At 60.2% G+C, this 114,178-nt stretch carries 101 protein-coding genes, 4 tRNA genes and 4 pseudogenes (2 of these 109 only partly in view); 51 read left to right on the top strand and 58 right to left on the bottom strand.

Annotation, left to right across the window (positions count from 1 at the left end; translation table 11 throughout):
- A protein-coding gene (locus HU739_RS01160) for a YebC/PmpR family DNA-binding transcriptional regulator (RefSeq protein ID WP_186549873.1) crosses the window boundary here: on the bottom strand, positions 1 to 126 show its 5' end (the start). Its footprint begins 579 nt before the window's first position; the window shows 126 of its 705 coding nt (coding positions 1–126); it begins with the start codon at positions 124 to 126; its stop codon lies beyond the left edge, outside the window.
- 219 nt (positions 127 to 345) lie between these two features.
- On the opposite strand from HU739_RS01160, the gene HU739_RS01155 reads away from it, so the two are divergent.
- A complete protein-coding gene (locus tag HU739_RS01155; RefSeq protein WP_186549871.1) occupies positions 346 to 1,743 on the top strand; it encodes a type VI secretion system Vgr family protein in 1,398 nt (465 codons plus the stop codon).
- Between the two features lie 11 nt (positions 1,744 to 1,754).
- On the opposite strand, the gene HU739_RS01150 is transcribed toward HU739_RS01155, so the two are convergent.
- Entirely contained in the window at positions 1,755 to 3,146 is a 1,392-nt protein-coding gene (locus HU739_RS01150; RefSeq protein WP_186549862.1) for an FAD-dependent oxidoreductase, read from the bottom strand.
- Positions 3,147 to 3,215: 69 nt separating this feature from the next.
- Positions 3,216 to 4,541: an MFS transporter gene (locus tag HU739_RS01145; RefSeq protein WP_186549860.1), complete on the bottom strand. Its 1,326-nt coding sequence runs from the start codon at positions 4,539 to 4,541 to the stop codon at positions 3,216 to 3,218.
- A gap of 294 nt (positions 4,542 to 4,835) precedes the next feature.
- On the opposite strand from HU739_RS01145, the gene HU739_RS01140 reads away from it, so the two are divergent.
- Entirely contained in the window at positions 4,836 to 5,708 is an 873-nt protein-coding gene (locus tag HU739_RS01140) for a LysR family transcriptional regulator (RefSeq protein WP_186549858.1), read from the top strand.
- Positions 5,709 to 5,748: 40 nt separating this feature from the next.
- Here the strand turns inward: HU739_RS01140 and HU739_RS01135 are convergent, their stop codons facing one another.
- Complete coding sequence (locus HU739_RS01135) at positions 5,749 to 6,609, bottom strand: LysR substrate-binding domain-containing protein (RefSeq protein ID WP_186549855.1); 861 nt, start codon at positions 6,607 to 6,609, stop codon at positions 5,749 to 5,751.
- Between the two features lie 113 nt (positions 6,610 to 6,722).
- Between HU739_RS01135 and HU739_RS01130 the strand changes: the two genes are divergently transcribed.
- From HU739_RS01130 to HU739_RS01120, 3 genes are all read left to right on the top strand, one after another.
- Positions 6,723 to 7,832, top strand: a complete 1,110-nt coding sequence (locus HU739_RS01130) for a 2-aminoethylphosphonate--pyruvate transaminase (RefSeq protein WP_186549853.1) — start codon at positions 6,723 to 6,725, stop codon at positions 7,830 to 7,832.
- Between the two features lie 136 nt (positions 7,833 to 7,968).
- A complete protein-coding gene (phnX, locus tag HU739_RS01125) occupies positions 7,969 to 8,796 on the top strand; it encodes a phosphonoacetaldehyde hydrolase (RefSeq protein WP_186549851.1) in 828 nt (275 codons plus the stop codon).
- A gap of 203 nt (positions 8,797 to 8,999) precedes the next feature.
- Positions 9,000 to 9,548: a cytochrome b gene (locus tag HU739_RS01120; RefSeq protein WP_186549849.1), complete on the top strand. Its 549-nt coding sequence runs from the start codon at positions 9,000 to 9,002 to the stop codon at positions 9,546 to 9,548.
- Positions 9,549 to 9,550: 2 nt separating this feature from the next.
- Here HU739_RS01120 and HU739_RS01115 read toward each other — a convergent pair whose 3' ends face one another.
- Both HU739_RS01115 and HU739_RS01110 read right to left on the bottom strand, forming a co-directional pair.
- A complete protein-coding gene (locus tag HU739_RS01115) occupies positions 9,551 to 10,477 on the bottom strand; it encodes a 1-aminocyclopropane-1-carboxylate deaminase/D-cysteine desulfhydrase (protein ID WP_186549847.1) in 927 nt (308 codons plus the stop codon).
- Positions 10,478 to 10,622: 145 nt separating this feature from the next.
- Complete coding sequence (locus tag HU739_RS01110) at positions 10,623 to 12,662, bottom strand: NADPH-dependent 2,4-dienoyl-CoA reductase (RefSeq protein WP_186549845.1); 2,040 nt, start codon at positions 12,660 to 12,662, stop codon at positions 10,623 to 10,625.
- Positions 12,663 to 12,869: 207 nt separating this feature from the next.
- Here HU739_RS01110 and HU739_RS01105 point away from each other — a divergent pair, with 207 nt between their 5' ends.
- Both HU739_RS01105 and HU739_RS01100 read left to right on the top strand, forming a co-directional pair.
- Positions 12,870 to 14,000, top strand: coding sequence for a carbon-nitrogen hydrolase family protein (locus HU739_RS01105; protein WP_186549843.1), 1,131 nt, complete (start codon positions 12,870 to 12,872; stop codon positions 13,998 to 14,000).
- A gap of 4 nt (positions 14,001 to 14,004) precedes the next feature.
- Positions 14,005 to 15,045 (top strand): AraC family transcriptional regulator, encoded by a 1,041-nt coding sequence (locus HU739_RS01100; protein WP_186549841.1) that lies wholly within the window; start codon positions 14,005 to 14,007, stop codon positions 15,043 to 15,045.
- A 413-nt stretch (positions 15,046 to 15,458) separates the two neighbouring features.
- On the opposite strand, the gene HU739_RS01095 is transcribed toward HU739_RS01100, so the two are convergent.
- Positions 15,459 to 16,352 (bottom strand): DUF2242 domain-containing protein, encoded by an 894-nt coding sequence (locus tag HU739_RS01095; RefSeq protein WP_186549839.1) that lies wholly within the window; start codon positions 16,350 to 16,352, stop codon positions 15,459 to 15,461.
- 92 nt (positions 16,353 to 16,444) lie between these two features.
- Positions 16,445 to 17,344 (bottom strand): LysR family transcriptional regulator, encoded by a 900-nt coding sequence (locus tag HU739_RS01090; protein ID WP_186549837.1) that lies wholly within the window; start codon positions 17,342 to 17,344, stop codon positions 16,445 to 16,447.
- Positions 17,345 to 17,460: 116 nt separating this feature from the next.
- Here HU739_RS01090 and HU739_RS01085 point away from each other — a divergent pair, with 116 nt between their 5' ends.
- Complete coding sequence (locus HU739_RS01085; RefSeq protein ID WP_186549835.1) at positions 17,461 to 18,666, top strand: MFS transporter; 1,206 nt, start codon at positions 17,461 to 17,463, stop codon at positions 18,664 to 18,666.
- Positions 18,667 to 18,776: 110 nt separating this feature from the next.
- Here the strand turns inward: HU739_RS01085 and HU739_RS01080 are convergent, their stop codons facing one another.
- The 10 genes from HU739_RS01080 to HU739_RS01035 form a co-directional block, all read right to left on the bottom strand.
- Positions 18,777 to 20,648: a SurA N-terminal domain-containing protein gene (locus tag HU739_RS01080; RefSeq protein WP_186549833.1), complete on the bottom strand. Its 1,872-nt coding sequence runs from the start codon at positions 20,646 to 20,648 to the stop codon at positions 18,777 to 18,779.
- A gap of 227 nt (positions 20,649 to 20,875) precedes the next feature.
- A complete protein-coding gene (locus tag HU739_RS01075; RefSeq protein WP_003183171.1) occupies positions 20,876 to 21,148 on the bottom strand; it encodes an HU family DNA-binding protein in 273 nt (90 codons plus the stop codon).
- A gap of 149 nt (positions 21,149 to 21,297) precedes the next feature.
- A complete protein-coding gene (lon, locus tag HU739_RS01070) occupies positions 21,298 to 23,694 on the bottom strand; it encodes an endopeptidase La (RefSeq protein WP_186549831.1) in 2,397 nt (798 codons plus the stop codon).
- Positions 23,695 to 23,856: 162 nt separating this feature from the next.
- Entirely contained in the window at positions 23,857 to 25,140 is a 1,284-nt protein-coding gene (clpX, locus tag HU739_RS01065) for an ATP-dependent Clp protease ATP-binding subunit ClpX (RefSeq protein WP_016775335.1), read from the bottom strand.
- 112 nt (positions 25,141 to 25,252) lie between these two features.
- Positions 25,253 to 25,888: an ATP-dependent Clp endopeptidase proteolytic subunit ClpP gene (clpP, locus tag HU739_RS01060; RefSeq protein WP_007951559.1), complete on the bottom strand. Its 636-nt coding sequence runs from the start codon at positions 25,886 to 25,888 to the stop codon at positions 25,253 to 25,255.
- Between the two features lie 92 nt (positions 25,889 to 25,980).
- Positions 25,981 to 27,291 carry a trigger factor gene (gene tig / locus HU739_RS01055; RefSeq protein WP_186549829.1) on the bottom strand — a complete coding sequence of 437 codons (1,311 nt, stop codon included), beginning with the start codon at positions 27,289 to 27,291 and terminating at the stop codon, positions 25,981 to 25,983.
- Positions 27,292 to 27,691: 400 nt separating this feature from the next.
- Positions 27,692 to 27,767, bottom strand: a tRNA-His gene (locus HU739_RS01050).
- A gap of 76 nt (positions 27,768 to 27,843) precedes the next feature.
- Positions 27,844 to 27,928: transfer RNA gene (locus HU739_RS01045), tRNA-Leu, on the bottom strand.
- 57 nt (positions 27,929 to 27,985) lie between these two features.
- Positions 27,986 to 28,061 (bottom strand) — tRNA-His (locus HU739_RS01040).
- Positions 28,062 to 28,093: 32 nt separating this feature from the next.
- Positions 28,094 to 28,170: transfer RNA gene (locus tag HU739_RS01035), tRNA-Arg, on the bottom strand.
- A gap of 275 nt (positions 28,171 to 28,445) precedes the next feature.
- On the opposite strand from HU739_RS01035, the gene folD reads away from it, so the two are divergent.
- The 5 genes from folD to pbpG all read left to right on the top strand — a co-directional run bounded on the left by folD (position 28,446) and on the right by pbpG (position 32,258).
- On the top strand, positions 28,446 to 29,300 hold the full coding sequence (gene folD / locus HU739_RS01030; RefSeq protein ID WP_186549827.1) for a bifunctional methylenetetrahydrofolate dehydrogenase/methenyltetrahydrofolate cyclohydrolase FolD: 855 nt from the start codon (positions 28,446 to 28,448) through the stop codon (positions 29,298 to 29,300).
- 252 nt (positions 29,301 to 29,552) lie between these two features.
- Positions 29,553 to 29,951: a DUF6932 family protein gene (locus HU739_RS01025; protein WP_225922790.1), complete on the top strand. Its 399-nt coding sequence runs from the start codon at positions 29,553 to 29,555 to the stop codon at positions 29,949 to 29,951.
- Positions 29,948 to 30,127: a hypothetical protein gene (locus tag HU739_RS26970; protein WP_407681941.1), complete on the top strand. Its 180-nt coding sequence runs from the start codon at positions 29,948 to 29,950 to the stop codon at positions 30,125 to 30,127. The genes HU739_RS01025 and HU739_RS26970 overlap by 4 nt, the downstream gene beginning before the upstream one ends.
- Entirely contained in the window at positions 30,114 to 31,019 is a 906-nt protein-coding gene (locus HU739_RS01020) for a hypothetical protein (protein WP_186549825.1), read from the top strand. The genes HU739_RS26970 and HU739_RS01020 overlap by 14 nt, the downstream gene beginning before the upstream one ends.
- Positions 31,020 to 31,319: 300 nt before the next feature.
- Complete coding sequence (gene pbpG / locus HU739_RS01015) at positions 31,320 to 32,258, top strand: D-alanyl-D-alanine endopeptidase (protein WP_186549823.1); 939 nt, start codon at positions 31,320 to 31,322, stop codon at positions 32,256 to 32,258.
- A 53-nt stretch (positions 32,259 to 32,311) separates the two neighbouring features.
- Here pbpG and HU739_RS01010 read toward each other — a convergent pair whose 3' ends face one another.
- The 3 genes from HU739_RS01010 to HU739_RS01000 form a co-directional block, all read right to left on the bottom strand.
- Entirely contained in the window at positions 32,312 to 32,518 is a 207-nt protein-coding gene (locus HU739_RS01010; protein ID WP_186549821.1) for a hypothetical protein, read from the bottom strand.
- Positions 32,519 to 32,530: 12 nt separating this feature from the next.
- On the bottom strand, positions 32,531 to 32,737 hold the full coding sequence (locus HU739_RS01005) for a DUF6021 family protein (protein ID WP_186549819.1): 207 nt from the start codon (positions 32,735 to 32,737) through the stop codon (positions 32,531 to 32,533).
- Positions 32,738 to 32,828: 91 nt separating this feature from the next.
- Positions 32,829 to 33,500, bottom strand: a complete 672-nt coding sequence (locus tag HU739_RS01000) for a peptidase C39 family protein (protein WP_186549817.1) — start codon at positions 33,498 to 33,500, stop codon at positions 32,829 to 32,831.
- Positions 33,501 to 33,733: 233 nt separating this feature from the next.
- Here HU739_RS01000 and HU739_RS00995 point away from each other — a divergent pair, with 233 nt between their 5' ends.
- Positions 33,734 to 33,901 (top strand): hypothetical protein, encoded by a 168-nt coding sequence (locus tag HU739_RS00995; RefSeq protein ID WP_186549797.1) that lies wholly within the window; start codon positions 33,734 to 33,736, stop codon positions 33,899 to 33,901.
- A 102-nt stretch (positions 33,902 to 34,003) separates the two neighbouring features.
- On the opposite strand, the gene HU739_RS00990 is transcribed toward HU739_RS00995, so the two are convergent.
- Positions 34,004 to 34,753 (bottom strand): TerC family protein, encoded by a 750-nt coding sequence (locus HU739_RS00990; RefSeq protein ID WP_186549795.1) that lies wholly within the window; start codon positions 34,751 to 34,753, stop codon positions 34,004 to 34,006.
- A gap of 29 nt (positions 34,754 to 34,782) precedes the next feature.
- Positions 34,783 to 35,025 carry a hypothetical protein gene (locus HU739_RS00985; protein ID WP_186549793.1) on the bottom strand — a complete coding sequence of 81 codons (243 nt, stop codon included), beginning with the start codon at positions 35,023 to 35,025 and terminating at the stop codon, positions 34,783 to 34,785.
- A 134-nt stretch (positions 35,026 to 35,159) separates the two neighbouring features.
- On the opposite strand from HU739_RS00985, the gene nhaR reads away from it, so the two are divergent.
- Entirely contained in the window at positions 35,160 to 36,059 is a 900-nt protein-coding gene (gene nhaR, locus HU739_RS00980) for a transcriptional activator NhaR (RefSeq protein WP_186549791.1), read from the top strand.
- On the opposite strand, the gene HU739_RS00975 is transcribed toward nhaR, so the two are convergent.
- Positions 36,054 to 37,217, bottom strand: coding sequence for an MFS transporter (locus HU739_RS00975; RefSeq protein ID WP_186549789.1), 1,164 nt, complete (start codon positions 37,215 to 37,217; stop codon positions 36,054 to 36,056). The genes nhaR and HU739_RS00975 overlap by 6 nt on opposite strands.
- A gap of 305 nt (positions 37,218 to 37,522) precedes the next feature.
- Here HU739_RS00975 and sstT point away from each other — a divergent pair, with 305 nt between their 5' ends.
- On the top strand, positions 37,523 to 38,752 hold the full coding sequence (sstT, locus tag HU739_RS00970) for a serine/threonine transporter SstT (RefSeq protein WP_186549787.1): 1,230 nt from the start codon (positions 37,523 to 37,525) through the stop codon (positions 38,750 to 38,752).
- Positions 38,753 to 38,952: 200 nt separating this feature from the next.
- Here the strand turns inward: sstT and HU739_RS00965 are convergent, their stop codons facing one another.
- The gene (locus HU739_RS00965; RefSeq protein WP_186549785.1) at positions 38,953 to 39,462 is read right to left on the bottom strand and encodes a DUF1993 domain-containing protein; all 510 of its coding nucleotides are present in this window, start codon (positions 39,460 to 39,462) and stop codon (positions 38,953 to 38,955) included.
- A gap of 125 nt (positions 39,463 to 39,587) precedes the next feature.
- Here HU739_RS00965 and HU739_RS00960 point away from each other — a divergent pair, with 125 nt between their 5' ends.
- Positions 39,588 to 40,232, top strand: coding sequence for a YceH family protein (locus HU739_RS00960; protein ID WP_186549783.1), 645 nt, complete (start codon positions 39,588 to 39,590; stop codon positions 40,230 to 40,232).
- Positions 40,233 to 40,365: 133 nt separating this feature from the next.
- On the opposite strand, the gene HU739_RS00955 is transcribed toward HU739_RS00960, so the two are convergent.
- Entirely contained in the window at positions 40,366 to 40,884 is a 519-nt protein-coding gene (locus HU739_RS00955; RefSeq protein WP_186549781.1) for a cupin domain-containing protein, read from the bottom strand.
- 189 nt (positions 40,885 to 41,073) lie between these two features.
- Positions 41,074 to 41,892 (bottom strand): shikimate 5-dehydrogenase, encoded by an 819-nt coding sequence (locus HU739_RS00950; RefSeq protein WP_186549779.1) that lies wholly within the window; start codon positions 41,890 to 41,892, stop codon positions 41,074 to 41,076.
- 243 nt (positions 41,893 to 42,135) lie between these two features.
- Here HU739_RS00950 and HU739_RS00945 point away from each other — a divergent pair, with 243 nt between their 5' ends.
- The 3 genes from HU739_RS00945 to HU739_RS00935 all read left to right on the top strand — a co-directional run bounded on the left by HU739_RS00945 (position 42,136) and on the right by HU739_RS00935 (position 43,228).
- Complete coding sequence (locus tag HU739_RS00945) at positions 42,136 to 42,513, top strand: hypothetical protein (protein WP_186549777.1); 378 nt, start codon at positions 42,136 to 42,138, stop codon at positions 42,511 to 42,513.
- Positions 42,514 to 42,745: 232 nt separating this feature from the next.
- Positions 42,746 to 42,940 carry a hypothetical protein gene (locus HU739_RS00940; protein WP_025108897.1) on the top strand — a complete coding sequence of 65 codons (195 nt, stop codon included), beginning with the start codon at positions 42,746 to 42,748 and terminating at the stop codon, positions 42,938 to 42,940.
- Positions 42,941 to 43,045: 105 nt separating this feature from the next.
- The gene (locus tag HU739_RS00935) at positions 43,046 to 43,228 is read left to right on the top strand and encodes a hypothetical protein (RefSeq protein ID WP_186549775.1); all 183 of its coding nucleotides are present in this window, start codon (positions 43,046 to 43,048) and stop codon (positions 43,226 to 43,228) included.
- On the opposite strand, the gene HU739_RS00930 is transcribed toward HU739_RS00935, so the two are convergent.
- Positions 43,225 to 44,286 (bottom strand): AI-2E family transporter, encoded by a 1,062-nt coding sequence (locus HU739_RS00930; protein ID WP_186549773.1) that lies wholly within the window; start codon positions 44,284 to 44,286, stop codon positions 43,225 to 43,227. The two genes, HU739_RS00935 and HU739_RS00930, sit on opposite strands and share 4 nt — an antisense overlap.
- Positions 44,287 to 44,439: 153 nt before the next feature.
- On the opposite strand from HU739_RS00930, the gene trhP reads away from it, so the two are divergent.
- On the top strand, positions 44,440 to 45,771 hold the full coding sequence (trhP, locus tag HU739_RS00925) for a prephenate-dependent tRNA uridine(34) hydroxylase TrhP (protein WP_186549771.1): 1,332 nt from the start codon (positions 44,440 to 44,442) through the stop codon (positions 45,769 to 45,771).
- Positions 45,772 to 45,992: 221 nt separating this feature from the next.
- Here the strand turns inward: trhP and HU739_RS00920 are convergent, their stop codons facing one another.
- Positions 45,993 to 46,223: a hypothetical protein gene (locus HU739_RS00920; protein ID WP_186549769.1), complete on the bottom strand. Its 231-nt coding sequence runs from the start codon at positions 46,221 to 46,223 to the stop codon at positions 45,993 to 45,995.
- Between the two features lie 91 nt (positions 46,224 to 46,314).
- Complete coding sequence (locus tag HU739_RS00915; RefSeq protein WP_186549767.1) at positions 46,315 to 47,028, bottom strand: FadR/GntR family transcriptional regulator; 714 nt, start codon at positions 47,026 to 47,028, stop codon at positions 46,315 to 46,317.
- A 355-nt stretch (positions 47,029 to 47,383) separates the two neighbouring features.
- Here HU739_RS00915 and HU739_RS00910 point away from each other — a divergent pair, with 355 nt between their 5' ends.
- Together HU739_RS00910 and gudD are read left to right on the top strand one after the other, a co-directional pair.
- Positions 47,384 to 48,730: an MFS transporter gene (locus tag HU739_RS00910; protein WP_186549765.1), complete on the top strand. Its 1,347-nt coding sequence runs from the start codon at positions 47,384 to 47,386 to the stop codon at positions 48,728 to 48,730.
- Between the two features lie 25 nt (positions 48,731 to 48,755).
- Positions 48,756 to 50,099 (top strand): glucarate dehydratase, encoded by a 1,344-nt coding sequence (gene gudD, locus HU739_RS00905; protein ID WP_186549763.1) that lies wholly within the window; start codon positions 48,756 to 48,758, stop codon positions 50,097 to 50,099.
- Positions 50,100 to 50,892: 793 nt separating this feature from the next.
- Here the strand turns inward: gudD and HU739_RS00900 are convergent.
- Positions 50,893 to 51,765: a LysR family transcriptional regulator gene (locus HU739_RS00900; protein ID WP_186551801.1), complete on the bottom strand. Its 873-nt coding sequence runs from the start codon at positions 51,763 to 51,765 to the stop codon at positions 50,893 to 50,895.
- 159 nt (positions 51,766 to 51,924) lie between these two features.
- On the opposite strand from HU739_RS00900, the gene ampC reads away from it, so the two are divergent.
- On the top strand, positions 51,925 to 53,091 hold the full coding sequence (gene ampC, locus HU739_RS00895) for a class C beta-lactamase (RefSeq protein ID WP_186551800.1): 1,167 nt from the start codon (positions 51,925 to 51,927) through the stop codon (positions 53,089 to 53,091).
- Between the two features lie 182 nt (positions 53,092 to 53,273).
- On the opposite strand, the gene HU739_RS00890 is transcribed toward ampC, so the two are convergent.
- Positions 53,274 to 53,831 carry a DUF4174 domain-containing protein gene (locus HU739_RS00890; protein ID WP_186551799.1) on the bottom strand — a complete coding sequence of 186 codons (558 nt, stop codon included), beginning with the start codon at positions 53,829 to 53,831 and terminating at the stop codon, positions 53,274 to 53,276.
- Positions 53,832 to 54,039: 208 nt separating this feature from the next.
- Between HU739_RS00890 and HU739_RS00885 the strand changes: the two genes are divergently transcribed.
- The gene (locus HU739_RS00885) at positions 54,040 to 54,504 is read left to right on the top strand and encodes a GNAT family N-acetyltransferase (protein ID WP_186551798.1); all 465 of its coding nucleotides are present in this window, start codon (positions 54,040 to 54,042) and stop codon (positions 54,502 to 54,504) included.
- Between the two features lies 1 nt (position 54,505).
- Here the strand turns inward: HU739_RS00885 and HU739_RS00880 are convergent, their stop codons facing one another.
- From HU739_RS00880 to HU739_RS00870, 3 genes are all read right to left on the bottom strand, one after another.
- The gene (locus HU739_RS00880; RefSeq protein ID WP_186551797.1) at positions 54,506 to 55,291 is read right to left on the bottom strand and encodes a sulfite exporter TauE/SafE family protein; all 786 of its coding nucleotides are present in this window, start codon (positions 55,289 to 55,291) and stop codon (positions 54,506 to 54,508) included.
- Between the two features lie 230 nt (positions 55,292 to 55,521).
- Positions 55,522 to 56,736 carry an MFS transporter gene (locus tag HU739_RS00875; RefSeq protein WP_186551796.1) on the bottom strand — a complete coding sequence of 405 codons (1,215 nt, stop codon included), beginning with the start codon at positions 56,734 to 56,736 and terminating at the stop codon, positions 55,522 to 55,524.
- Between the two features lie 197 nt (positions 56,737 to 56,933).
- Positions 56,934 to 57,683: a hypothetical protein gene (locus HU739_RS00870; RefSeq protein ID WP_186551795.1), complete on the bottom strand. Its 750-nt coding sequence runs from the start codon at positions 57,681 to 57,683 to the stop codon at positions 56,934 to 56,936.
- A 245-nt stretch (positions 57,684 to 57,928) separates the two neighbouring features.
- Here HU739_RS00870 and HU739_RS00865 point away from each other — a divergent pair, with 245 nt between their 5' ends.
- The 3 genes from HU739_RS00865 to HU739_RS00855 all read left to right on the top strand — a co-directional run bounded on the left by HU739_RS00865 (position 57,929) and on the right by HU739_RS00855 (position 60,642).
- Entirely contained in the window at positions 57,929 to 59,077 is a 1,149-nt protein-coding gene (locus HU739_RS00865) for an aldose epimerase family protein (protein ID WP_186551794.1), read from the top strand.
- 248 nt (positions 59,078 to 59,325) lie between these two features.
- Positions 59,326 to 60,147 (top strand): aldo/keto reductase, encoded by an 822-nt coding sequence (locus HU739_RS00860; protein WP_186551793.1) that lies wholly within the window; start codon positions 59,326 to 59,328, stop codon positions 60,145 to 60,147.
- Positions 60,148 to 60,171: 24 nt separating this feature from the next.
- The gene (locus tag HU739_RS00855) at positions 60,172 to 60,642 is read left to right on the top strand and encodes a DUF1810 domain-containing protein (RefSeq protein WP_186551792.1); all 471 of its coding nucleotides are present in this window, start codon (positions 60,172 to 60,174) and stop codon (positions 60,640 to 60,642) included.
- On the opposite strand, the gene HU739_RS00850 is transcribed toward HU739_RS00855, so the two are convergent.
- Positions 60,607 to 62,967 (bottom strand): DNA polymerase II, encoded by a 2,361-nt coding sequence (locus HU739_RS00850; RefSeq protein WP_186551791.1) that lies wholly within the window; start codon positions 62,965 to 62,967, stop codon positions 60,607 to 60,609. The two genes, HU739_RS00855 and HU739_RS00850, sit on opposite strands and share 36 nt — an antisense overlap.
- A gap of 339 nt (positions 62,968 to 63,306) precedes the next feature.
- On the opposite strand from HU739_RS00850, the gene HU739_RS00845 reads away from it, so the two are divergent.
- Entirely contained in the window at positions 63,307 to 63,747 is a 441-nt protein-coding gene (locus HU739_RS00845; RefSeq protein WP_186551790.1) for a CBS domain-containing protein, read from the top strand.
- Positions 63,748 to 63,872: 125 nt separating this feature from the next.
- Here HU739_RS00845 and HU739_RS00840 read toward each other — a convergent pair whose 3' ends face one another.
- Positions 63,873 to 64,502: a glutathione S-transferase N-terminal domain-containing protein gene (locus HU739_RS00840; protein ID WP_186551789.1), complete on the bottom strand. Its 630-nt coding sequence runs from the start codon at positions 64,500 to 64,502 to the stop codon at positions 63,873 to 63,875.
- Positions 64,503 to 65,590: 1,088 nt separating this feature from the next.
- Between HU739_RS00840 and HU739_RS00835 the strand changes: the two genes are divergently transcribed.
- The 12 genes from HU739_RS00835 (at position 65,591) to HU739_RS00780 (ending at position 78,763) form a co-directional block, all read left to right on the top strand.
- Positions 65,591 to 66,415 (top strand): energy transducer TonB, encoded by an 825-nt coding sequence (locus HU739_RS00835; RefSeq protein ID WP_186551788.1) that lies wholly within the window; start codon positions 65,591 to 65,593, stop codon positions 66,413 to 66,415.
- Positions 66,416 to 66,460: 45 nt separating this feature from the next.
- Positions 66,461 to 67,168: a MotA/TolQ/ExbB proton channel family protein gene (locus HU739_RS00830; RefSeq protein ID WP_159245475.1), complete on the top strand. Its 708-nt coding sequence runs from the start codon at positions 66,461 to 66,463 to the stop codon at positions 67,166 to 67,168.
- Positions 67,168 to 67,569, top strand: coding sequence for an ExbD/TolR family protein (locus HU739_RS00825; protein ID WP_186551787.1), 402 nt, complete (start codon positions 67,168 to 67,170; stop codon positions 67,567 to 67,569). Before HU739_RS00830 ends, HU739_RS00825 begins: the two co-directional genes overlap by 1 nt.
- Positions 67,570 to 67,776: 207 nt before the next feature.
- The gene (locus HU739_RS00820) at positions 67,777 to 70,488 is read left to right on the top strand and encodes a TonB-dependent receptor (RefSeq protein ID WP_186551786.1); all 2,712 of its coding nucleotides are present in this window, start codon (positions 67,777 to 67,779) and stop codon (positions 70,486 to 70,488) included.
- Positions 70,489 to 70,636: 148 nt separating this feature from the next.
- A complete protein-coding gene (locus HU739_RS00815) occupies positions 70,637 to 72,502 on the top strand; it encodes an extracellular solute-binding protein (RefSeq protein WP_186551785.1) in 1,866 nt (621 codons plus the stop codon).
- A 1-nt stretch (position 72,503) separates the two neighbouring features.
- A complete protein-coding gene (locus HU739_RS00810) occupies positions 72,504 to 73,568 on the top strand; it encodes a microcin C ABC transporter permease YejB (RefSeq protein ID WP_186551784.1) in 1,065 nt (354 codons plus the stop codon).
- Positions 73,568 to 74,590, top strand: coding sequence for an ABC transporter permease (locus tag HU739_RS00805; protein WP_186551783.1), 1,023 nt, complete (start codon positions 73,568 to 73,570; stop codon positions 74,588 to 74,590). Before HU739_RS00810 ends, HU739_RS00805 begins: the two co-directional genes overlap by 1 nt.
- 13 nt (positions 74,591 to 74,603) lie before the next feature.
- Positions 74,604 to 76,238: an ABC transporter ATP-binding protein gene (locus HU739_RS00800; RefSeq protein ID WP_186551782.1), complete on the top strand. Its 1,635-nt coding sequence runs from the start codon at positions 74,604 to 74,606 to the stop codon at positions 76,236 to 76,238.
- A 169-nt stretch (positions 76,239 to 76,407) separates the two neighbouring features.
- Positions 76,408 to 76,929, top strand: a complete 522-nt coding sequence (locus tag HU739_RS00795) for a DUF3455 domain-containing protein (RefSeq protein ID WP_186551781.1) — start codon at positions 76,408 to 76,410, stop codon at positions 76,927 to 76,929.
- A gap of 161 nt (positions 76,930 to 77,090) precedes the next feature.
- Entirely contained in the window at positions 77,091 to 77,618 is a 528-nt protein-coding gene (locus HU739_RS00790) for a sigma-70 family RNA polymerase sigma factor (protein ID WP_186551780.1), read from the top strand.
- Complete coding sequence (locus HU739_RS00785) at positions 77,615 to 78,307, top strand: anti-sigma factor (protein ID WP_186551779.1); 693 nt, start codon at positions 77,615 to 77,617, stop codon at positions 78,305 to 78,307. The genes HU739_RS00790 and HU739_RS00785 overlap by 4 nt, the downstream gene beginning before the upstream one ends.
- Before the next feature lie 132 nt (positions 78,308 to 78,439).
- A complete protein-coding gene (locus tag HU739_RS00780) occupies positions 78,440 to 78,763 on the top strand; it encodes a hypothetical protein (RefSeq protein WP_186551778.1) in 324 nt (107 codons plus the stop codon).
- Positions 78,764 to 78,832: 69 nt separating this feature from the next.
- Here HU739_RS00780 and HU739_RS00775 read toward each other — a convergent pair whose 3' ends face one another.
- Positions 78,833 to 79,915, bottom strand: a complete 1,083-nt coding sequence (locus HU739_RS00775) for a DUF1615 domain-containing protein (protein ID WP_186551777.1) — start codon at positions 79,913 to 79,915, stop codon at positions 78,833 to 78,835.
- 259 nt (positions 79,916 to 80,174) lie between these two features.
- Between HU739_RS00775 and HU739_RS00770 the strand changes: the two genes are divergently transcribed.
- Both HU739_RS00770 and HU739_RS00765 read left to right on the top strand, forming a co-directional pair.
- On the top strand, positions 80,175 to 82,379 hold the full coding sequence (locus tag HU739_RS00770; RefSeq protein ID WP_186551776.1) for a TonB-dependent receptor: 2,205 nt from the start codon (positions 80,175 to 80,177) through the stop codon (positions 82,377 to 82,379).
- A gap of 211 nt (positions 82,380 to 82,590) precedes the next feature.
- Positions 82,591 to 84,120: an FAD-dependent monooxygenase gene (locus HU739_RS00765; protein ID WP_186551775.1), complete on the top strand. Its 1,530-nt coding sequence runs from the start codon at positions 82,591 to 82,593 to the stop codon at positions 84,118 to 84,120.
- A 125-nt stretch (positions 84,121 to 84,245) separates the two neighbouring features.
- Here HU739_RS00765 and hemB read toward each other — a convergent pair whose 3' ends face one another.
- The 3 genes from hemB to HU739_RS00750 form a co-directional block, all read right to left on the bottom strand.
- Positions 84,246 to 85,220 (bottom strand): porphobilinogen synthase, encoded by a 975-nt coding sequence (gene hemB, locus HU739_RS00760; protein ID WP_186551774.1) that lies wholly within the window; start codon positions 85,218 to 85,220, stop codon positions 84,246 to 84,248.
- 246 nt (positions 85,221 to 85,466) lie between these two features.
- On the bottom strand, positions 85,467 to 86,165 hold the full coding sequence (locus tag HU739_RS00755) for a glutathione binding-like protein (protein ID WP_186551773.1): 699 nt from the start codon (positions 86,163 to 86,165) through the stop codon (positions 85,467 to 85,469).
- Positions 86,166 to 86,248: 83 nt separating this feature from the next.
- Complete coding sequence (locus HU739_RS00750; RefSeq protein WP_225922788.1) at positions 86,249 to 87,571, bottom strand: hypothetical protein; 1,323 nt, start codon at positions 87,569 to 87,571, stop codon at positions 86,249 to 86,251.
- Between the two features lie 489 nt (positions 87,572 to 88,060).
- On the opposite strand from HU739_RS00750, the gene HU739_RS00745 reads away from it, so the two are divergent.
- Positions 88,061 to 88,735, top strand: a complete 675-nt coding sequence (locus HU739_RS00745; protein WP_186551771.1) for a histidine phosphatase family protein — start codon at positions 88,061 to 88,063, stop codon at positions 88,733 to 88,735.
- Between the two features lie 110 nt (positions 88,736 to 88,845).
- On the opposite strand, the gene mnmH is transcribed toward HU739_RS00745, so the two are convergent.
- The 9 genes from mnmH to HU739_RS00700 all read right to left on the bottom strand — a co-directional run bounded on the left by mnmH (position 88,846) and on the right by HU739_RS00700 (position 101,139).
- Positions 88,846 to 89,949, bottom strand: coding sequence for a tRNA 2-selenouridine(34) synthase MnmH (gene mnmH / locus HU739_RS00740; protein ID WP_186551770.1), 1,104 nt, complete (start codon positions 89,947 to 89,949; stop codon positions 88,846 to 88,848).
- Positions 89,949 to 90,983 carry a selenide, water dikinase SelD gene (selD, locus tag HU739_RS00735; protein ID WP_186551769.1) on the bottom strand — a complete coding sequence of 345 codons (1,035 nt, stop codon included), beginning with the start codon at positions 90,981 to 90,983 and terminating at the stop codon, positions 89,949 to 89,951. The genes mnmH and selD overlap by 1 nt, the downstream gene beginning before the upstream one ends.
- 171 nt (positions 90,984 to 91,154) lie before the next feature.
- Positions 91,155 to 92,264 carry a hypothetical protein gene (locus HU739_RS00730; protein ID WP_186551768.1) on the bottom strand — a complete coding sequence of 370 codons (1,110 nt, stop codon included), beginning with the start codon at positions 92,262 to 92,264 and terminating at the stop codon, positions 91,155 to 91,157.
- Positions 92,254 to 95,844 (bottom strand): toxin VasX, encoded by a 3,591-nt coding sequence (locus HU739_RS00725; protein ID WP_186551767.1) that lies wholly within the window; start codon positions 95,842 to 95,844, stop codon positions 92,254 to 92,256. Before HU739_RS00725 ends, HU739_RS00730 begins: the two co-directional genes overlap by 11 nt.
- Positions 95,841 to 96,707, bottom strand: a complete 867-nt coding sequence (locus HU739_RS00720; protein WP_186551766.1) for a DUF4123 domain-containing protein — start codon at positions 96,705 to 96,707, stop codon at positions 95,841 to 95,843. Before HU739_RS00720 ends, HU739_RS00725 begins: the two co-directional genes overlap by 4 nt.
- Entirely contained in the window at positions 96,704 to 98,707 is a 2,004-nt protein-coding gene (gene tssI / locus HU739_RS00715) for a type VI secretion system tip protein TssI/VgrG (protein WP_186551765.1), read from the bottom strand. The genes HU739_RS00720 and tssI overlap by 4 nt, the downstream gene beginning before the upstream one ends.
- Before the next feature lie 285 nt (positions 98,708 to 98,992).
- Positions 98,993 to 99,949, bottom strand: a complete 957-nt coding sequence (locus HU739_RS00710; protein WP_186551764.1) for a quinone oxidoreductase family protein — start codon at positions 99,947 to 99,949, stop codon at positions 98,993 to 98,995.
- Positions 99,950 to 99,980: 31 nt separating this feature from the next.
- Complete coding sequence (locus tag HU739_RS00705) at positions 99,981 to 100,154, bottom strand: DUF1427 family protein (protein ID WP_186551763.1); 174 nt, start codon at positions 100,152 to 100,154, stop codon at positions 99,981 to 99,983.
- A gap of 208 nt (positions 100,155 to 100,362) precedes the next feature.
- Entirely contained in the window at positions 100,363 to 101,139 is a 777-nt protein-coding gene (locus tag HU739_RS00700; RefSeq protein WP_186551762.1) for an AraC family transcriptional regulator, read from the bottom strand.
- Between the two features lie 137 nt (positions 101,140 to 101,276).
- Between HU739_RS00700 and HU739_RS00695 the strand changes: the two genes are divergently transcribed.
- Both HU739_RS00695 and HU739_RS00690 read left to right on the top strand, forming a co-directional pair.
- A complete protein-coding gene (locus tag HU739_RS00695; protein WP_186551761.1) occupies positions 101,277 to 101,504 on the top strand; it encodes a DUF6555 family protein in 228 nt (75 codons plus the stop codon).
- Positions 101,505 to 101,540: 36 nt separating this feature from the next.
- Complete coding sequence (locus HU739_RS00690) at positions 101,541 to 101,813, top strand: hypothetical protein (protein WP_186551760.1); 273 nt, start codon at positions 101,541 to 101,543, stop codon at positions 101,811 to 101,813.
- A 24-nt stretch (positions 101,814 to 101,837) separates the two neighbouring features.
- Here HU739_RS00690 and HU739_RS00685 read toward each other — a convergent pair whose 3' ends face one another.
- The 3 genes from HU739_RS00685 to HU739_RS00675 form a co-directional block, all read right to left on the bottom strand.
- Entirely contained in the window at positions 101,838 to 102,005 is a 168-nt protein-coding gene (locus HU739_RS00685) for a metallothionein (protein ID WP_186551759.1), read from the bottom strand.
- 661 nt (positions 102,006 to 102,666) lie between these two features.
- Entirely contained in the window at positions 102,667 to 103,119 is a 453-nt protein-coding gene (locus HU739_RS00680; protein ID WP_186551758.1) for a DMT family transporter, read from the bottom strand.
- A gap of 3 nt (positions 103,120 to 103,122) precedes the next feature.
- The gene (locus tag HU739_RS00675) at positions 103,123 to 103,608 is read right to left on the bottom strand and encodes a DMT family transporter (protein ID WP_186551757.1); all 486 of its coding nucleotides are present in this window, start codon (positions 103,606 to 103,608) and stop codon (positions 103,123 to 103,125) included.
- Between the two features lie 113 nt (positions 103,609 to 103,721).
- Here HU739_RS00675 and HU739_RS00670 point away from each other — a divergent pair, with 113 nt between their 5' ends.
- Entirely contained in the window at positions 103,722 to 104,657 is a 936-nt protein-coding gene (locus HU739_RS00670) for a LysR family transcriptional regulator (protein ID WP_186551756.1), read from the top strand.
- A 124-nt stretch (positions 104,658 to 104,781) separates the two neighbouring features.
- On the opposite strand, the pseudogene HU739_RS26965 reads toward HU739_RS00670, so the two are convergent.
- From HU739_RS26965 to HU739_RS00660, 3 genes and pseudogenes are all read right to left on the bottom strand, one after another.
- Positions 104,782 to 105,795: pseudogene (locus tag HU739_RS26965) on the bottom strand (methyl-accepting chemotaxis protein); the annotation flags it as partial.
- A 141-nt stretch (positions 105,796 to 105,936) separates the two neighbouring features.
- Positions 105,937 to 106,464, bottom strand: a pseudogene (locus HU739_RS26960) (cache domain-containing protein); the annotation flags it as partial.
- Between the two features lie 197 nt (positions 106,465 to 106,661).
- The gene (locus tag HU739_RS00660; protein WP_186552625.1) at positions 106,662 to 107,978 is read right to left on the bottom strand and encodes a Na+/H+ antiporter family protein; all 1,317 of its coding nucleotides are present in this window, start codon (positions 107,976 to 107,978) and stop codon (positions 106,662 to 106,664) included.
- A gap of 341 nt (positions 107,979 to 108,319) precedes the next feature.
- Here HU739_RS00660 and HU739_RS26955 point away from each other — a divergent pair.
- From HU739_RS26955 to HU739_RS00645, 4 genes and pseudogenes are all read left to right on the top strand, one after another.
- Positions 108,320 to 109,708, top strand: a pseudogene (locus HU739_RS26955) (HAMP domain-containing protein); the annotation flags it as partial.
- Positions 109,709 to 109,810: 102 nt separating this feature from the next.
- Positions 109,811 to 110,566: a methyl-accepting chemotaxis protein gene (locus HU739_RS26950; protein ID WP_407681951.1), complete on the top strand. Its 756-nt coding sequence runs from the start codon at positions 109,811 to 109,813 to the stop codon at positions 110,564 to 110,566.
- A gap of 374 nt (positions 110,567 to 110,940) precedes the next feature.
- Positions 110,941 to 111,936 (top strand): IS110 family RNA-guided transposase, encoded by a 996-nt coding sequence (locus tag HU739_RS00650; RefSeq protein ID WP_217844294.1) that lies wholly within the window; start codon positions 110,941 to 110,943, stop codon positions 111,934 to 111,936.
- Positions 111,937 to 111,949: 13 nt separating this feature from the next.
- Positions 111,950 to 112,348 (top strand): annotated as a pseudogene (locus tag HU739_RS00645) (transposase); the annotation flags it as partial.
- Between the two features lie 40 nt (positions 112,349 to 112,388).
- Here the strand turns inward: HU739_RS00645 and HU739_RS00640 are convergent.
- Both HU739_RS00640 and HU739_RS00635 read right to left on the bottom strand, forming a co-directional pair.
- A complete protein-coding gene (locus HU739_RS00640; RefSeq protein ID WP_186552607.1) occupies positions 112,389 to 113,702 on the bottom strand; it encodes a sensor histidine kinase in 1,314 nt (437 codons plus the stop codon).
- On the bottom strand, positions 113,699 to 114,178 hold the 3' portion of the coding sequence (locus HU739_RS00635; protein WP_186552606.1) for a response regulator transcription factor. Its footprint extends 189 nt past the window's final position; only the last 480 of its 669 coding nucleotides appear in the window; the start codon falls outside the window, past its right edge; its stop codon occupies positions 113,699 to 113,701. The genes HU739_RS00640 and HU739_RS00635 overlap by 4 nt, the downstream gene beginning before the upstream one ends.

Here is a 114,178-nt window from a genome sequence, read left to right as displayed (position 1 = left end):
CGCGTTGGTGGCGGTATCGGCACCGTTGCGGGCCGCGATGGTGATTTCCTTCACCAGCTTGCCGAAGATCTTGCCCTTGGCGTTGGCTGCCGCTTCTTTGTGTTTAACCTTCCACTGTGCGCCCATTACTCACTCTCTTGATCTGTGGCGCCGAGACATCTATTGGCCGACGCGTGGCGCAAGTTTATACGGCCTAAAGTCGGCAATCGACCAGAAAATGCCGGTGCCGGATCGACATCTTCACCAAACCCCGTAGGACTCTTCTGAAAAACCGCTTTGACATGACCATTCGGCCCGGCGGTTTCGTACCCTCTGTGGCCCGAATCGCCTGACAGAGCCCGCTCGATGCTCAATGACAAGGAAAGTCCCTTCACCCTCACCCTGACCGACAGCGGATTGCGCCTGCCGGTGTTGCGCTTTCGCGGTGAAGAAGCGCTCAACCAGCCGTATCGCTTTGACCTGCGGTTGATCGGCGTCGCCCCGGCGATTGCGCCCGGCACGCTGTTGCACCAGCCGGCCTTTTTGCACCTCAGTGCGCACCATGGCATTCACGGTCTGATCGCCAGTGCCAGTTGCGAGCATCGCGGCACGCATCGTGTCGGCTATCGCCTGAGTCTGGTGCCGCACCTGCAAAGATTGGCGCAAGGGAGTAAACGGCGCGTGTTCACCCAACTTAGCGTGCCGCAGATCCTGCAGCGCTTGATGGCGGAAAACGCCCTGCCGGGCGACGGCTACCGTATCGAAATGAGCGTGGGCCAGTACCCGCCACGTCCGTTTTGCGTCCAGTACGAGGAAAGCGATCTCGCGTTGATCCAACGCTTGTGCGAAGAAGAAGGCATTCACTATCACTTCGAACACGGCCCTGCCGGACATGTCGTGGTGTTTGCCGATGACAGCCTGAGCCTGCCGCAAGAACCACTCCCGCTGGCATTCAAGGCCGATGAGCAGACGCCGTCGCCCTGTGTCAGCGCGTTGTATCAGCAGCATCACGCCGCCCCCGTGGCTGCGCTGCCGCGGGTGCGTGACCGCGGGCAGCGAGCGGCCTATCAAGACGCTGCCAATCAGGTGGCCGCGGATCCGCCGCCCTTGAGGCCTTCGCCTGAACAATCTCACCTCGAACAGCGCAGCCGTCGTCATCTGCAACGACAGCGTTGTCGGTTGCGCTCCATCGAGGGCCGCAGCGACTGCTGTGCGTTGCGTAGCGCAGGCTTGCTGATGGTCACCGAACACCCGATCAGCCACTTCAACGAGCATTGGCGGATCACCTCGGTGCGCCATCAGGGGCAATCGCCGTCGATTCTTGACCCGACCTGCGTGGTGCAGCGCTATCACAACGACTTTAGCGCTCAACCCTGGTCAAGCGACTTCCGCCCGCCGCTGCAGCAACAACGCCCCAGCGTGGTCGGCTATCACTTGGCGCGCGTGCTCGGCGCGTCAGGACAGCCGGCGCAACTCGACGCGCAAGGGCGTATCGCCGTGCAACTGTGGCCGCAGACCGAGGCGCACGCTGATGATAGCGATGCGGTTTGGCTGCCCATCGCCATGACGCGGGTCAACGGGCGTATTGCGGCTGACGAGTTGCCCGGCGCCGGTAGCGAGGTGTGGGTCAGTTTCCTCGACGGCGATCCGGACCGGCCGATCATATTGCTCGGTCACTCGCGCAAGCTGCCGCCGCGCGAACCACCGTCCACTGGCGACAGCAGTCTGCTGCTCGACTGGCTGCTCAATGGCAGCGAACAGTAACCAGGGGGCGCTCAGCCTTTGTCGGCCTTGCCCGCGGCCGCGGCAAACTTCGCCAGCCGCACGTCCAGATGCCGTGGTCGGCGGCCATGGTCTTCGGCGCGCTCCTTGCGGCGAATGGCGTTGCGCACCAGCAGCGAACCCAGATAGCGGATCGGCTCTGGCGGGAAGTAGCCCAACGGACCATTGACCAGCGGCGAACGCGTCCACGGGTTATCCAGCCCTTGCACCAGCGACGCGAGAATCTGCCCGCCCATGTGACAGGGGCCGACCCCGCTGCCCGAATAGCCGAAGCCGTAAAACACATTGCCGCTACGGCTCATCTGGCCGAAAAACGGCAGACCGGTGACCGAGCGATCAGACGGGCCGTTCCAGGTCGCGTCGACTTTGACCTCGGAAAATGCCGGAAAGAAGTCGTCGAGGCTGCGCTTGAGCAACCCGGCATACGGTGACGGCTGGTCGAATACCGGCGACAGGCGACCGCCATAAGCGAAGGTATTGCCGCCCTTGCCGAGCATGATCCGACCGTCCGCGGTGTTGTGGTAGTAGTGCACGAAAATCCGTGAATCCAGCACGGTGACGCCACTGGTCAAGCCGATCTGCTGCAACAGGTCCGGACGTGGCTCGGTGATCAGCATGTCGCTGGAAACGATCGCCACGCTGCGCGCGAATTGCGGGAAAGCGCGGGCCATCCACGCATTCATCGCCAGCACCACGCGGTCGGCTATCACGTTGCCGTTCGGCGTCTGGATGCGCGCCGGGCGGCCCTCCTCCAGACCAGTCATCGCCGTCTGCTCGTGGATTTTCACGCCCAACTGCAGCGCGACGCGGCGCAAGCCACGCACCAGTTTGCCCGGTTGCACACTGGCCGCTGCGGGCGAAAACCAGCCCTCCAGGTGCTTTTGCGAACCGGCCATACGCTGCACATCGGCCAGCGGACGCTGGCTGAAGGAATTGATGCCGTTGCGCTCCAGCGCCGCAATCACCGCGTCCGTCGAACCGACTTGTGCTCGGTTGGTGGCGGTGTACAAAGTGCCGTCGAGACGGTACTCGGCATCGACGCCGTAATGCTCGCAAAACGCACCGATGGCATGGATGCTGCGCTCCGACTCTTGCACCAGGCGTACAGCTTCCGCGACGCCGAACAAGCGCTCAAGGGTGAAATACTTCGCCGACCACGACAGCGCGCAACCACCGTTACGCCCACTGGCGCCTGCACCGCAGATATCGGCCTCGATCAGCCGCACGTCGAGTTCGGGGTTTTGCTGCTTGAGCATGATCGCGGTCCACAGCCCGGTGTACCCGCCACCGACAATGCACACATCGGTACGCACGTCGCCCTGTAGCGGTGGACAGGTTTCGCTACGGTCAGCCAGCAAGGCCTGCTCCAGCCAGAACGGTCTCATGGGGTTTCTCCAGTCAGTTGGCCGCGCCACGACCTGCCGCACACCGCAGCAGGCCGCCGGGCAAGGGGTTCAGGAACGCAGCGGTTTGATCGTCAGCGGGCCATTGGGAATGGCGGCACGCGGCTCCATGACACCGACCGGGCGACTGTTCCAGTGCGGGATCAGCACCAACGCCGAGAACAGTGCACAGCCGGCGAACACGATGAACACCGTTACCGAATCGAAATAACCGGGCAACAATCCGCCCAGCACCGCCCCGACCGAACCACAGCCATTGACGAAACCGGCAGCCGTGGCGCCAGCCTTGGCTTTGCCGAAGTCGATGGCGGCGGCACCGCTGATCATCGAATCCGGACCGTAAAGGGTCAGGCCCATGACAAACAGCAACAGCACCACCAGCAACACGCTGCCGCTTTGCAACGCCGCCATGAACAGCGCCAGGGTCACGGTCAGCGCCAGCAGGCTCAGGACGCAGGCCGGCATGCGGCGGGCGCCGAACAGTTTGTCGGAGGCCAGACCGATCAGTATCGGTCCGAGCAATCCGGCCAGTTCGAACGCGGTGGGAATGATCGCTGCGCCGACCTTGCCGACACTGGGCATCTGCTCAAAGACAATCACCGGCCCCCACAACAGGATCGCGTAACGCGCCGGTTTCAACATGAAGTACGCAAGGCCAAGCACCAGCACCGTGCGGTTGCGCAGGATTTCCTTCAACGGCTCCCAAACGCTGAGTTTGCTGTTGGCGGCGGTTTCTTCAGCCGTGAGTAGCGGCTCCGGCTCCACCGCCGGCAAGCCGACGTCTTCGGGTTTGTTGCGCTGGAAGATAAAGAACAGCACCGCGACCACCGCGACCACCGCCGCGCTGGAAATGAAAGCGGCATGCCAACTGCCGATCAGCGTGTACGCCCACCAGCCGGCGAATGGCGACGCCACCAGCCCGCCGAAGGCGTAGCACGAACTCCATAACCCGAGTACGCGCCCACGTTGCTGCGCCGGGAAAAAGCTGCCCAGGTTCTTGCACAACCCCGACCATCCCGTCGATTGCGCCAACCCCTGAATCAACATGCAGGTGGCAAAGATCGGCAGCGTGGCGAAACTGCCCATCACCAGCGCGGCGGCGGCCGAAATCAGCAAGCCACCGAGCACCACAACCCGTGGGCCGAAGCGGTCGGCGAGCATGCCCCAGGTGAATTGGCCGATGGCATAAGACGCCAGATAAATCGCGTCGAGATTGGCCATGGTCATCTTGTCGAGCATGAAGCCCGGGTCTTCGGCGATGCCCAACTTGGCCACCGAAAACGCTTTGCGGGTGAAATAGAAAGCGGCGTATGCGAGCCAGGTGATAGCGAAAATCCGCACGCGCCAACGCGCAAGGGTGCCGATGTGCTTGTTCATGGTGGTTCTGACCTCAGGGTGTGAGTGTGCTGGCAGAATCGTTAAGAAAAACGCCTGTGTTTTTTATTGTTGAGCACTGCGCTACCAGCGCGTCCCTTTGCCGATAACGGTCAGATGAGTCCTGTTGCTGCACGCCCAGGCTCATGAGCCAATGCTGCTGCCCGAACGGGCAGTCAGCGATGGCGTGAGCCGATCAAAGCAATTACTGTTTAATAAATAAAATCGATTTATCGTATTTCACACATAAGCTCAGCTTGTTACTGAGTGGAGCTGCGCTCGTCATCCGGAGTCGCCATGTCCGTTTCCCACGCCCAACTCAAAGCCTTCCACGCCGTGGCCGTGCATGGAAGCTTCACCCGCGCGGCCGAGCGCCTTTACCTGACGCAACCGGCTATTTCCGACCAAGTGCGCAAACTCGAAGAACGCTTCGGCGTGCTGCTGTTTCACCGCAATAAACGCTCGGTGCGCCTGACCGACCTCGGCGAGCGGCTGCTCGCGATCACCCAGCGTCTGTTTGTGATCGAAGCCGAAGCTCAGGAGCTGTTGCAGGAATCCCAGGCGCTGCAAACCGGCAGCCTGATTCTGGCGGTGGATGCGCCGGTGCATGTGCTGCCGCAGATTGCCCGTTTCTGCGAGCGCTATCCGGGAATCAGCGTGAAGATTGAGACCGGCAACACCGATGAATCGCTGTTTCGCCTGTTCAATTATCAGGCCGATCTGGCGCTGCTTGGGCGTGATGTCAGCGATGAGCGCTTGCTGTGCGTGGCGCTGCGTAACGACCCGATGGTCGCGTTTGTTTCACGCAACCACCCGTGGGCCGATCGCGCCTCGATCTGCCTGGCGGATCTGGATGACACACCCTTGGTGTTGCGGGAACACGGTTCGGTGACGCGACAGACGCTGGAGGAGGAAATGGCGCGCACCGGGTTTCGCATTCGCCCGGCGATCCAGGTTGAAGGCCGGGAGGCGGCGCGCGAGGCGGTGGTCGTGGGGATCGGCGTCGGCGTGGTTTCCGCTGCGGAGTTTGGCGCCGACTCGCGGGTCTGCGCCCTGCCGATCACCGATTGCACCCGGCGCCTGACCGAGACGCTGGTGTGCTTGCGCGAGCAGAGTTCGCGGCGAGTGGTGGCGACGTTTCTCGATATGGTGCGCGAAAGTCTCATGTAGGCAGCATCGGCGCCTGCTCGCGAATAAGTCGCCTCGGTCTTCAGTCAGGGGCCAGGTCAAAAAATGCCTGAATCAAGCGCAACTCGCGCCGCCGCTCCATGCAGCCAATCATGTGCCGGTTCACCAGCCCGTCCCCGGCAAGCGCAATCGCCACCACGCGCGGGTCGTGGCTGACTTCCACCGAAGACACCACTCCGACACCCAACTCAGCCGCCACTGCTTCGGTGACGGCCTCGCGACTGTCCAGTTCCAGCAACACCCGGGGATGAATCGAGGCCTGGGCGCAGGCCTCGTCGAACGTGCGACGGGTGATCGAACTCGGCTCGCGCAGCACCATGATCACCTGATCCAGCTCCTTGAGTTGCACCTCAGCGCAACGCGTCGCCCAAGGATGCGCCGCCGGCACCAGGGCGCAGATCCGCGACTCGCTGAGCGCTTGCAGATGCAGGCCTTTGCGTGGCTCGACCTGCGTCAGCACGGCCACATCGGCATGTTCCGAGAGCAGCGCTGCCAGTGTTTCCTGGGCATTGCCCAGGCGCAGATTCACCGTGATCCCCGGATAACGCGCACGCAGGCTGGCGAGCATCGGCATGACCATGTGCGGGCCGTCTGCCGCGACTTCCAGGCGGCCGGTCAGCAATTGGCGATTGGCTTCCAGCAGGGCCTGCGCCTCTTCCGCCAGACCGAACATGGCCCGGGTGATCGCTGCCAGTTTGGTGCCCTCCTCGGTCAGCTCCACCCGTCGCGCGGTGCGGCGCAGCAGGGTGATCTGGTAATGCTCTTCCAGCGCCTTGATGTGCCCGGTGACCGCCGGCTGACTGATAAACAACCGCGCGGCGGCGCGGGTGAAGCTGCCTTCCCGGGCCACGGCGTCGAAGGCGCGCAGCTGAAACAGGTTCATGAATAACCCTCACTGATGGCTGGCATAACAACAAACAATTTGATTGATGACACGGCGAATTGCAACGTATGCCCCGTAGCTTCATCCCACAGCGTTTTCGCGAGGACACACGAATGAGTACTGCCGCACCGATTCTGCTCACTCCCGGCCCGTTGACCACGTCGGCCCGCACCCGCCAGGCGATGATGGTTGACTGGGGCTCGTGGGATGACCGCTTCAATCAACTGACCGCCAGCCTTTGTGAGCAACTTTTAGCGATTCTCAACGGCGCCGCCAGCCATCACTGCGTGCCGTTGCAGGGCAGCGGCACCTTCGCCGTCGAAGCGGCCATCGGTACGCTGGTGCCGCGCGACGGCAAAGTGCTGGTACTGATCAACGGTGCGTACGGCAAGCGTCTGGCGAAAATCTGCGAAGTGCTCGGCCGCTCGTTCAGCACCTTCGAAACCGCTGAAGACGAACCCACCACCGCCGCTGACGTCAATCGCCTGCTGCGCGCCGACGCGGACATCACTCACGTTGCGCTGATCCACTGCGAAACCAGCACCGGCATTCTCAATCCGCTGGCGGAAATTGCCCAAGTGGTCGCGCAACACGGCAAACGCTTGATCATCGACGCCATGAGCTCCTTCGGCGCACTGCCGGTGGATGCGCAAAAAATACCGTTCGACGCGCTGATCGCCGCGTCCGGCAAATGCCTGGAGGGCGTGCCGGGGATGGGCTTCGTGTTCGCGCGCAAAGACTCGCTGACCGCAGCGGCTGGAAACTCGCACTCGCTGGCAATGGACCTGTACGACCAGCACGCCTACATGATGAAAACCGGGCAATGGCGCTTCACCCCGCCGACCCACGTGGTCGCAGCCCTGCATGAAGCGCTGCTGCAGTACCACGAAGAAGGGGGCCTGCCGGCGCGGCATGCGCGCTACGCCGCCAACTGTCAGGCATTGATGGAAGAAATGGGCAAACTCGGCTTGCGCAGCTTTCTGCCGGCGGCGATTCAGGCGCCGATCATCGCCACGTTTCATGCACCGCAGGATCCGCGTTATCAGTTCAAGGAATTCTATGAACGGGTCAAGGCCAAGGGTTACATCCTCTACCCCGGCAAACTCACCCAGGTCGAGACGTTCCGCGTCGGCTGCATTGGCCATGTCAGCCCTGACGAGATGCGCCAGGCCGTCGCCGCGGTGGGCGACGTGCTGCGCGAGATGGAAGTGCTGGAAATCTGAAGCCTTACCCCTGTGGGAGCGGGCTTGCTCGCAAATGCGGTCGCGCATTCAACATGGATGGCGACTGACATACCGCCTTCGCGAGCAAGCCCGCTCCTACACCGAATTTTATTGCCAACTCAGGAATGTGACTGCCATGAACTACACCAATCCAAGCAAGCTGCAAGCCGCCATCCTCGACTGGGCCGGCACCGTGGTCGATTTCGGCTCTTTTGCGCCGACGCAGATTTTCGTCGAAGCCTTCGCCGAATTCGACGTGCAGGTTTCCATTGATGAAGCTCGCGGGCCGATGGGCATGGGCAAGTGGGATCACATTCGTACCCTGTGCGATCAGCCACAAGTCGCCGAGCGTTACCGCAAAGTGTTCGGCCGCACGCCGAGCGACGACGACGTCACCGCCATCTACAACCGTTTCATGCCACTGCAGATCGAAAAGATCGCTGAGCATTCGGCGCTGATTCCGGGCGCGCTGGACACCATCGCGCACCTGCGTCAGCAAGGGATCAAGATCGGCTCCTGCTCCGGTTATCCGAAGCCGGTGATGGACAAAGTCGTCGAACTGGCCGCCCGCAACGGCTACGTCGCGGACCACGTGGTCGCCACTGATGAAGTACCGAACGGCCGTCCATGGCCGGCGCAGGCCCTGGCCAACGTGATTGCGCTGGGCATCGACGATGTCGCCGCTTGCGTGAAGATCGACGACACCGTGCCAGGCATTCTCGAAGGTCGCCGTGCCGGCATGTGGACGGTCGCGCTGATCTGTTCCGGCAATGCACTGGGCCTGGACTACGAAGCCTTTCGCGCACTGGGCAGCGATGAACTGGCCAGCGAGCGCAAGCGCATCCATGCCCAGTTTGCAGACGCTCGCCCGCATTACATGATCGACACCATCAGCGATTTACCTGAGGTGATTGCCGACATCAACCAGCGTCTGGCCAACGGTGAGATGCCGCAATCGAGCTGATTGCCCGGCGCGCCTGAGTAGAAAAAAACGTCAGTGTCGTTCGCGACACTGGCGTTTTTTCATGAAGAATGCGCAAACCGCTGACCCAGCGCAGGGAAAGGCCAATCAGCCTCAGGCAAATCCGCCAAAGCGGATTACAGTTAACCCATGCCGTCGCTCAAGAACGGTCGGTTTCATCCCCCTGACCTGTGAGGACACACCGTATGCCGTGGACAAGTTCAGAATCACGCTACAGCACCGTGTCGGTGTTGCTGCACTGGCTGATGCTGGTGTTGTTGGTGCTGGTGTACGCCAGCATGGAATTGCGCGGGTTCTTTCCCAAGGGCAGCGGCGGCCGTGCGCTGGTTCGCGAGATGCACTATCTGCTCGGCCTTACCGTGTTCGTGCTGGTGTGGTTTCGCCTGCTCGCGCGCAGCCTTGGCCCGGCGCCGAAAATCTTCCCCGCTTCGCCCGCCTGGCAGACCCTGTTGGCGCGGCTGATGCATTGGGCGTTGTACCTGTTCATGCTGTGCATGCCCATCCTTGGCTGGCTGATCACCAGCGCCGAGGGTCATCAAGTAATGTTTTACGGTTTCGACTTACCGCTGCTGGTCGGTGAAGACAAGGCGTTCGCCAAGCAGGTCGAAGGCTGGCATGTGCTGATTGCCACGCTCGGGTACTGGCTGATCGGCCTGCATGCGCTGGCGGGGATTTACCATCATTACGTGGTGCGCGATAACACGCTGCTGCGGATGATGCCCAAGCGCGGCTGAGCTCAGGGCGTCGTGGCAAATCCGCGTCGCCCTTGCAGGCCGCCCGTGTGGATGAAGACCAGACGCGTGCCGACGGCAAATCCGCCCGCTTCGACGTGTTGCTTGAGCGCCAGCAAGGCCTTGCCGGTGTACAGCGGTTCCAAGGGAACACCGCTGGCCTGCCCGGTCTGCTCGATGAAGGTCAGCAATGCCTCGTCAACCTTGGCGAAAGCGCCACGGCTGGCGTCGATCAGTTGATAGTTCGCCGCGGGGTCGTTGGCTTGCGCGAAGATCGACTCGATGTTCGGCGCCACGCCGTGATCGTCCGGCACCGCCAACGCGCCATACAGCGACCGCTTGCCATTGTCGGCAAGCGCCAGCCCGGCCAACGTCGTGCCGGTGCCACACGCCAGCCACCACGCGTCGAAATCCTCCCAGCCCAGGCTCGCCAACTGCGCATCGACCTGCTGTTTGATCGCGGCGCAACCGAGTGCGCCGGCCAGGCCACCACCGCCCTCGGGCACGGCATACACGTTCGGATATTGCATCAGCCACGGAATCCAGAAACCCGGTTGGTGCCGCGCGCGGTAGCCAGCGTAACCCAGCCAATGCAACTGCATGCCGAACGCTTGCAGATCCTGCACGGTCGGTGTGTTTTGTGGGTGTCCGCGCAGCAGCCCGACTGTCTTGAAACCCAGCCGCTTGCCCGCCGCCGCCAGCGCATGCAGGTGATTGGAATGCGCCCCGCCGAGGCTGATGATGCCTTCGGCGCCGGCACGGTCAGCGGCTTTAAGGTGCTCGACGAGTTTGAACCACTTGTTGCCGCTGATCAGCGGATCGATTTGATCAAGGCGCAGGACCGCAACTTCAATGCCGGCAGTGGTCAGCCAGTCGAGATGAAGGTATTGGAGGGAGGCTTGGGGTAGCCAGCCGGAGGAAGGCAAAAGCATGGGCGGCCATACGATCGGGACAGAGCCGGCATTCTAGCCATTCATGAACAGCCATCGCGAGCAGGCTCACTCCTACATTTGAAATGCGTTCACCTGTAGGAGTGAGCCTGCTCGCGATAGCCATTGGCACGCTAGGCCTGCGAAATCAAAGTTCTGCGGCGAGGCGCGAACCCTGATTGATCGCGCGCTTGGCATCCAGCTCCGCCGCGACATCCGCGCCGCCGATCAAGTGCACATTCTGCCCCGCCGCAACCAGACCCTCGTGCAGTTCACGCAGCGGATCCTGGCCTGCGCAAATCACGATATTGTCAACCGCCAGCAGCTGCGGCTCGCCGGTTTCGCCAATGCGGATGTGCAGGCCCTGATCGTCAATGCTCAGGTATTCAACGCTGTTGAGCATCTGCACCTGCTTGTTCTTCAGACCGGTCCGGTGAATCCAGCCGGTGGTTTTGCCCAGGCCGTCGCCGACCTTGGTTTTCTTGCGCTGCAACAGGAACACTTCGCGCGCCGGTGCATGCGGTGCCGCTTTGATCCCGGCCACACCGCCACGGGCTTGCAGTTGCGTATCGATGCCCCACTCTTTCCAGAACGCGGCGCGATCCTGGCTGGTGGCCACGCCTTGATGGACGAGAAACTCCGAGACGTCGAAACCGATGCCGCCAGCGCCAATCACCGCAACACGCTTGCCCACCGGCTTGCGCTCAAGGATCACGTCCAGATAGCTCAGCACCTTGGCATTCTCGACCCCGGGAATCGCCGGTACACGCGGGGCGATACCGGTGGCAAGAATGATTTCGTCATAGCCGCCCTCGACCAGTTTCGCCACGTCAACCCGGGTGTTCAGGCACACCTCGACGTTTGTGGTTTGCAGCTTGCGCTTGAAGTAACGCAGGGTCTCGAAAAACTCTTCCTTGCCCGGCACACGCTTGGCGATGTTGAACTGCCCGCCGATTTCGCTGGCCGAATCGAACAGCGTGACCTGATGGCCGCGCTCGGCGGCCACGGTCGCTGCGGACAAACCGGCCGGGCCGGCGCCCACCACGGCGATCTTCTTGATCTGCTGCACCGGCAGATAATTGAGCTCGGTTTCATGGCAGGCGCGCGGGTTGACCAGGCAACTGGTGAGCTTGCCGCCGAACGTGTGGTCCAGGCACGCCTGGTTGCAACCGATGCAGGTGTTGATTTCGTCGGCTCGACCTTCAGCGGCCTTGTTGACGAAGTCCGGATCGGCGAGGAACGGCCGCGCCATCGACACCATGTCGGCATCGCCTTCGGCGAGAATCTGCTCGGCAATTTCCGGTGTATTGATGCGGTTGGTGGTGATCAGCGGAATGCTCACCGAGCCGCGCAATTTGGCCGTGACCTTGCTGAACGCCGCACGCGGCACTTTGGTGGCGATGGTCGGAATTCGCGCTTCGTGCCAGCCGATACCGGTGTTGATAATGGTCGCACCGGCCTGCTCGATGGCTTTGGCCAGGGTAACGATCTCGTCCCAGCTGCTGCCGCCCTCAACCAGGTCGAGCATCGACAAACGGAAAATAATGATGAAGTTCGGGCCAACGGCTTCACGCACACGGCGGACGATTTCCACCGGCAGGCGCATGCGGTTTTCGTAGCTGCCACCCCAACGGTCGGTGCGGTGGTTGGTGTGCGCGGCGAGGAACTGGTTAATGAAATAACCTTCCGAGCCCATGATTTCGACGCCGTCGTACTCCGCGGACTGCGCCAGTACCGAGCAGGTGACAAAATCGCTGATCTGCTTCTCGATGCCTTCCTCGTCCAGCTCTTTAGGCTTGAACGGGTTGATCGGCGCCTGAATTGCGCTTGGCGCTACTTGCTTGGGACTGTAGGCATAGCGCCCGGCGTGGAGAATCTGCATGCAGATCTTGCCGCCCGCTTCGTGCACGGCGCGGGTAACGATGCGGTGCTTGAGCGCTTCCTCTTCAGTGGTCAGTTTGGCTGCGCCGGAGTACACGCCGCCCTCGTCGTTCGGGCCGATGCCGCCGGTGACCATCAGGCCCACGCCGCCACGGGCACGTTCAGCGAAGTACGCCGCCATGCGCTCGAAGCCGCCAGGTTTTTCTTCCAGACCGGTGTGCATCGAACCCATCAGGGTGCGGTTGCGCAGCGTGGTGAATCCCAGGTCCAACGGGGCCAACAGGTGCGGGTAATGAGCGGCGGTCATCGGTAACTCCACAACGAGCGATCACGGAAAAGGTGCGGGAGGTCTACGTCCCCGTCAGGCATGTGCGACAGACTAAGAGTCGCACTGCTGTCACTCAATGACCGTAACTGACAAGTTAATGATCCAAATGCGCAACACCCCTTGGCAAGCGCAGGCGCGCGCCCTACCCTAGTCGGCACACCCTGTACCCGGCTGTTGTTGGATTTCATGCGCAAACTTCTGTACCTGTTTTTTTCCATGGCCATCGTCGCCGCCCTGACCACCTACGCCATGTGGGCGGCAGACCGGCCGGCGGGCCATTACCTGTCGGACCTGCGCATCAAACTGGCGCTCGACCAGGGCACGCGCGCCGACCGCGGCAATCTGCTGGGCATCCAGCCCGAACTGTTTCCCACTGACTACCAAAGCCCTGAGCGTCTGCACCGCAAACTCGCAGCGTATTTTCAGCAAGCGCAGGATCAAGGCCTGTTGAATGAAAAGACCGTCGTCGTGCTGCCGGAAAACGTCGGCACCTGGTTGATGATCAGCGGCGAAAAAGACGAGTTGTATCAGGCCTCGACCGTGACCGAGGCGATGAACTGGCTGGCGGCAAGCAACCCCTTGCTGTTTGCGCGCGCCTGGCTCAGCGCCAAGGGCAGCGACCGGCTCAACGACGCGCACCTGCGGATGAAATCCACAGCGATGGCCAAGGATTACCAGGCGCTGTTCGGCGGGCTGGCCAAGGAGTTTGGCGTGACACTGGTGGCCGGCTCGATCGTGCTGCCGGAACCGAGCATCCGTGACGGTCAGCTCAAGTCCGGCAGCGGTGCGCTGTACAACAGCAGCGTGGTATTCGGCCGCGATGGCGTGCCGCTCGGCCAGCCGCAACGGCAGATGCACCCGGTGTTCGATCAGCGCGAGGTGATCGAAGGCGCGGACAAGCACCTGATCGGCGTGGTTGATACGCCCGCCGGACGTCTCGGCGTACTGATTGGCAGCGACAGCTGGTACCCGGACAACTACCGTCGACTCGACGCGCAAGGCGCGCAGTTGGTCGCGGTGCCGGCGCAGGTGTTCGGCCAGGACGCCTGGAACCAGCCTTGGCGCGGCTACAAGGGGTCGAGTACGCCGAAGTCGGTCAGCCTCAAACCCGGTGAAGTCAGCGAAGGCGAGGCCTGGCGTCGGCTGACCCTGACCGCACAACCGCCGAGCAGCCGCGCGATTGCCGGTGTCAGCGTGTTCCTGCGCGGGCAATTCTGGAATACCTCCGGCGCCGGCCAAAGCTTTATCAGCAGCAACGGACAGCAATTCGCCGATGGCGAGGCCCGTGGCGCGCGCATGTTGAATATCTGGTTGTAAGGCCATGAAGCCGCTGCCGATGCGCCTCGGGGATCTGTCGGTAGGCTTTGTCCACAGCCTCGCCGACGCGGTACGCAGTCATGCGCTCGATCCGCAGTCGCTGCTGGAACAATACGGCCTGGACCCCGCGCGCCTGGCCGAGGCCGGGGCGCGCTTGTCGATCCCACGCTACATGCGCCTGGGCCATGCGGCGATTCAGCTGACCGGCGATTCGGCGCTGGGCTTGCGCATGGGCCGGCTCAGTCGCCTGAGCCAGGCCGGACTGGCCGGTGTCACCGCCGCGCAAGCGCCGACCGTGCGCGAAGCCGCCCGTTGCCTGATCCGCTTCGAGGCGCTCTACGGTTCCAACTATCGAGGCCAGTCGAGCTTTCACGAAGACGCCAACGGCGCGTGGTTGCGCTTTTATTCGATCAGCCCTTACAACGCCTACAACCGTTTTGTGGTGGACTCGATCGTCTCCGGGTGGCTGCATCAACTCTCCAGCGTCTGCCACGAAGCGCTGCGCGCCGAACGCATCGAGATCGAATTCGCCGAGCCGGACTACCGCGAGGCTTATCACATGCTGGGCGATTGCCCGATCCAGTTCGGCGCCGACGGCAATCAGTTGCGCCTGAGCCTGGACAGCCTTGCACGGCGCAATCCCGAGCATTGTCCGAGTACCTGGCGACACCTGTTGCACCTGTGCGAACGCGAACTGGAGCAACTGACGCGAACCCGCAGCCTGCGCGAACGCATCATTCAGCTGTTGGGGCCGTTGCTCAACGGTGGACGGGAGCCGGAGCTGGAAGAAGTCGCGGCACGCCTGAAGCTGCCGACCTGGACGTTACGGCGCAAACTGGCCGAGGAAGGCACGCAGTTTCGCGCGATCCTCAACGACACTCGCCGCGACCTGGCGATGACTTACATCCGCGACACCGAACTGGCGTTCGGCGAGATCGCTTACCTGCTGGGTTTCGCCTCAGCCGAAGCGTTCCAGCGCGCCTTCAAACGCTGGAGCGGTCAGACGCCCGGCGAATTTCGCCGCAGTCACCGCAAGACAGCTTAGGAGCCGCTGCAAGCTGCAAGCTGCAAGCGAAGGCTAGAGCTCGGTGGCGTCGTCGGCGGGCTCGGGTTGGTCCAGTTCGTACGCCTGGTACTCGAGCAGCTCTTCTTGATATTCATCCATCGCGTAATCCCCCTGCCGCTCTCTTGAATGGGCCTGAGCCAATGCCCAGTGCCTCGAGCCTAACGCGCTCGTGTGAAGGAAAAGTGAAACCCGGCCTTCATGAATAAACGTAGCAGTGGGTCAGGAATTTATCGCGGGATTATCGTCGCGCGAATGTAACCAGATTTAAGCGGCCGCAAAAAAACTGTGGGAGCGAGCTTGCTCGCGAAGGCGGTCTTTCAGTCACATCGTGCTGAATGTACCGGCGCATTCGCGAGCAGGCTCGCTCCCACAGGGGTTGAGGTGCAGCTATTTTATTGGCCCGAAGCAGGCATCGCCGGAATCGGCTCGGACGGCGGCGGGATGTCCGGGTTGGCCGGCGGCGTGATGGTTTCGGTCGTCGGAGCGGGTTCCGCGCTCGGCGCCGGGGTGATCGGCACGGGCTCTGCGCTCGGCGCCGGGGTGATCGGCGCGGCTTCTGCAGGCGGAGCGACCGGTTCCGAGGACACTGGCGCGGTCTCGACGGGTGCGGGCGTCGGTTCTGCAGCGGGCGCAGGTGTCGCGGCAGGCTCAGGCGCCGGCGTTGAGGTTGGCGTTGGCGCCAGTGGTGCCGGCACCGCCTTCACCTCGGGCACGCCCAGGTCGGCCTTGGGTTTCTCTTCGATGTGCGCGGCCTTCTTCGCATCCGCCGGCAGGAACAATTCCACCAGCGTGAAGAAACGCTCATAGAACTTCTGCGACGTCACTGTCTCGCTGGCGACCTTGACCATCGAATCGTCGGACGAGCCGATCGGCATCGACACCGACCCCAGCACACCCACGCCGAGGCTGGCCGAGTTGTTGGTTTTCTTCAGCGCATAACGGTCCTGCAGGGCGTTGGCGAACATCGTGGCATGGTGCCCGCTGCTGCCGTCATCGGCGCAGACCACATTGAAGCTGATCTCCATGTGGGTGTCGCCGGTTTGCTGGAAACTCTTGTGGCCACTGACCAGCTTCGGGTCGCTACTGGTGATGATGTAGCCCTGACTGAGCAACGCACGACGCGCCGCCTCGCAACTCACCGCGTCGGTCACCGGGTAGTTGCGCGAAAAGGTGCCGGAATCATCGAAGTTCTCATGCTCATACATCGGCTTGTCTTTCGAACAGCCGGCAACAGCAGTCAACAACAGCGCCAATCCGACAACACGCATGGGAGTGGAAATCAACATTGAACATCCTGAGGAAAAACAGTGCGGGACGTATTGTGCAACAGATCTTCGCCCCGCGGCGTATGGATTAGTGTCTTGAAACAGTTACAACTCTATCGGCCCTGGGTTGCAGGGAAAAGTCGCAACGCCAGATGATCGATGAACACCCGTAATTTCGCGGTGGCATGGCGACTGGACGGCCACAGAACCCAGAACTGCCCGACGTGCTGCAGATGCGCGGCCAGCACTCGACACAACTGGCCTTGCGCCTCGGCTTCACGGGTCATGAAATCAGGCAGACAGGCGATACCCATGCCCGCCAGCGCCGCATGGCTCACCGCTTCGATCGAGGTGCTGACCAGCCGGGTCGGCAACCGCGGTTCAGCGGCGTCTGCTTCGCGTATCAGCGGCCAGGGTTCGAGCTTGCCGGTGGCGTGAAAAGTATGCCGAAGACAGGCATGCGTCGCCAGATCAGCGGGCGTTTGCGGCACACCGCGCTGCTGCAGATAAGCGGGGCTGGCCACCAGCACCATGTGAAACACCCCCAGCGGCCTCGCCATCAAGCGCGAATCCCGTGGTTTACCGGTGCGGATCACCGCGTCGAACCCTTCTTCGACGACGTCGACCATGCGATCGGTCAAGTCCAGATCAAGCTCTATCTGCGGGAACAACGCCATGAATTCGGTCAGGACCGGCATCACCAGTCCATGCACCTGCGGCAGGCTGATGCGTAACTTGCCACGGGGCTGGGCTGCGGCGTCGGACAACTCCAGTTCTGCCGCCTCGACCTCCGCAAGGATCTTGCGACAGCGTTGCAAAAACAGCGCGCCCTCACTGGTCAGCGTGATGCTGCGAGTGGTGCGGTGAAACAGGCGCACGCCCAGGCGCGCCTCAAGTCGGGCAATGCTTTTACCCACCGCCGACGATGACACCCCTTGCAGCCGGCCAGCCTCGGTGAAACTGCGCGTCTCGGCGACTTGGACAAACACCGAAATACTGCCCAGGCTATCCACACCTCCCCCAATTGACGACATCCGTGTCCGATATGTTCGGAACCATAACCTGTTTTTCGCCGATGTGCAGCGCCCTACCCTGTGCTCCTCGTCAACTCTGCACAAGGATGCCGGTCATGAACGACACACAACTCTGTGGCACCACGCTGACACCCGCTATCGACTCCGGCGCACGCCTGCCCCTGTCCGCACTGCTGGCCCTGGCCATGGCGGGATTCATTACGGTCATGACCGAAGCCTTGCCGGCGGGCCTGTTACCGCAAATGAGCAGCGGCCTGCACGTCTCTCAGGCACTGATTGGCCAGTTGGTCACGCTGTACGCGATCGGCTCGATACTGGCAGCGATTCCTCTGACCATCGCCACTCGCGGCTGGCGACGCCGCCCGTTGTTGCTGGCCGCCATTGCTGGGTTTGCCATCGCCAACAGCCTCACCGCCCTGTCGCAGTGGTACTGGCTGACGCTGATCGCACGCTTTATTGCCGGTGTATTTGCCGGATTGCTGTGGGCCCTGCTGGCAGGCTACGCAAGCCGCATGGTTGCCCCACACCTGCAAGGCCGGGCCATTACAGTCGCCATGCTCGGTGCACCGATTGCGTTGTCGCTGGGCATTCCCGCCGGCACCTTGCTCGGGACGCTGGTGGGCTGGCGGCTGAGCTTTGCGATCATGACCCTGTTGACGGTGATATTGGTGATCTGGGTACGTTGGCAAGTGCCGGACTTCGCCGGCGAACGTGAGGAAAAACGCCTGCCCTTGCGTCAGGTGTTTACCCTGCCGGGCGTGCGATCCGTCTTGTTGGTCACCCTTACCTACGTTGTCGCACATAACCTGCTGTACACCTACATCGCCCCGTTCCTGCAACCGTCCGGCCTTGCTGCCAATGTCGATCGGGTGTTGCTGGTGTTCGGCCTGGCGTCGGTGTTGAGCCTGTGGATCGTCGGCAACCTGATAGATCGCTGGCTGCGCGAAATGGTGCTGATCAGTGCAGGGCTTTTCCTGCTGTCGGCCATAGCGCTAGGTGTGTGGCGCGAATCGCCGAGCGTGATTTACCTCGCGACCGCTGTATGGGGATTGGCGTTTGGGGCGATGCCGTCGCTGCTGCAAACCGCCTCGGCAAAAGCCGCTGGGGATGCCGCCGACACTGCACAATCGATGCTGGTGACGCTATGGAATGTCGGAATTGCCGGTGGGGGACTGGTGGGAGGTCTGCTGCTGGCTGACCCAGGTGTGGGAGCATTTCCGTGGATAGTCACGGGGTTGCTGGGGGTGACGCTGTATACGACGCTTAGCGCACGCAACCACGGGTTTGCGGCTGCCGGGTAAGTTTTCCGGTTGGCATATACCCAGCACCCTGACGGTCGCTACGAAAAGCAAAAAAAAGCCCCAGGCCAATCGACCTGGGGCTTTTTTTACAGCGACAACTCAGTCAGCCATCAGTACCGCTTGATGTCCGCCTGGCTCTCCAACTGCTTGCGATACGCCGCAAAGTCTTGCTGACCTTCACGGGACGCGAGGAAGCGACGGTACTGCGCCTTCTCTTCATCGGTCGGCGCCGCCGCTTCGTTAACGCCATTGAGGCGCACGATCATCAGGCTACCGTCCGGCAACGTGACATTGCTGAACGTCGGTTTGTCCTTGGACGCCGGCTTAGGCATGCGGAACAGGGCCTGCAGCACGACCGGCTCGACACCTTCCTGACCACGGGTAGCCGCTTCGGTGACTTTCCAGCTCTGGCCATCAATCGCCTTGTCTAGCGGCGCCTTGCCGTCGCGCAGGTCAGCGATCAGCTTCTCGGCACGGGTCTTGGCCGCAGCGCTGGCGTGTTCCTTGGTCAGTTGCGCACGGATGGCCGCGCTCACGCTTTCCAATGGCAACTGGGCAGGCTTGAGGTGTTCCTTGGCACGCAGCACGATCACGGTTTCCGGGTCCAGCTCGATGGCGGTGCTGTTGGCGCCTTCATCGATGACTTCAGGACTGAACGCAGCAGTGACCACGGCGCGGTTGGCAGCAACCCCTTCGCCACCCTCGCGGCCGAACGGCTTGGAGGTGTGCACGGTAAGCTTCAAATCGGCGGCTGGCTGAGCCAGGTCGGACGCTTCGAACGCCGAATCTTCCAGTTGTTTGGTCGCTTCGACGAAACGCTGCTCGACCTGCGCGGCTTTCAGCTCGCGGGTCAGCTTGTCTTTCAGGCTGGCCAGCGTTGGCACTTCAGGCGCTTCCACACCCAGCAGCTTGATCAGGTGATAACCGAAATCAGTGCGAACCGGCTCCGACACTTGGTCTTTCGACAACGAGTACAGCGCTTTTTCGAATGCTGGATCGTAGACGCCAGGACCGGCGTAACCGAGGTCACCGCCATTGTTGGCCGAACCCGGATCCTGCGAGAACTCCTTGGCCAGCGCTTCGAACTTCTCGCCCTTGGCCAGACGCGCCTGGACTTCGTCGATCTTCGCTTTGGCCTGCGCTTCGGTGGTCTTGTCGTTCACTTCGATCAGGATGTGAGCGGCACGACGCTGTTCCGACAGGTTGGCGATCTCTTTCTGATACGCCGCTTGCAGGTCTTCATCCTTGACCGCGACCTGATCGAAGAACGAAGACTTCTTCAGTTCGAGGTAATCGATGATCACCTGATCCGGGGTCATGAACTCCTTGGCGTGTTCGTCGTAGTAAGCCTTGACCTCATCGTCGGTCAGCTTGACCGCCGCTGGATCAGCCTTGACCGTCAGGGTGGCGAAATCGCGGGTCTGTTTTTCCTGACGGGCGAAGGCCAGCACTTCGGCATCGGTCACGAAACCGCTGCCCGCGACACCGGCACGCAGTTGGCCGATCAGCATTTCCTGGGCCAGCATCTGGCGGAATTGCATGCGGTTGTAACCCAGTTGACGGATCACCTGATCGAAGCGCTCGGAACTGAATTTACCGTCGACCTGGAATTCAGGCGTTTGCAGGATCACCTGATCCAGCGCCGCTTCAGAGAAAGCGAATTTCGATTGTTCAGCGCCTTGCAGCAGCAGCTTGCGATCGATCAGGCCTTTGAGCGCCGACTCGCGGAGCATTTTTTCATCGAGCAAGGAAGCATCGAAGTCCTTGCCCAGCTGTTGCATCAACTGACGGCGTTGCATATCAACGGCCTGACTCAGTTCGTTCTGGCTGATTTCTTCACCGTTGACCTTGGCCGCCTCGTTGGTGTGAGTCGTGGCCTGGAAAATGGCGTCGAAACCGGTCAGGGCCATCAGTGCAACGATGACCCCGATAATGGTCTTGGCAATCCAGCCTTGTGAATTGTCCCTGATATTCTGCAGCATGCGTCCCCCAGAAACGGTTGAACTTCAATTTAGGCAACCGTGGAGCGTGGGTAGAATCCGGATAGAAGAAAGGCGCATCCGAGGATGCGCCTTCTCGTAACTGGCGGAGCGGACAGGGCTCGAACCCTCGATCCCGGCGTTACAGGTGCCTGTTCCAGCCACCTGCTCTACCGCTCCGCTGCCAAGTCAGGCTTGACCCCGACCCGGATGGGTAAAAACCTGAAAACTTAGTTAACAGCTTCTTTCAGTGCTTTACCGGCTTTGAAACCTGGCTTCTTGGCAGCCGGGATTTCCAGAGTCTTGCCAGTTTGCGGGTTACGACCGGTACGCGCCGGACGGTCAGTCACGGAGAAAGTACCGAAACCAACCAGAACAACGGAGTCGCCAGCCTTCAGAGCGCCAGTGACGGATTCGATTACAGCGTCCAGCGCACGGCCAGCAGCAGCTTTCGGGATATCAGCGGATGCAGCGATAGCATCAATCAGTTCCGACTTGTTCACTCTAAGTCCCCTTATATCTATTTTGAGATGATTCTAAGTTTTTTTGGTGAAAGCAAAAACGAGTGCTGAATGGCCTACAGACACTTAAGAGCCGCTTTATAACAAGGGCTCTAAAAAGCTGTCAAGGAAGCCCCCCAGGCAAAAACGTATTAATGCGTGCTAATTCTTTCCTTAGAGTCAGACTCACGTTTTTCGTCCTTGGCAACTATCTCCGGAGCCACATCCGGCAAGGGCTCCGGCGCGTATTGCAGCGCAATTTGCAGGACTTCGTCAATCCATTTAACCGGTTTAATCTGCAGATCCTGCTTGATATTGTCAGGAATCTCCTTCAGATCGCGCACATTCTCTTCCGGAATAATCACAACCTTGATTCCGCCACGATGTGCCGCCAGCAGTTTTTCCTTCAGACCGCCAATTGCCAGCACTTGTCCGCGCAAGGTGATTTCACCCGTCATGGCGACATCGGCGCGCACCGGGATACCGGTCAGTGCCGAGACCAGCGCCGTGCACATGCCTACGCCGGCACTCGGACCGTCTTTCGGCGTGGCCCCTTCCGGCATGTGAATGTGAGTGTCACGCTTCTCGTGGAAGTCCAGAGGAATGCCCAGGCTCTTGGCCCGGCTGCGCACGACCGTCAGGGCCGCGGTGATCGATTCGACCATCACATCGCCCAGCGAACCGGTCTTGATCAGTTGCCCTTTGCCCGGTACGACAGCCGCTTCGATGGTCAGCAACTCACCACCAACCTGAGTCCAGGCAAGGCCTGTCACCTGACCGACCTGATCCTGCTGCTCGGCCAGGCCGTAGCGGAATTTACGCACACCGAGGAAGTGTTCCAGCAAGTCAGCTGTCACTTTCACCGAGAAGCGTTTTTCCAGCGCATGTTCTTTGACGGCCTTGCGGCAGACCTTGGCGATCTGGCGTTCGAGGCCACGCACACCGGCTTCACGGGTGTAGTAACGGATGATGTCGCGGATCGCTTCTTCGTCGAATTCCAGCTCGCCCTTCTTCAGACCATTGGCAGCGACCTGCTTTGGCGAGAGGTATTTGACGGCGATATTGATCTTCTCGTCTTCGGTGTAGCCCGGCAGGCGGATGACTTCCATGCGGTCCAGCAAGGCCGGCGGAATATTCATCGAGTTCGAGGTGCACAGGAACATCACATCGGACAGGTCGTAGTCGACCTCCAGATAGTGATCGTTGAAGTTATGGTTTTGCTCGGGATCGAGCACTTCCAGCAACGCCGACGCCGGATCGCCACGCATGTCGCTGCCCATCTTGTCGATTTCATCGAGCAGGAACAGCGGATTGCGCACCCCGACCTTTGTCATCTTTTGAATCAATCTTCCCGGCATCGAACCGATGTAGGTCCGGCGGTGACCACGGATTTCCGCTTCATCACGCACACCACCCAGGGCCATGCGTACGAATTTACGGTTGGTCGCATGGGCGATCGACTCGGCCAGCGAGGTTTTACCCACGCCCGGAGGACCGACCAGGCACAGCACCGGGCCACGGATTTTTTTTACGCGTTTTTGCACGGCGAGGTATTCAAGGATGCGCTCCTTGACCTCTTCGAGGCCGTAGTGATCGGCATCGAGGATGTCTTCCGCCCGCGCCAGATCCAGACGCACCTTGCTCTGGGCCTTCCACGGCACCTGCACCAGCCAGTCGATGTACGAGCGCACCACGGTGGCCTCGGCGGACATCGGCGACATCTGCTTGAGCTTGTTCAGCTCGGCGGTCGCCTTGGCCAGCGCATCTTTCGGCAGGCCCGCGGCATCGATACGCTTTTTCAGCTCTTCGATTTCGTTGTGGCCTTCATCGCCATCGCCCAGCTCTTTCTGAATGGCCTTCATCTGCTCATTCAGGTAGTACTCGCGCTGGCTGCGCTCCATCTGCTTTTTGACACGGCCACGAATGCGTTTTTCGACCTGCAGCAGGTCGATCTCGGCATCCAGCAACGCCAGCACATGTTCGACGCGGGCCGACAGGTCGATGATTTCGAGGATTTCCTGCTTCTGCTCGATCTTCAGCGCCATGTGCGCGGCCATGGTGTCGACCAGACGCCCCGGCTCATCGATGCTGTTGAGCGACGACAGGACTTCAGCCGGGACTTTCTTGCCCAGCTGCACGTATTGCTCGAATTGCGACAGCAGTGTGCGCACGAAGACTTCGGACTCGCGCTCGGCGGCGTCGACTTCTTCGATCAGCGACACTTCGGCACGGCAGTGGCCGTCGACCTCGCTGAAACGCTCAACGGTGCCGCGCTGCTCACCTTCGACCAGCACCTTGACGGTGCCATCAGGCAGCTTCAGCAATTGAAGAACGGTGGCGATAGTTCCTACGCGATAGAGCGCGTCCTCACCGGGATCATCATCGGCCGGGTTTCTCTGGGCCAGCAGCAGGATCTGCTTATCGCCTGCCATCGCGGCCTCAAGGGCTTCGATGGACTTCTCGCGCCCCACGAACAGCGGGATAACCATGTGCGGATAAACCACGACATCACGCAATGGCAGGAGAGGCAATTCGATGGTTGTCTTCATGATTTCGCCTCTACGGCGGCCATATGGCCGTAATCAGATGGAATTAAGCTTGAAACCAAGATGGGGGCTGCCTCGAAAAAAAACAAGCGCAAAACGGCTGTAAAAAATGACATAAAAAAAAAGAGGCCCGAAGGCCCCTTCCTGTTGCAGCACAGTGGACACTTACGCGTCCGGTGCTGCCTTGGCCGTCGGCTCACTGTTTTCGTAAATATACAGTGGCTTGGACTTGCCTTCGATGACGCTTTCGTCGATCACGACCTTGCTCACCTCGGACTGCGAGGGGATTTCGTACATCGTGTCGAGCAGTACACCTTCGAGAATCGAACGCAGGCCACGGGCACCGGTTTTACGCTCCAGGGCACGTTTGGCGACCGATTTCAGCGCGTCGGAACGGAATTCCAGATCCACGCCTTCCATCTCGAACAGCTTGGCGTATTGCTTGGTCAAGGCGTTTTTCGGCTCGGTGAGAATCTGCATCAATGCAGCCTCATCCAGCTCGTCCAGCGTCGCAAGAACCGGCAGACGACCGACGAATTCCGGGATCAGACCGAACTTGACCAGATCGTCAGGCTCGACTTCACGCAGGGACTCACCGACTTTCTTGCCCTCTTCCTTGCTGCGCACTTCTGCGTTGAAACCGATGCCGCCCTTGGTGGAACGGTTTTGAATAACCTTTTCCAGACCGGAGAACGCACCACCGCAGATGAACAGGATGTTACGGGTGTCGACCTGCAGGAATTCCTGCTGCGGATGCTTGCGGCCACCTTGCGGCGGTACCGAGGCAACCGTGCCTTCGATCAGCTTCAGCAAGGCCTGCTGCACGCCTTCACCGGACACATCGCGGGTGATCGACGGGTTGTCGGACTTGCGGGAAATCTTGTCGATTTCGTCGATATAGACAATACCCATCTGGGCTTTCTCTACGTCGTAATCGCACTTTTGCAGCAGCTTCTGAATGATGTTCTCGACATCTTCACCCACGTAACCCGCCTCGGTGAGGGTGGTAGCGTCAGCGATGGTGAACGGAACGTTCAGCAAGCGTGCCAGCGTTTCCGCCAGCAGGGTTTTACCAGAGCCTGTCGGGCCGATCAGCAGGATGTTGCTCTTGCCGAGTTCGACGTCGTCAGCCTTCTTGTCACGCTGGTTCAGGCGCTTGTAGTGGTTGTACACCGCTACGGCCAAAACCTTTTTGGCACGTTCCTGACCAATGACGTACTGGTCAAGGATGCCGCTGATTTCTTTAGGCGAAGGCAATTTATGCGCGCTGCTTTCGGCCTGGGCTTCCTGCACCTCCTCGCGGATGATGTCATTGCACAGGTCGACGCACTCGTCGCAGATAAAGACCGAGGGGCCGGCAATCAATTTGCGCACTTCATGCTGGCTTTTGCCACAGAAGGAGCAATAGAGCAGCTTGCCGTTGTCCTCGCCGTTGCGGGTGTCAGTCATTCGTTCGATCCAAATCCGATAGGCTTGCAACACAAGATGAAGGCTATTGCGGGCTTTTTCAAGCCCGCTGCTGATCGGACGCGCCGATCAGGCCTGTTTTGTGCCGCTTATTTTAAGCTGGACGCTGGTTGATCACTTCGTCGATCAGGCCGTATTCCTTCGCAGCTTCTGCACTCATGAAGTTGTCGCGATTGGTATCGCGTTCGATTTCTTCCAGAGTACGGCCGCTGTGCTTGGCCATCAGCGTGTTCAGTCGCTCGCGGATGAAGAGGATTTCCTTGGCATGGATTTCGATATCCGAAGCCTGGCCCTGGAAACCGCCCAGTGGCTGGTGAATCATCACGCGCGAGTTTGGCAGGCAGAAACGCTTGCCCGGTGCACCGGCGGTCAGCAGGAATGCGCCCATGCTGCACGCCTGACCGATACAGGTCGTCGAGACGTTGGGCTTGATGAACTGCATGGTGTCGTAGATCGACATGCCCGCTGTCACCGAACCGCCCGGTGAGTTGATGTACAGATGGATGTCCTTGTCCGGGTTTTCCGCTTCAAGGAACAGCAGTTGCGCACAGATCAGGTTGGCCATGTAGTCCTCTACCGGACCCACCAGAAAGATCACTCGCTCCTTGAGCAGGCGCGAGTAGATGTCGTAGGCGCGTTCGCCACGAGCGGACTGCTCGACAACCATCGGGACCAGACCGCCTGCGGCCTGGATATCAGAGTTCTGCTGAATATAAGAATTACGGAACATGCTCTGCAGTCGCTCCCAAATAGTTATGTCTTGAATACGCATAAGCCAGCTCGAGAGCTGGCTTATGGTGTGCACTTCTAACGCAAAATCAATCAGTCGGCTGTTGGAGCTTCTACCGGCTTGACTGCTTCTTCGTAGGAGACCGATTTGTCGGTCACACTAGCTTTCTGCAGAACAGTATCCACAACTTGTTCTTCCAGCACAACCGAACGCACTTCGTTCAGCTGCTGCTCGTTTTTGTAGTACCACGACACGACCTGCTCAGGCTCCTGGTAGGCCGAAGCCATTTCCTGAATCATTTCGCGAACGCGAGCGTCGTCAGGCTTGAGGTCGAATTGCTTGACCACTTCAGCAACGATCAGACCCAGCACTACGCGACGCTTGGCTTGCTCTTCGAACAGCTCGGCCGGCAGTTGGTCAGGCTTGATGTTGCCACCGAACTGCTGAACAGCCTGCACGCGCAGACGGTCAACTTCGTTGGACAGCAGAGCCTTCGGTACTTCGATCGGGTTGGTGGCCAGCAGACCATCCATCACTTGGTTCTTGACCTTGGACTTGATCGCCTGACGCAGTTCACGCTCCATGTTCTTGCGAACTTCGGTGCGGAAGCCGTCGATGCCGCTTTCCTTGATGCCAAATTGAGCGAAGAACTCTTCGTTCAGCTCTGGCAGCTTAGGCTCGGACACGGTGTTGACGGTCACGGTGAACTCGGCAGTCTTGCCCGCCAGGTCGAGGTTCTGATAGTCCTCAGGGAAAGTCAGGTTCAGCACGCGCTCTTCGCCGGCTTTAGCACCTACCAGGCCTTCTTCGAAGCCCGGGATCATGCGACCGGAACCCAGCACCAGCTGAGTGCCCTTGGCGGAACCGCCAGCGAACACTTCGCCGTCAACCTTGCCAACGAAATCGATGTTCAACTGGTCTTCGTTCTGGGCAGCGCGATCGGCCACTTCGAAACGGGTGTTCTGCTTGCGCAGGATGTCGAGCATCTTGTCCAGGTCAGCGTCAGTCACGTCAGCGCTCAGACGCTCGACAGTGATGCCTTCGAAGCCGGCAACGGTGAACTCTGGGAAGACTTCGAACACGGCTACGTATTCCAGATCCTTGCCCGCTTCGAGCGACTTTGGCTCGATCGAAGGCGAACCGGCAGGGTTCAGCTTCTGCTCGACCACAGCTTCGTAGAAGGAAGACTGGATGACGTCGCCTACTGCTTCCTGGCGCGCATCAGCACCGAAACGGCGCTTGATTTCGCTCATTGGCACTTTGCCTGGACGGAAGCCAGCAATCTTGGCCTTTTGGGCAGTCTGCTGCAGACGCTTGTTGACCTGAGTCTCGATGCGCTCAGCCGGCACGGTGACGCTCATGCGGCGCTCGAGAGCAGTAGTATTTTCAACAGAAACTTGCATGGATATTCCTCGTTGCACAGACGTTAGCCGGCCGTTTCCGACCCAAGAATCAAGGGCATGCATTCTAGTGGGTCAAACTCAAGAAGTCACCCTACTGAAAACGGGTAAAAAAACAGCAGGCAATTTAGCGGGGGCGCCACACAAACGCAGCGCGCCCCACAGGCGAATACAACCCTTCGCGCCAAGGCTCTGTGCCAACCGCTTCTATATATAGAAGAGACTGCCAACCACTCCCTGACGGCCGACCTTGCGAGCAAGAACGGCGAGCAGCGCAACATCATCGAACAACTTAAATACGACGAAGCGCCCTGCCCCTGCGCCCCAAAACCGCGATACCAGGCTTCAGAACCGCAAAAACAAAAAAGGCGCCAGACTGTTAAATCTGGCGCCTTTCGAAATATGGGGTGGACGATGGGGATCGAACCCACGACAACGGGAGTCACAATCCCGTGCTCTACCAACTGAGCTACGCCCACCATATTGCGTAACAAAAAAGCCAAACAACTTCTTTGTTGAACCTCACCAGCCCGAAGATCTGAATGAAGCTTTGATTGGTGCGGATGAAGAGACTCGAACTCTTACGCCTCGCGGCGCTGGAACCTAAATCCAGTGTGTCTACCAATTCCACCACATCCGCAGATGAAGCTTTTAAAGCAAAGGCGCCAGACCGTTAAATCTGGCGCCTTTCGAAATATGGGGTGGACGATGGGGATCGAACCCACGACAACGGGAGTCACAATCCCGTGCTCTACCAACTGAGCTACGCCCACCATATCGCGCTACTTGTGCCAAAGCTGCCTAATGGCGCACCCGGCAGGACTCGAACCTGCGACCATCCGCTTAGAAGGCGGATGCTCTATCCAGCTGAGCTACGGGCGCCTTGTTAATCTGTACTCTTAAAGGACTACAAACTAAGTGCTTTCCAGCGTCGCAGAACTGTTGTTCCGCCTCACCTTCTTAACCAGTGCTAGGCTGTGCCCGACAAGTGCGACGAATAGTATAGAGCGCTCCCGAGGCCGTCAAATCCTTTTTGAAAAAAATTCATTTAATTAAAGGAGTTAGGGGAATTTGCTGACCAAGCGCCTTTGCCCTCACCGCTCGACATGCGAGAATACGTTCTCTTTTTTTCCCCTCTCGATGGTTAATCACGCGCAATGACTGCACAACTAATCGACGGCAAATCGATCGCCGCCAGCCTGCGCCAGCAGATCGCCCAACGAGTTGCCGAGCGTCGCCAGCAAGGCCTGCGCACTCCCGGCCTCGCGGTGATCCTGGTCGGCAGCGATCCTGCCTCTCAGGTTTATGTCTCGCACAAGCGTAAAGACTGTGAAGAGGTCGGCTTCCTCTCTCAAGCCTACGACCTGCCCAGCGAAACCACGCAAGACGCATTGACCGATCTGATCGATCGTCTCAACGACGACCCGGCCATCGACGGCATCCTGCTGCAATTGCCCCTGCCCGAGCACCTGGATGCCTCCAGACTGCTGGAGCGCATTCGCCCGGACAAAGACGTCGACGGTTTTCACCCTTATAACGTCGGTCGTCTGGCCCAACGCATTCCGCTGCTGCGCCCGTGCACACCCAAAGGCATCATGACGTTGCTGGAAAGCACCGGCGCCGATCTCTACGGGATGGATGCGGTGGTCGTTGGCGCGTCCAACATCGTCGGTCGCCCGATGGCGATGGAACTGCTGCTGGCCGGTTGCACCGTGACGGTCACTCACCGTTTCACCAAGGATCTGGCCGGTCATGTCGGTCGCGCCGATCTGGTGGTGGTGGCTGCCGGCAAGCCGGGCCTGGTCAAGGGTGAGTGGATCAAGGAAGGCGCAATCGTGATCGACGTCGGCATCAACCGTCAGGACGACGGCAAGCTGGTCGGCGACGTCGTTTACGAAACCGCCCTGCCCCGCGCCGGCTGGATCACGCCAGTGCCTGGCGGCGTCGGCCCGATGACCCGCGCCTGCCTGTTGGAAAACACGCTGTATGCGGCAGAAACCCTGCACGTCTGATTGGCTTTTTCCGCAACACCGAAACCCCGCCTCGTGCGGGGTTTTTTGTTTCGACTGGAAAACCTGAGCCTCTTCATTTCCCGATGCAAATGTAAAAAGCAGCCTACCTGTGATTTAACGTGTTGTAGCAACTCCACCATTTGAGAGGCTGCCCATAGCGCGTATGTTGACGTGTCAGCGCCAACGCCCCGCCTTTAGGCTCGAGCGTATTTCCAGGCCTGGCTGTCGATGACGGAATGCAAGGAGGCTGGCTTGATCCCAGAATGGAATGCTGAGGGAGTTTTACCTCCCATCAATAACAATGACCCAATTGGGTCTGACCGGGCTCCGTATCACGTGAGCCTTGAGCAGGTGGTCGACAGGTTCGCGACCAGTCCAGACCGGTGTGATATTTTCGCAGGCTATCTCGCTCACCGCGCAGAGCTTCACCGAATGGGTATGGACAGCGGATTTCAATGGCTGGATGGAAGCTTTACCGAAGACATCGAAATGCTTGAAAATCGGGCTCCACGAGATATTGATGTTGTTACCTTCACTGATGCCGGCAACGTTTTTTTTGATGCGCTCGGGAATAATGAGGTCAACCTTCTTGGTGGCGACGAGCTAATCTTAAGAAAGCGTTCAAGATCGACTTCTACATTCAATCGTTGACTGATCCAGCCGAATCGTTGGTAGCCATGACGACTTATTGGTACAGCATGTGGTCCCACAGGCGCACCGGACAATGGAAGGGTTTTTTGCGAGTTGATCTTTCGCCTGTACAGGATGAAGCTGCAAAGACCTTGCTCGCAACACGTCGGCAGGAGCTAGAAGATGGACAGATCTGAATATGCCTATAAAGCTGCAGAGCTGGGCTTCCTTGAAAAACAAGCTGCCGCTCCCGGCATTAGCAAGCTCACCCTGATGTCGGTACAGGCAAGGATAGAAAAGGCGCGGGCATTCCTGGAAGACAATGGCAAACATGCCTATCGCCCCGCCAAAGTCCGGTTGACATACCGCGGCGCACCTGTATGGGGCACCCATGGCGTACTTGCTGAATTTGGTGCTTCCGCTACTCAGGCATTCAGCGTCGCGATAACAGCAATCGCAGCATCGCTGTCAGGCTCATTGGCGGATAAGGGTCCAATCCCGAACCGGTTAGCCAATCAGCTTTTAATAACCGGGCCAGCTCGCGGCTCCTTTGGATTCGAGCTTGAGGAAATACCGGCGGACAAGCAGCTTGATATAGAGGGCACCACGCCGGTATCGCAAGCAATCGAAATTCTCGCAGAGTTGCTGGAAGCGACGACAACAAAAAGTGACGAGGAACTATCCGAGCCAGTTTCCCGCTTGGCCGATAGAGCAATTGCCGCCGTATCTGATTTTCTTAGCGAGCTATCCGAAAATAACGCCTCCTGCGGTGTGGCAACCAGTACCCGTCGGTTTCAGTTTTCTGATGTTGAACAGGTACGCCGCAGCAAAGCGCGGCTCAGCCGAGACAACATCAAAGAAGAACAGGAGACTTTCACAGGGTCCTTTGTAGGTGTCTTGCCTGATAAACGGATTTTCGAGTTCAAGACAACAGGAGGCGAGGTATTGCACGGAAGAGTTTCAGCGGAAATTGGCGGCCCGAATGTCATCAACGACCACCTTTACGCTGAAGTGAGCATCCACGTAACTGCAAGGAGGATAGGGTCGAGCAATCCTAGATATACGCTCAAAGCGCTTCCTTGGAGCTAGATTTCCGGCCCGATGACCCGCGCCTGCCTGCTGGAAAACACGCTGTATGCGGCAGAAACCCTGCACGTCTAAGCGGGCATTCCAGCCGTAGAAAAACCCGCCAGGTGCGGGTTTTTTCATGCCTGAGAAAAAACACTAACCGTTCGCCGGAAACCCTTCATGTTCAAGGCCTTTTCACGAGATTTTCAGGCCCTTCAAACAACCATCGACAGATCTTCAGCCATACTCCTAGAATGCGACGCTTTGAAGAAATAACCCGTTACAAACTAACGGAATATCCAACCTAATGAGTTCGCCCGCGTGAAAATTCGTCTTTCGATTCTGAGCCTGTTTTTTGCGTTTACAGGCACTTTCATCACGCCAACGATCAACGCTGCGGAAACCACCGCTGCCCCCCGTGACGCTTCGACATTGAAGATCGCTTCCGGCAGCGCCCTGCTCATGGATATGCAGACCAATAAAGTCATTTATTCCAGCAATCCTGACGTGATCGTGCCGATCGCTTCGGTGAGCAAGCTGATGACTGGCTTGGTGGTGGTTGAAGCCCGGCAGAACATGGACGAATGGATCAATGTCGACATCAGGAACACCCCGGAAATGAAAGGTGTGTTCTCCCGGGTCAAGCTCAAGAGTGAACTGCCGCGCCGCGAGATGCTGCTGATCGCCTTGATGTCCTCGGAAAACCGTGCCGCCGCGAGTCTCGCGCATCATTACCCGGGCGGCTATGCGGCTTTTATTGCAGCGATGAACGCCAAGGCCAAGGCCCTGGGCATGACCAGCACCCACTTCGTGGAGCCGACCGGCCTGTCGGAGCGCAACGTGTCCACCGCCCGCGACCTGAGCAAGTTGCTGGTGGCCGCGCACAAGCACCCGCTCCTCGTCGAACTGACCACCACCAAGGAAAAGACCGTGTCCTTCCGCAAGCCCAATTACACCCTGGGCTTTCGCAATACCGATCATCTGGTCAATAAAGCCGACTGGGACATCAAGATCACCAAGACCGGTTTCACCAACCCGGCCGGCCATTGCCTGGTGCTGGTGACGAAGATGGGCAACCGTCCGGTCGCCCTGGTGATTCTCGATGCGTTTGGCAAATACACGCATTTTGCCGATGCCAGCCGTATCCGCAGCTGGGTCGAAACCGGGCGCAGCGCTAACGTTCCTGCGGTGGCGCAACAATACAAAGCCGACAAGAACCTCAAGAGTCGTCAGAGCGGCGTGGTCGAAGCCGCAAAATAAACACAGCGAACGTGAAAAGCCCCGAATCTTCGGGGCTTTTTTCATCTGTGCCGTCAGTCGTTGGGCAGCGGCATCTTGTCGTCATCCGGGATACCGTCTCCCAAGCCTGGCTCTGGCGAAACATCCGGCGTCAGCACGTTCGGGCGGGCCAGCGGATCGCGCAGGGGGCTGTCCGGGTCCAGCACCGGATCAACCTCCGGCTCCGGCGTGGTCGGTACGCTGTCAGGTTTCTGGTCATCGAAGCTTGAATCGGTACTCATACGCACCTCACATCAAGGTTTCAGATCGGCTAACGGGTCGTAGGGCCTGGCCGGTTTCTTCGGATCCTCGCCAGGCTCGACGTCCCGCGGCGCTTTCGCCGGACCGACCGGGTCGACTTGCGGATCATCGAGGTCCGGCGAGTCCGGATCGAAGCCCAGGTCATCGCCGGAAGAATGCTCGGACGAGTGCGGGCCTTTCGGGGTGTGGGAATCTGCCATGTTGCCTCCTTGATTCGCCCGCAAAAACACGGGCGCTATTGTTCAGAGGCTGGTCGGGCGCGGTCGTGCCCGGCAGATGACGAACGGAGGCTTACTGCGCCGCCAAGGCCTTTCGCGCCTGTGCCGCTGCGTTTTCCTCACCGGCCTGCGCCAGCTCGTCAGCGGCTTTCAACCAACGGGAACGGTCGACGGACGCCGGGATCTGCGAGGGTTTCTGCAGCAAAACGGCCCAGCCGCCGGATTTTTCGAACGCCGCTTCGAAGGCACTGAAATCCATCAATTGGCGACGGTTCATGCCGGCGCGCAGCAGCACTTTCTGTTTATTGCGGTCGTAGCCGGACAGGATCGCGTAACGCGGCTCGGCCCAGAGCGCCGAACCTTCACTGAAACGCACCATGACCGGATAGCCCGCGGCAACCTGGGCCAGCAAGGCTGGCAGCTTGTCGTCCAGCGGATACACCACCAGGCCGTATTCGCGAGCGAGGTTCTGCATGTTTTGCTGCAGCTTGTCTTCCGCACCCGGCAAGCGCAGCGGTTTTTCCAGCAGGCCCGGAGTGATCACGATGCCCTGCTGCGATAGCAGGCTGGCCAGTACTTGCGGGCCACTCTGGTTGGCCTCGCCACGGTAAAACGTGCCGCTGAGCTCAACCCGCTCCGGCAGGCGTTTGACTTCAGGCGCTACGCTGCCTGCGCATCCTGCCAGCGCCGCCACGCAAGCGGCAACCAACAGCGCTCCACGCGCTCGAGAAAATACCTGCACCATCGTCATTCCTTTCAGACGCCGGTCATCGTGTTCCGGCAACGCCAGCGATCATAGATCCGCCCTCGCCTGCGGTATAGCCTTAAACCGCAGACGTATCGGTTAGATAGAGCGAACTGATTGGTCGCTGCCGACCTTTGGTCAATAGGCTGAAACGCGCCTTTGACTAGACTGTCACTGGAAGAGAGCGATTTGCGAAAAGCGGGCGCCCGCCGCAGGGCGAAGAGGAGGCACAAATGAGCCTGACCATGACCATCGTAATGTTGATAGCCGGCTGGCTGGCCGTGGCGACTGCCATGTTGTGGGGCGTGCTGCGGATTTCGCGGCGCCATCATCATCCGGCTCCGACGGCTCCGGCCGAAAAACCGCGCAAGCAACACGCAGAGCATGCAACGGCTCACTGACGGTTAAAGCCACGTTCTGGGCTACGCGATCCACGATCAATTCATGTCCAAAAAAAACCGCCTGACTCAAAAAGCTCAGGCGGTTTTTGTGTTTCTCAGCGATTACGCCTGCTGAGTGATTTTCTTCTGCTTGGCCCGGCGGGACAGCATATTCAGCACTTCGATGCCGGCCGAGAATGCCATGGCTGCGTACACATAACCTTTCGGTACGTGGGCGCCGAAGCCTTCGGCAATCAGCGTCATGCCGATCATGATCAGGAAGCCCAGCGCCAGCATCACCACGGTCGGGTTGTCGTTGATGAACTTGGCCAGCGGCTCAGCGGCGAACAGCATCACCAACACCGAGGCCACCACTGCGATGATCATGATCGGCAAGTGCTCGGTCATGCCCACGGCGGTGATGATGCTGTCGATCGAGAACACCATGTCGAGCATCAGGATCTGACCGATAGCCGCCGCAAAGCCCAGGGTTACCGTGGACGTCGCGGATTTCGGATCTTCCGGCGCCGGGTCCATGCTGTGGTGAATCTCAGTCGTGGCTTTCCAGACCAGGAACAGGCCACCCGCGATCAGAATCATGTCCTTCCAGGAGAACGCCTGACCGAGAATCTCGAACACCGGCTCAGTCAACTGCACGATGAATGCGATGGTGCTCAACAGTGCCAGTCGCAGAATCAACGCCATACCGATACCGATGCGGCGAGCTTTCTGCTGATACTGCTTGGGCAGCTTGTTGGTCAGGATCGAGATAAAGATCAGGTTATCGATGCCCAGCACGATTTCCATCACCACCAGTGTGGCCAATGCGATCCAGGCGGTCGGGCTGGCGGCGAGTTCTAACAGATATTCCATGGGTCAGTCCTGAGTCTTTGTAAGACGGTTTAGATAGTCTCGGAGGAAGATTCGGATTCTTCCGAGTCTTTTTCCGTTGTTTCTTTTTTCTGGATCAACCCACCGGTGGCATCGCTAAGCGCTTGCTCGGCGGCTTTATGGGTGTCGTCGATCGCCTGTTTGGCGCTTTCGGCCGCTGCGCCCATCAACTGCTGGGCACTTTTTTCAGCCTGATCGCAACCGGCCAGAACCAGTAAAGACGCAAATAACAGCGCGGGGAATGTGTATTTCATAAGATTTCCTTGCAATGTACAGACAGGCGCACAGACCGGCCGTCGATGGGTGGGCATTCTAGGGAGGTGAACACTTCAGGAAAATTCGTATTTTTAGCGTCTATACTTCGGCTTTAACGAACTGTGGGGGCGCCATGCTGAATTATCGACAACTGCATTATTTTTGGGTCGTGGCCAAGACCGGCAGCATCGTACGGGCCTGCGAGCAGCTCAACCTGACCCCGCAAACCATCAGCGGGCAGATTTCCCTGCTGGAACAGACGTATGGCATCGAACTGTTTCGCCGGGTCGGCCGGCAATTGGAATTGACCGAAGCCGGCCGTCAGGCCCTGCCCTACGCCGAGCAGATGTTCCAGCTCGGCGGCGAACTGGAGTTGATGCTGCGCGCACGACCGAATGAACAACAGATCCTGTTTCGCGTGGGTGTCGCCGACGTCGTGCCCAAATCCATCGTGTATCGCCTGATCGCCCCGACCATGGAGCTCAAGGAGCCGCTGCGCATCACCTGCCGCGAGGACAAGCTCGAACGCTTGCTCGCGGATCTGGCCATCCAGCGCCTGGACCTGGTGATCTCCGACAGCCCGATGCCGTCGCACCTGGACATCAAGGGCTACAGCCAGAAGCTGGGGGAATGCGGCATCAGCTTCTTCGCCACTGCTGAATTGGCCGAGCGCTACGGCCACGATTTTCCGCGCAGCCTGCACGGTGCACCGCTGTTGATTCCCGGCCCGGAAACCGTGGTACGCAGCCGCTTGCAGCGCTGGTTTGCCGAACAGCAGATCCAGCCGCAGATTGTCGGCGAATTCGATGACAGTGCCTTGATGCAGGCGTTCGGCCAGTCCGGCAGCGGAATTTTCATCGGTCCGAGCGTGATCGCCGATGAGGTTAAGCGTCAGTACGGCGTGCAGTTGATCGGCCAGACGGACGCTGTGACCGAGTCGTTCTATGCCATTTCGGTGGAGCGCAAGGTCAAGCACCCCGGCATCGTTGCGATTACCGAAGGTGCCCGACGCGAGCTGTTTACCGCGTTATGACGCCCCGGCGCAGATCTCGCGCGGCTTGAGTGTCATCAACACCATGGCCAGAAACACCGACAGCAAAATGAAGCCGGCGGCGGCAAACCCGAGAAAGCCCAGGCCCGCGCTATCGATAACGCGGCCACCGACCATGGCACCCAGGCCGATTCCGAGATTCGCCCCGGCGATATTCAACGAGGCGGCAAAAGCCGGCGCTTCGGGTGCGGCTTTCATCAGGCGCACATGGCTGACCAGGAATAATGCCGCCTGGGTCACGCCCCAGATGCCCATCGCCACCGCCAGCCCCAGCGGCGAATGAATGTTCGGCACCAGCGAGACCATGCCGGCAATCATGAACGCGCAGAACAGCACCGATGCGCCCAACGGATGCCGATCCACCGCGCGACCGCCGAGCGAGTTACCGATCAGCCCCACCGCACCAAACCCCATCAGGCACCAGCCGACCACGGTGCCGTTGAAACCGGCCAGACGCTCAAGGATGTCGGCCAGATAGGTATAGGCCGTGAACATGCCGCTGAACACCAGAATCGACAGCACGATATGCCCGATCATCAATGGGCTGCGCAGGATCTTGAACTGCGACGCGAAGCTGACCTGATGTTGGTGCAGGCTGGTTTTCGGCAGATAAACAAACAGCAGCAAGGCTTTGGCAAACGCAATCAGCGCGAGGATGCCGAATGCACTGCGCCAGCCGAACGCATCGGAAATCAACGTGCCGACCGGAATGCCGAACACCGTGGCGCAGACAATACCGAAGCCAATCTTGGCGATGGCGCGACCGGCGAAATCAGGGCCAACGATGTCCACCGCCGTCTCGCTCGCCAGCGCCCAGAACACCGGCAACCCCAACGCCGGGATCAGGCGGGCAACGGCCATCACCCAGATATTCGGCGCCAATGCCGCAACGGTATTGGCCAGACCGAACATGATCAGGATGGCGATGAACAATTTACGCCGTTCGAACCGGGCGAAATACGCGGTCAGGAATGGCCCGAACAGCGCCACGGTAAAAGCGAACAACGTCACCAACAGCCCGGCCTGGGGGATGGTGACTTCGAGGTCTCGGGCAATCGCCGGCAACAGGCCGACGATGACGAATTCCGTGGTCAGCACCGTGAACCCGGCGGCGGACAACAGAAGAATGGGCAACAGCATGCGCAACTCCAGCAAAACGACGACACCAGCGTTGACCCGGAGGCCCGCTGGCGGAATGGAAAATAAGGATGCGCAATCTTAACAGAGTGTGTCGGGACTGACTTGCACAAACCTGTCGATGTGCAAGGCTGATCCGGTGGCAGATCGTCACAGGTCTGAAGGTTAACGCGCACGCTGTGATAAAGTCCGCGCCCTGAAAATCGTACAGCTGTTCAACGTGCCGTTTGGCGGCGTTGTTGTCACTTCGACAGGCGTTTCGTGACTGCCCACGACGCTTCGCAACCTATAAAAACAGAGATGCCGCTATGACCGCTTCATCCCCTTCTCTCCTGCAACGTCTGAAAAACCTGAGTCTGGTCAGCCAGATCGTCATCGGCCTGATCGCCGGTATCGCCTTGGCTCTGCTCGCACCAGAAGCGGCGAAGTCCACCGCGTTCATCGGCAAGGTCTTCGTCTCCGCACTGAAAGCCGTGGCACCGATTCTGGTGTTCGTGTTGGTGATGGCTTCGATTGCCAACCACAAGCACGGTCAGGAAACCCATATCCGGCCGATTCTGTTCCTCTATCTGCTCGGCACTTTTGCCGCAGCGGTGGTAGCTGTGGTTGCCAGCATGAGTTTTCCCTCGAGCCTGGTGCTGTCGACCGACAACGTCGCAGTCACCGCCCCCGGCGGCATCGGCGAAGTGCTGCAAAGCCTGCTGCTGAGTGTGGTGGACAACCCGGTGAGCGCGCTGATGAACGCCAATTTCATCGGCATTCTGGCGTGGGCGATCGGCATGGGCATCGCCATTCGTCATGCCGGCGACACCACCCGCGAAGTGCTCGGCGACTTGTCTAACGGTGTGACGCTGATCGTGCGGGTGGTGATTCGCTTCGCGCCGCTGGGCATTTTCGGCCTCGTCGCCTCGACCCTCGCCACCTCCGGTTTTGGTGCGCTGCTGGGTTACGCGCACCTGCTGGCGGTGCTGCTCGGCTGCATGCTGTTCGTGGCGCTGGTGATGAACCCGCTGATCGTATTCTGGAAGCTGCGTCGCAACCCGTACCCGTTGACCTTGATGTGCCTGCGCGAAAGCGGCATCACCGCGTTCTTCACCCGCAGCTCGGCGGCAAACATTCCGGTCAACCTGGAACTGAGCAAGCGCCTGGGCCTGCATGAAGACACTTACTCGGTATCGATCCCGCTGGGCGCGACCATCAACATGGCCGGCGCAGCCATCACCATCACCGTGCTGACGCTGGCGGCGGTGCACACCCTGGGCATTGCCGTGGACATTCCCACCGCGATTCTGCTCAGCGTCGTCGCGGCCATCTGCGCCTGTGGTGCGTCGGGTGTGGCCGGCGGTTCGCTGCTGTTGATTCCGCTGGCGTGCAGCCTGTTTGGCATCCCAAGCGAGATTGCCATGCAGGTCGTGGCGGTCGGTTTCATCATTGGCGTGCTGCAGGATTCAGCGGAGACGGCGCTGAATTCCTCGACGGACGTGCTGTTTACCGCAGCCGCGTGCCTGGGCGAGGAAGAGAAGGCTCAGCGCGCGTAATCGCTGCTATAGGAAAACGGAAGCCCGAGAGTTTTACAGATCGTTCCCACGCTCTGCGTGGGAATGCCTCAACGGACGCTCCGCGTTCGGCTCGGAAAAGGGACGCGGAGCGTCCCGGGCTGCATTCCCACGCGGAGCGTGGGAACGATCAAAGCCCGCCAAGGCGCAAACCTTGGCGGGCTTTTTCGTATCAGGGCGTTTTAGAACGCGCCCATGTAATCGCGCTTGCCCACTTCAACACCGTTATGACGCAGCAGCGCATAAGTCGTCGTCACGTGGAAGAAGAACTGCGGCAGACCATAGGTCAGCAGATACGACTGACCGCTGAAGCGCTTCTCTTTCGGCGTGCCTGGACGGGTGACGATTTCGATGCCTTCCTTGCCATTGATCTGCTCAGGCTTGATCTCGCCGATAAAGGCCAGAACCTTGGCGATCAGCGCTTGCAGGTCGGCGAAGGTGGTTTCGCTGTCGTCATACTTCGGCAGTTCAACTTCGGCCAGACGCGCCGACACGCCTTTGGCGAAGTCCACGGCGATCTGCACCTGGCGCACCAGCGGGAACATGTCCGGGTACAGGCGCGCTTGCAGGAACGCGTTCGCGTCGATGTTTTTCTCGGTGGCGTGGGCTTCAGCCTTTTTCAGCACATCGCTCAGGGCGTTGAGCATTTGTTGGAAAACCGGGACGGATGCGGCGTACAGGGAAATGGTCATGACAGTCTCGTGTGATGGCTGGGTAATACGTGGTGGCGATTATAGCCATGCTTGATGACCACACGGCTTGCCTTTTGTTTGGCAAGGATTAGGCTAGGCGGCTTCGACTGCAGAGGGAACGCGCGATGACCACCGAACAAGAATCCATCTCCGAACAATCACGGCTCAACGCCACGGAAATCCGCATTCTGGGTGCCCTGATCGAGAAACAGGCCACCAGCCCGGAAACCTACCCGCTGACCCTCAACGCGCTGGTGCTGGCCTGCAATCAGAAAACCAGCCGCGAACCGGTGATGAACCTCAATCAGGGCCAGGTCGGCCAGAGCCTGCGCGCGCTCGAAGGTCGCGGTTTCACCCGGCTGGTCATGGGCAGTCGAGCCGACCGCTGGGAACACAAGGTCGATAAGGCGCTGGAACTGGTGCCGGCGCAGGTGATTCTCACCGGGTTGATGTTTTTGCGCGGCCCCCAAACCGTTAACGAACTGCTCACCCGCAGCGGGCGCATGCACGACTTCGAAGACGCCGAGCAGGTCGTGCATCAGCTTGAGCGCCTGATTGCGCGCGGACTGGCGGTGCTGATTCCGCGTCAGGCCGGGCAGCGCGAGGATCGCTATACCCATGCGCTGGGGGATCCGGCCGATATCGAGGTGATATTGGCGGCGCGGCAGAATGCCGGTGAGCGTTCGGGCGGTGGCGTTTCGGTCGAGCGCATTGAAGAACTGGAAGCGCGGATCGCGGCACTGGAAGAACGCCTGGCGCGCCTCGAATAACCACCGAAGCCCCCCACCTGTAGGAGTGAGCCTGCTCGCGATAGCGGTGTGTCATTCAAATCAGTTGTGCCTGACAATCCGCTATCGCGAGCAGGCTCACTCCTACAGGGGACATCAGCGAATTCCAGATATGTTATTCCCCATCCCAGTAATCCACGCCATCCGCCTGCCGCGCCACGGCGACAAAGCCTGAGGCATTGCCCTCGCTATCGATTGTGAAGTTATCCATCACCGCATATTTGTTCGAATCCGGATATTCACAAATTTCCGGCTGCTGCTGCGTGCTCACCGCCAGATAACGCAATTCGGCCGCGCTGGTATTGATGATCTGATGGGCCATTTCCGGGCCGCCTGGCGGGCAGGCAATCACATCGCCCGCGCGAATCGGAAAACGTTCGGCACCCAGCCGCACCTCGCCCTCGCCGGCTACCACGTAGAACATTTCCTCATTGACCCGATGGCTGTGAAACGGGCTGCCACGCATGCCCGGCGGCAGCGCGTAGAGGCGATAACCGAGCTTCTGCGCCCCCAGTTGCTGGCCGATCCGGGCGAATCGCTGTTGATAGCGTCCAGCGGTTTCGCCTTGCGGGGCCAAGGCTTCAGGCAGGGGTTCGAGTTCGACCTCGTTGAGGTTGAGGATGGGTGGATGCATGGGTGGCCTCGGTTATGGTTTTTTTGTAGTGGGCAAGTCTGTTTGCTGAAGAGGCAGTATAGGCAGGGTGCTGATCTGAGTTCGTGGCGCAGCCATCGCGAGCAGGCTCACTCCTACAGATTGACCGCATTCCAATTGTAGGAGTGAGCCTGCTCGCGATGAGGTCCGCCCAGCCAATACAAAACTCAATCAGCTACGGGCGAAATTCACCGCCGCCGCAAACTGCGCCTCATTCGGCCGCACCCCGGTGTACAGCACGAATTGCTCCAGCGCCTGGATCGCAATCACTTCCAGCCCGGTAATCACTCGCTTGCCCTCGGCCCGCGCCCGCACGATCAGCGGCGTTTCCGAAGGAATCGCGACCACGTCGAAAACCGTGTCAGCGGCTTCAATCGCTTCAGGCGCAAACGCCAGTTGCCCCGCCTCCGGCCCGCCGTCCATGCCCACCGGCGTGACGTTGATCAGCATTTGCGGGCGCTCGTCAGTCAATTCTGCCTGCCAGCGATAGCCCAGCGAATCCGCCAGGGCGCGCCCGGCGCGTTCGTTGCGCGCCACGATCAGACCGTTCTTATAACCGCCATCACGCAAGGCACTGGCCACGGCTTTGGCCATACCGCCGCTGCCGCGCAGGGCGAACGTCGAATCCTTGGGCACCGCGTGGCTTACCAGCAATTGGGCGACAGCGATGTAATCGGTGTTATAGGCCTTCAGATGACCGTTGCTGTTGACGATGGTGTTGATCGACTGGATCGCCGCTGCCGACGCATCCAGCTCATCCACCAGCGCAATGCAGGCTTCCTTGAACGGCATCGACACGCCGCAGCCGCGAATGCCCAACGCCCGGATGCCGCGGACCGCACCGTCCAGATCCTGGCTGGCAAACGCCTTGTAATAGAAATTCAAGCCCAACTGCTCATACAAATGGTTGTGAAAACGCAGACCGAAATTGCCAGGACGTCCGGACAGGGACATGCACAACCGGGTGTCTTTGTTCGGGTTCATCTGCATGAAACTTCTCCTTCAAACGCACTTTCGGATGGACGGGATTGGCCAGCCCATCGGGTTCTGAATCATCATTAAGGCTTGTCAAAGGCGCGGCGCGGCGCGGTAAAGAAGCCGGTACAGACCTTACACAAAATTTACCCGGCAGCCGTGCTGATTTTGCCAATTTTGCTGTCTTAGCTGTATCCCCGCGACAACTGTGGGCCTGGTTCAGGCCGCGGCGCCGGGTCGAAGAACCGAGGACTTATCATGATTCGTAAACTTCCCATCATGGCTTTGTTGATTGGCGCACTCGCGGTCACCGGACAGGCTGAAGCGGGTGGTGGCCATGGCTGGCAGGGCCCGGCGGTGTTTGGCGCGATCGTCGGCTCGGCCATCATCGGCTCGGCACTGATCAATCAGGATCGGCCGGTATACGTACAGCAACAACCGGTTTATGTGCAGCCGCAACCGGTCTATGTTCAGCAGCCGCCACCGGTCTATTACCAGCCGGCGCCGGTGTATGTGCAACAACCGGTCTACGTGCAGCCGGCCCCTGTCTATTACGGTCCGCCGCGCGGCTATTACGGCAGGCCACACGGCTACTACGGTGGGCCACATGGTTATTACGGCGGCCCGCGCTGGTAATCCAGCGAGCCAAGCCCTGCTTTTTCAGCGGGGCTTTTTTATGACCGTTGGTCGGCGAAGGTCTGAAAAAATCTCGCCAAGGTCGCTGTGAGGACAGTTTCAGCGGCTAAAGTCGTCATGATGGTTTTGACCGCTCTGACTTTTTTCATCAAACGGTCACCTCTTTGTCATGACGGAACCGCAATCTGAATCCGTCCGTAAACAACAGGTTGATAACAACAAGGACGACGGTATGCCCACACAGAACCCGCACCGCATTGTCGGTTTGTGCACCTCAAGCAAGGTGTACAGCGCACTCACCGAGCTCAAGCACCTGGAAGGCCATCGCTGCGCCAAGTTTCTTTCGTTGCTGGCCGAGAACCTGGTGCACAAAGGACTGCTCAACGAGCGCGAAGTCGTGCATATGCTCGATCAGGTGGTCGACTGACGCCAGACCTCACTGGCATCAATGACCACTATCGAAAGCGTTGATTGTCCGTCGGGCCGACGAGTCCCTAAGGTAGCCCCATCAGATGGATGGAGGTTACGCGTCATGGCTCAGGTTCAAATCATGTCGGTTATCGGCAGCGCCGTTCCCGCTGCGCTCAGGGCGTCGGGGCTGCTTGCCTGCTGGTATCTGGTGCGCGACGGCGAGCCGATCAGCGGCCCGCTCACTTCGCTGCCCGCTGCCCAGGCGCTGTCGCAACAGATCGGCGCCGGTGCGTTCCGGGCCTAAGGCAGTTGCACCTTGGGTTTGGTTTCGACGAACAGCGCCCAGCTCGACAGAAATAACGCGGCAATCAACGGCCCGATCACAAAGCCGTTAAGACCAAATACCGCCAGGCCGCCGAGGGTCGAAACCAGAATCAGGTAGTCCGGCATTTTCGTGTCCTTGCCCACCAGAATCGGGCGCAACACGTTGTCCACCAAGCCGATCACGAAAACACCGAACCCCGCCAGCACCACGCCCTGCCAGATCATCCCGCTGAGCAGGAAGTAAACCGCCACCGGCGCCCAGACAATCCCCGCGCCGACCGCTGGCAACAGCGACAGAAAAGCCATCAAGACCGCCCACAGCAACGCGCTGGGGATGTCGAGAAACCAGAAAATCGCCCCACCCAGCGCACCTTGCGTCACGGCCACCAGCACATTGCCCTTGACCGTCGCACGCACCACCCGGTTGAACTTCAATTGCAGACGGCGCTTGTGGTTTTCCTCCAGCGGCACGGCGGTGCGCATCTTGCGCGCCAGTTCGGGGCCGTCACGCAGAAAGAAAAACAGCAGATACAGCATTATGAAAAAGCTCACCACGAACTCGAACGTGCCCTGGCCGAAACTGAACGCCTGCGTGGCCAACACCTGACTGCCCTGCATTGCAGTCTTGACGATTTTCTCGCGCAGGCTGTCGAGTTCGCCCATGCCGAAACGATCGAGCAGATTCTGGAAATACGGCGGCAGGCTCTGCTTGAACTGCGCCAGATACGCGGCGATGTCCAACTGACCGCTTTCGATATTCTTGTAGACCGTCGCCCCCTCTTGCACGAGCAAGATGCTGACGATGATCACCGGCAGAATCGCGATCACCAGACACAGACTCAGCGTGCACAGCGATGTCAGGTTGCGTTGCCAGCCGAATTTCAGCTGTAACTTGCGCTGTATCGGCGCGAACAGAATGCCGAGGATGACCGCCCAGAACACCGCGCCGTAGAACGGCAGCAGAATCCAGATAAAGGCCACTGTGACCAGCACCAACAGCACGGTCAGGGATTTGAATTGCAAGCTCTTTTCGTTCATGTCCGATCCATGTCAGTCAGGCGTCACGCACGCCCGCACCCCTTAGTCAGCCGCGGTGCGCGCGAGTGCCATCTTTATTCATGGAGCATAGATCCAGATCAATGAATCCTCGCCCCGCCTGCCCTACCCTGCGCGGCTTTTGCGACCGACACTATGCTTGCGACCCTCGCCGCCCCCGAACTGCTCGCCCCTGCCGGCACCCTGAAGAACATGCGCTATGCCTTCGCCTACGGCGCCGATGCGGTGTATGCCGGGCAACCGCGCTACAGCCTGCGCGTGCGTAATAACGAATTCGACCACGCCAATCTGGCCGTGGGCATTCGAGAGGCGCAGGCTCAGCGCAAACGCTTCTACGTGGTGGTCAACATCGCGCCGCACAATGCCAAGCTGAAAACTTTTCTCAAGGATCTGGCGCCGGTGATCGAAATGGCCCCGGACGCACTGATCATGTCCGACCCGGGGTTGATCATGTTGGTGCGCCGGCACTTCCCGCAGATGCCGATCCATCTCTCGGTGCAGGCCAACACGGTGAACTGGGCCAGCGTCGAATTCTGGCAGCAGCAAGGGTTGACCCGGATCATTCTGTCGCGGGAGTTATCGCTGGAAGAAATCGCCGAGATCCGCGAGCACATGCCGGGCATGGAGCTGGAAGTGTTCGTCCATGGCGCGCTGTGCATGGCCTATTCCGGGCGCTGTCTGCTGTCCGGCTACATGAACAAACGCGATGCCAATCAAGGCACTTGCACCAACGCTTGCCGCTGGAAATATTCAGCGCAGGAGGCCACGGAAAATCAGCTCGGCGAGATCGTCCAGCCCTTCCAGCCCGAGCCGACCCTGGGTCTCGGCGCACCGACCGATCAGGTGTTTCTGTTGCAGGAAGCCAGCCGTCCCGACGACTTGATGCCAGCCTTCGAAGACGAACACGGCACTTACATCATGAACGCCAAAGACCTGCGTGCCGTGCAGCACGTCGAACGCCTGACGCGCATGGGCGTGCATTCATTGAAAATCGAAGGCCGGACCAAATCGCACTTCTACTGCGCGCGCACCACTCAGGTGTATCGCCGCGCCATCGATGACGCCGTGGCCGGCCGCGCGTTCGATCGCAGCTTGATGACCGACCTCGAGTCGCTGGCCCAGCGCGGCTACACCGAAGGTTTTCTGCGTCGGCATGTGCACGACGAATACCAGAACTATCAGCACGGCAGCTCGGTTTCGGAGCGTCAGCAGTTTGTCGGTGAACTGACCGGTGAGCGCCGGGATCGCCTGGCCGAAGTGAAAGTGAAAAACCGTTTTGCCCTGGGCGATCATCTGGAATTGATGACGCCCAAGGGCAATTTCCATTTTGATCTGCACCAGTTGCAGAGCCTCACCGGCGAGGCAATCGAGGTCGCACCGGGTGACGGGCATACGGTGTATGTGCCGATCCCGGATGCGGTGGATTTGCGGTTTGGCTTGTTGATGCGCGATTTGCGTGGGGGATGAAAAGCCGCCTCATCGGTTGATGAGTGGGTTGGCGTTGGATGTGAGGCATGGGCCTGGAGCGGTTCGAGCAGCTTCGGGCTGACTGAGGATTTCGGTGAATTATATTCAGCTATCGCGAGCAGGCTCACTCCTACAATGTTCTGTGGTGTACCCGTATTGTAGGAGTGAGCCTGCTCGCGATGAGGCCCTACAAGGCGACCATCAATAGCGCGAATCGCCTGTTAGCGTCGATCATCCGACAACGGTGTCGGCTCATCCGCTGGCGGCACCTCGTCGTCCGCCGGCGGATCTTTCCAGTCATCCGGCCGGTCGGCATCACTCAATGGATCGCGTCCCGGATCCATGCCCGGCGGCGCGTCGTGATCGCTCAGGGTCGGCTCGTCGATGCCGGACACCGGGCGGGTCTGGTCGGTGGGCGCAATGCCGCCCGGAAACAACGAATCGTCAGCCATCGTGCACCTCACGAAAAACACCCGGAACACCCGGGCCATAGTCGTTGGAAACGCGACTGACGACAGCGTGCGACGCATCAGACCAGCGGCGTCATCCTTGGGCGATAAACCGGTCGCGGCTATTGGTCAGGTGCAGCCACATCGCCGCGCGCGCGGCATCCGGATCCTGACGCTTGATCGCATTGAGAATCGCCTCATGCTCCAGATTCGCCAGTTGCCCGAGCTTGCTCAGATCCGCCGCCCCGCGCTCGGCGGCATTGAGTCGATTGCGCGGGATCATCGCACTGCCCAAGTGCTGCATGATCTCGCTGAAGCAGACGTTACCGGTGGCCTCGGCAATCAATAGATGAAAACGCCGATCGGCTTCCACGCAACTGTCGTTGTTGTCGAGCAGCCGTTGATAATCATCCAGCGCCTGACGCATTTGCAGCAATTGCTGCTCTGTGCGCCGTTGCGCCGCCAGTGCAGCCGCCTGCGTCTCCAGGCCCAGGCGCAATTCGAGAATGCTGCGCACACCGAGTGCCGTGTCGACATTCAAACGCAAGCCCTGCTCAGGCGCGCGTTCAATGACAAACGTGCCGATGCCGTGGCGCGTCTCGACCAGCCCTGAAGCCTGCAACTTGGAAATCGCCTCGCGCACCACCGTGCGGCTGACGCCGTGTTCTTGAACGATGGAATTCTCGGAAGGCAGCTTGTCACCGGGCAACATCTGTCCGAGCAGGATGCTCTGGGTGAGTTTTTCCACCAGGTCGTGAGCGAGGTTGTGCGTGCGTTTGCGCGCGGGCGCGTCGAGGTCTTCTTGCATGGTCGATTCCGGCGAACAGGGCTTATGGATCGTAGCACTGCGTTGATCAGTATTGAGATCGATTTTAGCGCTAACCACGCCATCAACTTGTATGACAACACTCAAAACAACAACGGCGAATCAACAAGCCGTTACGCCGCAGGGCAGCTCGCACGCTTGGACACCGCTCGCCCAACCTGCCTGAAAGCCCTTAAAAACGGCGACTTTAGTTAAAAAAGCATAACCAAAGATCTGCTCAAATGAATTTAATCGTCAAACCGCACTTGTAGGAAAAAAAAATTCAGTTGTATGATGTCTATCAACAACGCAACACCCAGCCCTACCCGCATAAAAATAATCAGTGGGAGAAAACCAAGTGAAAACCTCCGTTTCCGGGATTCAGGAAAGCGTCGACCCGACGCTCGCCTCGGCCATCTCGAAAGTCAAACGCCACGTCCTGCCCCTCTTCGTGATCATGTTCATCGTCAATTACATTGACCGGGTGAACATCGGTTTCGTCCGCACCCACATGGAAACCGATCTGGGCATTGGTGCCGCCGCCTACGGCTTCGGCGCCGGCCTGTTTTTCATCGGCTACGCGCTCTTCGAAGTACCGTCGAACATGCTTCTGCAAAAAGTCGGCGCACGCATCTGGCTGACCCGCATCATGTTCACCTGGGGCGTGGTCGCGGCCTGCATGGCGTTCATCCAGAACGAAACCCACTTCTACATCCTGCGGTTCCTGCTCGGCGTCGCCGAAGCCGGGTTCTTCCCCGGAGTGATCTATTACTTCACCCGCTGGCTGCCGGGCGTCGAGCGCGGCAAGGCGATTGCGATCTTCCTCAGCGGCTCGGCCATCGCGTCGCTGATCTCCGGCCCGCTGTCCGGCCTGCTCCTGCAAATCAATGGGCTGGGCATGCACGGCTGGCAGTGGATGTACTTCATCGAAGGGATGTTCTCGGTGTGCCTGTGCGTGTTCGTCTGGTTCTGGCTCGATGCCAAACCCCACGATGCGAAATGGCTGACGCGCGCCGAGCAGGACGCACTGGTGACTGCCATCGACGATGAGCAGAAGGCCCGCGAAGCCGCGACGCCGATCCGGCCCTCCATGGGCAAATTGCTCAAGGATCGCCAGATTATTCTGTTCTGCCTGATCTACTTCTTTATCCAGCTGACTATCTATGCCGCGACGTTCTGGCTGCCGAGCATCATCAAGAAGATGGGCGAGCTCAGCGACGTGCAGGTCGGCCTGTTCAACTCGATTCCATGGTTGCTGTCGATCGTCGGCATGTACGCCTTCGCCTCGCTGTCGGCGAAGTGGAAACACCAACAGGCGTGGGTTGCCACGGCGCTATTGATCGCGGCGGCGGGGATGTTCATGTCCACCACTGGCGGGCCAATCTTCGCCTTTGTGGCGATCTGCTTTGCGGCGCTGGGCTTCAAGTCCGCCTCGTCGCTGTTCTGGCCGATTCCTCAGGCCTATCTGGATGCACGCATCGCCGCAGCGGTCATCGCGCTGATCAACTCGGTCGGTAATCTTGGCGGCTTCGTCGCGCCGACCACGTTCGGCCTGCTGGAACAACACACCGGCTCGATCCAGGGCGGCCTCTACGGCCTGGCCGCGACCTCGATCATCGCCGCGATCATCGTCTTCGCCGCACGCACCACGCCGAAACGCACTGCTGACATCGCCGTGGCCGATGCCGCGCCGAAACACGCCTGACTTCGTCTCGACAAGGAAAACAACAATGACTGTTCACGACACCGCCAAAGCTCCGATCATCACTGATATGCAGGTCATTCCGGTGGCCGGTCACGATGGCATGCTGCTCAACCTGAGCGGCGCTCACGGGCCGTTTTTCACCCGCAACATCGTCATCCTCAAGGACAACGCCGGCCACACCGGCGTCGGCGAAGTGCCCGGTGGCGAGCGTATTCGCCAGACGCTCGAAGACGCGCGCAATCTGGTCGTCGGCAGCCCGATCGGCACCTACCAGAAGATTCTCAATCAAGTGCGCCAGACCTTCGCCGACCGCGATGCCGGCGGTCGTGGCTTGCAGACGTTTGACCTGCGCATCACCATCCACGCGGTCACCGGCCTGGAAGCTGCCCTGCTCGACCTGCTCGGTCAACACCTCGACGTACCGGTCGCGGCGCTGCTCGGTGAAGGTCAGCAGCGCGATGAAGTGAAGATGCTTGGCTATCTGTTTTACGTTGGCGATCAGCGCGAGACCGACCTCGCCTATCGCAGCGAACCGGACGCCGACAACGACTGGTTCCGTGTTCGTCATGAGAAAGCCATGACAGCCGAAGCGGTGGTGCGCCTGGCCGAAGCGGCCCATGCGAAGTACGGCTTCAAGGATTTCAAACTCAAGGGCGGCGTGCTCAGCGGCGATGCCGAAATCGAAGCGGTTACGGCACTGGCCGAGCGCTTTCCCGAGGCGCGGATTACCCTCGACCCGAACGGCGCCTGGTCACTGAAAGAGGCAATCCGTTTGTGCCGCGACCAGCATCACGTGCTCGCTTATGCGGAAGACCCGTGCGGTGCGGAAAACGGTTATTCCGGGCGCGAAGTCATGGCTGAATTCCGTCGCGCCACCGGCCTGAAAACGGCCACCAACATGATCGCCACGGACTGGCGCGAAATGGGCCACGCGATCCAGTTGCAGTCGGTGGACATCCCGCTGGCCGACCCGCACTTCTGGACCATGCAGGGTTCGGTGCGCGTGGCGCAGATGTGCCACGAATGGGGCCTGACCTGGGGCTCGCACTCCAACAACCACTTCGATATTTCCCTGGCCATGTTCACCCACGTCGCCGCCGCTGCGCCGGGCGATATCACCGCCATCGACACCCACTGGATCTGGCAGGACGGCCAGCGCCTGACCAAGGCACCGCTGCAAATAGTCGACGGCTGCGTGCAGGTGCCGAAGAAACCTGGGCTGGGCGTCGAACTGGACATGGATCAAGTGGCCAAGGCCCACGAACTGTACAAGGGCATGGGCCTCGGTGCACGGGATGACAGCGTGGCGATGCAGTTCCTGATCCCGGGCTGGAAATTCGATAACAAGCGGCCTTGTCTGGTGCGCTGAATCTGCAGATGCACTGATACCCACTGTGGGAGCGAGCCTGCTCGCGAAGGCGGTGAGCCAGTCAATGATGTGTCGACTGATCTAGCGCTTTCGCGGGCAAGCCCGGCTCCCACAGGGTTTTGGGCCGAACACAAATGTTGTGGGCAGACCCGGTCATTGTAGGAGTGAGCCTGCTCGCGAAAGCGGTGAATCAGTCAACGAATGTGTCGACTGGTCTAGCGCTTTCGCCGGCAAGCCCGGCTCCCACAGGGTTTTGTGCCGAACACAAATGTTGTGGGCAGACCCGGTCATTGTGGGAGCGAGCCTGCTGGCGAAGGCGGTGAGCCAGTCAACGAATGTGTCGACTGGTCTAGCGCTTTCGCGGGCAAGCCCGGCTCCCACAGGGTTTTGTGCCGAACACAAATGTTGTGGGCAGACCCGGTCATTGTGGGAGCGAGCCTGCTGGCGAAAGCGGTGAGCCAGTCAACGAATGTGTCGACTGATCTTGCGCTTTCGCGGGCAAGCCCGGCTCCCACAGGTTTTTGGGCCGAACACAAATATGTGGCCGGACCCGGCCATTGTAGGAGCGAGCCTGCTCGCGAAGGCGGTGAGTCAGTCAATGAAGATGTGGACTGATCGTGCGCTTTCGCGGGCAAGCCCGGCTCCCACAGGGTTTTGGGCCGAACACAAATGTTGTGGGCAGGCCCGGTCATTGTGGGAGTGAGCCTGCTCGCGATAGCGGTGTGTCAGTAAACATAAATTGTGAATGACACACCGCTATCGCGAGCAGGCTCACTCCTACATGGGGTGTGTGTTAACCGGAGATTTGCGCCAGCCACTCCTTGAACGCTTTCATCGCCGCCGTTTCGGGTCGCGACTGCAACCGTGTCAACCAATAACTCCCCGTCGTGATCTCGATCGCGAACGGCTGGCAGATCGTATCCGCCGCCAGTTGTCGGGCGAACATCAGCGGCGGCGCCAGCGCCACCCCGCTGCCCTGCAATGCAGCCTCCATCATTGCCAGCGACGAGTCGAAGACGATGCTCTGCGGCGGTGGCGCCTGAGTGGCGAGGCCGGCGGCGTGGAACCACTCCGGCCATTCATCGGTGCGATAGGAGCGCAGCAAGGTCTGACGCAACAGATCCCCGGGCGACTGCAATTGCCGGGCAATTTCCGGCACGCACAACACCGACAGCGGCGCGTCGAGCAAGCGCGTTGCCTCGATGCCATGCCACGCCCCGGCGCCAAACCGAATCGCATAATCCAGCCCTTCCGCGGCCACATCCACGCGGTTGTTGTGGGTCGACAGGCGTAAATCCATGTGCGGATGTTTCGCCCGGAAGTCCGCCAGCCTCGGCAGCAGCCAGCCCACGGCAAATGTCCCCACCACGCCAACCGTCAATATTTCCCGATACTGCCCGCCGGCCAGTCGTTCAAGCATCTGCGCGATGTGATCGAATGAGGTGCTGAGCACCGGTAGCAAGGTTTCCCCCTCGCTGGTCAGCATCAGCCCGCGGGGCAGGCGTTTGAACAGGGTCACGTTGAGTTGCGCCTCCAGACTTTTGACCTGATGGCTCACCGCCGCCTGGGTCACGCACAGTTCCACGGCAGCGCGGGTGAAACTCAAATGGCGCGCCGACGCTTCGAAAGCGCGCAGTGCGTTGAGCGGCAATTGCGGTCGAATCATGCCCAGCCCCAAATTTTTCTAATGGCTCATGCGAGATTTCATCGTTTGTCCAGTGTGGCAACAGTGCCTACATTGGCGGCGCTGATCAGCCAACCGATAAAAAATCAGCCGCAGTGTAGCGGCATACGACAATCGACACTCATGGAGAGTGGTTCATTTATGTGTTCATTCAAGCCGAGCAAGCTCTTTTCCTACAGCGCTTTCACCTTGATCTTCAGCAGCGTTGTCTGCCAGGCGGCCACACCGACCGAGGCGCAGTGGCAGGCACTGGTCACGCAAGCCGTTACCCCAGTGATGCAACACAACAACATTGCCGGACTGAGCGTTGCCCTCACGGTCAACGGTCAGGCGCATTACTTTAATTACGGTATCGCCGCCAGGGACAGCGGGCAAAAGGTCAGCGAAAACACCCTGTTCGAAGTCGGTTCGGTGAGCAAGACCTTCACCGCGACCCTCGCCGGTTACGCTCAAGCGACCGGCAAGCTGGACCTGTCGAGCAAGGCGAGCACGCTTTGGCCGGCGCTCAAAGGCACTGCGTTCGACAACATCAGCGTGCTGCAACTGGGCACCTACAGCGCCGGCGGGCTACCGCTGCAGTTCCCCGCCGAGGCGGATTCGGCCGACAAGATGCTCGGCTATTACCAACAGTGGCAACCGCAGTATCCGGCCGGTAGCCATCGCCAGTATTCCAACCCGAGTCTGGGCTTGTTCGGTTATCTGGCGGCGAAAAGCCTGGGCCAACCTTTTGATCAGGCGATGACGCAAATTCTGCTGCCGAAACTCGGTTTGCAGCACACCTTCCTCAGCGTGCCGCCAGCGCAATCGAAGCTCTACGCCCAAGGCTATGACAGCGCCGACCAGCCGGTACGCGTCAGCCCCGGCGCGCTGGACGCCGAAGCCTACGGCATGAAAACCAGCGCCGCCGACCTCCTGCGCTACGTCGAAGCCCAGCTGAAACCGGCCAGCCTTGCGCCCGATCTGCAAAAAGCCATCGCCCTCACCCACAACGGTTACTACCGCGTCGGCGACATGACTCAGGGCCTGGGCTGGGAGCGCTACGCCTACCCGATCAGCCTGGAGAAGTTGCTGAACGGCAACTCGACAGCCATGGCGATGCAAGCGCACAAAACCGACTGGCTGACCCCGCCCCAGCCCGAACCGGCGAACGTGCTGTTCAACAAAACCGGCTCCACCCGGGGGTTTGGCGCGTATGTCGCGTTCGTGCCGTCGCAAAAGATCGGCATCGTGATTCTCGCCAACAAGAATTATCCGAATGCCGAGCGCGTGAAGATTGCGCATACGATTTTCGGTGCACTGGTGGACTAATGGCCGGTAGATGAATTGTGGGAGCGAGTCTGCTTGCGAATGCGCTGAATCGGTCACTTCTCAGCGCTCGTAAACCGCTGTCGCGAGCAGGTTCGCTCCTCCACAGGATCTGTGCATTTCACAAAAACCTGTTGGGGGGCTTTGCCACACACAGGGACGTGCTTTATTCACGCCGTGCGCAATCAATCATCCGGCATTTGCGGCGGCTTGGCAGGCTTCGCCGGTTTGCTCGGCTTCGTGCCCTTGGCCGGTTCTGGCTCGGTGGCAGCGGGTGCTTGTGCGGCGGCAGCGGCGGCTTCTTTCTCGGCCATCGGCATGGCGTCGATGGTCTCGAAGATCTTCTTCAGGTCCAGGGCCTTGGCTTCGTCCCCCGAAGCCGAAAGCTTGGTCTCGCCGTCCTTGCCCACCAGGAACACTTTCGGATAAGCACCGGCGCCCAGTTTCAGTGAGCGCAACAGCGCCATGGTGTCCTGCTGGCCCATGTCCTTGCCGTCGAGCTGACCGGACATGCTGAGGATGGTATAGACCTTGATATTGCGGTCGGCGACGCCCTTTTTATTGGCCGGGTCTTCCAGCGATTTCTTCAGGCTCAGCCACACCGGATCGACCGTGCTTTGGGCGATCACGATCAGCGGCCGGGCGCGCCCGACGTCACCGGCCAAGGGTGAATCGCTGTCGGCGGCGAACAAGGGGCCGGCCATCGCCAGCAAGAATGTCAGGGTCAGGGACCTGATGAGCATGCGCATCTCCTTTTGATATCCACGCTCTACTGATTGCGCATCGTGGCGATTGTTCCGGGTGCGTCTGGCAAAAAGGCATCGCCCTGTCAGAAGCTTAGGTCAGGCCGAACATTGCGCAACATGACGGGAGCGATCGCTACGCAGATTTGATTACTGGTTATGAGCGCATTAGGGTGGCCGCTCTGCTAACGAAATGGAGTTCACCCGCATGCACATTGATTACCTGTGCGATCACCCCGAATTTATCGAAGAACTGGCCACCCTCAACTTCAAGGAGTGGGGAGAGTTTCGCCCTGGTCAAACAGTCGAGGATCGCGTCGAGCACATGCGTGAATCCTGTGGCAAAGGCTCAGTGCCCAGCGTGGTGGTGGCGTTTGAAGATTCGCGTTTGCTGGGCGGCGCACTGCTGATCGAAAGCGATCTGAAGCTACGGCCGAACCTGACACCATGGCTGGCAGGCGTTTATGTGAAGGCTGAAGAACGTGGGCGCGGGGTCGCTTCGCAACTGGTCATGCGAGTGGTCGAAGAAGCGCAGAAGCTGGGCATACCTGAACTGTATCTGTACACCGACACTTCGCAGTCGTTGTACGCGCAACTGGGTTGGCAAGTAGTCGAGGAACTGATTTACGAAGATCTGCCAGTGGTGGTGATGAAATTCGTTACTGGCAAGTGACTCAGAACGCCAGCTTGTAACCGATCAACACCAGCATCGTCGCCAGGCACGGGCGCAGCACTTCATCGGAGATGCGCCCGGTCAGGTGGCTGCCGAGCCAAATGCCCGGCAGCGAGCCCAGGAGCAGAAAGCCCAACACGCCCCAATCCATATTGCCCATGCTCGCATGGCCCAGGCCAGCGACCAGGGTCAGTGGCACCGCGTGGGCGATTTCAGTGCCGACCAGGCGACGGGTCGGCAGCAGCGGATAGAGGATGAACAACGCAACCGTGCCCAGTGCGCCGGCACCGATCGAGGTCAGGGCGACCATAGTGCCGAGGATCAGGCCGGTGATTACGGTCATCACGTTGAGCCGCGAACCGCTCGGGTTGTAGTTGCCACCGGCTCGTTTGTGGGCGAAGTCGAGCAAGCGTTTCTTGAAGAAAATCGCCAGCGCCGTGGCGAACAAGACAAAGCCCAAGGCCTGCTTGATGATCGCGTTCATCGCCTCGGGGGCGGTGTGCAACGTGCTGAGGAACCACAGCGTCATCGCCACCGCGGGCACGCTGCCCAAGGTCAGCCAACCGGTGATGGCCCAGTCGATGTTCTTGTTCTTCCTGTGAACGAGGACGCCACTGGATTTGGTAATGGCGGCGTACAGCAGGTCAGTGCCCACCGCCGTTGCAGGGTTGATGCCGAACCACAGCAGGATCGGCGTCATCAACGAACCACCGCCGACACCGGTCATGCCGACAATAAAACCCACCACCAGCCCGGCAACCACCAGACCGAAATTGACCAAATCCATTAAGACGTCCAGAAAACGACAGGAAAAATCTGGCCCGCAGCATAGCGATTTTTCTTATAACCACATATATCGATGCGGTCTATGGTTATGCATTATCGAAAATCACCGTCGTTCTCTTTGTAGGAGTGAGCCTGCTCGCGATAGCGGTGTTTCAGATAAATAGGCAGGCACTGACATACCGCTATCGCGAGCAGGCTCACTCCTACAGGGGTTATGTGGCGTCTGGAGGATTAGTGCACCCGCCGTCCCGGTTTGAAGCTGTGAGTGCGGTTGATCCACACCGTGGCCAGCGCAATCAGCGACAGGATCAACAGTGCCCACGGAAATGACATCGCCCCGGCGCGATCCAGCAGCAAACCGCCAAACAGCCCGCCGCCGGCAATCGCCACGTTCCACGAAGTGGTCAGCATCGCCTGGACCACGTCGACATGCTCACCGGCCGAATCCGCCGCCGAGGTCAGCAGCAGCGTAGCCGAACCGCCGAACGACAAGCCCCACACCGCCATGCAAGCGTAAATGAGCCACGGCGACGGAATCGCCAGTGCCAGCACCAGCGCGGTCAGCGCAAACACGGCGAGGCTGATCAGCGTCAGCCCGCGCAACCAGCGATCCACCAGCAGGCCGATGATCCAGATCCCTACCAGCGAGCACAGGCCGAACACCAGCAGCACCAGATCCACCCGGTCGGCCAGCCCGGCTTCGGCCAGAAACGGTGCGATGTAGGTGTAGAGAATGTTGTGCCCAAGCATCCACGCCAGCACCACGAACAGCACCGGACGCACACCGGGCAGGCGTAACGATTCGAGCAACGGCAAGCGCTCGCCACTGGCCTGTCCCGGACGATCCGGCACTGCGATGACAATCCACGCCGCCAGCACCAGCGCCAGCGCCGACATGATCCCGAACGAAGCGCGCCAGCCGATCCATTGGCCCAGCCACGTCCCCGCCGGGGTGCCGAGCGACAAGGCGACCGGGGTGCCGAGCATGGCAATCGCCAGTGCCCGGCCCTGCTGATGCACTGGGACGATCCCGCGCGCATAGCCCGCCATGATTCCCCAGGACAACCCCGCCGCCATGCCAGCGAGAAAGCGCGAAGCCAGTGTCAGTCCGTAATGGCTGGAGAACGTGGTGATGGTGTTGAACAGCAGAAATCCGCCCACGGTCATCAGCAGCACCCGGCGCCGCGGCCAGGCGCGGGTGGCCACGGTCAATGGAATCGCCGCGACTATCGAACCCAACGCATAGAGGGTAACCAGTTGCCCGGCGAACACTTCGCTGACGTTCAACCCGGCGCCAATCTGCGGCAGCAGCCCGGCGGGCAGGGTTTCGGTGAGGATGGCGATGAAACCGGTCATGGCGAATGCGAGCAGCGCGGCGTAGGGCAATCTGTCGGTGCGGGCGGTGTGATCGACGCGGCTGAAATCGGCGCTTGCGGGGTCGGTCATGACGGGGGCAGCTCCTTTTGGATCAACTTGAGCGATGGATTGTATACAAATATCCAGTTCGCGATGCGATCTCTGTAGGAGTGAGCCTGCTCGCGATAGCGGTCTTTCAGATGTTGGTGAGTTAAAAGATCCTCCGCTATCGCGAGCAGGCTCACTCCTACAATGGATCTCTGCATAATCCACAATCCAGTGAAAGCTCACTGCACCGGCAGAAAATTCAAAAACAACAGACTCTGCGCGTAATTCAGACCGATGCGCCGATAGCGCTCATCGAGCATTTGCGTCAGCAGGTCCAGGCGCGCCACCACCTTGCCGAACTCGGTGGCGAAGCTGAGGTTGCTGCCCTCCTCGGAGATTTCATTGGAAAACAGCAGCGGCTGGCCATCCTGGTTCTGTCGCTGCGACAGAATCCACGTCGCTTTTTCGATATTGCGCGCAGCGTTGTGCACGAACGTCGGATTAATCGCGTCCGTCATGTAGAACTCGGTGCGGTTGCCGTGGGCGGTGACCAGCATGCTGCCAATGGCGTAGATGAAAGCGCCGACCCGATCACCGAGAAACTCCGGACTCATCGCGTAGTTCAGCGCGGCCAGATCCTTCCTGCCGCCCAGTACCGGCAGCGGCTGTTGCTGTTCGATGGCCAGGCGTACCTGTTTCACCGCGGCATGAATGTTGAGGAACCCGGATTTGCGCAGCTCTTGCGGGTTGCGCAGGTACAGCTTGCCCATCAGACGATAGAGGCTGTTGAGGTTGTCGCGCATCGCCAGTGTTGCCATGCGATCGACGCTGGTCTGCAGAAACTCCTGCGGCTTGCCGTCACGCATCTGATTGATGAAGCCGTTGCCGTTCTGATGGCTACAGCCGCTCAGCACCAGCAAAAACAAACCGGCCAGCAACAGGCACGCTCGGCGCAAACAAGCAGTGATCAGGGTAAAAGCACTCGGCATGAATTCTCGGGCAGGTACGTTCCTGTGCGGCGGGAGTCACCGCATCCTGGCCATGGATAGAGCCGCCGATTGCGAAAAAGTGCAGTGCTGGCGTGGTTTGCCGACCTTTGGCGTCTTGCTCGACACCAATTAGTCCGACTTTATATTTGCGATGATGAGTAAATCGGCTATAAATCTTCTGCTATAGATTCAATAGCCTGACTAATTGCAAATTCTCAAAACAACAACAAAAAGGAAGGTCTACCATGCTTCAATCCCGTCACCTGCTTTCCGGCCTTGGACTGTCACTGATGATCGCTTCCCTTTCCGCCAACGCAGCGGGCCTGACCGCCGAACACAAAGCCTTCGGTAAAACCAATGATGGCACGCCCGTCGAGCAATACATCCTGCGCAACAGCCACGGCATGCAAGCCACCGTGATTACTTACGGCGCGACCCTGCAAGCGCTGAAAGTCGCCGACAAGCACGGCAAGTTTGACGACGTAGTGCTTGGTTTCGACGATGTGCAGGGCTACCAGAAAGGCACGGCGTACTTTGGCGCGACCATCGGGCGCTTCGGCAATCGCCTCGCCGACGGCGCCTTCGAACTCGACGGCAAGCGCTATCAGGTGCCGCAGAATGACAAGTCCAACGCGTTGCACGGCGGCCCTCAGGGTTTCGACAAAAAGGTCTGGAAGGCCAAAGAAACCAAGGACAAGGATTCGGTCGGCGTGACCCTGACCTATCTGTCGGCGGACGGCGAAATGGGCTTCCCCGGCAACCTCAGCACCGAAGTGACTTATCGCCTGACCGAGAACAACGAACTGCGCATCGACTACAAGGCCAGTACCGATAAGCCCACGGTGCTGAACCTGACCAACCACAGCTACTTCAACCTCGCCGGCGCCGGCAATGGCGACATTCTCAAACAAGTCGCCACGCTCAATGCCAGCCATTACACACCGGTGACGGCCAAGCTGATCCCGACCGGAGAACTCGCGCCTGTCGCGGGCACGCCGATGGATTTCACCAAAGCGACCGCGATCGGCACGCACATCAAGGCTGATCATCCGCAGTTGAAGTTTGCCGAGCCGAAACAGGGCGGCTTCGACTTCAACTGGGCGCTGGACACCAAAGGCGATATCAGCAAAGTCGCCACCGAAGTCAGCGACCCGCAATCGGGACGAACCCTGCAGTTGTTCACCACCGAGCCGGGCGTGCAGTTCTATACCAGTAACTTCCTCGACGGTACGGTCAAGGGCAAGGGCGGCAAGGTCTATCCGCACTGGGGCGCGTTTACCCTGGAGACTCAGCACTATCCCGACTCGCCAAACCAGCCGGGCTTCCCGAGCACACGACTGGATCCGGGGCAGACCTACACCCACAGCGTGATTCTGAAATTCACCGCAAAATAACCTTTGTGGCGAGGGGATTTATCCCCGCCGGGATGCGAAGCAGCCCCCATCCTGCAAAATGCGCTTTATCAAAAAAGAACTCCATTGCAGGTTTTGGGGCTGCTTCGCATCCCAACGGGGATAAATCCCCTCGCCACAATTGATGTGTTTTGTCCCTTGATTCTTTGTCAAACAAGCCTCCTTCCCGGAACCCTTGGTCTATCCTGCTGCCCACCAAAGGTAACGAGATTTTCGCAAAGGAGGTTTGAATGCGTACCCTTGAATTGGCTGGCGTGCAGGTACCCGTGATTGGCCAGGGCACCTGGCGCATGGGTGAGGATCGCTCGGCGCACAAGCGTGAAGTCAGCGCACTGCGCAGCGGCATCGAACTGGGCATGACCCTGATTGACACTGCGGAAATGTACGCCGAGGGCGGTGCCGAAACGGTGGTCGGCGAAGCCATCAGCGGGCTGCGCGATCAGGTGTTTCTGGTCAGCAAAGTCTACCCGCACAACGCCAGCCGCAAAGGCATCCACCTGGCCTGCGAGCGCAGTCTGCGCCGGCTCGACACCGATTACATCGATCTCTACCTGCTGCACTGGCGCGGCCAGTATCCCCTGGAAGAAACCGTCGAAGCCTTCGAGCGCCTGCGCGAGGACGGCAAGATCGGCCGTTGGGGCGTGTCAAACTTCGATGTCGATGACCTTGAAGAACTTTCCAGCCCGGCCTGCGCCACCAATCAGGTGCTCTACAACCTTGAAGAGCGCGGCATCGAATTCGATCTGCTGCCGTGGTGCCAACACCAGCGCCTGCCATTGATGGCTTACTGTCCGATCGGCCAGGGAGGCGCGATGCTCGCCGAGCCGGTGCTGCGCGACATTGCCGCTCGTCACAACGTCACCCCGGCGCAGGTTTCGCTGGCGTGGATTCTGCGTCAGGATGGCGTGATTGCGATCCCCAAGGCTGTGCGTCCCGAGCATGTGCAACTCAATGCCGAGGCGGCGCAGCTGCAACTGGACGCTGGGGATCTGGCGGCGCTGGACACGGTGTTCCCGGCGCCAAAACGCAAGCAGCGGCTGGCCATGGTCTGATCCGCCGACTGCGAGGGCTTCGCGATGAGAAGCACGGATCTGCACGACCCGTTCAACCTGCAACGTTTTGTCCAAGCGCAGGACCCGGTATTCGAACGAGTTCAACGCGAACTCCAGGCTGGGCGCAAGCAAAGCCACTGGATGTGGTTTGTTTTTCCGCAGTTCGCCGGGCTGGGCGGCAGTGAAATGGCCCGGCGCTTTGCCATCGGTTCAGCCGAGGAAGCGCGGGCCTATCTGGCCCACGAAGTGCTCGGCGCGCGGCTGCGCACCTGCACACAGTGGGTGCTCAACGTGCCGCAGCGCTCGATCAGCGAGATCTTCGGGCATCCCGATGACCTGAAATTTCACTCTTCAATGACCCTGTTTGCGCAATTCAGCGGCGCAGACAGCCTGTTCAATCAGGCGCTGACGCGCTACTTCCACGGCATTCTCGATGAATGGACGCTGCAACTGCTCGACTTAAAACAGGCCCAACTGCCCACCAATCAGGGTTGAAAAGTCGTCATCGACAAACGGCAGAATCGCATCCGCCACCGGTTGCAGTTGCCGGGTGATGTAATGGTCGTAATCGATGGCGGCGCGGCGTGCTTCCAGCGGCTCCGGGCCGGCCAAGGTGATGACGTAGCTGATCCAGCCGCCGTTCTGGTACTGCCGGGGCCGGCCGTGCTGCGCGTTGTAGTCGTCGGCGAGCCGCGCTGCGCGCACGTGCGGCGGGACGTTACGCTCGTAATCGTCGAGGGTGCGGCGCAGGCGCTTGCGGTAGATCAATCGATCATCGAACTCCCCGGCCAGGGTCTTGCGCACATAGTCGCGCACGTAATCCTGATACGGCTTGCGCTGGAAAATCCGCTCGTACAATTCCTGCTGAAATTGCCGGGCCAGCAGCGACCAGTCGGTGCGCACGGTTTCCAGACCTTTGTAGATCATTTCCTCGCGGCCATCGGCGCGGGTGACAAGGCCGGCGTAACGCTTCTTGCTGCCCTCCTCCGCACCACGAATGGTCGGCATCAAAAAGCGTTTGTAGTGGATCTCGAACTGCAATTCCAGCGCGCTTTCCAGGCCGTAGGTTTCGCGCACATGCTCGCGCCACCACTCGTTGACCTGGTTGACCAGCGCATGACCGATCTGCGCCGCCTCCTCCTGGCCATGGGCGCGACGTAGCCAGACGAATGTGGAGTCGGTATCGCCATAGATCACCGCATGGCCCTGCGCTTCGATCAACTGGCGGGTGCGCAGCATGATTTCGTGGCCGCGAAGAGTGATCGATGAGGCCAGGCGCGTATCGAAAAAACGGCAGCCGCTGGAACCGAGGACGCCGTAGAAGGCGTTCATGATGATCTTCAGCGCTTGCGACAACGGCGCGTTGTGCTCACGCTTGGCAGTCTCGCGCCCCTCAGCCACTCGCGACACAATCGACGGCAGGCAATGGCGGGTGCGCGAAAAGCGTGCACCACGAAAGCCGGGTACCGAATCGGCATCGTCCGGGTGCTGCAAGCCTTCGATCAGCCCCACCGGATCAATCAGGAACGTACGGATGATCGACGGATAAAGGCTCTTGTAGTCGAGCACCAGCACCGATTCATACAGCCCCGGTTGCGAATCCATGACGAACCCGCCGGGGCTGGCCTGAGGCGGATGGGTGCCGAGGTTCGGCGCGACGAAGCCCTGACGGTGCATCAGCGGCATGTACAAATGCGTGAACGCGGCCACCGAGCCACCGCTGCGATCCGCCGGCAGACCGGTGACGCTGGCACGTTCGAGGAGAAACGTCAGCAGCTCGGTCTTGGCGAAGATCCGCGTGACCAGTTCGCAGTCCTTGAGGTTGTATTTGGCCAGCGCCGGTTTGTCCTCGGCGAACATGCGATTGATCTCGTCCATGCGCTGATACGGGTTGTCGATGGCCTTGCCCTCGCCAAGCAACGTCTGCGCGACGTTTTCCAGGCTGAACGAGGGGAAGCTCCAGGTCGCCGAACGCAGCGACTCGATACCGTCGATGATCAGCCGCCCCGCGGCGGAAGCGAAATAGTGATTGCGGCTGCCGTGCTCGCGCCACTGCATTTCTTCGCCACCGCGGCCGATTTTCAGCGGCACGCCGAGGCGCCGCGCGTGTTCGTGAAGGATGCGCAAGTCAAACTGCACAACGTTCCAGCCGATGATCGCGTCGGGGTCGTGGCGGGCAAACCACTCGTTGAGCTTCTTCAGGAGAATGGTGCGCGAATCGCAATATTCGAGATCAAAATCAACAATGCTGTCATCGCCGTTCGGCGCCCCGAGCATGTACACCTGACGTTCGCCACAACCTTCCAGGGCGATGGAATACAGCTCGCCGGTCTCGGTGGTTTCGATATCGAGCGAGACCAGGCGCAGTTTCGGTCGATAATCGGGGTCGGGCTTGAGGTGGGCGTTGATCAGCACGCCGTCGGCGTCCGGCGTACCGCTGAACCGCACGGGTGCGGTAATGAAGCGCTCCATCAGATAGCGTTCCGGCGGGCGCACATCGGCCTCGAAGACATCGACCCCGACGCGGTTCAACGCGGTTTCCAGGCGCATCAACTGACCGTGCTGCTGGCAATACAGACCGAGCACCGGACGATGCTCGAAATCCAGCAAAGCCAACGGCCGCAGTTCGACGTTCTTTTCGTCGTGCAGCAGGCGTTCGGCCGCTTCACGCTGTTCGGCGGGGATGAACGCCACCGAAGGCTGGTGCGGCAAGCGCACACGGCGCGGCCCGGCGTCGGTCGCCAGCCAGAATTCGACTTCGGTGCCGGCCGGCGTATCGCGCCAGTGCCGGGTCAGGACGAAGCCCTGCGGTAAATCCACCACTGCAACCTCGGGAACTGAATCAGACCGGCATTCTACGCAGCATTTATGGTGAGGGGATTTATCTGTGGTGAGGGGATTCATCTGTGGCGAGGGGATTTATCCCCGTTGGCCGCGAAGCGGCCCCGCTTTTAATGAAAGGGCCTGCTGCGCAGGCCAGCGGGGATAAATCCCCTCGCCACAGATGAATCCCCTCGCCACAGATACTTCATTTGCAGATACAGAGATGTTTTTCCGGCAAATGGCGTTTTTTGCGTGCTATCTGCCGCTTTGCGGCCTTGCCCTGCCGCGCAGGGTCTACGATGCTTGATTAACAACGACAACACCTGAGTAACCGCCATGAAGACCGTCGCCCAACTGCTCAAGCTCAAAGACCAGAAAAATCAGGAAGTGCACCAGATCAAACCCGATCACATGGTGCTCGAAGCGCTGATGAAAATGGCCGAGAAAAACGTCGGCGCCCTGCTGGTGGTGGAAGACGACAACGTGGTCGGCATCATCAGCGAGCGCGATTACGCACGCAAACTGGTGCTGCACGGCCGCTCTTCGGTCGGTACACCCGTGCGCGACATCATGGTCAAGGACGTGATCACGGTGGACACCAAACAAACCGTCGACACCTGCCTGGGCATCATGTCCGACCGCCGCCTGCGCCACTTGCCAGTGGTTGAGGACGGCAAGCTGATCGGCTTGCTGTCGATCGGCGACCTGGTCAAGGAAGCCATTGCCGAACAGGCCGAGCTGATCAAGCAGCTGGAGCAGTACATCCGCGGGGAGTAATCGCCCAGACACCACAGCCCCCTTGTAGGAGTGAGCCTGCTCGCGATAGCGATCTGTCAGCTAGAAATACAGTTGGCTGACAGACCGCTATCGCGAGCAGGCTCACTCCTACAGGGGGTGCTTTGTCAGCCTTGAGACGGCCAATGTCGCTCAAACACCGGCGCCAGCACCGGGTGGCGGTCAATCCTCTGCAACCACGCATAAAACCCCGGCCGGGTCTGGCGCAGATGTTCACGGCTGCCGGCCCAACGGCTCACCACTGCCGCCAGCACATCCAGCGCGCCCGGCGTTTCATCGTCCAGGTACAGCTCGCCGGAAAACTGGTCGGCAAACACCTCCCAACTGAAGTGCAGACGCTGACGCGTGCCGGCGATCAGGTTCTGCCGTGCGCTCTCGTCCGCCGCCATCAGCCAACGCTCGGGGTAGTCGATAATGCCGATGGCCGCGTAGCAATTGCTGACGATATAGGCCAGGCCGCGAATCGCCTGATCGCGATCAGGCGCCTTGGCCGGCAGCAGGCCGGACTTGGGAAACGTCAGGCCCAGATGAATCATGATCGCCGCGCTCTCGGTCAGGGCACTGCCGTCGGGCAGTTGCAGAGTCGGGATCTGTTTCAGCGGATTGAGTTTGCCCAGCGCCTCCGCGGCCTCCGCGCTGGCTTCGGTGTCGATGAAGCGATAAGCAATCTGGCACAACTCCAAGGCTGCCTCGATGGCAGCTGCGCCGGAATTTTTATGCCCGTAGAGCTGGTACATGTCCGTTCCCCCTAAAAGGCCATGGCAACAGGGTAGATGGCTGGCCGGCCTGCTGTAGAAAATTCTGCCGATGTATCGCGTTTGGCACGTTTTTCCCATGCACTGCCGACTTGCGAATTCAATCCTCGCAAAACAGCGCTGGCGGTGCCCATCCCGCACCAAGAGCATTCATCGAACGCTATCCGCGTTCTTGTAAGGTGCGATACCGAGCCAAAAGTTCGTGTATCCGAGCTGGCAACAAGGAGTTCACCGCGTGAATCTTCAAACGCTGCGCCGCCCAATTGACACAACTCATATCCATCACCAGGCTCGTGTTCATTTGAACATCATCGGGCTGGCGCACTTCTCCTTTATTACCTGAACCCATACGCACACCGAATGTGCTTGGCGATCAATATTCGCCGAGCGCAGCGTGCTATTTAGTTTTTAAATATGACTTTGCATTAACAACCTGAAAGCGGATTGTCGAACAATAAGTTTCGAAGTTTAAAAGTTGCACCAAAAATGAACCCGCCACTGTGACGCAGTTCGCTGTTGGCATTCAACTCGCTCCAACAAAAACAAGGAACATGCCCTGTGAGCCACTAATACATTGACCCGCACCAAATCGATCCGCCGCGCACCATCCCGCGCTAAGCCTGATCGCAGAGCAGACGCTCTATCCCGCCGATTGGCGCGATACAGCGCTCACCCTGTCTCGCACTCGAAAAAGCCCTCTTGCAAGGACTGAAGGCCCCGTGTGCGCTACAGAAAAGCCATACTCAGCGGCGAACTTATATAAATGCGACATCGGTAACCCGAAGATAATTAGCCCTACGCAGTGCCGCAAGTTTTGGCACATCCGTTGCAAAGTGTAACAGGCAAGAGACATACAGAACGTCTCTACCCACATAACAACAGCCAGGGAAAGGGTAATGAACAATCAGGATAGCTGGCGCTGAGCCAGTAAGTTTGTCCGAGCTGCATAAACAGATAGTCAAACTATCGGCTCGCGCACACCTTGAAGAAGGTTACACCCAATCACTCGAACATTCGCCATATGTTCGGACGGCACTTTATTGCCCTTCATCTGACCCGAGGGAGCTTTAATGAACGATGCGGTAAAGCACAAAACCCTGCCGGGACCGTTGCGGGAAGCGCCGGTCCCGCCGCCAACGGGCAGGCAGGCGTTTACAGCCAACACTTCACGACCCGGCGGGTTGAACAAACCACAGATGGTGCTGCTGATTGCCGTGTCGGCGCTGATACACGGCGGCGCGTGGTGGTTCTTTCATCAGGCGCGGCCGGAGCCGCTGCCCACGCCGCCCGAGATTCCGGAAATGACCGTCGAGCTGACCAGCCCGACGCCTCCGGCCCCGCCGACACCGGAACCACCACCGCCGCCCCCGCCTCCACCGCCGCCGGAACCCGAGCAGCCGGTGGAAGACGAGGACGCGGTCAAGCCGCCGCCCAAACCGGTGGAGAAGCCCAAGCCGATCGAGAAACCGAAACCGGTCGAGAAGCCAAAACCAGTGAAAAAAGTCGAGCCGCCGAAAGCGCCACCCGCCCCGGCACAACCGGCCGCCCCTGCTGCGCCGAGCACACCGAGTGCACCGCCGGCGCCGGCTGCTGCGCCCGGTCCGGTCAAGGAATCGGCAGCGATTTCCGGCCTCGCCAGCCTCGGCAACCCGCCGCCGGAATACCCGTCGCTGGCGCTGCGACGTAACTGGGAAGGCAGCGTGGTGCTGCGCATTCAAGTGCTGGCCAACGGGCGTGCCGGTGCGGTGACGGTGACCAAGTCCAGCGGCAAGCCGCAACTGGATGAGGCGGCCGTCGCGGCGGTGAAGAACTGGAAGTTCATCCCGGCCAAGCGCGGCGACACGCCAATCGACGGCTTCGCCACCCAGACCATCGATTTCAAATTGCCGCAATGACGGCGCAACCGACTCATTACTGATTAAAGCAAGCGAGGTGTAGCCATGAACGATTCACTGTCTTCGATGATTGTCCCCGGTGTGCTCTGGGGCCTGGTGCTGTTTTCCGTGGTCAGTTGGGCGATTCTGTTGGTCAAGTCGGCCCAGTACCTGCGCCAGAAAGCGCAGAACAAGCAGTTCACCAAAGCCTTCTGGAGTGCCCCCGACCTGCTCACCGCCGCCGAACACGCCAGCCAGTATCCCGGCTCGCTGGCGCGCATCGCCAGCAGCGGTTTCGAAGCTTTGCTGGTCGAAGATTCGCCGCGCACCACCCAGCAACTGGCGCACACCATCAACCGCTCCGACAGGCTGGAACGCAACCTGCGCCAGCAGATCCAGAAGGAGCGCCGTTCGCTGGAAAACGGCCAGGCGATCCTCGCCAGTATCGGCAGCACCGCGCCGTTCATTGGTCTGTTCGGCACCGTGTGGGGAATCATGGAAGCCCTGCAAAGCATCGGCGAAACCGGCTCGGCCAGCCTGGAAGCAGTCGCCGGCCCCATCGGCCACGCGCTGATCGCCACAGGCGTGGGCATTGCCGTCGCGGTACCGGCGGTGCTGATCTACAACTTCTTCCTGCGCCGGCTGAAGCTCGCCTCGGCCGACATGGATGACTTCGCCCACGACTTCGACGCCCTCGCCTCGCGCAGTGCGTTTTCCATCAGCCGCCAGGCCATCGCCAGCAAAAACACCAACGCCGTGCGGGAGGCCAGCTGATGTCGTTCTCCACTCAAGACAGCGATGAAGTGCTCAGCGAAATGAACGTCACGCCGCTGGTCGATGTGATGCTCGTGCTGCTGGTGGTGTTCATCGTCACCGCGCCGCTGATGACCAACGCAATCAAGGTCAATCTGCCAAAAACCGACGCCGTCGCCCCCGCCGAGAAGAAAGACCCGGTGGTGGTCAGCGTTGATCAGGACGGCAAGTTCTATCTGGCCAAAACCGAACTGGCCCCGGAATCGCTGGAGGCCAGCCTCAGGGAGGTCAAGGCCAAAGACGCCGAGGTGCGCGTGCAATTGCAGGCCGACGCTGCCGTCAATTACGGCCAGGTGGCCAAGGCCATGGCGTCCATCGAACGCTCCGGCATCAGCAAGATTTCGGTGATGACCACCCACTGAGTGCGGTGCCGGGCGGCAGTTGAAAGCAGCCATCCGGCACCGCTGAAAAGAATCCCGTCGCACCCGGCCGACCGAAAAACGCCACGCGTCTTCGGAGGGGATCGGCTTGCTTGAAGAAAGTGGTTTTCCGCACGCGGTATCACCGGAAGCGGAGCAATGAGCGGCTCACAAGGCCAATTCGATAACGTCTGATAATCGGAAATAACCATGCTGATGAACACTCCACGCTTCACGCTCAAACCTTTGGTGGCAACGATGTCTCGCCACCGTTTTGTTCCGCTGTATCTGGTGGCCATGGGGATGGGCGCCGGGACCGTGCAAGCGGCCGAGGACGACAACAGCAGCGTGCCGGCAGCCGCTGTCGTGGCGGCGCCGACCACGCAACTGCAACGGGTCGAAGTGACCGGTTCGGCGATTCGCCGGGTCGATGCGGAAACGGCGGTGCCGATCACCATTCTCAAGGCCGACGAGCTACGCAAACAGGGCGTGACCACCACCGCCGAGCTGGTCCAGCGCATCACCGGCAGCCAGTCGATCAATAACAGCGCCGGCTCGGTCGGTGCGGCCACGGGCGGTGCGTCGTTTGCCGACATGCGCGGCATCGGCGCGAACAAGACGCTGGTGCTGCTCAACGGTCGGCGCCTGGCCAACAACGCTTTGTCGGGCACCAACTCGGCGGGCGGCGCGGTGGATCTGAACATGATCCCGTTTGCCGCCATCGAGCGTGTCGAAGTGCTGCGCGACGGCGCCTCGGCCCTGTACGGCACCGACGCCATCGGCGGCGTGATCAACTTCATCACCAAAAAATCCCTGACCGATGGCGCGTTGACCCTCGGCGGCGAAACCCCGACCCACAGCGGCGGCGGTGCGACCAAGGACATGAGCGCGAGTTGGGGCTACGGCGATCTGGAAGAAGACCGCTTCAACGTCCTCGGCGTGTTCAACTACAACAAGCAGCAGAACCTCGACGCCAACGACCGCTCGTTCGCCAATGACTACTCGCCCGGTCGTGGGCTCGATCAGACCTCCGGCACCGCGTTCCCCGGCAACTATAGCCAGAACGGCAACGCCACCAACCCGTTGGCCAACAGCAATTGCAACGGCCCCAACCTGATCGGCCGCGACGGTTTGTGCCGCTTCAGCACACGTGAATATATTGACCTGGTGCCGCAGACCGAGAAGACCTCGTTCTTCGGCAAGACCACCGGCAAGCTGGGCGACGACCACAACGTCAACCTCGAATATTTCTGGTCGCGCAACAACAACGCCACCGCCGTCGGCCCGGCGCCACTGACCGGTTTGAGCCTGGATTCCTCATCGCCCTACTACCCCGGCAACGGCATCACCCCGGCGCCGACCGATTTCGCTCTCGATCCGACGCAACCGGTCGATGTCAACTGGCGCGAGACTGCTGCAGGTCCGCGCGAGTCCAAAGACCAGAACACCAGCCAGCGTTTTCTGTTGAGCTTCGACGGTCTGGTCGGCGGCTGGGATTACAACCTCGGCGCCTCGTATAACCAGAATAAAATCGTCTCCAGCGTCACCAGCGGTTATGTCAGCGATCAGGCGATGATCGACGGTCTGGCCAGTGGTTTGCTCAACCCGTTCGGCCCGCAAACTGCCGCGGGTCAGCAGTACATCGACGCCGCCGCGTACCACGGCGCCTACTCCACCGCCGTGGGCCGCGTCGCCGGTTTCGATGGCCGGGTCAGCCGGGAGATTGGCGACTGGTTCGGCGCAGGCCCGGCCGGTCTGGCCTTGGGCGGCGAGTACCGCAAAGAGAAATTCCATCAGGACTTCGAAGCGTTTGCCGGCGATATCCAGAGCCTGGGCATCGACCCGGCGGGCAGCGTCGAAGGCGACCGTAGCGTCAAAGCCGCCTATGCCGAAATCAACGTGCCGGTGCTCGACAGCCTCGAGTTGTCCGCCGCCGTGCGCCACGACAAATACAGCGACTTCGGCAGCACCACCAACCCGAAATACTCGTTCCGTTATCAGCCGCTCAAAGAGCTGGTGGTGCGCGGCGCCTACAGCGAAGGCTTCCGTGCGCCATCGCTGTACGAGCTGTATTCGCCGCGCAGCATCACTTACACCCAGGGCTACTACAACGACCCGGTGCTGTGTACCGGCGGCGTGGTGCAACCGGGCGGCAACGGTGGCCGCGATTGCGGTCAGCAGTTCCTCAACCAGATTGGCGGCAACGAGGATCTGGCCCCGGAGAAAGCGCGCAACGTGACCCTGGGCTTCGTCTATCAACCGATCAGCAACCTCTCGGTAGGTCTGGATTTCTGGTGGATTCACATCTCCAACCAGATTCAGCCGTTCCCGGAATCCACTGTGTTCGATCAGGCGGGCTCCTATCAGGATCGCTTCGTGCGCAACGCCGACGGCACGCTCAACTACATCGTCACCGGCAACGCCAACCTCGGCATCGTCGAAACCAACGGTGTCGACGTGTCGCTCGACTATCGCTTCCCGAACACGCCGTACGGTCAGTTCGGCCTCGGCTTGCAGGGCACCTATGTCGACGAGTACGACTTCCAGAGCACCATCAAGGGGCCGTTCACTGACAAGGTCGGCGATTTCCAGGGTGACGGCGTGATTGCGCGCTGGAAGCACAACCTCACCGGCAGCTGGAGCTTTGGCGCGGCGCGGGCAGCGCTGACCAACCGTTTCACCACCGGTTACAACGACTACGACCGCGAAACTCATGCGCGCGTGGCGTCGTATTCGGTGTGGGACCTGTCGGCCGGCTACACCTTCAACAAGGTGCTGGATGTCGATGCCGGGATGAAGAACGTGTTCGACCGCAACCCGCCATTCTCCAACCAGGCCTACAACTTCCAGAGCGGCTATGACCCGCGCTACACCGACCCGCTGGGCCGGACGTTGTTTGCGCGCATGACGTATCACTTCTAACCGAGAGCACCGCAACTCCTGTAGGAGTGAGCCTGCTCGCGATAGCGTTTTTTCAGTCAGCCTTGCGGGGTCTGACTTGGCCTCATCGCGAGCAGGCTCACTCCTACAGTTTTGACCTGTGTGCATTCAGGAATTAAGGAGTGACTTCATGAGTGTTTTGCGCAACATGGCCGCTTTGCTATTTGGCAGTGCGCTGCTCTGCGTCGGCACCTCAGCGCTGGCCGCTGGCAGTCATGCGCTGACGGTGTATGGCGAGGCGCCGAAGTATCCGGCCGGCTTCAAGCATTTCGATTTCGTCAATCCCGACGCACCCAAGGGTGGTTCGCTCAGCCGTGCGTCGATGGAAATCGGCCAGTACAACTACATCACCCCGTATGCCGATCAAGGCATTTCCGTGGTGCAGGTCAACGATTGGGTGTACGCGCCGCTGGCGTTCCGTTCGCTGGATGAGCCGTATACGGTTTACGCTCTGGTCGCGCAGCAGATCGAGCGCGACCCCGAAGGAATGTGGGTGCGTTTCACCCTTAACCCCAAGGCACGCTTCGCCGACGGCACGCCGATCACCGCCGAAGACGTGCGTTACACCTTCAACCTGCTGATGACCAAGGGCAGCTTGAGTTATCGCCAGCAATACGCCGACGTGCAAGACGTCTTGATCGAAGGTCCGCGCCAGGTGCGCTTCACCTTCAAGAACAACCTCAATCGCACCCTGGCGCTGGATCTGGCGACGATGCGCGTGCTGCCCGAGCACTGGTGGAAAACCCGTGACTTCGCCAATGGCGGCGGTTTCGAGCCACCGCTGGGCAGCGGCCCATATCGGGTGAGCAAGGTCGACGCCGGGCGCAGCATCAGTTTTCAGCGCGACCCGGACTGGTGGGGCAAGGACTTGCCCGTCAGTCGCGGCCTGTACAACTTCGACAGCCTGACGGTGAATTTCTACGGCGACACCGACGTCGCCCGCCAGTTGTTGCAGGCTGGCGCGTTCGATTACAACCGTGAGTTTTCCTCATCGGGTTACGTCGTTGGCTACGACAGCCCGGCCCTGCGCGACGGGCGCTTGCAAAAAGCGATTCTGGCAACGGAAAAACCTACCGCTGCCCAAGGCTTTGTATTCAACCTGCAGAACCCGATCTTCCAGGATCGCCGGGTGCGCCAGGCGATCAGCCTGCTGTGGGATTTCGAGTGGACCAACAAGCAGATGATGCGCGGCTTCTACGTGCGCCAGAACAGCTTTTGGCCGAAGAGCGAAATGGCCGCCAGCGCCCTGCCCGACGCCGAAGAACTGAAGATCCTTGAACCGCTGCGCGGCAAAGTGCCCGACGAAGTGTTCACCACGGTGTATGAGGCGCCGAAAACCGATGGCAGCGGCTACATCCGCGACAAGCAACTGCAAGCGCTGAAACTGCTCGCCGAGGCTGGCTGGACGGCGAAAAACAATCGCCTGGTCAACGCCGCCGGCGAGCCGCTGGAGTTCACTTTTCTCGACGGCCAGGGTGGCTTCGATCGTATGCTGCTGCCGTTCAAACGCACCCTCGCGCAGATCGGCATCACGCTCAATTTGCGTCGCATCGACTCGGCGCAGTACATCAACCGCCTCAACGCTCGCGACTACGACATGATCGTCTGCGCTTTCCCGCGCAGCGGCGATCCGATCGTTTCCCCGGGCCGCGAGTTGTACAGCCTGTACGCCTCGCAAAGTGCCACGCAAGTCGGCAGTTCGAACGCGATGGTGCTGGCCGACCCGGCGGTCGATCAACTGATCGACGGCCTGGTCCAGGCCAACAGCCGCGAGGCCATGGTGCATTACGCCCGTGCGCTCGATCGGGTGCTGCAATGGGGTTACTACATGATTCCCAACTACTACTCCAAAGGCACGCCGACGGTATATCAGAACCGCTTCGGCATGCCCGCCGTGCAGCCGGCCTATGACGAAGGCCTCAACACGTGGTGGGAAGTCTCGGCCAAGCCGCTGACGACTCAGCAGATGAGCACTCAACTCGCGGGGGGCCAATGACATGCTGCGTTATCTGAGCCGCCGTTTACTGCTGATCATCCCGACGCTGTTGTGCATTCTGGTGGTGAATTTCCTGATCGTACAAGCCGCGCCCGGCGGGCCGGTGGAACAAGCCATCGCCCGCCTGCAAGGCTTCGGCGGGCACAGCATGGGCGGCGGTGGCGAGGTCGCCGCGACTGGCGGCGCCGGGCGCAGCAGCCGTGGTCTGGACCCGGCGCTGATCGAGGAAATAAAACACCATTACGGCTTCGACAAACCGCTGCACGAACGCCTGTGGCTGATGCTGAAAAACTACGCGCAGCTGGATCTGGGCAGCAGCTTCTTTCGCGGCGCCAAGGTCACTGACCTGATCGTGCAGAAGCTGCCGGTGTCGCTGTCACTGGGCTTGTGGGCGACGCTGATCACCTACCTGATTTCGATCCCGCTGGGCATTCGCAAAGCGATCAGGAACGGCAGCGCCTTCGACGTCTGGAGCAGCACGGCGATCATCATCGGCTACGCCCTGCCAGCGTTTCTCTTTGCGATCCTGTTGATCGTGGTGTTCGCCGGCGGCAGCTACGTCAACTGGTTTCCGGTGCAGGGGCTGGTCTCGGACGATTTCGCCACATTGAGCACATTGGGCAAGGTCGGCGACTACCTCTGGCACTTGGTGTTGCCGGTCACAGCGCTGGTGATCGGCGGTTTTGCCACGCTGACGATCCTGACCAAGAACAGCTTTCTCAACGAGATCAGCCGCCAGTACGTAATCACGGCGCGGGCCAAGGGCCTGACCGAACGCCGCGTGCTTTACGGCCATGTATTCCGCAACGCGATGCTGTTGGTAGTGGCCGGGGTGCCGTCAGCGCTGATCGAAGTATTTTTCGCCGGCTCCCTGCTGATTGAAACCGTCTTCAATCTCGATGGCCTCGGGCGCATGAGCTACGAAGCAGCAGTGTCGCGCGATTACCCGGTGGTGTTCGGCGCGCTGTTTCTGTTCACCCTGTTCGGCCTGCTGATCAAGCTGATTGGCGACCTCTGCTACACCCTGCTCGACCCGCGCATCGATTTCTCGGCGAGGACTGCCTGATGTTCACACTGTCTCCACTGGGTCAGCGCCGCGTGGCGCAATTCAAGGCCAACCGCCGTGGGCGCTGGTCGTTGCGGCTGTTTATCGGTCTGTGCCTGATCTGCCTGGGCGGTGAACTGATCGCCAACGACAAGCCGCTGGTGATCCGCTACCACGACGCCTTCTACTTTCCAATTCTCAGCGATTACCTGGAAACCGATTTCGGCGGCGAGCTGCCGTTTCAGCCGGACTACGCCAGCAGTTACGTGCACAAGCTGATCGAGGATCAGGGCGGCTGGATGCTGTTTCCGCCGATCCCGTTCAGCTACGACACGGTCAACTATGACCTCACTGAACCGGCGCCGAGTCCGCCGTCGTCGAGCAATTGGCTGGGTACCGATGATCAGGCGCGGGATGTGTTGGCGCGGGTGATTTTCGGCACACGGATTTCGATTCTGTTTGCGCTGATCCTCACCGCCATCAGCGCATTGATTGGCGTCGTTGCCGGGGCGTTGCAGGGTTACTACGGTGGCTGGGTCGACTTGCTCGGGCAACGTGTGCTGGAAATCTGGTCGGGGCTGCCGGTGCTGTACCTGCTGATCATTCTGTCCGGCTTCGTCTCGCCGAGTTTTTGGTGGTTGTTGGGGATCATGGCGCTGTTCTCGTGGCTGGCGCTGGTCGATGTGGTGCGCGCCGAGTTTCTCCGTGGGCGCAATCTGGAGTACGTAAAAGCCGCGCGGGCGCTGGGCCTGAGCGACAGCGAACTGATGCGTCGGCACATTCTGCCCAACGCGATGACCTCTACCCTCACCTACCTGCCGTTCATTCTCACCGGCGCCATCGCCACGCTGACCGCGCTGGATTTTCTCGGCTTCGGCATGCCCGCCGGCACCGCGTCGCTGGGCGAGTTGATCGGCCAGGCCAAGCGCAACCTGCAAGCGCCGTGGCTGGGACTGACAGCGTTTTTTGCTCTGGCGCTGATTTTGTCCTTGCTGGTTTTTATGGGTGAGGCCTGCCGCGATGCATTCGATCCCCGATCCTGACCCCGGAGCTGAGATGAACGACAATCTGATCGAAATTCGCGACCTGCGTGTGGCCTTCGCCGGGCAGGCAGTGGTCCACGGTTTGAACCTCGACATTCGCCGTGGCGAGTGCCTGGCGCTGGTCGGCGAGTCCGGTTCGGGCAAGTCGGTGACGGCGCACTCGATCCTGCGTCTGCTGCCGGGCAACAGCGTTAGCAGCAGCGGCGCAATCCGCTACAACGGGGTCGACTTGCTGCACGCCAGCGAACAGCAAATGCGCGGCTTGCGAGGCAACCGCATTGCGATGATTTTCCAGGAGCCGATGACCTCGCTGAATCCGCTGCACACGGTGGAAAAACAAGTCAGCGAAGTGCTGGAAATTCACAAGGGCCTGAAGGGCCGCGCTGCCCGCGCGCGCACCTTGGAGTTGCTGGAACTGGTTGGTATTCGCCAGCCGTTGCAGCGACTCAAAGCCTATCCTCATCAACTCTCCGGCGGTCAGCGGCAACGGGTGATGATCGCCATGGCGTTGGCCAACGAGCCGGAACTGTTGATTGCCGATGAGCCGACCACGGCGCTGGACGTGACGGTGCAGCAGAAAATTCTCGAACTGCTGATCGAGCTGCAGCAACGCCTTGGGATGTCGCTGTTGCTGATCAGCCACGACCTCAATCTGGTGCGGCGAATCGCTCAGCGCGTGTGCGTGATGCGTCAAGGCGAAATCGTTGAACAGGCCGATTGCGAGACGCTGTTCCGAGCGCCGCAACACCCCTACAGCCGCTTGTTGATCGAGGCTGAACCGAGCGGCGCGCCGGTACCCAGTGAGTACGATCACAACCTGCTCGAAGTCGATGATTTGAAGGTGTGGTTTCCATTGCCGAAAAACCTGTTCAGCCGCCAACACGATTACATCAAAGCCGTGGACGGTGTCAGTTTCACCCTGCAACGCGGCAAGACGCTGGGCATTGTTGGCGAGTCCGGTTCGGGCAAGTCGACGCTGGGCCAGGCGATCCTACGGCTGGTCGAATCGCAGGGCAATATCCGCTTCGGCAACAAGCAGCTGAGCCTGCTTAATCAGCGTCTGATGCGCCCGTTGCGGCGGCAGATTCAAGTGGTGTTTCAGGACCCGTTCGGCAGCCTCAGCCCGCGCATGTCGGTGCAGCAGATCATCGCCGAAGGCTTGCTGACCCATGGCATCGGCAGCGAGGCCGAGCGTGAGGCGGCGGTGATTCGCGTGCTCGGCGAAGTCGGCCTCGATCCGCAGAGCCGTCATCGTTATCCCCACGAGTTTTCCGGCGGCCAGCGCCAGCGCATTTCCATCGCCCGCGCGCTGGTGCTGGAACCTTCGCTGATCCTGCTCGACGAACCGACTTCGGCGCTGGATCGCACGGTGCAGAAACAGGTGGTGGAGTTGCTACGGCAATTGCAGATCAAGCATGGACTGACCTATTTGTTCATCAGCCATGACTTGGCGGTGGTGCATGCGCTGGCGCATGACTTGCTGGTGATCAAGGACGGCAAGGTGGTTGAGCAGGGTTCGTCGCGGGAAATTTTTGCTGCGCCACAACACCCCTACACCCAGGAACTGCTCAACGCCTCGGGCCTCAAGCCACACACAACCCCTTGTAGGAGTGAGCCTGCTCGCGATAGCGGTATGCCTGTGACATAAATGCTGGCTGACACGACGCTATCGCGAGCAGGCTCACTCCTACCGGGTGATCGGGGTGGTCGAGAAATATTTTTCCGGCCCTGCATCCAATCGCCTCCGCCACGGGTAGTCCCTGTAACAGCCCACTCCCGGGCTGTCAGTGATCTAGCCTTTTTCGGAGAAACATCGGATGAACATCACCCAGCTGATTGGCCTCACCGGTTTGCTCGCCATGACCTCGACGACTTTTGCGCAAAGCAGTTATCCCGACGCGATCAAGGTGCCGGACGGGCACAAGGTTGCGCTGGAAACCACCGGGGTCGGCGAGATCACGTACGAATGTCGCGACAAGCCCAATGCCGCCGGGCAGACCGAGTGGACGTTTGTCGGCCCCAAAGCGGTGCTCAATGATCGCAGCGGCAAGCAGGTCGGCACCTACTTCGGCCCTCCCGCCACTTGGCAGGCCAAAGACGGTTCGAAAGTCACCGGCACGCAATTGGCCGTGGCACCGTCGACGCCCGGCAACCTGCCCTACCAGTTGGTCAAGGCCAACCCGGCCGAGGGCAAAGGCGCGATGACCGGGGTGAGTTACATCCAGCGCGTCGCGCTCAAGGGCGGCGTGGCCCCGGCCAGCGAATGCACGATGGCGAACAAGGGCAAGCAGGAAGTGGTGAAATATCAGGCCGATTATATTTTCTGGGCGGCGAGCTGATATTCGGAAGCAGTGCACAATCCTGTGGGAGCGAGCTTGCTCGCGAAGACGGAGTGTCAGTCGCCTTATTACTTTCTGACGCACCGCATTCGCGAGCAAGCTCGCTCCCACAGGGAACAATGCGTCTGGATGTTTGGGAAATGTGAGCTAAATTGCACGCCATGCCCTTACCCGATTCCACGTTCGATTACGAAGCCCGCCTCAAAGCCTGTGCCCGGGGCGAGCGTGCGGCCCTGCGCGATTTGTATGTGCAGGAAGGTGCGCGGCTGCTCGGTGTCGCCAGGCGGCTGGTGCGCGATACGGCGCTGGCGGAGGACATCGTGCATGAAGCCTTCATCAAGATCTGGAACGGCGCCGCCGGGTTCGACCCCGCGCGCGGTTCGGCGCGGGGCTGGATGTTCAGCGTGACCCGGCACCTTGCCTTGAACCAGCTGCGCAATCAGGCTCGGGAAATGCCGCTGCGCGAAGAACATGAAGCAGCGGCGCCTGATGAGGCCATCGATGTTCATTCGGCGCGCATTCATCGCTGTCTGGAGCAACTGGAACCGCAACGACGCACTTGCATCCTTCACGCTTACGTCGACGGTTACAGCCACGCGCAGATTTCCGCGCGCCTCGACACGCCGCTGGGCACCGTCAAAGCGTGGATCAAACGCAGCCTCAACGCCTTGCGGGAGTGCATGGGATGACCAGCGAATCAGCGCAGGAACGGGATGAACTGGCTGGCGAATATGTGCTCGGCACGTTGTCGTTCGAGCAGCGGGTCGAGGTGCAACGCCGTTTGCCCAATGAGCCCGAACTGCGTGCGGCGGTCGACGCGTGGGAGCGGCGCCTGCTGGAGTTGACCGATCTGGCCGAACCTCAGCAACCGTCGGCGCAGCTGTGGCCGCGCATCGAGCGCAGTCTCGAACGGCTGACGATTAAAGAACCGCTGACTTCGTGGTGGAACCTGCTGCCGCTGTGGCGCGGTTTGAGTGCTGCCGGTCTGGCCGCGACCTTGATTCTCGGCGCGATCCTGCTGACCCAGACCACGCCGAAACCGAGTTATCTGGTGGTGTTGGTCGCGCCGCAGGACAAGGCGCCGGGTTGGGTGATTCAGGCGAGCAATACGCGCGAGATCCAGTTGATTCCGCTGGGGGCGGTCGAGGTGCCGGCAGACAAGGCGCTGGAATTCTGGACCAAGGCTGACGGCTGGTCGGGACCGGTGTCATTGGGGCTGGTCAAACCGGGGCAGGCCTTGTCGGTGCCGCTGGACAAGTTACCGCCGCTGCAACCGAATCAATTGTTTGAGCTGACGCTGGAAGGCGCCAATGGCTCGCCAATCGGCAAACCGACCGGACCGATTCAGGCGATCGGGCGTGCGGTGAAAGTCCTCTAAGGCTCTAATACACGGTTGCCAGCAACCATCATCGCCGTCGATGTTCACCATCATGGCAATGAAGTTCTCATAAAAAAATCCGGGCGTAACATCGGCTCCATACCAACCAACAACACCCCGGAGCACACCCTCATGAAACGCCAGACTCTTCTCAGCATCGCCTTCTCGGTTTTCGCAGTAAACGCTTTCGCCGCCACCCCGGCGCACACGCTGGTCGCCGAAGGCGGCTCGGACAAGCTGATCGAAAGCCGTCTGGCTGAAGGTGGCTCGGATCGTCTGATCGAACGCCGCGTGGCCGAGGGTGGCTCGGATCGTCTGATCGAACGTCGCGTGGCTGAAGGTGGTTCGGATCGTCTGATCGAACGTCGCGTGGCTGAAGGTGGTTCGGATCGTTTGATCGAACGCCGCGTGGCCGAAGGTGGGTCGGATCGTCTGATCGAACGCCGCGTGGCCTGATGCACGACTGCAAGCGCAACACCCCAGAGAAACCCGGCTCCCGCAGCCGGGTTTTTTATGTCCGCAGGATCAGCCGGCCTTGGCCATGCACCGCTTGTAGCGCTCGTCCACGCGTTTGGCGAACCACGCTGTCGTGAGTTTTCGGGTGATTTTCGGGCTCTGCAGCACGATTCCCGGCAATACCGCGCGCGGTAACGGCTTGCCTTCGGCTCGCTCCGCCAGTTCGAATACGCGCTGATAGAGCTTGGTCTCTTCGAACTCCAGCGTTTTGCCCTTCTCCAGTTGATCGCGAATCGTCGGGTTGCGCATGCCCAGTGACTTGCCGAGGGTGCGCACTGCCAGTTCGGTGCTGCCGGGCATGATCGAATCGTAGCGAATCAAATCGCCGTCCAGGGTCAACGGAATGCCGGAAGCGCGGCTGACCGCGTTCTGAAACGCGGCGTTGCGGCTGGCGTACCAGCCGGCGTTGAAATCGGCGAAGCGATACAGCGGCTCGCGGTAATTCACCGGGTAACCGAGCAAATGGGCGATGCCGAAGTACATGCCACCGCGACGGCTGAACACTTCGCGGCGAATCGTGCCGTCCACCGGGTACGGGTAGTCCTTGGCGTGTTCTTCGGCAAATTCAATGCTGACCTGCATCGGTCCGCCGGTGTGCACCGGGTTGAAGCCACCGAACAACGTACGGCCCATCGGCACCATGCCGATGAAGTCGTCGAAAATGGCGCTCAACTCCTTTTCGCTGCGTGCTGAGTTCAGGCGTTCGCTGTAAGTCTTGCCATTGGGCGAGCGCACTTGCAGAGCGCCGCTGACCAACAGGCTGGGGATGTGCACCTTGGCCGCGCGACGGTTGATTTCGTCGCGGGCGATCTTGCCCAGACCGGGCACCGCCGGATCGGCCTGGAAGGTGGATTCCTGTTCTGCCACGGCCAGTACCGAGCAAATATTCTGCGTGGTGGTGCTGATGCCCTGCGCGGCAAACGCGGCGTAAATATCCGTGGCCCAGCCCTGGCGGTCGGCGGTTTTCGCCGGCAGCAGACGAACGATTTCAGCCTTCACTTCAGCGGGCGGACGTGGCGCCGGTTCGTGGCTGCGCTGGCTGGCGCAACCGGCGAGCAGCAGCAAGGCGCCGAGAGTAATGAGTAGTCGCATGTTGCTCCATCCAATCAATTTAGCCAAACCACCATACACACCCCCTGTAGGAGCTGCCGCAGGCTGCGATCTTTTGATCTTGTTTTAAGAGACAAAATCAAAAGATCGCAGCCTTCGGCAGCTCCTACAAGGGTGATGACAATCTGATTGCAAAACGTTACTGCGAAAATCTATCATTCGCGCCTGGAGTCGTATTTGCGCAAGGAGTTGCGCGCTGTCCTTATTTTTCCAACCGGCCGCGCGCCTCCAGGTAATCGACATGCCCGCTTCAGCTCGACTCGGCGCCCCCTTGCGCCCGACATTGCTTGCCCTGCTGTGCTCCCTGCCCTTCACCGCTCACGCCGCTGAAGAAAACCGCAAAGAGCTGGTGCTGGACGACGTCAACATCAACGCCCAGGCCCCGACACCCAACGCCCTGCCCCCGGTCTACGCTGGCGGTCAGGTCGCCCGCGGCGGCCAGTTGGGCGTGCTGGGCAATCAGGACATGATGGACGTCCCATTTAGCGCTGCGTCGTATACCGAGCAATTGATCCAGGATCAACAGGCCGAAGACGTCGCCGACGTGCTGCTCAACGATGCATCGGTGCGTCAGGCCTCGGGGTTCTCCAACCAGGCGCAGGTCTTCATGATTCGCGGCCTGCCGCTCAATGGCGATGATATTTCCTATAACGGCCTGTACGGCGTGCTGCCACGGCAGATCATTTCCACCGACGCCCTGGAGCGCGTGGAAGTGTTCAAAGGCCCCAACGCCTTTATCAACGGCGTGACCCCGACCGGCTCGGGCATCGGTGGCGGCGTCAACCTGCAACCCAAACGTGCCGGCGACGAACCGCTGCGCCGCTTCACCACCGACATCAGCAGTGAAGGCCGCGTCGGCCAGCACCTGGACATCGGCCAGCGTTTCGGTGAAGACAACCGGTTTGGCGCGCGCATCAACTTGTCCCAACGCGAAGGCGATACCGCCATCGACCACGAAAACCAGCGCTCGAAGCTCTTTGCCATCGGCCTCGATTACCGCGGCGATGCGCTGCGCCTTTCCGGCGACTTCGCTTACCAGAAAGAACGCGTCAACGGCGGCCGCAGCTCTGTCAACCTCGGCACCGCCACGCACCTGCCGGACGCGCCGTCAGCCGACACCAACTACGCGCCGAAGTGGGGCTACACCGATATCGAAGACACCTTCGGCATGCTTCGCGCCGAATACGATCTGAACGACAACTGGACGGCCTACGCGGCCGGTGGCGCCAAGCACACCCGCGAAGTCGGCCGCTACAACTCGACCACGCTGGTCGGCAACAACGGTGCGTCGTTCACCACCGGCTCGTTTGTGCCCCATGACGAGGACAACACCAGCGTCATGGCCGGGCTCAACGGCAAATTCAACACAGGGCCTGTCAGCCACAAGCTCAATGTGGGCCTCACCGGGATCTGGGCCGAGCAGCGCAGCGCCTATGATTTCGACCTGACCCGCTACCCCAACAACATCGATCACCCGGTACAAACCCCGGCGCCGGTCGGCAACTTTGCCGGGGGCGATCTCAATGACCCGGGCATCGTCGGCAAAACCTTCAACCGCAGCGTGGCGATCTCCGACACCCTCGGCTTCTTCGATGATCGCCTGCTAATCACCGCCGGCCTGCGTCGTCAGCAGATGGTCGTGCAAGGCTACAACTACGCCAGTTGGGGCAGCGGCGGGCGCAAGTCGAGCTACGACGAAGCGATCACCACGCCGGTGTACGGCATCGTGTTCAAGCCGTGGGAGCATGTGTCGCTCTATGCCAACCACATCGAAGGCCTGGCGCAGGGTCCGACCTCGCCAACCAGCTCCGGCGGCTTTCGCGTCACCAATGGCAACGAAGTCTACGCACCGGCGCGCTCCAAGCAGACCGAACTGGGCGTGAAAGTCGACATGGGCACTTACGGGGCCAGTCTGGGCGTATACCGCATCGAGCAGCCAAGCGATGGCTACTGCGAAATCAACGGTCCGACCACTTGCACCTATGTGCGTGAAGGCGAACAGATCAACAAAGGCGTGGAAATGAACGTGTTCGGCGAGCCGCTCGAAGGCCTGCGCCTGATCAGCGGCCTGACCCTGATGGACACCGAACTGAAAAATACCCTCAACGGCGCCAACGACGGCAACCGCGCCATTGGCGTGCCGACCTTCCAGTTCAATGCCGGTGCCGATTGGGACGTGCCCGGCCTGCAAGGCGTAGCGCTGAACGCGCGGATGCTGCGCACCGGCGGGCAATATGCCGACGCGGCGAACAACCTCAGCTTGCCGACCTGGAACCGTTTCGATGCGGGCGCGCGGTACGCGTTCAAGGTGTCGCAGAAGGACGTTACCGTGCGTCTGGGCGTGGAAAACCTGGCGAACAAGCGCTACTGGGAGTCGGCTCAGGGTGGGTATTTGACCCAGGGCGAACCGCGGGTGGCGAAGTTGTCGGGGACTATCGACTTTTAAGCGACCGTATCCTGTGAAAAAGGCTCCGCAGCGTGATGGCTGCGGAGCCTTTTTGTTTTTGCGGTGCTGGATCGGGCCCCTTCGCGAGCAGGCTCGCTCCCACATTGGAATGCGTGCCAATGTGGGAGCGAGCCTGGTCGCGAAGGGGCCGGAACTGACTACCGTCTACATCTGATCCATACTTGTTGCACAGCAACAGGAGGGCAGCCCCATGAACCGCAGCGACGTCCTGATCATCGGCGCCGGCCCGACCGGGCTGGTGCTGGGCCTGTGGCTGAGCAAACTCGGCGTGCGCGTGCGCATCATCGACAAGACCTCGGCGCCTGGCACCACCTCCCGCGCCCTGGCCGTGCAGGCGCGCACGCTGGAGCTGTATCGCCAACTGGGCCTGGCCGACACCATCGTGCGTCGCGGCCATCAAATCGCGGCGGCGAATTTCTGGGTCAACGGCAAACCCGTCGCGCAATTGCCGCTCAAGCGCATCGGCGAAGGCCTGACGCCCTACGCCTTCGTCGAAATCTTCCCGCAGGACGAGCACGAACGGCTGTTGCTCGAGCGTCTGGAAGACTATGGCGTCAACGTCGAACGCAATACTTCGCTGGAAAGCTTCGTAGAGAACGCCGACGGTCTCACCGCACATCTGCGTCTGCCCGATGGCGAGCAGGAAGTCTGTCAGGCCTGTTATCTGGCCGGTTGCGACGGCGCCCGTTCGGTGGTGCGCAAAACCCTTGATAGCGGTTTTCCCGGCGGCACGTATCAGCAAGTCTTCTATGTCGCGGATGTACGCGCCAGCGGCCCGGCGATGAACGGCGAGCTGCATCTGGATCTCGACGAAGCGGATTTCCTGGCAGTATTTCCGCTGTCCGGCGAAGGCCGCGCACGGCTGATCGGTACCGTGCGTGACGAACGTGCCGAGCGCGCCGACACCCTGGCGTTTTCCGATGTCAGCCGTCGCGCCATCGAGCACCTGAAGCTGCACATCGAAGACGTTCACTGGTTTTCCACCTATCGCGTGCATCACCGCGTGGCCGAGCATTTTCGCAGCGGCCGCGCCTTTCTGCTCGGTGATGCCGCCCATGTGCACAGCCCTGCCGGCGGCCAGGGCATGAACACCGGCATCGGCGATGCGATCAATCTGGCCTGGAAACTCGCCGCCGTGCTCGGCGGTGGCGCTGAGCCCAAGCTGCTCGACAGCTACGAAACCGAACGCATCGCCTTCGCCCGCCGACTGGTGTCGACGACCGACAAAGTCTTCAGTTTTGTCACCGCCGAGGGCCGCATGGCAGATATGTTGCGCATGCGTGTGGCGCCGTTTCTGATCCCGAAAATGGCCGCGTTCGAGGCCAGCCGCGAGTTCCTTTTCCGTACGGTTTCGCAAGTCACCCTCAACTACCGCGGCATGCCGCTCAGCCAGGGCGAAGCCGGGCATGTGCACGGCGGCGACCGCTTGCCGTGGGTACACGATGGTGAAGGCGATAACTATGAACCGCTAAGACAGCCGTGCTGGCAAGTGCATGTGTACGGCGATACCAGTGACGAGATGATTGCCTGGTGCCATGAACACCATCTGCCGCTGCATGTGTTCGACTGGCGCCCGGCGTTTGAAACGGCGGGTCTGGGGCGCAACGGCTTTTACTTGCTGCGCCCGGACACTTATGTGGCGATTGCCGAGAACAGCGCCGACCCGAAAGTGATAGAGCGCTACTTGCGCGATCACGGGATTCGGCCTTACTTCAACTGACACACAACAATTCAAATGTGGGAGCGGGCTTGCTCGCGATGGCGGTTTACCCGACATGAATTTCTCGACTGACACACCGCTATCGCGAGCAGGCTCACTCCTACAGTTTGGATTTGTGTTGGGGTTTAGATTCCCGCCAGCGCCAGGTCCATCGCAAAGTAAGTGAAGATCAGATCGGCCCCGGCCCGCTTGATCGCGCCGAGGCTCTCGCGCACCACGCGATCCTCATCGATCGCCCCGGCCTGGGCACCGAACTTGATCATCGCGTATTCGCCGCTGACCTGATACGCCGCCAGCGGCAGGTTCGACGCTTCACGGATGTCACGGATGATGTCCAGGTACGCACCGGCCGGCTTGACCATCAGCGCATCGGCGCCTTCCTGCTCATCCAGCAGCGATTCGCGCAGGGCTTCGCGGCGGTTCATCGGGTTCATCTGGTAGCTTTTGCGGTCGCCCTTCAACGCACTGCCACCAGCCTCGCGGAACGGCCCGTAGAGTGCCGAGGCGAATTTGGTCGAGTAGGCCATGATCGGAATCTGCGTGAACCCGGCGGCGTCCAGCGCCTGGCGGATCGCCCGCACCTGACCGTCCATTGCCGCCGACGGTGCAATCACGTCAGCGCCAGCGCGAGCGGCCGCTACGGCTTGTTTGCCGAGGTTGATCAGGGTCTGGTCATTGTCGACTTCGTGGTTGTGCATCACGCCACAATGGCCGTGATCGGTGTACTCGCAGAAGCAAGTGTCGGACATCACGATCATCTCCGGCACGGCGTCCTTGGCGATGCGCGACATGCGCGAGACCAGGCCGTCTTCGCGCCAGGTATCGCTGCCATTGCTATCCAGGCGATGGGACACGCCGAAGGTCATCACCGATTTGATACCGGCGCGGGCATAGCGCTCGATCTCGCTGGCCAGTTTGCGCTCGGGAATGCGCTGCACGCCGGGCATGCTGGTGATCGGCACAAAATCGTCGATGTCTTCCTCAACGAAGATCGGCAGTACCAGATCGTTCAGACTGAATTCGGTTTCCTGGAACAAAGTGCGCAGGCTCGCATTGCGGCGCAGACGGCGGGGACGTGCTTCGGGGAACTGACTGGACATGGGGCCTTTCCTGAAAACAGCGGATGAGACGAAAGTCGTAGGGGGTGAAGCTTATGCCTTGCGGCGGGCGAGGGACAAACCTGGATCAATCAACAGAGCGTTACTGAGCCTGCAATAATCTGCGGACCACCATAAATCTCCTGTAGGAGTGAGCCTGCTCGCGATAACGGTGCGTCAGTTGATAAATTCATATCTGACACACCGTTATCGCGAGCAGGCTCACTCCTACAAGGGTCATGTGTGGAATCAGGAAGGAATGGTCAGGCCGCGGATGACCGCCGGCCGGGCGAGAAAGCGCTCCAGCACCCGGGTGACATTGGGGAAGTTCTGGATACCGACCAGATCGCCGGCCTCATAGAACCCGATCAGGTTGCGCACCCACGGGAACGTGGCGATATCGGCGATGGTGTAACGCTCGCCCATGATCCAGTCGCGCCCCTCAAGACGGCCATTCAATACGTTGAGCAGGCGTTTGCTTTCTTCGACATAGCGGTCGCGCGGACGCTTGTCCTCGAAGTCCTTGCCAGCGAATTTATTGAAAAACCCGAGCTGGCCGAACATCGGGCCAACGCCGCCCATCTGGAACATCAGCCACTGAATGGTTTCGTAGCGCAACGCGCCTTCCTGAGCGAGCAACTGGCCGCTCTTGTCCGCCAGATAAATCAGGATCGCGCCGGATTCGAACAACGGCAGCGGCTTGTCTTCCGGGCCGTGCGGATCAAGGATTGCGGGGATCTTGTTGTTCGGGTTCAGCGAAAGAAACTCCGGCGACGTCTGGTCGTGGGTGTCAAAGCCGACGCGGTGCGGCTCGTACGGCAAGCCGATTTCTTCGAGCATGATCGACACTTTGACGCCGTTGGGTGTCGGCAGCGAGTAGAGCTGAATCCAGTCGGGGTACTGCGCCGGCCATTTCCGGGTGATAGGGAACGCGGACAGATCAGTCATGGGAAGCATCCAGTTACAGATTAAAGGCTGATCATAATGTAGAGCGTCGAGGGCTGCGATGTTTTGACTGGCGCTCGTTCGTCTCAATCAGTGCCACTACGGTCAAGCGGCGCATGCTCGACTGCACTTCGATACAACAGCTGCATGTTTTTCGCTGCGTAGATGAGGCTGTCGGCGTTGCTGACCGCCATCTGCGCGCGCATGGGTGAATTGGCATTGAACAGCTCCACCGCTGCGCGCAGATCCAGATCGTCGCCAAGTCCCAGATAATCGCTGATACGAAACAGGAAGCTATCGTGATCGTCGCCGAAGGCCTTCAAGTAGGCGACCGTCAACCCGCCGCGCATGATGATATCCGACACCGCCCGCTCCGGACCGTCTTGGACAGCGTGCGAAGCCGAACCCAGCAAACCGCTCAGATGACCTTTCAGATAGAAGAAGTCTGCCGCATTAGGGCCGATGGCGCGAAACCGGTCGACTCGGTTGGTGTGCAACATTTCATGCCCCAGCGACAAGCACAAAAAACCGGGCTGCATGAATTTTCGATTGATAAACAGCCGGCCGTGAAAGTCCCTTTTGTACATCCATGCCGCGACGCTATCGCTGGAGTCGACCCCGACAATTTTCGCTTCCCCCCAAACGCCCTGATATTCGCGCGAGAGCGCCAGCCCGCGCGCGACGGCGTCGGCAAATGGTTGTGCAACGTCTCGGTGATTGCTGCCAAAAAAACTTGCGTAAATTGCCTCGGCTTTTGGCAGATTCAGCGCGATGGCACGGTTGGCATCGTGGAAAATGCCTTCAACCACTCGCAGCTCCGAGCGAATGACTGCCGCCTGCTCCGGCGTGAACTGCTTCAAGCCACGCGCAAACAATGTGGTATCGAGGGCGGTGCTGCGCTCGAACGGGTCATCACTGCCGACATGCAGGCGTTTTGTGTCAAGCGCGTCATTGCGAACCTCGCGGATCAACTGATCGATATCGATATCAACGACATGACTTTCATCAGTGGAAGATCGCGCCGGTTGGAGCTTCCATATCCCGCCTTGTGGATCGAAATACAGCGGCGGCCCGGACGCCTCTCGTTCGGACACAAGCGTCGCGCGATATTCGCCGGTCGTCGCGGTTTGCCGGACCTGCACGATTTCGCCGGAAGCGATATCGACGTACTGGCGCCCCTTGAAGACCCTCAAGCCCCGAGCATCGGCCTGAGGCAAGCTCGCCGGTGACTTCAAGCGATATTGCTCAAGCGGGTTACCCACTGGACGACCGGGCAAAATCTCGGCTGACGGCAATGCTAAAACCGTGAGCGATTGGACCGGCGTTTCAGGTTGCCCCGTCTGAGGCGACGGCGGGTGAGACTCATCGTGGCGAAAAAGCTTCGGCGCAGGCCCTTCGTCGCCCGGCACGCTGGCCCTCGTTCGACGAAGCGGGCCTGCGTCTGCCCTTCCTGGGTCCGAAGAGGAATAGGTGGCGGGTTTGCGGACAATGCCCATAAAAATCCTTTCTGTTTGAATGGCCCGGCCAACGCCGGACAGACCTTGCGATAACTATGTATCGCACCGACGCCATTGCAACCGATTGCGCCATTCCATGTGCGATACATAGTTATCGCACCCACGTCGCCGTTTTGTGCGTTGTCGCCGATCAAGCTCGAACCCTCGCAGCCCGCTCGCTTCGAACCGTAACATCCTGTCGCTAAACTGCGTCCAGAACCTTGAAGGTTGCCGTTAGAGTGCTGCGCACTGGCACGATCGAACCAAATAGCCTTCAGGGACTCTGAGCTATGCCGTTCTCGCAGAGGAAGCTGTTCACGACAGGGAAACACCCGGTGCTGGGAGCCCGCGGTGCCAGGGTTTGTCAGCCTTAACCGATTTTGCTGAAGAACCTTCTTATAGATGACGAACCTGATGAGTTTCGCCAAGCGCTTCAAACATCGCGCGTACGTGGCCCTGCCCTCCCTGCTGGCAGTCAGTGCGCTGTTTTTGTCACTCGAATCAAGCGAAAGCCGCGCGCAACCGGCGGACGGCACGCAGACGCTGGTGTTCCTGCGCCATGCGGAAAAACCCGAAGGCGGCCTCGGCCAGCTCAACTGTCAGGGCCTGAACCGTGCGATCGACTTGTCGACGCTGCTGCCGGAAAAATTCGGCAAGGCCGATTACGTGTTCGCCGCCAACCCGACGCGCAATGTCGAGGAAGGTGAGCTGGACAATTCCTACAGCTACATCCGCCCGCTGATGACCATCAGCCCGGCCGCGATCAAGCTCGGCCTGCCGGTGAACATCGAGTTTTCCGCCAACGACACCAGCGATCTGGCCCGCGAACTGCTGGATGAGAAATACCACAACTCGACGATCTACACCGCATGGTCCCATGGCTATCTGCCGGAGCTGATCAACAAGGTGGCGGGCAACGCGGTCGGCAAAAAACAGAGCATCACCGAAGACTGGGCGGGCAGCGACTTCGACTCGCTGTACGTGCTGACGCTGAAGTGGCACAACGGCAAGGCCAGCTTGCAGAGTCACAGTTACAAACAGGGGCTGGATAATGGCAAGGACACGTGTCCGACCTGAGTTTTGTGTTGCTTGATCAGGCCTCATCGCGAGCAGGCTCACTCCTACATTTGAAATGCGTTCCACCTGTAGGAGTGAGCCCGCTCGCGATGAGGCCGACAAATCCACCGCTAAGCCTTCTGACTCACCCGCCCCCGCAAATACTCGATCACCGCCCCACGCTCCCCGGCGAACTCGATCCGACCGCCCTTCTTCTCCCGCTGGAACACATACATCGGGTCGTAATACTCGCGCAGCAAACCCTCGATCCAGCCGCGATGCAGATCCACCGCGCCGCTACGCCCCTGCTCCGCCAGCGCCTGCTCCATCAACAGCAGCATCCGCGAATGGCGCTCGCCACCGAGACGCTTCTGCACGTTGTTGAGACTTTCCAGCAAACGCTCGGCGAACAACGCAAAGCCGTTGTCGCCATGGACCTGGGCAAACTCCGCCGAAAGGTCAACCACGTAATCGCGCAGGATCCGCTCGACACGATCCTCGAAACGGTCTTCCAGCCAGACCATCGGGTACGCTTGCATGCCTTGGTATAGCGGCAGCGGCAAGGCGCAACTGCCAACCACCCGGCTCTCATCCTCCAGCACAAACTGCTCGATACCGGCGTCACGTTTCTTCAGGATGTCGACGGCCAGGCGATTCTCGAAATCAATGTTCGACGGCTGCCCGGTGGCGCGTTTGCCGAAGCTGGAGCCGCGATGGTTGGCGTGACCTTCCAGGTCCAGGCCATTGCGCAACTGCACCAGCACCTCGGTCTTGCCGGTGCCGGTCATGCCGCCCAGCAAAACAAAATCACACTGAGCGATAGCCTGATCGAGGGTATCGATGAGGAAATTGCGCATCGCCTTGTAACCGCCATCAACGCGCGGATAGTCGATGCCGGCCTCGTCACGCAGCCACTGCTGGGTGATCTGCGAGCGCAAGCCACCGCGAAAACAATATAAAAAACCGTCGGGATGGGCCCGGGCGAACTCGGCCCAGGCCTGAATGCGCTCGGCCTTGACCGCGCCGGACACCAGTTGATGACCGAGTTCGATGGCGGCTTGCTGCCCTTGCTGCTTGTAGCAGGTGCCGATCTTCTGCCGTTCCAGATCGTTCATCAGCGGTAGATTGACCACGTCGGGAAACGCGCCTTTGTGAAACTCGACCGGGGCACGGGCGTCCATCATCGGTCTGTCGTTGAGAAAAATGTCGCGGTAGTCGGTGCTGGCACGGAGCATCAAATCACCTCGACCGCGTTCGTCTGTCGCTCAACCAGCTCGCCGATCGGCGCCAGGTCCAGGCCCAGTTCGGCAGCCACGCAAAGGAACTCGCCGTTGCCTTCAGGGGTGACCGCAATCAGCAGACCGCCGCTGGTTTGCGGATCGCACAGCACTCGCTTGTGCAGCTCCTGCACACGACCGACCTTGCTCGAATAGCTATCAAAATTGCGCAACGTACCGCCCGGCACACAGCCCTGATCGAGGTAGTACTCGACGCTGTCCAGACGCGGCACGCGGTCGTAGGCGATGCGCGCGGTCAATTGACTGCCATCAGCCATTTCCACCAGATGCCCGAGCAGTCCAAAACCGGTGACGTCAGTCATCGCGGTGACGCCGGCAAGCTTGCCGAAACGGCTGCCGGGCTTGTTCAGGGTGCACATCCAGTCACGGGCCACGCCGACATCGGCGGCGCGCAATTTGCCCTTTTTCTCGGCGGTGGTGAGGATGCCGATGCCCAGCGGCTTGGTCAGGTACAACTGGCAACCGGCGGTCGCCGTGTCGTTGCGTTTCATGTGGCGCTTTTCTACCAGACCGGTAACCGCAAGACCGAAGATCGGCTCCGGCGCATCGATCGAATGCCCGCCGGCCAAGGTAATCCCCGCCGCGTCGCACACCGCACGGCCACCCCGAATCACTTCGCGCGCCACTTCCGGCGCCAGCACATTCACCGGCCAGCCGAGGATCGCAATCGCCATCAACGGATCGCCACCCATCGCGTAGATGTCGCTGATCGCATTGGTCGCGGCGATGCGGCCGAAGTCGAACGGGTCATCGACAATCGGCATGAAAAAATCGGTGGTCGACACCACGCCACGCTCGGCATCGATCTCATACACCGCCGCGTCATCGCGCGACGCATTGCCGACCCAGAGCTTTGGATCGAGGTTTTGTGCGCCGCTACCGGCGAGGATCACTTCCAGCACCTGCGGGGAAATCTTGCAGCCACAACCGGCGCCATGGCTGTATTGGGTCAGACGAATCGGCTCGCTCATGGGGGAGTCTCTGGCTATGAATGGGGCGGATTCTAGCAGAGCGCGAGACAGCAGATTTTTATGCTGACTGAGCGGCCCCTTCGCGAGCAGGCTCGCTCCCACATTTGAACGCAATTCCCTGTGGGAGTGAGCCTGCTCGCGAAAGCAATTGAACCTGCCTGCACCACGCCTTCAGCCACGCCTGCAAACTTCAGCAAAAATCTGCGTAATCGGCCGATGCGGCTGGCGCTTGTGCATCTGCCGCACTTGTTCACTCAGTCGCAACAGCTCTTCGCTGGGGTTGGCCCATTGCTCTTTCGGCAATGGCTCGGACCATTCGCGCATGATTTCGGGCAGCGCCTGCTTGCCGATTCTTTCCAGACGGCGCACCTCCCATTCGACCAGGCGATTGGGGATCGTCCATAAGGTCATGACGTGATACAGGTACCAGAAGAACCCCGACAATCGCGAGCGGCGGCCTTCACGGATCTGCTGATGCATCCGCGCGCGGGCGTTACGGAAAGTGTGCAGCCCTTCGTGGGGTGGGTCGTCCGGGCCTTGCAGATCCTGCAAGTCCTGAATTGATTTGAGGTCGTTGACTTCGTACTCCATGTAACCGCGAATCGCTTCCCAATGGCTGATCGCGAGCTCCAGGCCGGCGCATTGGAATTCCTGGCTTATGAGGGTTTCACCTTGGTAGAACCCGATGCCCATGCCGTATTGGCGATGGATGCCGAACTGGGTGGCGCCCTTGGCTTCGATGATCCACGCGCTGAGCGACTCCCACGGGACAAAGACCGGCTCGGTGGCGCCTTCGGGCATGAAGCAGACTTCGCGGCGTTGGCGGTTGAAGCGGGTTGGAATGAGGGATAGACGTTTTTTGTGGACGTGGTGCCAGACGCCTAGGCCAATAAGAAGGATCGAGGGGCCGCAGATTAATTGGTTCTTGTAAGCCTCTTCGAATACACCAATCATTGATTCCCAAATGGCCCCGTTTCCATAGCCAAAAATAATACCTAGCAAGCCGGTAAATAAAGGAAATAAAACAATGATCATAAAGGCGCCTGCGGTTGGCGCGCCGAGAATTACCTGCCACGAAAATACCTCTGGCAGTCCAAGCCCAAAGTCCATGTATGCTTCGTTTAACTCCCCAATGTGAGGCCCATAAGGCGGCATTGCTGTAGGTAATGGCAACGGTGCGACATAGGTAATTTTTCCGCTTGGGAACGGCTCTACATCGCCCGTTCTTCTAATCAACTCACATTGCGCATCAACAATAGGCTCATTGTGATTATTCAGCATGGCCAGCCCATTCGAGGTATTGAGTTTCTACCAGCAAAACCGGAGGGATTTCTTTAACCGAGCCGGGAGTTACTACAGCAAAATGACCGCTACCCCGAGGGTCAATATGAATCACGCGCGTTCTTGACTCCGCCCCGCCTTTGCCATTGACGGTCTGGATACATATGGCAAGTTCGAGCGTTTCCTTTGCAGGCGTGTAGTCAGAATCAGGACGGATGGGGTAGTGAAGACAAAGCACCAAACCATCTGACGATGACTTCACGATTCGCAGACTGCTCAATATCTCCTCACTGATGACTTCCTTGCGCACTTGCGGCACACCGCGACCATGCAGCGGTGCAACAAGTCGATGGGCACCGATTCCCAAGCGTTGACTCGGTTTACCGTTTAACGGTGGGAGAAGATCATTTTGCGCCAGCCTCGGCAGAACCAAATGAATATCACTGGGTTTGGCGCCAAATAATAAAGTCTTCAGCCAGGTGTCACTGGGATCAGGTCCTGATTGGGCGTAGGGAGCGTGTATCAAAAATGCCAGATAATTTTGGTAGTCATCCAGAGAGTGGTCTCCGCGCATCTCGTCATCACGGCTCCAAGGCGTGATTTTCAACCACTTATCGTGTGCAGAGAGGTTGTAACGATTGAACAGCCACGTTCCGACGAACTCCAGTACGGTGAACAACGCTCCGGCTAAATTGAAGCGAAAGAACACTAAAGAAAGACGTGTACCAGCGGCAGCCCAAGCTGCCGTTCGTGCCGAGCCATTCGGCGCAGTGAACACTTTAAAGGAAGCGTAAGCAGTACTACCCGCGCCATAACCGTTTATCGCAACCATTCCGGCGGCGCCCAACGCCGCCATCGTAGCCGCTGTCTGCTCAGATTGCGTGCCACTACGAATCGCATCCTGCCGCCTTCGATTTTGTTTGCCCAAGCTAGTAACTGAAGTACTGAAACCCAGAACATATGTAAACGCCCCCAACCCCACATGCAACTTACCCATTTGCACACGAACCTGTCGCAGCGCTTCCAGCTGCAAACTGGCAATAAGGCTGGATCTTCGAGCCCTTAACGCTGTATCAGCAAGCCCCTGCGCAGCGGTAAAACCCGCTGCGCCTGTAGCGGCAAGAGCCGCAAAAAAATCCGCCCGTTTCTTCCTGTCCCTCGTCTGCTTCATCACCTCTCGATAAGCCCCCACCAAATTCACCACCTGCACCAACACCACCAACAACCCCATCCCCTCGGTCCGCACCAGACTCGCCTTCGAAACCCCCGCCACCCCCGCGCGAATATTTTCCAGCAACCCACGCAATTCCCCTTGCTGCGCCGGCGGAAACACCACCGTCACGCCCGCTTTCGCCGGGGTGGCGCCATACAGTCGCGCCGAGCGATCCGGCAGTTCGTCGATCGGGCTCAACGCCGCCGCCAGCCTTCCTTCGAACAAGGCTAGTTGCGTACGCACGCGGACGATTTCTTCCTGCAACTCCACCGCCCGCGCGGTTTTGTGGCCCGGGCGGTTTTTGTTGTGGGTGAGCTGGTTGCGTTCGCGGTTGAGGGTTTTGAGGTATTCGCGTTCGCGCAGCACTTCCTTGATGCTGGCTTGCAGCGCCGATTGCTCCGCCGGGGTGGACACGGTGAAGGTCACGCCGCTGGTTCGCGCCGCGTCGAAGACGCGCAGGCGCAAGGCCTTGGGCAGGCGCTGGAACAGTTCGTCGAGGTCGGGAATTTTCTCGCCCGCGAGATCAAAGCCTTCCAGCGCCCGGCTCAGGCCGAGGTTCAGCGCCGGGCTGTAGGTGTCCTGCACCGCTTCGGCAAGAACGCGGCTGTGCGCGGGCAAGTCGTCGAGCGCCGGCAGTTGCGGTTGTTCGATTTTTTGCAGTTTGCTCAGCCAGTCCGGCAGGTTGTTGAACATCGCTATGCCGGCGTTGGACAGTGTTGAGTATTGCCCGGCCTGTTCGGTCTGCAGGTGTAGCGGCAAGGTGTAGAACAACGGGCGAGTCAGTTGCGGGTGTTGCTCCAGATACCCGAGCATCTGCTCGTTGGCCGTGTCGCTGCGCCCAATGTCCTTGAGGCAGGCGTATTCGCTGGCGAAGGCCTGATCGATTTGCGCCGGCAGTTGTGCATCGAAATACCACGCCGAGCGATGGAAACGCCCAGCGCACAATAGTTGGGCTCGGTCGGTGGTGATGCGTTCAAGCAGGCGGTTCCAGCGGCCGAGATCGTCACGGTGATTGTTCAGCACCTCGTCCATGGCCGGGCGGTCGATCAGGTCATTGATGCCGCGCTTGCCGCTGAGCAGCGGGCCGTCGAGCACGTCGTTCATGCGCCGGTTCTGATCTTTGCCTAGGTCGATCAGGGTGGTCAGATGCCGCTCGACAAACGCCTGCGGGGCGACGTCATTAAAATATTCGCGGGTGTAGAAGCGTCGGTCCGCCTCGGCAGTGGCCCGACCATGGGCGGCGAAATCCGGCGCGACGCCGTCGAAACGGTTCAGCGCCAGCGACCGATCAAGCGCCTCTTGTCGTTGCTGGTCCAGCTCGGGCGTGGCGCGGGTGTCGGTGGGGGTTACTTCGCCGCCCTGGTTCAAATACTCAAGCAGCGCCTGCCGGGTGTTTTCGCGATCCGGCTCGGGCAATTGCTCAAGCTCAGCGAACAATGCCTGGGCGCGCGGATCGTCGCTGGCCTTGGCCAACGTGTCGAAATCCTGAGAATCGATCTGGCTCAGCGACTCGATGTAACTGGCCAGCAAATAGTCGCGCTCGTTGTTGTCGGTGTTGCTCCACTGCTCGATCCAGCCGACCACAAGATCCTGATAATCGGCCAGATCGCGCATCACTCCGAGGTCATCGTTGACCAGCAGAAAGAGCGTGTCGTCCTGATAAGGGCCGCGCACCCGGCCGAGAAATTCGCCGATATGCGCCTCGCGAAAACGTCGCGGGTTTTCCCACAGATAGGGTTCACGCTCGTGCTCCGGCGCATCGCTGACCTGCACCGCCGGCATCCGCGTTGCGTCCGCCTCGACCACCGGTTTCGCTGTGCAAGCCACTTCCGCCAACCACTGTTTGGCCTGAGCCACGGTGAGCAGATGCTCGCCGCCGACCTGGCAATGCACCGGGCCGAGATCGACCGCTTGCATGAAGTGCACGCGCTCCTCTGTGCTATCCATTACCTGTTGGCATTTCGCCGCGCTTAACTGCACGTCGGCGAAGGTCACGTACAGGGTGCTTTTGCGCGAGAAGATCAACGCCGGGCGATCTTCAATGGCGCTGCGTTGATCCTCGCTGACCGTTTTGCCGCGATGCAGCAACGCGCTGATGACGCCGTCGAGCACGCGGTATTCGTAGAGCTCGCCGCTGAGACTGTCGATGATGTACAGCCAGCCGTCGCGCAGGCGGCGGATGCCCAAGGGGCGAGCGGTCAGGGTGTAAGGCAACGTGAGTTCGGCGTTGGGGTCGAAGGGTTTTTCCACCAAGCCGTAAGCGAGGGGCAGCAGCTGCACGTGGGTGTTGCGCAAGGGGCAGGCGGCGGGCGCACCAATAGGCGCTTTCGAGGCGGCTAACGCATCAAGGTTGGCGGGGTGATTCATGATTGATCTCTTTCAGACGCCCATCGAAAGGCCATTGCAGCGGCGATCGCAACCCGCTCGCCGGGTGATTGCAGCGAGGACGTGTGCATTAACTGATGAATCTGCGGATGCCGACTGCACGCAGCATCGTCCAGCCAGGCCACCACATTGGCGTACAGCAGAATCTCGGACGGGTTGCTCAAGCCAAGCTCGCTGGCATGGGCGTGGACGCGGTCCAGTAATTGCCAGCGTTCAACTGCCGTGTCCGCGGCATGAAAGTCAGGAAAGTGCTTGAGCAGGTGCGTATCGATTTCGAGCAACACCCGCCGCCGATCCACCCGATCCAGCGCGGCATCCTGCTCGGCACTCAACCGATAAGGCGCTACCAGCGTCCCACCCTGCCCTTGGCGAGGTAGTTGAAAGTGCCAGACTCCCTGCGCGCTATCCGCCGTGATCACGCACCCCAGCGGCCCGAACAGGCTTGCATCACCGCTGGCAAACAGCGCCTGCGCCACGGCGGCATCCGCCAGCCGCAACAGCACCGGCGAGCCAACCGGCAACTCGACGATCAGCAACTGCCGCAAGTGCGCGACGATTTCATGCGCCGGTGCGGTGCTGAACAACAGCACGCCCCACTCCTCCCCGGCATGCTGCAGGTAAAACCGCGCCAGCGGATCGTCAGCGTGAGCGAGCGCCACCAGCAATGGCGAGACGTCACGCAGGGCCGAAAACGGTGGTTGGTCGTACAGCGCGAAAGCGTTGGCGGCGGGATCGAGCCTTCGCAATCGCGCCGGCAAATCCGCGATCGTCGCACCGTCGAGCAGCACAAACGCCTGCTGCTCAGCCCACGGCAAACCTTCAGGCCAATCAGTCAAAAGGCTCATGCCTGGGTCGCCTCGCAGATCAGGCAACGCGAGGTTCGCGCGGTCAGCAGCGCATGGCGTTGCTGCACCGCGTCGAATGTCGCCTTGAGCAACGGCGTGGCGCCCGGCATCAATGGTTCCGCTGGCAGACACACCGTCGGCGCTCCGCCCTGCACGACCGGCACGCTGCTGAAAATACCGGCCGCGCTCACCGTCAGCCAGTGCCCGCCGGCGGCCATGGTTATCTGCATGCCGCTATTGAAAACCACCTGCTCGCCCGCGCCGAAATGCAGCTGCTGCGCGGCACTGACGCGCTGGCTGGCCACCCGCACATGCCGCTCGCCCTGCACCCACAGATGATCGTCCTGCTTGAGTTCAGTGAGGCGATTGCCATGGGTAAGGTGATGCTCGTCATCGCGCAGTTCGAGGCTTGAAACGCCGCCAATCACTTGGCTGTGCAGGTTGTCGATCTGCACACGCAGGTCGTTAAGCACGTGCTGGACAAAGTCGCGTTGCGCCCTGATGGAGATCTCTTCCGCGCCTTGTCGGTCTTCGATGCGCAGCTCGTTGTAACCACCGCCACCGGGGCTGCTCTGACTGCGCCAGATACTGCGTGTCTGTTGTGCGGGCAGGTCGAGTGGCACCGGGGTTTCAGCGTTGGGCAGGCAGGCAAGCAGGTGGGGCTTGTCCGGATCGCCATCGGTGAAGCCCACCAGCACTTCCATGCCAATCCGTGGAATCTGAACGCTGCCGTAACCGTCATGCGCCCAACCGGTCGCCACGCGCAGCCAGCAACTGGAACGCTCATCGCGCTGGCCATCGCGATCCCAGAGCATCTGCACTTTCACGCGACCGTAGCCATCGCTGTAGATTTCTTCGCCGGGCGGGCCGGTCACTACCGCCAGCTGACTGCCGCTGACGTGCGGTTTGACATGCTTGATCTTCGGGCGAAACACCACGTCCCACGGTGTCGCGACGAAATGATTGCGATAGCCCTGACTGAAGCCATCAGCGTCGGCCTGTTCGGTGAACGCTTCCTCAAGCACTTGCGGCTGTTTGCCAATGTGCTCGACCTCAATCAGCAGCCAAAGATCGTTGCAGTCGGCGCGCGAGTAATCCGCCATGGTCATGAAACTGCCGCCGCGCAGCAGCGCCTGATTACTGCTCCCGTTGGCCAGACGATACTCGGTACCATGGCGTTCCAGTGCGCGCTGGCTGAGGTGTTTGCCGCGATCTCGATGGGTGAACTGACCGGGAAACTCATAATCCTCAAGCAGCGGAACCCGCGTTGCACTCGCCTTGGCCTCCAACTGCACTGCGGGTTTTTCGAAGTGATAATCGCGGCGCTCGACGAGATTGGCGCACGGTTCGAAGCGCACAGCGAATTGATCGATGACGGGCGCGTCGGCGACCAGGCCGTTGCCCTGCAGATAGCGGGTCGTCACGTCGTGTTTGAGGAACGCCGTTTGATCGTCGCCGAACACCAATAGGTGCGCCTCACGGCTGTGGCGAAAGTGAAAGTGCAAGCCCTCCTCTTCGCACAGTCTCTGGATGAAGTGCAGATCCGATTCATGGTATTGCACGCAATACAGCCGCTCCGGGTATTCGGCGCTGAGCTGAAAATGCCAGGCATCGGCCTGCATGCCGTGATCGCCCAATAAATTGGCGATGATCTGCGGCACGCTCAGGTTCTGGAAAATCCGCTGATTGCGCCGATGCGCGAGGTAAGCAAGATGCGGCGCCAGCGTGATCTGGTAACGGCTCAGCCGAACACCGCAATCACTTTGGCCGACCCGATAGACCAGCCCGTGCATGCCACTACCGTCAGCACCAAAACAGAGAAAGGCCGGCCGATGCAGCAGACCTTCCAAATCAAGATCGGGGCGCTCACTGACCAGCTCGAGATCCAGTTCGTAGGTCTGGTTGAGCGCTTCCCGGGTTCGAAAGCCGAACACTTGAAAATCATGGGAAACGCCCTCGATATCGAGGGTAAAAACAACGGGCCTGCCAGCGATGCGCATCCACCTGTCCCTGTGTCTGATTGAAAGACGGGACTGTGCAACGGCGCGATGCGATTGGTGAAGTCGGACCTTTCGATGTTTAACGTAGGACGTGAACGATCAGGAACAGGCTGACAGAGGATTGTCCGGAGTCTTACGGAAATTATCCCAGTCCCTATACAACCCCAATGTAGGAGTGAACCTGCTCGCGATAGTGGTGTATCAGTCGACGAGTATTTAACTGATATACCGCCATCGCGAGCAGGCTCACTCCTACAAGGGTTCGATGTGACTGGGGAATGTGCGTCAGGGAATCAAAATGATCTTGTCCCCGCCGCCCTGATTGACCTCGGCATAGCGCACCGGCCCCTCTGCCAGCGGTACTTCTACCAACCCTTGCGGCAATGGCAACCGATCCTCATCGAAGAACCGCCCAAATTGCTCAAGCATCACCGCGCACGCTTCCACGCCGTACAACAACGAATTGATCCCGACCACCGAGCCGCCCTTGCGATACAGCGCCAGCGCCGGCAATTGCACGTGGCCGTCCACCGGTGCGGCGATGATTGCGATGCGCCCGAAAGTCGCCAGTGCCGCCACCGAGGCCGGTAGCCAGAAACCGGTGGTGTCGAAGATCACGTCGGCGCCGCCGCGATACACCGCATTGACCTGTGCGCCGAGTTCTTCAGGACGGCCGAGTTGAATCGTTTGGTAGCCCTGAGCCTGCAGATCCGCTACCTGCTCAGGCCTGCGCGCCGCCGCCAGCAACTGCGCGCCACGCACTTTCGCCAGAGCCAAGGCCGCCGTCGCCACAGCCCCGCCGCCGATCACCAGCAAGCGCGTGTCGGCGCTGACTTGGCTGCGTTCCAGCGCATCCCACGCCGTGGTGTACGGCACGCCTAGGCTGGCTGCCTGGGCGAAACTCAGATGCGCCGGTTTGTGCGCCACGCCGCTGGCCGGCAGCTTGACGAATTGCGCATGGGCGCCGTCGGCGAAAAACCCCAGCTCACGGCCGGTTCCCCAGACTTCCTGACCGATAAACGCTTGCGGTCCCTCCACCACCACACCGGCAAAATCTCGACCCGGAATGCGCGGCAACGTGGTGTAGGGAAAACGGCCGAGCACGTTCTTCACATCGCTGGGATTGAGGCCGGCGGCCTTGATCTGCACCAGCGCCTCATCGACGCCGGAGGCCGGGGTCGGGACGTCAACGAAACGCAGGGAAGACAGGTCGCCGGCTTGATCGAATTGCAACGCTTTCATGGGCACATCCACCGAAAAGGAAAAGGCAAATTCAGGACAACCAGCCAGCAACCAATTGCCGGCCCATCGGCCACAACTGCTCGCCGGCCAACATGCCGAGCAGGCCGACCAGCGCGATGGCTGGCGGCGCGGGAGAACGGAAATCGAGCGCGCCGTAGAGCAGGCCGACGCCCAGGCCGATGGCCAGAGAAATGAAGTAGTTCATGGGGGAACTCCGCCGCTTGAAGGAATGGGCAGAGTCTAGGGAAAGGGGCGCAACGGCATCGGCCAAGGACTTCTGAATTTCGGACAAACCTGAATTCACCGAACCCCTTTGTAGGAGTGAGCCTGCTCGCGATAGCGGTGTGTCAGTCAATCAATGTTTACCTGATACACCGCTATCGCGAGCAGGCTCACTCCTACAGAGGTTGCGTTCAGCCAGTGATAAATTGCGAAGGCGCCACCCCCAGCTCCCGGCGAAACATGTCGCTGAAGCTGCTTGGCGAATAGCCCAGCTCGCGGGCGATGACACTCACCGCCACGCCCTGAATCAACGCTGCCACCGCCGTCGCCAGTTGCACCTGGCGCCGCCATTCGGCGAAGCCCATGCCCAGACTGTCCTTGAACAACCGCGCCAGCGTGCGCACGCTGGCCCCGGCGTTCTGCGCGTGTTGCTCGAACGGAATGTCCAGCGACGGCGCGGCCATGACCGCCTGACACAAGCTCATCAAACGCCGGTCGGATTGGTCCGGCATGGGAATTTTCAACTGCGAACGCCTGGCACGTTGCAGCTCCAGCAGCGCCAGCCCGACCAACGCTTCGTAATACGCCGGCTGACCGTTGTCGCCCTGCTCCACCAGCCCGATGATCAACTCCCGCAGCAAACCGCCGACCTCGATCACCTGCACCGTCGCATCCAGCGTCGCCGCCAGGGCCGGACGCAAATAGATGTTGCGCATCTGCAAGTCCGACACCACACGAATCCCGTGCGGCACCCCAGGCGGCAGCCACACTGCGCGCTGCGGTGGCACCACCAGCGCTTCGTGCGGCGTCTCGACCCACATCACCCCGCTCATCGCATACAGCAACTGGCCCCATGCATGCTCGTGCGGCTCGATAAACAAGCCACGCGGATAGGTTCGCGCCAGCGGTTGCACGGGCACATCGGTATCACTCAGATCAGGCGGCGCGGCAAGGGCCATGGCGGGCATTCACGCAGGGTTGACGAAGCCGCCATGGTAACCAGCGAGCCCACCCGTCGCCAACGATAGAGACCGTCGGACAATCCAAAGGAATTTTCCCAGCCCACTGCGTTCCTTTTAATACCACAGGGAGGAATACGGGCTTTATGAACAACGCAAAACTCTACGTCATCGACTACACCCTTCATGGCACAGCCAAGTCGTTCATTATCCGCTCGGACAAAATGGACAACGCCGAAGCCTGGCACTGGGCAAGCTGCGACGCGGGCGTCGGTCGAATCCCGCGCTTTGGCCGTGAACAGGTGCAGAAGACCAGCAAACCGATGGCAGAAAAATTCGGCCTGGAAAACGTCACCTGGCGCCAGACCAAATGAACATATCGGCCTGACCGGACAAGGGGGAATTGCCCGATGAACGACACCTACCACCCGGCCCAGCTGGACTACGGCCAGACCACGTTCTTTGGCCAAGTCACCAAAACGGTAAACTGCGAAGTCGGGCTGGAAACAGTCGCGGACGACCCGTACCGCTTCACCTTGTGCGTCAAGGCGCCGGTGCCGGATGACCTGGATCAGGCGAAAATCATCGTGATCAAGGTCGAAGGGCGAACACTGCAAGGCACTGTGCGGCATGTGGAACGGCGCGATGACGACAGTCTGAAACTGGAAGTGGAGCCTGATTAGGCTCCACTTTTCTTAAGGCCGTCGTTATTTCGGATGGGCGCAACCGCAACCCTTCATTGCACATTCTTCACCGTGTTTATGGTGATGCGCACAGGCTTCACAGCAATAGTGTTGGCCGTGCACAGCGTACGAATGCTCGCCCTCCTTGATCATGCAATTACAGTTGGGGCAGTCGCATTTTTTATCAGGCATGGGACAGACTCCTTGAGTAGTGGTGGTCTGAGGCTTGAATGCAAGCCGTGAGGGACAGTGTAGGAGGTGGTTGCAGAGTGTGCAGGTATCGAGGGACTGAGCGACGGACAGATTGCTTTCGCGAGCAGGCTCGCTCCCACAGGGGGATTGGGGGAATCCGGGGGATATGGGTCGGCTGTCAGGCCGCCTTCGCGAGCAGGCTCACTCCTACAATGGGATTGGGAGAATCCGACGGATATGGGTCGGCTGGCAGGCCGCCTTCGCTGGCAAGCCAGCTCCCACAGAAAAGCAAAAACAAAAGCAAAGCAAACCGCGTTGGCTCCTAACCACTCAACACAATGAGCGTTAGCTCGAGTAAGGCTCTTGATCTTGATGCACGGCGCCCGTCGGAAGGCTGAGTGGAGGGATTGATCCGGGCGTGGGAGCGCAGCGACCGTTTGGCGCAGCCAAACACAGCGAGAGGAGGTGCAGCGAAGCAAACCGGAGACGCTGCGCCCGGATCGATCCCGCAGCGAAGGCACCCCGAGCCCAGGCGAGGGGCCGCACGTCAGGGCAAAAGGCCTTTGGTTACTTTGGGCCCCCAAAGTCACCCGCCGTAAGGGCGGAATCGCCAGCCGCAGCCCCCGAAAAAACGGATATCCCCCCAAATCCAGATACCCGATCACTGCGCCCGACGCGAACTCCGATACATAAATACAAGGGCCACCGCCAAACACACCATCGCCAGCATCCGGCTCGAAGACAGCTCGATCGCCGGATTCCCCAGCCAGCCAAAATTATCGATCAACATCCCCATCCCCAACTGCCCGACAATCACCGCCACCGTCGCCACTGCCGTGCCGACCACCGGCACCGCGCCGACCATCACCATCATGTACACCACACCAAACAGCGCCCCGGTCAGTTGCCACTTCGGCACCTCAAGCAGACTCACTGCCTGTGCCGGCTCGAAAAACAGAATCAACAACCCGGTCACCACCGCGCCCACCACAAACGTCAGCAAACTGCTGCGCAGCACACCAACGGTTTCACCCAGACGCCCATTAATAGCAGCCTGCACACTCAATACCGCACCGGCCAATACCACCACCGCCAACAAAATCACCAGACCCATCACTCACCCCCGCGCAATCAGAACCAAAGCCACCACAATCAAACCCAACGCCAGCCAACGCTCGCCGTTGACCTTCTTGCGCGTTGCGCCGAACCAGCCGAAGTGGTCGATCAACACACTCTTGCCGACCTGCCCGGACAAAATCGCAATCATCGTCATGGCAATGCCGATGTGCGGCGTCGCCAGGGTCAGCACCACCACGTACATCGGCCCGAGGAACCCACCGATCAACTGCCAGCGCGGCAGTTCGGTCAGCGCCGGACCTTTTTGCGGGCCAGCGAACAGCAGCAGCAAAAACAGAATCGCCGAGCCCACGCCGAAGATGCTCAAGGTCGCCCAGAGATGCCCGACCTGCGTGCCCAACGGTCCGAGCAGTCCAGCCTCGACCGACAAGCCCATGCCGGCAAGAATCACCAGCGGCAGCAATAACAGGCGCAACACCGACTGCCTCACCGGCGCCGCGACCGCCCCTTCATTCAACGTTTGCATAAACAACCTTCCACACTCATAAACGATGGCGCGGATTATCGGCTGGCGCAGCTGTGCGATAAATGGGAGCATCCGGACAACACTTTTGCGCATCACGCACAGCGAGACACCTCATGCACGGGCTCAACGAACTGGGATTCAAGGCACTCAGGTTATTTGTTGCGGTACTCGACCACGGCAGTTTTTCCGAAGTGGCCCGCCGTGAAGGCGTGGCACCGTCGTCGATCTCCCGGCAAATCCAGTTGATGGAGCAAGCACTGAACCAGCAATTGCTCTACCGCCACACTCGCGCCGTCACCCCGACCGAAGCCGGACGCATGCTCGGCCACCACGCGCGGCGGGTCCTGGTGCAACTGGAGGAAGCCGAACAGGCCCTGCAGGAGCAACAAAGCGAACCCACGGGACTGGTGCGCATCAACGCCCCGGTGGTATTCGGCCAACGCCACCTGACGCCGTGGCTCGGCCAGCTGTGCGCGCGCTATCCGAAGCTGCAACTGGATATCCAGCAGACCGACCATTACGTCGACCCCTTGCAGGAAGGCGCCGACCTGCTGTTTCGCATCGGCGCGCTGCACGATTCGAGCATGCAGGCGCGGATCATCGCCCCGCACCGCTTTCAGGTCGCGGCCAGCCCGGCGTACCTCAAGCGCCACGGCACCCCGCAACACCCCGACCAGCTCGCGCAGCACCAGTGCCTGGCGTACAAAGGCGCGACGGGTCAACAACGCTGGTTTTTTCGCCGCGATGGCGAGGACTGGACGCCCTACTCGATAAAAGGCCCGATCACCGGCAACCACGCCGACACCCTCACCCAAGCCGCCGAGCAGGGGCTGGGGCTGGTGATGTTTCCGTCGTGGCTGATTGGTGAAGCGGTGCGCGAAGGCACGCTGGTGCCGGTGCTTGGGGACTATCAGGTGTCGAACAGTCTGGAGCCGCAGCAGATTGCGGTGCTGTGGCCGGGGAGTCGGCGCTTGTCGGTGAAGGTGCGGACGGTGATTGATTTTTTTGTCGAGTGCTTCGGCGAAATCCCGTATTGGGACCGAGCCTGAAAGCTGCAGAAATCCAATGTGGGAGCGGGCTTGCTCGCGAAGGCGGTGTGTCAGCTACCAAATGGGGTGACTGACACACCGCCTTCGCGAGCAAGCCCGCTCCCACAATGGGTTAGCGCAAATCTCAGATACGGAACTGCCCGACCAGCTTGCCCAACCGCTGCCCCAGCTCTGCCAGACTGCGCGAGGTCTGCGCGCCCAACTGCGTTTCATCCGCCACGCTGTCCACCGCCACCGCAATCTGATGCACGCTGCGGTTGATCTCTTCGGCCACCGCCGTCTGCTCTTCCGCCGCGCTGGCGATCTGAGCGTTCATCGAGTTGATCGTGGCGATCAGCGCCGCCATCGCGTCCAGCGACGCCCCGGCCTGATTGGCCTGTTGTGAAGTGCCGTCGCCGGCCTCGCTGGAGCGGCGCATCGCCTCGACCGCCTGCTGCGTGCCCGCCTGCAAGCGGTCGATCATGCCCTGGATTTCCTGGGTGCTGATCTGCGTACGACTGGCCAACGCACGCACTTCATCCGCGACCACCGCAAACCCGCGCCCGGCCTCACCGGCCCGCGCCGCTTCGATGGCGGCGTTGAGGGCCAGCAGGTTGGTCTGCTCGGCAATCGAACGGATTACCCCAAGCACGCCGACAATCGAACTCACGTCCTGTTGCAGGCTGTCCAGCGACACGCCACTGCTGCGGATGTCATCGACCAGCGCATGAATCTGCTTGATGCTGCCGGCCACCACGCGCTTGGCGCTCTGGCCTTCTGCGTCGGTCTGCTGGGCGGCGACGGCGGCGTTTTGTGCGCTCTTCGCCACTTCCTGGGCCGCAGCGGACATTTCGTTGATCGCCGTGGCGACCTGATCGGTTTCGTGGCGCTGGCGCTCCATCGCCTGATCGGAACGCTGCGCCTGATCGGACACCTGCGTCACCAGCCCGGTCAGTTGCGTGGTCATCTCGGTGATCTGCCGCACCAGGCCGTGGATCTTGTCGACGAAGCGGTTGAACGAACCCGCCAGTTCGCCGAGTTCGTCCTGGCTGGTGATGTTCAGGCGACGAGTCAAGTCGCCCTCGCCCGCCGCGATGTCGTCGAGGTTGGCCTTCATCAGGGTCAGCGGCCGCAGGATGGTATTGGCCAGCAGCAGCCCCGCCGCCGCGATCAGCAGCAACACCAACACGGCGACACCGGCAATGCTCAGCACCACGCCTCGCACTCGTTCCTGCACCTGGGCTTCGACCTGCGCCACCTGGGCTTCAATGCCGTCGAGGTTGACCGACGTACCGACCGCCATGTCCCATTTCGCCAGGTATTCGGTGTAACCGAGTTTCGGCACCAGCACCTTGGCGTTGCCTGGCAGTGGCGAACTGTATTGCAGATAGTGGGTGCCGTCCTTCGCCACATTCACCAGACCGAGGTTGACGTAGACGCCATTAGGGTCGCGGTTGTCCTTGAAGCTTTTGCCCACGCCATCAGGATCGTTGGCCTTGAACAGGCGCACGATCGCGGAGTCGTAGCCGAAGAAGTAGCCGTCCTTGCCGTAGCGGATGCCCGAGAGCAGTTTGATCGCCTGCGCTCGCGACGCGTCATCGCCCGGCGCTGCCGCGTCGTACAACGGTTTGATCGTGGTCATGGCCACGGCGACGTAACTTTGCAGGGTGGCCTTGGCGTCGCCGAGCAGGCGCTCGCGGGTCTGTTCGACTTCCTTGCGCGCCTGTTCCTGGAGGATGAACAGCGTGGTCACGCTGATGACCAGTGCAAAGAGCAGCACCGGCAGGACGGCAAGGGACAGGACTTTAGCCTTGAGACTCAGGCGCATGGGGACTCACTCTTTTGATTTTGTTGGCGTGGTTAAAGGCTTTAACGGCACGCCGCAGCAAAAGTTGAATCCGGGAACAACCCGATCCCCTGTAGGAGTGAGCCTGCTCGCGATAGCGGTGTATCAGTCAGCGGATGAGGCGACGGATACATCGCTATCGCGAGCAGGCTCACTCCTACAGGGGGTTGGTGGGGCGTTTAGAGGACCATCGCCGCCACCCAGCCAAACACCAGCAGCGGCAGGTTGTAATGCAGAAAGGTCGGGACCACGGTGTCCCAGATGTGGTGGTGCTGGCCGTCGATGTTCAGGCCGGAGGTCGGACCGAGGGTCGAGTCCGAGGCTGGCGAGCCGGCGTCACCCAGCGCGCCGGCGGTGCCGACGATGCAGACAATGGCGATCGGGCTGAAACCCAGTTGCACGCACAGCGGCACGAAAATCACCGCAAGGATCGGCACGGTGGAAAACGACGAACCGATGCCCATGGTCACCAGCAACCCCACCAGCAGCATCATCAGCGCACCGACCGCCTTGCTGTGATCGATCCACGCTGCCGACGTCTGTACCAGCGTCTGCACCTCCCCGGTGGCCTTGATCACTTCGCCGAAACCGGACGAGGCGATCATGATGAAACCGATCATCGCCATCATCTTCATGCCTTCGGTGAACAGGTCATCGGTCTCGCGCCACTTGACGATGCCCGACGCCGAAAAGATCAGAAAACCGGCCAGCGCACCGATAATCATCGAGTCCAGCAACAGTTGAATGATGAACGCCGCGGCAATCGCCACGCCGGCGATCACCAGGCTCAGCGGGTTGTACTGCACCGCCGTTTGCTCGACCTGCTCGATCTTTGCCAGGTCGTACACGCGTTTCTTGCGGTAGCTGATGAACGCGATACCGAGGCCGACCAACATGCCCAGCGCCGGAATGCCCATGGCGTGGGTAACATTGATGCCGCTGATGTCGACGCCACTGCGCGCGACGTTGGCCAGCAGGATCTCATTGAGGAAGATGTTGCCAAAGCCCACCGGCAGGAACATGTACGGGGTAATCAGACCGAAGGTCATCACACAGGCGATCAGCCGGCGGTCGAGTTGCAGCTTGGTCAGTACATAGAGCAGCGGCGGCACCAGCAGCGGAATGAAGGCGATGTGGATCGGCAGGATGTTCTGCGAGGCAATCGCCACCACCCACAACAGGCCGATCAGCAGCCACTTGACGTTGCCGCCACCGGTTGCGTGTTGCCGGTCTACCATCGCCAGGGCCTTGTCGGCCAGTGCGTGGGCCAGTCCGGACTTGGCAATCGCCACCGCGAAAGCGCCGAGCAAAGCATAGGACAACGCCACCGTCGCCCCGCCGCCCAGGCCGCTGTTGAACGCCTTGAGCGTCGCTTCGATGCCCAGGCCACCGGTGAGGCCACCGACCAGCGCGCCGACGATCAAAGCGATCACCACATGCACGCGCGACAGGCTGAGGATCAGCATGACGCCGACGGCTGCTATGACTGCATTCATTTCACTACCTCAAAAAACACTGCGGGTGAAAACACACCGCCAGACAGGATGAGTCCGCGCGGGTTGGCCGGCGGATTGGCAAAGAGGGTCTTATTAGAGGGCGCGCACTGTGCCGCAGAGTGGCGGCGGTGTCAAAGCCCTGTGGCGAGGGGATTTATCCCCGTTGGGTGGCGAAGCCGCCCCCAGCGATCTGCAAAATAACCCTATACGCGGGTGTCACGACTGCTTCGCAGCCGAACGGGGATAAATCCCCTCGCCACAGGACCACAGGACCACAGGACCACAGGACCACAGGACCACAGGTTCACAGGTTCACAGGTTCACAGGTTCACAGGACCAGCATGCGGCAATCGGTCATATTGCGTTCACGGCATAAAGAAAGCCGAACCACGGCCGCTACAGTGCAAAGTCTCAGATATTTATCGAATAAGGATGTTCCCATGTCGCTCAGACCACTTTCCATCCAATGGAAAATCACCCTGCTCGCCGGCCTGTGCCTGGCCGGTATCGTGACCCTGTTGGTGGGTCTTTCGCTGTATCGCATGGAGCACAGTTCTGCACTGGTAAAAGCGTCAAGCATGGAAATGCTCACCGAGTCGGCGCAGGCGCGTATCGAGTCGCAAGGTGAAGTGCAGGCCGCCGGTATTCGCCAGCAGTTCATGGACGCCTACCAGTACGGCCACGGTTTCTCGCGGCAAGTGCTGTTTCTGCGTGAGCAGGCCGAGAAGCGTTTTCTCGACGCCTTCGACCTGCGTGAAGACATGACCCGTCAGGTCAAATCCGCGCTGCAAGCCAACCCGGATCTGCTCGGCCTGTCGCTGGTATTCGAAGCCAACGCGCTGGATGGCAAGGACGAGCTGTTTGCCGATCAGGCCGAACTGGGCAGCAACGACAAGGGCCGATTCGCCCTGTACTGGTCGCAACCGACTCCGGGCAAAGTGACCTCGATGGCGCTGCCGGAAAGCGACATGAGCGACACCAGGACCGGCCCCGGCGGTCAGGCCGCCAACGCCTGGTTCACCTGCCCGCGCACCACGCTCAAGCCCTGCGTGATCGAGCCGTACTTCTATGTAATCGACGGCCACAACGTGCTGATGACCAGCATCGTTTTTCCGCTGATGGTCAACGGCAAAGTCATCGCCTCGCTGTCGGTGGACATCAACCTCAACAGCCTGCAAGCCATCAGCCAGACGGCGAGCCAGAAGCTTTATGACGGCCAGACCGCAGTGAGCATCATCAGCCCGACCGGCCTGCTCGCCGGTTACAGCCCGGACGCCAGCAAGCTCGTTCAGCGCCTCGATGCCGTGGACAAAGCCAGCGGCAGCGAACTGCTGCGCCTGCTCAGTGCCAGCCGCAGCGTCAGCAGCCTGCACAGCAACGGTCAGTTGAAAGTGCTGTCGCCGTTCCAGCCAATTCCCGATGGCCCGGCCTGGGGCGTGCTGCTCGATGTGCCGAAAAAGGTTCTGGTCAGCCGCGCCGAGGCGCTCAAGCAGCAACTGGACGCGAGCAACACCTCCGGCACCCTGATCGAACTGAGCCTGGGCGCACTGGCCGCGCTGATCGGCCTGCTGCTGGTGTGGCTGATGGCGCGCAGCGTGACCCGACCGATCCTCGGCGTGGCGCACATGCTCGAAGACATCGCCAGCGGTGAAGGCGACCTGACCCGGCGTCTGGCCTACGACAAGCAGGATGAACTCGGGCAACTGGCCGGCTGGTTCAACCGCTTCCTCGACAAACTGCAGCCGATCATCGCCGAGGTCAAACGCTCGGTACAGGACGCACGCAACACCGCCGACCAGTCCTCGGCCATCGCCACCCAGACCAGTGCCGGCATGGAACAGCAATACCGTCAGGTCGATCAGGTTGCCACGGCCTCCCATGAGATGAGCGCCACGGCGCAAGACGTCGCACGCAGTGCCGCACAAGCCGCCGAAGCTGCCAAGGACGCCGACCGCGCCACCCGTCAGGGCCTGACCGTGATTGACCGGACCACCGCGAGCATCGATACCCTCGCCGCCGACATGAGCGCGGCGATGGTCCAGGTCGAAGGCCTGGCCGCCAACAGCGAGAAGATCGGCACGGTGCTGGAAACCATCCGCGCCATCGCCGAGCAAACCAACCTGCTGGCCCTCAATGCCGCTATCGAAGCGGCACGCGCCGGTGAAGCCGGACGCGGTTTTGCCGTGGTCGCCGACGAAGTGCGCAACCTCGCCCGCCGCACGCAGGAGTCGGTGGAAGAAACCCGTCAAGTCATCGAACAGTTGCAGAACGGCACGCAGGAAGTGGTCGGTTCGATGGGCAACAGCCACCGGCAGGCCCAGGGCAGCGTTGAACAAGTCGGGCAAGCGGTGACGGCGCTGCGGCAGATTGGCGATGCGGTGACGGTGATCAGCGACATGAACCTGCAGATCGCCAGCGCCGCCGAAGAACAGAGCGCGGTGGCTGAGGAGATCAACAACAACGTGGCGACGATTCGCGATGTGACCGAGTCGCTGTCTGGACAGGCGAACGAGTCGGCGCGGGTCAGCCAGTCGCTCAATAGCCTGGCGAATCAGCAGCAGAGCCTGATGGATCAGTTTCGGGTCTGAAACCCACCGAGATTCTCTTGTAGGAGTGAGCCTGCTCGCGATAGCGGTTCGTCTGTCACGTCGATGCTGAATGTGACATCGCCATCGCGAGCAGGCTCACTCCTTGTATGTTGCCCACACACCAGCATGAAATGAGATCTAAGCTCGCTGGTGCGACATACGAAGATGTGTTTCTGGGGGAGACCGATCACTCCTGAAGGCAGGACTTGCTCCTGACCTTGTCTGTAGAGAGGTCCCCCCGCCTCATTGCCCACCACGAAGAGTATCGAGAAGCCGACAAGTCGGACTTCGCATTACAAGGTTGCAGTGGCATGAAGTTCGAGGTCAGGGGAACCAGGAAGCATTTTTAACCCAGTTCTCTTGGAGTTGAAAGCATGAACATGCACGTCGGTTTGGATGTGGGATCTCGCACTACAGCGATGGGCTGGCGCAATGGCGGCCGTTTTGCAGGTCAGTGCAATATCGAGCAGACGCCGGCGGGTCGTAAGGCCGCTGTCAGCAAGTTGCTTGAACTCAAGCCTCTATCAGTGGTGATGGAAGCCACCGGCATCTACTACCTGGACTTGGCCATGGAGCTCGCTGCGGCGGGTTTGCCAGTCTCGGTTATCAATCCGAAGAGTTTTCACAACTTTGCAAAGCTGATGCTGAAAAACAGCAAAACGGACGCGATCGATGCCCAGTTATTAGCTGAATACGGCGAACGAATGAGCCCAAGGTTGTGGACGCCGCCCACTTCAATACAGCTTGAGCTGCGCGCTATTGGCCGACACATCAATCGTTTGACGTGTCATCGCACCCGCGCCAAGAACGAGCTGCATGCGCTCAAAGCCACTCAAACAACTCTTCTGATGCTGATTGAAGACGAAGAGGAAGCCATCAAGGCCTTTGACAAAAGAATCGAGCGTTTCCGACTTGCGGGTCGGGCATTGATCGACAACTGCCCAACCTTGAGCGCCCAGTTCGGGCACATGATCGCCGCCCCGGGAATGGGTGAGATTTCTGTATTTGCGGCGCTGGCTGAGCTGACTACTTTACCGGTGACGCTCAAGTCAGCGCAGGTCAGCCGCCACGCGGGGCTCGATGTCCGGCTTACGCAATCAGGAACCAGCATTGATAAGCCCGGCCGGATAAGTAAGGGCGGCAATGCCTATTTGCGCTCAGCAATGTACATGCCTGCGCTGACCGCCATACGTTGCGACCCGAACGTGAAAGCGTTTTACGAAGCGTTAGTGGCTCGAGGAAAGAGAAAGATGCAGGCTATCGTCGCAGTCATGCGCAAATATCTGACCGGACTCTGGGCCTGCATGCAGGCTGGCGAAGACTTCGATACGACCAAGCTTTTTAGCGGTAAACACCTCCAAAAAGCTTGACCGTAAACAGAGTATCGCCGCCCCGGGAATGGGTGAGATTTCTGTATTTGCGGCGCTGGCTGAGCTGACTACTTTACCGGTGACGCTCAAGTCAGCGCAGGTCAGCCGCCACGCGGGGCTCGATGTCCGGCTTACGCAATCAGGAACCAGCATTGATAAGCCCGGCCGGATAAGTAAGGGCGGCAATGCCTATTTGCGCTCAGCAATGTACATGCCTGCGCTGACCGCCATACGTTGCGACCCGAACGTGAAAGCGTTTTACGAAGCGTTAGTGGCTCGAGGAAAGAGAAAGATGCAGGCTATCGTCGCAGTCATGCGCAAATATCTGACCGGACTCTGGGCCTGCATGCAGGCTGGCGAAGACTTCGATACGACCAAGCTTTTTAGCGGTAAACACCTCCAAAAAGCTTGACCGTAAACAGAGTATCTACAGGATTTGCACAAGGCTTGGGTTAGCGTTTCGGCAGTTCAACCACCACTTTCAACCCGCCCCACTCACTCTCGCCCAACACCAGCAAGCCGCCCCACGTATCGACTATATCCCGCACGATACCCAGGCCCAAACCGTGCCCGTCAGTCTGCTCATCCAGCCGCGTGCCACGGCTGAAGACCTGAGCGCGTTGCTCTTCGGGAATTCCCGGCCCGTCATCTTCCACACTCAGGGCAAAGCCATCGGTGCGCTCGATAACGCTCAAGCGAACCTCGGCATCCGCCCACTTGCAGGCGTTGTCGAGCAGGTTGCCAAGCAGTTCCAGCAAATCCTCGCGGTCCCACGGCAATTGCAGCCCGGGCGGCGCGACATAACTCAAGGCCAGATGCTCGCCGTGAATCATGTTCAGCGTTGCCAGCAGGCCCGGCAGTTCGGCGTCGCAATCAAACAACGCCCCGGGCAGCGCATCACCGGACAGGCGTGCGCGATTGAGTTCGCGATTGAGGCGTTGCTGCACCTGTTCCAGCTGCTCCTTGAGTACCTTGCGCAGCTCAGGATGGTCATCGAGTTTTTCGCTGGAGGCCAGGCTCAGCAGCACCGCCAACGGAGTTTTCAGCGCATGGCCGAGGTTGCCCAAAGCGTTGCGCGAACGCTTGAGGCTGTCTTCGGTGTGTGCGAGCAAATGGTTGATCTGCGCCACCAGCGGTTCCAGTTCCACCGGCACCTGATCATCGAGCTGCGAACGCTGGCCCTGTTGCAACTGGGCGATCTGCTCACGGGCGCGTTCCAGCGGTTTCAACGCACGGCGCACGGTCAGGCGTTGCAAAAACAGAATCAGCAGCAGCGCCGCCAGCCCCAGGCCCACGCCAATCTGGCGCATGCGCAGAAAACTGTCGCTGACCGGCGTGTAATCCTGGGCGACGCTGATCGAGATCGACTGGCCCAGCCGGCGATAGTCCGAACGCAACACCAGCAAGCGCTGACCGCCCGGGCCCAGTTGCAGATTGCTGTGCAGGCCCGGCAGTTCAAGCAGTGGCAAGTCCTGATCCCACAGCGAGCGTGAGCGCCAATGGCTGTCGGAAAAATCGATGCGGAAGTAGTGCCCGGAAAAGGGCCGTTGATAAGCCGGCGACAAGTGCCGCTCATCCAGTTGCAGGCCTTGCGGGCCGCGCACCAGCGCCACCAGCAGGCTTTCGCTGTCGTTGCGCAGACCGGCTTCGAGATAGCGCTGCAAACCGACTTCGAACAACCACAGGCTGGTCTGCGCCAGCACCAGACCGACGATCACCATGACGCTGATCAACCCCAGGCTCAAACGGCGCTGGATTGATCTCACGAAGCTTGCCCGCCAAACAGGTAACCCTGGCCGCGACGGGTTTCGATCACGCTTTTGCCCAACTTGCGCCGCAAGTGATTGACGTGCACTTCAAGGACGTTGGAATCGCGCTCTGTTTCACCGTCATAGAGGTGTTCGGCGAGGTGGCTTTTCGAAAGGATCTGCTCCGGGTGCAACATGAAATAGCGCAGCAGGCGGAATTCGGCAGCGGTCAGCTGAACGTCGGCACCGTCGCGCACCACGCACTGACGGCCCTCGTCCAGATGCAGGCCGGCTGCTTGCAACGTCGACTGGTTGGACTGTCCTTTAGAGCGGCGCAGCAAGGACTGAATGCGCAGGTACAACTCTTCGGGGTGAAACGGTTTGGTCAGGTAATCGTCGGCGCCGGCCTTCAGTCCCTCGATGCGCTCGGCCCAGGAGTCGCGCGCGGTGAGGATCAGCACCGGAATTGCCAGACCGCCCGCACGCCATTGCCC

The organism is Pseudomonas hamedanensis, from assembly GCF_014268595.2.
GTDB classification, from domain to species: domain Bacteria; phylum Pseudomonadota; class Gammaproteobacteria; order Pseudomonadales; family Pseudomonadaceae; genus Aquipseudomonas; species Aquipseudomonas hamedanensis.
This window is presented reverse-complemented; position numbering and strand designations above follow the sequence as displayed.

Bases quoted from the DNA above. Each gene is read 5' to 3' on its own strand.
- HU739_RS01155 (WP_186549871.1), top strand. From the start codon at position 346: ATGCTCAATGACAAGGAAAGTCCCTTCACCCTCACCCTGACCGACAGC.
- HU739_RS01150 (WP_186549862.1), bottom strand. From the start codon at position 3,146: ATGAGACCGTTCTGGCTGGAGCAGGCCTTGCTGGCTGACCGTAGCGAA.
- HU739_RS01145 (WP_186549860.1), bottom strand. From the start codon at position 4,541: ATGAACAAGCACATCGGCACCCTTGCGCGTTGGCGCGTGCGGATTTTC.
- HU739_RS01140 (WP_186549858.1), top strand. From the start codon at position 4,836: ATGTCCGTTTCCCACGCCCAACTCAAAGCCTTCCACGCCGTGGCCGTG.
- HU739_RS01135 (WP_186549855.1), bottom strand. From the start codon at position 6,609: ATGAACCTGTTTCAGCTGCGCGCCTTCGACGCCGTGGCCCGGGAAGGC.
- HU739_RS01130 (WP_186549853.1), top strand. From the start codon at position 6,723: ATGAGTACTGCCGCACCGATTCTGCTCACTCCCGGCCCGTTGACCACG.
- phnX (WP_186549851.1), top strand. From the start codon at position 7,969: ATGAACTACACCAATCCAAGCAAGCTGCAAGCCGCCATCCTCGACTGG.
- HU739_RS01120 (WP_186549849.1), top strand. From the start codon at position 9,000: ATGCCGTGGACAAGTTCAGAATCACGCTACAGCACCGTGTCGGTGTTG.
- HU739_RS01115 (WP_186549847.1), bottom strand. From the start codon at position 10,477: ATGCTTTTGCCTTCCTCCGGCTGGCTACCCCAAGCCTCCCTCCAATAC.
- HU739_RS01110 (WP_186549845.1), bottom strand. From the start codon at position 12,662: ATGACCGCCGCTCATTACCCGCACCTGTTGGCCCCGTTGGACCTGGGA.
- HU739_RS01105 (WP_186549843.1), top strand. From the start codon at position 12,870: ATGCGCAAACTTCTGTACCTGTTTTTTTCCATGGCCATCGTCGCCGCC.
- HU739_RS01100 (WP_186549841.1), top strand. From the start codon at position 14,005: ATGAAGCCGCTGCCGATGCGCCTCGGGGATCTGTCGGTAGGCTTTGTC.
- HU739_RS01095 (WP_186549839.1), bottom strand. From the start codon at position 16,352: ATGTTGATTTCCACTCCCATGCGTGTTGTCGGATTGGCGCTGTTGTTG.
- HU739_RS01085 (WP_186549835.1), top strand. From the start codon at position 17,461: ATGAACGACACACAACTCTGTGGCACCACGCTGACACCCGCTATCGAC.
- HU739_RS01080 (WP_186549833.1), bottom strand. From the start codon at position 20,648: ATGCTGCAGAATATCAGGGACAATTCACAAGGCTGGATTGCCAAGACC.
- lon (WP_186549831.1), bottom strand. From the start codon at position 23,694: ATGAAGACAACCATCGAATTGCCTCTCCTGCCATTGCGTGATGTCGTG.
- clpX (WP_016775335.1), bottom strand. From the start codon at position 25,140: ATGACTGACACCCGCAACGGCGAGGACAACGGCAAGCTGCTCTATTGC.
- clpP (WP_007951559.1), bottom strand. From the start codon at position 25,888: ATGTTCCGTAATTCTTATATTCAGCAGAACTCTGATATCCAGGCCGCA.
- tig (WP_186549829.1), bottom strand. From the start codon at position 27,291: ATGCAAGTTTCTGTTGAAAATACTACTGCTCTCGAGCGCCGCATGAGC.
- folD (WP_186549827.1), top strand. From the start codon at position 28,446: ATGACTGCACAACTAATCGACGGCAAATCGATCGCCGCCAGCCTGCGC.
- HU739_RS01020 (WP_186549825.1), top strand. From the start codon at position 30,114: ATGGACAGATCTGAATATGCCTATAAAGCTGCAGAGCTGGGCTTCCTT.
- HU739_RS01010 (WP_186549821.1), bottom strand. From the start codon at position 32,518: ATGAGTACCGATTCAAGCTTCGATGACCAGAAACCTGACAGCGTACCG.
- HU739_RS01005 (WP_186549819.1), bottom strand. From the start codon at position 32,737: ATGGCAGATTCCCACACCCCGAAAGGCCCGCACTCGTCCGAGCATTCT.
- HU739_RS01000 (WP_186549817.1), bottom strand. From the start codon at position 33,500: ATGGTGCAGGTATTTTCTCGAGCGCGTGGAGCGCTGTTGGTTGCCGCT.
- HU739_RS00995 (WP_186549797.1), top strand. From the start codon at position 33,734: ATGAGCCTGACCATGACCATCGTAATGTTGATAGCCGGCTGGCTGGCC.
- HU739_RS00990 (WP_186549795.1), bottom strand. From the start codon at position 34,753: ATGGAATATCTGTTAGAACTCGCCGCCAGCCCGACCGCCTGGATCGCA.
- HU739_RS00985 (WP_186549793.1), bottom strand. From the start codon at position 35,025: ATGAAATACACATTCCCCGCGCTGTTATTTGCGTCTTTACTGGTTCTG.
- nhaR (WP_186549791.1), top strand. From the start codon at position 35,160: ATGCTGAATTATCGACAACTGCATTATTTTTGGGTCGTGGCCAAGACC.
- HU739_RS00975 (WP_186549789.1), bottom strand. From the start codon at position 37,217: ATGCTGTTGCCCATTCTTCTGTTGTCCGCCGCCGGGTTCACGGTGCTG.
- sstT (WP_186549787.1), top strand. From the start codon at position 37,523: ATGACCGCTTCATCCCCTTCTCTCCTGCAACGTCTGAAAAACCTGAGT.
- HU739_RS00965 (WP_186549785.1), bottom strand. From the start codon at position 39,462: ATGACCATTTCCCTGTACGCCGCATCCGTCCCGGTTTTCCAACAAATG.
- HU739_RS00960 (WP_186549783.1), top strand. From the start codon at position 39,588: ATGACCACCGAACAAGAATCCATCTCCGAACAATCACGGCTCAACGCC.
- HU739_RS00955 (WP_186549781.1), bottom strand. From the start codon at position 40,884: ATGCATCCACCCATCCTCAACCTCAACGAGGTCGAACTCGAACCCCTG.
- HU739_RS00950 (WP_186549779.1), bottom strand. From the start codon at position 41,892: ATGCAGATGAACCCGAACAAAGACACCCGGTTGTGCATGTCCCTGTCC.
- HU739_RS00945 (WP_186549777.1), top strand. From the start codon at position 42,136: ATGATTCGTAAACTTCCCATCATGGCTTTGTTGATTGGCGCACTCGCG.
- HU739_RS00940 (WP_025108897.1), top strand. From the start codon at position 42,746: ATGCCCACACAGAACCCGCACCGCATTGTCGGTTTGTGCACCTCAAGC.
- HU739_RS00935 (WP_186549775.1), top strand. From the start codon at position 43,046: ATGGCTCAGGTTCAAATCATGTCGGTTATCGGCAGCGCCGTTCCCGCT.
- HU739_RS00930 (WP_186549773.1), bottom strand. From the start codon at position 44,286: ATGAACGAAAAGAGCTTGCAATTCAAATCCCTGACCGTGCTGTTGGTG.
- trhP (WP_186549771.1), top strand. From the start codon at position 44,440: ATGCTTGCGACCCTCGCCGCCCCCGAACTGCTCGCCCCTGCCGGCACC.
- HU739_RS00920 (WP_186549769.1), bottom strand. From the start codon at position 46,223: ATGGCTGACGATTCGTTGTTTCCGGGCGGCATTGCGCCCACCGACCAG.
- HU739_RS00915 (WP_186549767.1), bottom strand. From the start codon at position 47,028: ATGCAAGAAGACCTCGACGCGCCCGCGCGCAAACGCACGCACAACCTC.
- gudD (WP_186549763.1), top strand. From the start codon at position 48,756: ATGACTGTTCACGACACCGCCAAAGCTCCGATCATCACTGATATGCAG.
- HU739_RS00900 (WP_186551801.1), bottom strand. From the start codon at position 51,765: ATGATTCGACCGCAATTGCCGCTCAACGCACTGCGCGCTTTCGAAGCG.
- ampC (WP_186551800.1), top strand. From the start codon at position 51,925: ATGTGTTCATTCAAGCCGAGCAAGCTCTTTTCCTACAGCGCTTTCACC.
- HU739_RS00890 (WP_186551799.1), bottom strand. From the start codon at position 53,831: ATGCTCATCAGGTCCCTGACCCTGACATTCTTGCTGGCGATGGCCGGC.
- HU739_RS00885 (WP_186551798.1), top strand. From the start codon at position 54,040: ATGCACATTGATTACCTGTGCGATCACCCCGAATTTATCGAAGAACTG.
- HU739_RS00880 (WP_186551797.1), bottom strand. From the start codon at position 55,291: ATGGATTTGGTCAATTTCGGTCTGGTGGTTGCCGGGCTGGTGGTGGGT.
- HU739_RS00875 (WP_186551796.1), bottom strand. From the start codon at position 56,736: ATGACCGACCCCGCAAGCGCCGATTTCAGCCGCGTCGATCACACCGCC.
- HU739_RS00870 (WP_186551795.1), bottom strand. From the start codon at position 57,683: ATGCCGAGTGCTTTTACCCTGATCACTGCTTGTTTGCGCCGAGCGTGC.
- HU739_RS00865 (WP_186551794.1), top strand. From the start codon at position 57,929: ATGCTTCAATCCCGTCACCTGCTTTCCGGCCTTGGACTGTCACTGATG.
- HU739_RS00860 (WP_186551793.1), top strand. From the start codon at position 59,326: ATGCGTACCCTTGAATTGGCTGGCGTGCAGGTACCCGTGATTGGCCAG.
- HU739_RS00855 (WP_186551792.1), top strand. From the start codon at position 60,172: ATGAGAAGCACGGATCTGCACGACCCGTTCAACCTGCAACGTTTTGTC.
- HU739_RS00845 (WP_186551790.1), top strand. From the start codon at position 63,307: ATGAAGACCGTCGCCCAACTGCTCAAGCTCAAAGACCAGAAAAATCAG.
- HU739_RS00840 (WP_186551789.1), bottom strand. From the start codon at position 64,502: ATGTACCAGCTCTACGGGCATAAAAATTCCGGCGCAGCTGCCATCGAG.
- HU739_RS00835 (WP_186551788.1), top strand. From the start codon at position 65,591: ATGAACGATGCGGTAAAGCACAAAACCCTGCCGGGACCGTTGCGGGAA.
- HU739_RS00830 (WP_159245475.1), top strand. From the start codon at position 66,461: ATGAACGATTCACTGTCTTCGATGATTGTCCCCGGTGTGCTCTGGGGC.
- HU739_RS00825 (WP_186551787.1), top strand. From the start codon at position 67,168: ATGTCGTTCTCCACTCAAGACAGCGATGAAGTGCTCAGCGAAATGAAC.
- HU739_RS00820 (WP_186551786.1), top strand. From the start codon at position 67,777: ATGCTGATGAACACTCCACGCTTCACGCTCAAACCTTTGGTGGCAACG.
- HU739_RS00815 (WP_186551785.1), top strand. From the start codon at position 70,637: ATGAGTGTTTTGCGCAACATGGCCGCTTTGCTATTTGGCAGTGCGCTG.
- HU739_RS00810 (WP_186551784.1), top strand. From the start codon at position 72,504: ATGCTGCGTTATCTGAGCCGCCGTTTACTGCTGATCATCCCGACGCTG.
- HU739_RS00805 (WP_186551783.1), top strand. From the start codon at position 73,568: ATGTTCACACTGTCTCCACTGGGTCAGCGCCGCGTGGCGCAATTCAAG.
- HU739_RS00800 (WP_186551782.1), top strand. From the start codon at position 74,604: ATGAACGACAATCTGATCGAAATTCGCGACCTGCGTGTGGCCTTCGCC.
- HU739_RS00795 (WP_186551781.1), top strand. From the start codon at position 76,408: ATGAACATCACCCAGCTGATTGGCCTCACCGGTTTGCTCGCCATGACC.
- HU739_RS00790 (WP_186551780.1), top strand. From the start codon at position 77,091: ATGCCCTTACCCGATTCCACGTTCGATTACGAAGCCCGCCTCAAAGCC.
- HU739_RS00785 (WP_186551779.1), top strand. From the start codon at position 77,615: ATGACCAGCGAATCAGCGCAGGAACGGGATGAACTGGCTGGCGAATAT.
- HU739_RS00780 (WP_186551778.1), top strand. From the start codon at position 78,440: ATGAAACGCCAGACTCTTCTCAGCATCGCCTTCTCGGTTTTCGCAGTA.
- HU739_RS00775 (WP_186551777.1), bottom strand. From the start codon at position 79,915: ATGCGACTACTCATTACTCTCGGCGCCTTGCTGCTGCTCGCCGGTTGC.
- HU739_RS00770 (WP_186551776.1), top strand. From the start codon at position 80,175: ATGCCCGCTTCAGCTCGACTCGGCGCCCCCTTGCGCCCGACATTGCTT.
- HU739_RS00765 (WP_186551775.1), top strand. From the start codon at position 82,591: ATGAACCGCAGCGACGTCCTGATCATCGGCGCCGGCCCGACCGGGCTG.
- hemB (WP_186551774.1), bottom strand. From the start codon at position 85,220: ATGTCCAGTCAGTTCCCCGAAGCACGTCCCCGCCGTCTGCGCCGCAAT.
- HU739_RS00755 (WP_186551773.1), bottom strand. From the start codon at position 86,165: ATGACTGATCTGTCCGCGTTCCCTATCACCCGGAAATGGCCGGCGCAG.
- HU739_RS00745 (WP_186551771.1), top strand. From the start codon at position 88,061: ATGACGAACCTGATGAGTTTCGCCAAGCGCTTCAAACATCGCGCGTAC.
- mnmH (WP_186551770.1), bottom strand. From the start codon at position 89,949: ATGCTCCGTGCCAGCACCGACTACCGCGACATTTTTCTCAACGACAGA.
- selD (WP_186551769.1), bottom strand. From the start codon at position 90,983: ATGAGCGAGCCGATTCGTCTGACCCAATACAGCCATGGCGCCGGTTGT.
- HU739_RS00730 (WP_186551768.1), bottom strand. From the start codon at position 92,264: ATGCTGAATAATCACAATGAGCCTATTGTTGATGCGCAATGTGAGTTG.
- HU739_RS00725 (WP_186551767.1), bottom strand. From the start codon at position 95,844: ATGAATCACCCCGCCAACCTTGATGCGTTAGCCGCCTCGAAAGCGCCT.
- HU739_RS00720 (WP_186551766.1), bottom strand. From the start codon at position 96,707: ATGAGCCTTTTGACTGATTGGCCTGAAGGTTTGCCGTGGGCTGAGCAG.
- tssI (WP_186551765.1), bottom strand. From the start codon at position 98,707: ATGCGCATCGCTGGCAGGCCCGTTGTTTTTACCCTCGATATCGAGGGC.
- HU739_RS00710 (WP_186551764.1), bottom strand. From the start codon at position 99,949: ATGAAAGCGTTGCAATTCGATCAAGCCGGCGACCTGTCTTCCCTGCGT.
- HU739_RS00705 (WP_186551763.1), bottom strand. From the start codon at position 100,154: ATGAACTACTTCATTTCTCTGGCCATCGGCCTGGGCGTCGGCCTGCTC.
- HU739_RS00700 (WP_186551762.1), bottom strand. From the start codon at position 101,139: ATGCCCGCCATGGCCCTTGCCGCGCCGCCTGATCTGAGTGATACCGAT.
- HU739_RS00695 (WP_186551761.1), top strand. From the start codon at position 101,277: ATGAACAACGCAAAACTCTACGTCATCGACTACACCCTTCATGGCACA.
- HU739_RS00690 (WP_186551760.1), top strand. From the start codon at position 101,541: ATGAACGACACCTACCACCCGGCCCAGCTGGACTACGGCCAGACCACG.
- HU739_RS00685 (WP_186551759.1), bottom strand. From the start codon at position 102,005: ATGCCTGATAAAAAATGCGACTGCCCCAACTGTAATTGCATGATCAAG.
- HU739_RS00680 (WP_186551758.1), bottom strand. From the start codon at position 103,119: ATGGGTCTGGTGATTTTGTTGGCGGTGGTGGTATTGGCCGGTGCGGTA.
- HU739_RS00675 (WP_186551757.1), bottom strand. From the start codon at position 103,608: ATGCAAACGTTGAATGAAGGGGCGGTCGCGGCGCCGGTGAGGCAGTCG.
- HU739_RS00670 (WP_186551756.1), top strand. From the start codon at position 103,722: ATGCACGGGCTCAACGAACTGGGATTCAAGGCACTCAGGTTATTTGTT.
- HU739_RS00660 (WP_186552625.1), bottom strand. From the start codon at position 107,978: ATGAATGCAGTCATAGCAGCCGTCGGCGTCATGCTGATCCTCAGCCTG.
- HU739_RS26950 (WP_407681951.1), top strand. From the start codon at position 109,811: ATGGAACAGCAATACCGTCAGGTCGATCAGGTTGCCACGGCCTCCCAT.
- HU739_RS00650 (WP_217844294.1), top strand. From the start codon at position 110,941: ATGAACATGCACGTCGGTTTGGATGTGGGATCTCGCACTACAGCGATG.